This is a genomic window from Acinetobacter sp. YH12128 (assembly GCF_013418655.1).
In the GTDB taxonomy this organism is placed as follows: Bacteria; Pseudomonadota; Gammaproteobacteria; order Pseudomonadales; family Moraxellaceae; genus Acinetobacter; species Acinetobacter amyesii.
In genome coordinates, this window is the sequence record NZ_VPBO01000002.1 from 115,344 (window position 1) to 230,686 (window position 115,343).

General features: G+C 41.5%; 111 protein-coding genes, 1 tRNA gene and 1 pseudogene (2 of these 113 cut by a window edge). 70 read left to right on the forward strand and 43 right to left on the reverse strand.

Annotated features, from left to right (window positions below; genetic code table 11):
- Window positions 1-442, forward strand: the 3' end of a protein-coding gene (gene ettA / locus FTU64_RS02160) for an energy-dependent translational throttle protein EttA (RefSeq protein WP_180055443.1). Its footprint begins 1,220 nt before the window's first position; 442 of the gene's 1,662 nt are visible here — the last part of the coding sequence; the start codon falls outside the window, past its left edge; the stop codon is at window positions 440-442.
- A 63-nt stretch (window positions 443-505) separates the two neighbouring features.
- Here the strand turns inward: ettA and FTU64_RS02165 are convergent, their stop codons facing one another.
- The gene (locus tag FTU64_RS02165; RefSeq protein WP_257222175.1) at window positions 506-916 is read right to left on the reverse strand and encodes a sel1 repeat family protein; all 411 of its coding nucleotides are present in this window, start codon (window positions 914-916) and stop codon (window positions 506-508) included.
- A gap of 354 nt (window positions 917-1,270) precedes the next feature.
- Between FTU64_RS02165 and FTU64_RS02170 the strand changes: the two genes are divergently transcribed.
- A complete protein-coding gene (locus FTU64_RS02170; RefSeq protein ID WP_180042170.1) occupies window positions 1,271-2,242 on the forward strand; it encodes a zinc transporter in 972 nt (323 codons plus the stop codon).
- 25 nt (window positions 2,243-2,267) lie between these two features.
- Here the strand turns inward: FTU64_RS02170 and FTU64_RS02175 are convergent, their stop codons facing one another.
- The 4 genes from FTU64_RS02175 to FTU64_RS02190 form a co-directional block, all read right to left on the reverse strand.
- Window positions 2,268-2,609, reverse strand: coding sequence for a hypothetical protein (locus tag FTU64_RS02175; protein ID WP_180042168.1), 342 nt, complete (start codon window positions 2,607-2,609; stop codon window positions 2,268-2,270).
- A 154-nt stretch (window positions 2,610-2,763) separates the two neighbouring features.
- A tRNA-Glu gene (locus FTU64_RS02180) sits at window positions 2,764-2,839 on the reverse strand.
- Window positions 2,840-2,930: 91 nt separating this feature from the next.
- Entirely contained in the window at window positions 2,931-4,439 is a 1,509-nt protein-coding gene (gltX, locus tag FTU64_RS02185; RefSeq protein ID WP_168378189.1) for a glutamate--tRNA ligase, read from the reverse strand.
- 169 nt (window positions 4,440-4,608) lie between these two features.
- A complete protein-coding gene (locus FTU64_RS02190; RefSeq protein ID WP_078192541.1) occupies window positions 4,609-4,902 on the reverse strand; it encodes a hypothetical protein in 294 nt (97 codons plus the stop codon).
- Between the two features lie 381 nt (window positions 4,903-5,283).
- On the opposite strand from FTU64_RS02190, the gene FTU64_RS02195 reads away from it, so the two are divergent.
- The 9 genes from FTU64_RS02195 (at window position 5,284) to FTU64_RS02235 (ending at window position 15,759) form a co-directional block, all read left to right on the forward strand.
- Window positions 5,284-6,291, forward strand: coding sequence for a sulfate ABC transporter substrate-binding protein (locus FTU64_RS02195; RefSeq protein ID WP_078189392.1), 1,008 nt, complete (start codon window positions 5,284-5,286; stop codon window positions 6,289-6,291).
- A 248-nt stretch (window positions 6,292-6,539) separates the two neighbouring features.
- Window positions 6,540-7,556, forward strand: a complete 1,017-nt coding sequence (locus tag FTU64_RS02200) for a sulfate ABC transporter substrate-binding protein (RefSeq protein ID WP_180004799.1) — start codon at window positions 6,540-6,542, stop codon at window positions 7,554-7,556.
- Between the two features lie 185 nt (window positions 7,557-7,741).
- Entirely contained in the window at window positions 7,742-8,653 is a 912-nt protein-coding gene (gene rsmH, locus FTU64_RS02205; RefSeq protein ID WP_180008673.1) for a 16S rRNA (cytosine(1402)-N(4))-methyltransferase RsmH, read from the forward strand.
- A 10-nt stretch (window positions 8,654-8,663) separates the two neighbouring features.
- On the forward strand, window positions 8,664-8,996 hold the full coding sequence (gene ftsL / locus FTU64_RS02210) for a cell division protein FtsL (protein ID WP_078189390.1): 333 nt from the start codon (window positions 8,664-8,666) through the stop codon (window positions 8,994-8,996).
- Between the two features lie 12 nt (window positions 8,997-9,008).
- A complete protein-coding gene (gene ftsI, locus FTU64_RS02215) occupies window positions 9,009-10,835 on the forward strand; it encodes a penicillin-binding protein PBP3 (RefSeq protein ID WP_180059135.1) in 1,827 nt (608 codons plus the stop codon).
- Between the two features lie 10 nt (window positions 10,836-10,845).
- A complete protein-coding gene (locus tag FTU64_RS02220) occupies window positions 10,846-12,342 on the forward strand; it encodes a UDP-N-acetylmuramoyl-L-alanyl-D-glutamate--2,6-diaminopimelate ligase (RefSeq protein WP_180055439.1) in 1,497 nt (498 codons plus the stop codon).
- Between the two features lie 9 nt (window positions 12,343-12,351).
- Window positions 12,352-13,761 (forward strand): UDP-N-acetylmuramoyl-tripeptide--D-alanyl-D-alanine ligase, encoded by a 1,410-nt coding sequence (murF, locus tag FTU64_RS02225; RefSeq protein WP_180059136.1) that lies wholly within the window; start codon window positions 12,352-12,354, stop codon window positions 13,759-13,761.
- Window positions 13,761-14,879: a phospho-N-acetylmuramoyl-pentapeptide-transferase gene (mraY, locus tag FTU64_RS02230; protein ID WP_078189386.1), complete on the forward strand. Its 1,119-nt coding sequence runs from the start codon at window positions 13,761-13,763 to the stop codon at window positions 14,877-14,879. The genes murF and mraY overlap by 1 nt, the downstream gene beginning before the upstream one ends.
- Before the next feature lie 76 nt (window positions 14,880-14,955).
- On the forward strand, window positions 14,956-15,759 hold the full coding sequence (locus tag FTU64_RS02235; protein WP_180055437.1) for a putative RNA methyltransferase: 804 nt from the start codon (window positions 14,956-14,958) through the stop codon (window positions 15,757-15,759).
- A 53-nt stretch (window positions 15,760-15,812) separates the two neighbouring features.
- Here the strand turns inward: FTU64_RS02235 and ponA are convergent, their stop codons facing one another.
- Window positions 15,813-18,353: a penicillin-binding protein PBP1a gene (ponA, locus tag FTU64_RS02240; protein WP_180004794.1), complete on the reverse strand. Its 2,541-nt coding sequence runs from the start codon at window positions 18,351-18,353 to the stop codon at window positions 15,813-15,815.
- Between the two features lie 165 nt (window positions 18,354-18,518).
- Between ponA and FTU64_RS02245 the strand changes: the two genes are divergently transcribed.
- The 17 genes from FTU64_RS02245 (at window position 18,519) to FTU64_RS02325 (ending at window position 38,158) form a co-directional block, all read left to right on the forward strand.
- On the forward strand, window positions 18,519-19,577 hold the full coding sequence (locus FTU64_RS02245) for a pilus assembly protein PilM (RefSeq protein ID WP_078192532.1): 1,059 nt from the start codon (window positions 18,519-18,521) through the stop codon (window positions 19,575-19,577).
- The gene (locus FTU64_RS02250) at window positions 19,577-20,263 is read left to right on the forward strand and encodes a PilN domain-containing protein (protein ID WP_078189382.1); all 687 of its coding nucleotides are present in this window, start codon (window positions 19,577-19,579) and stop codon (window positions 20,261-20,263) included. The genes FTU64_RS02245 and FTU64_RS02250 overlap by 1 nt, the downstream gene beginning before the upstream one ends.
- Window positions 20,260-20,982, forward strand: a complete 723-nt coding sequence (locus FTU64_RS02255; RefSeq protein WP_078189381.1) for a type 4a pilus biogenesis protein PilO — start codon at window positions 20,260-20,262, stop codon at window positions 20,980-20,982. Before FTU64_RS02250 ends, FTU64_RS02255 begins: the two co-directional genes overlap by 4 nt.
- The gene (locus tag FTU64_RS02260; RefSeq protein WP_078192530.1) at window positions 20,979-21,506 is read left to right on the forward strand and encodes a pilus assembly protein PilP; all 528 of its coding nucleotides are present in this window, start codon (window positions 20,979-20,981) and stop codon (window positions 21,504-21,506) included. The genes FTU64_RS02255 and FTU64_RS02260 overlap by 4 nt, the downstream gene beginning before the upstream one ends.
- Before the next feature lie 61 nt (window positions 21,507-21,567).
- Window positions 21,568-23,679 carry a type IV pilus secretin PilQ gene (pilQ, locus tag FTU64_RS02265; RefSeq protein ID WP_180055488.1) on the forward strand — a complete coding sequence of 704 codons (2,112 nt, stop codon included), beginning with the start codon at window positions 21,568-21,570 and terminating at the stop codon, window positions 23,677-23,679.
- 36 nt (window positions 23,680-23,715) lie between these two features.
- Window positions 23,716-24,261 (forward strand): shikimate kinase AroK, encoded by a 546-nt coding sequence (gene aroK / locus FTU64_RS02270; RefSeq protein ID WP_078189378.1) that lies wholly within the window; start codon window positions 23,716-23,718, stop codon window positions 24,259-24,261.
- A gap of 14 nt (window positions 24,262-24,275) precedes the next feature.
- Window positions 24,276-25,358: a 3-dehydroquinate synthase gene (gene aroB / locus FTU64_RS02275; RefSeq protein ID WP_180059137.1), complete on the forward strand. Its 1,083-nt coding sequence runs from the start codon at window positions 24,276-24,278 to the stop codon at window positions 25,356-25,358.
- Window positions 25,359-25,365: 7 nt separating this feature from the next.
- A complete protein-coding gene (locus FTU64_RS02280) occupies window positions 25,366-26,205 on the forward strand; it encodes a hypothetical protein (RefSeq protein ID WP_180026108.1) in 840 nt (279 codons plus the stop codon).
- A gap of 446 nt (window positions 26,206-26,651) precedes the next feature.
- Window positions 26,652-31,127, forward strand: coding sequence for a glutamate synthase large subunit (gene gltB / locus FTU64_RS02285; RefSeq protein ID WP_180059193.1), 4,476 nt, complete (start codon window positions 26,652-26,654; stop codon window positions 31,125-31,127).
- Window positions 31,128-31,201: 74 nt separating this feature from the next.
- A complete protein-coding gene (locus FTU64_RS02290; protein WP_117006899.1) occupies window positions 31,202-32,623 on the forward strand; it encodes an FAD-dependent oxidoreductase in 1,422 nt (473 codons plus the stop codon).
- A gap of 221 nt (window positions 32,624-32,844) precedes the next feature.
- Window positions 32,845-33,729 carry a metal-dependent hydrolase gene (locus FTU64_RS02295; RefSeq protein WP_180059138.1) on the forward strand — a complete coding sequence of 295 codons (885 nt, stop codon included), beginning with the start codon at window positions 32,845-32,847 and terminating at the stop codon, window positions 33,727-33,729.
- Between the two features lie 138 nt (window positions 33,730-33,867).
- Complete coding sequence (locus FTU64_RS02300) at window positions 33,868-34,458, forward strand: LemA family protein (protein ID WP_106983937.1); 591 nt, start codon at window positions 33,868-33,870, stop codon at window positions 34,456-34,458.
- A gap of 25 nt (window positions 34,459-34,483) precedes the next feature.
- The gene (locus FTU64_RS02305; RefSeq protein WP_373886558.1) at window positions 34,484-35,569 is read left to right on the forward strand and encodes a YgcG family protein; all 1,086 of its coding nucleotides are present in this window, start codon (window positions 34,484-34,486) and stop codon (window positions 35,567-35,569) included.
- Window positions 35,563-36,120, forward strand: coding sequence for a TPM domain-containing protein (locus tag FTU64_RS02310; RefSeq protein ID WP_180059140.1), 558 nt, complete (start codon window positions 35,563-35,565; stop codon window positions 36,118-36,120). Before FTU64_RS02305 ends, FTU64_RS02310 begins: the two co-directional genes overlap by 7 nt.
- A 202-nt stretch (window positions 36,121-36,322) precedes the next feature.
- Window positions 36,323-36,781 carry a pilin gene (locus FTU64_RS02315; RefSeq protein ID WP_180059141.1) on the forward strand — a complete coding sequence of 153 codons (459 nt, stop codon included), beginning with the start codon at window positions 36,323-36,325 and terminating at the stop codon, window positions 36,779-36,781.
- Window positions 36,782-36,851: 70 nt separating this feature from the next.
- The gene (tfpZ, locus tag FTU64_RS02320) at window positions 36,852-37,568 is read left to right on the forward strand and encodes a TfpX/TfpZ family type IV pilin accessory protein (protein WP_180059142.1); all 717 of its coding nucleotides are present in this window, start codon (window positions 36,852-36,854) and stop codon (window positions 37,566-37,568) included.
- Window positions 37,569-37,726: 158 nt separating this feature from the next.
- A complete protein-coding gene (locus tag FTU64_RS02325; RefSeq protein ID WP_180055429.1) occupies window positions 37,727-38,158 on the forward strand; it encodes a pilin in 432 nt (143 codons plus the stop codon).
- Between the two features lie 50 nt (window positions 38,159-38,208).
- Here the strand turns inward: FTU64_RS02325 and bfr are convergent, their stop codons facing one another.
- Window positions 38,209-38,673, reverse strand: a complete 465-nt coding sequence (gene bfr / locus FTU64_RS02330) for a bacterioferritin (RefSeq protein ID WP_180059143.1) — start codon at window positions 38,671-38,673, stop codon at window positions 38,209-38,211.
- A gap of 77 nt (window positions 38,674-38,750) precedes the next feature.
- Between bfr and FTU64_RS02335 the strand changes: the two genes are divergently transcribed.
- Window positions 38,751-38,909, forward strand: coding sequence for a hypothetical protein (locus FTU64_RS02335; protein ID WP_180055427.1), 159 nt, complete (start codon window positions 38,751-38,753; stop codon window positions 38,907-38,909).
- A 9-nt stretch (window positions 38,910-38,918) separates the two neighbouring features.
- Here FTU64_RS02335 and FTU64_RS02340 read toward each other — a convergent pair whose 3' ends face one another.
- The 5 genes from FTU64_RS02340 to gmk all read right to left on the reverse strand — a co-directional run bounded on the left by FTU64_RS02340 (window position 38,919) and on the right by gmk (window position 43,075).
- Entirely contained in the window at window positions 38,919-39,113 is a 195-nt protein-coding gene (locus FTU64_RS02340) for a bacterioferritin-associated ferredoxin (RefSeq protein WP_078192519.1), read from the reverse strand.
- Between the two features lie 218 nt (window positions 39,114-39,331).
- Complete coding sequence (locus tag FTU64_RS02345; protein ID WP_078189365.1) at window positions 39,332-39,715, reverse strand: RidA family protein; 384 nt, start codon at window positions 39,713-39,715, stop codon at window positions 39,332-39,334.
- 54 nt (window positions 39,716-39,769) lie between these two features.
- Window positions 39,770-41,875 carry a bifunctional (p)ppGpp synthetase/guanosine-3',5'-bis(diphosphate) 3'-pyrophosphohydrolase gene (locus tag FTU64_RS02350; RefSeq protein ID WP_180055426.1) on the reverse strand — a complete coding sequence of 702 codons (2,106 nt, stop codon included), beginning with the start codon at window positions 41,873-41,875 and terminating at the stop codon, window positions 39,770-39,772.
- Between the two features lie 218 nt (window positions 41,876-42,093).
- Window positions 42,094-42,375: a DNA-directed RNA polymerase subunit omega gene (gene rpoZ / locus FTU64_RS02355; protein ID WP_067762989.1), complete on the reverse strand. Its 282-nt coding sequence runs from the start codon at window positions 42,373-42,375 to the stop codon at window positions 42,094-42,096.
- 76 nt (window positions 42,376-42,451) lie between these two features.
- Entirely contained in the window at window positions 42,452-43,075 is a 624-nt protein-coding gene (gene gmk, locus FTU64_RS02360; RefSeq protein ID WP_078192517.1) for a guanylate kinase, read from the reverse strand.
- Between the two features lie 133 nt (window positions 43,076-43,208).
- Here gmk and ispH point away from each other — a divergent pair, with 133 nt between their 5' ends.
- The 12 genes from ispH (at window position 43,209) to rplS (ending at window position 54,404) form a co-directional block, all read left to right on the forward strand.
- Window positions 43,209-44,159, forward strand: coding sequence for a 4-hydroxy-3-methylbut-2-enyl diphosphate reductase (ispH, locus tag FTU64_RS02365; protein ID WP_180059144.1), 951 nt, complete (start codon window positions 43,209-43,211; stop codon window positions 44,157-44,159).
- A 165-nt stretch (window positions 44,160-44,324) separates the two neighbouring features.
- Window positions 44,325-44,786: a GspH/FimT family protein gene (locus FTU64_RS02370; protein WP_180059145.1), complete on the forward strand. Its 462-nt coding sequence runs from the start codon at window positions 44,325-44,327 to the stop codon at window positions 44,784-44,786.
- Window positions 44,786-45,298 carry a type IV pilus modification protein PilV gene (gene pilV, locus FTU64_RS02375; protein ID WP_078189360.1) on the forward strand — a complete coding sequence of 171 codons (513 nt, stop codon included), beginning with the start codon at window positions 44,786-44,788 and terminating at the stop codon, window positions 45,296-45,298. The genes FTU64_RS02370 and pilV overlap by 1 nt, the downstream gene beginning before the upstream one ends.
- Window position 45,299: 1 nt before the next feature.
- The gene (locus FTU64_RS02380) at window positions 45,300-46,376 is read left to right on the forward strand and encodes a PilW family protein (protein WP_180059146.1); all 1,077 of its coding nucleotides are present in this window, start codon (window positions 45,300-45,302) and stop codon (window positions 46,374-46,376) included.
- Window positions 46,373-47,152, forward strand: coding sequence for a PilX N-terminal domain-containing pilus assembly protein (locus FTU64_RS02385; protein ID WP_180055423.1), 780 nt, complete (start codon window positions 46,373-46,375; stop codon window positions 47,150-47,152). Before FTU64_RS02380 ends, FTU64_RS02385 begins: the two co-directional genes overlap by 4 nt.
- 17 nt (window positions 47,153-47,169) lie before the next feature.
- Window positions 47,170-51,189, forward strand: a complete 4,020-nt coding sequence (locus FTU64_RS02390; RefSeq protein WP_180055422.1) for a hypothetical protein — start codon at window positions 47,170-47,172, stop codon at window positions 51,187-51,189.
- 9 nt (window positions 51,190-51,198) lie between these two features.
- A complete protein-coding gene (locus FTU64_RS02395) occupies window positions 51,199-51,669 on the forward strand; it encodes a type IV pilin protein (RefSeq protein WP_180055421.1) in 471 nt (156 codons plus the stop codon).
- Window positions 51,663-52,142, forward strand: coding sequence for a type IV pilin protein (locus FTU64_RS02400; RefSeq protein WP_078189355.1), 480 nt, complete (start codon window positions 51,663-51,665; stop codon window positions 52,140-52,142). Before FTU64_RS02395 ends, FTU64_RS02400 begins: the two co-directional genes overlap by 7 nt.
- Window positions 52,143-52,286: 144 nt before the next feature.
- Window positions 52,287-52,544 carry a 30S ribosomal protein S16 gene (gene rpsP / locus FTU64_RS02405; protein WP_078189354.1) on the forward strand — a complete coding sequence of 86 codons (258 nt, stop codon included), beginning with the start codon at window positions 52,287-52,289 and terminating at the stop codon, window positions 52,542-52,544.
- Between the two features lie 17 nt (window positions 52,545-52,561).
- Complete coding sequence (rimM, locus tag FTU64_RS02410) at window positions 52,562-53,110, forward strand: ribosome maturation factor RimM (protein WP_078189353.1); 549 nt, start codon at window positions 52,562-52,564, stop codon at window positions 53,108-53,110.
- A 42-nt stretch (window positions 53,111-53,152) separates the two neighbouring features.
- Window positions 53,153-53,893 (forward strand): tRNA (guanosine(37)-N1)-methyltransferase TrmD, encoded by a 741-nt coding sequence (trmD, locus tag FTU64_RS02415; protein WP_180004770.1) that lies wholly within the window; start codon window positions 53,153-53,155, stop codon window positions 53,891-53,893.
- A gap of 139 nt (window positions 53,894-54,032) precedes the next feature.
- Window positions 54,033-54,404 (forward strand): 50S ribosomal protein L19, encoded by a 372-nt coding sequence (gene rplS / locus FTU64_RS02420; protein ID WP_078189351.1) that lies wholly within the window; start codon window positions 54,033-54,035, stop codon window positions 54,402-54,404.
- Window positions 54,405-54,467: 63 nt separating this feature from the next.
- Here the strand turns inward: rplS and FTU64_RS02425 are convergent, their stop codons facing one another.
- The 5 genes from FTU64_RS02425 to FTU64_RS02445 all read right to left on the reverse strand — a co-directional run bounded on the left by FTU64_RS02425 (window position 54,468) and on the right by FTU64_RS02445 (window position 60,236).
- Window positions 54,468-55,388, reverse strand: a complete 921-nt coding sequence (locus FTU64_RS02425; protein ID WP_180055487.1) for a triacylglycerol lipase — start codon at window positions 55,386-55,388, stop codon at window positions 54,468-54,470.
- A 251-nt stretch (window positions 55,389-55,639) separates the two neighbouring features.
- Window positions 55,640-56,605 (reverse strand): triacylglycerol lipase, encoded by a 966-nt coding sequence (locus tag FTU64_RS02430; protein WP_180059147.1) that lies wholly within the window; start codon window positions 56,603-56,605, stop codon window positions 55,640-55,642.
- 201 nt (window positions 56,606-56,806) lie between these two features.
- On the reverse strand, window positions 56,807-57,817 hold the full coding sequence (locus FTU64_RS02435; RefSeq protein WP_180055419.1) for a triacylglycerol lipase: 1,011 nt from the start codon (window positions 57,815-57,817) through the stop codon (window positions 56,807-56,809).
- Between the two features lie 367 nt (window positions 57,818-58,184).
- Window positions 58,185-59,129 carry a triacylglycerol lipase gene (locus FTU64_RS02440; RefSeq protein ID WP_257222177.1) on the reverse strand — a complete coding sequence of 315 codons (945 nt, stop codon included), beginning with the start codon at window positions 59,127-59,129 and terminating at the stop codon, window positions 58,185-58,187.
- 78 nt (window positions 59,130-59,207) lie between these two features.
- Window positions 59,208-60,236: a lipase secretion chaperone gene (locus FTU64_RS02445; RefSeq protein ID WP_180059149.1), complete on the reverse strand. Its 1,029-nt coding sequence runs from the start codon at window positions 60,234-60,236 to the stop codon at window positions 59,208-59,210.
- A 153-nt stretch (window positions 60,237-60,389) separates the two neighbouring features.
- Here FTU64_RS02445 and truB point away from each other — a divergent pair, with 153 nt between their 5' ends.
- The 3 genes from truB (at window position 60,390) to FTU64_RS02460 (ending at window position 62,693) form a co-directional block, all read left to right on the forward strand.
- Window positions 60,390-61,298 (forward strand): tRNA pseudouridine(55) synthase TruB, encoded by a 909-nt coding sequence (gene truB, locus FTU64_RS02450; RefSeq protein WP_180059150.1) that lies wholly within the window; start codon window positions 60,390-60,392, stop codon window positions 61,296-61,298.
- Between the two features lie 24 nt (window positions 61,299-61,322).
- Window positions 61,323-62,096 carry a TSUP family transporter gene (locus FTU64_RS02455; RefSeq protein ID WP_180059151.1) on the forward strand — a complete coding sequence of 258 codons (774 nt, stop codon included), beginning with the start codon at window positions 61,323-61,325 and terminating at the stop codon, window positions 62,094-62,096.
- Between the two features lie 135 nt (window positions 62,097-62,231).
- Window positions 62,232-62,693 carry a hemerythrin domain-containing protein gene (locus FTU64_RS02460; protein WP_078192502.1) on the forward strand — a complete coding sequence of 154 codons (462 nt, stop codon included), beginning with the start codon at window positions 62,232-62,234 and terminating at the stop codon, window positions 62,691-62,693.
- Window positions 62,694-62,777: 84 nt separating this feature from the next.
- Here FTU64_RS02460 and FTU64_RS02465 read toward each other — a convergent pair whose 3' ends face one another.
- The 3 genes from FTU64_RS02465 to serA form a co-directional block, all read right to left on the reverse strand.
- A complete protein-coding gene (locus tag FTU64_RS02465) occupies window positions 62,778-63,656 on the reverse strand; it encodes a DMT family transporter (RefSeq protein WP_180059152.1) in 879 nt (292 codons plus the stop codon).
- A 241-nt stretch (window positions 63,657-63,897) separates the two neighbouring features.
- Entirely contained in the window at window positions 63,898-64,773 is an 876-nt protein-coding gene (locus FTU64_RS02470) for an EamA family transporter (RefSeq protein WP_180059153.1), read from the reverse strand.
- 117 nt (window positions 64,774-64,890) lie between these two features.
- Entirely contained in the window at window positions 64,891-66,123 is a 1,233-nt protein-coding gene (gene serA, locus FTU64_RS02475; RefSeq protein WP_078192852.1) for a phosphoglycerate dehydrogenase, read from the reverse strand.
- A 372-nt stretch (window positions 66,124-66,495) separates the two neighbouring features.
- Between serA and FTU64_RS02480 the strand changes: the two genes are divergently transcribed.
- From FTU64_RS02480 to FTU64_RS02495, 4 genes are all read left to right on the forward strand, one after another.
- The gene (locus tag FTU64_RS02480) at window positions 66,496-67,905 is read left to right on the forward strand and encodes an FAD-binding oxidoreductase (protein WP_078189543.1); all 1,410 of its coding nucleotides are present in this window, start codon (window positions 66,496-66,498) and stop codon (window positions 67,903-67,905) included.
- Window positions 67,906-68,095: 190 nt separating this feature from the next.
- A complete protein-coding gene (locus FTU64_RS02485) occupies window positions 68,096-68,467 on the forward strand; it encodes a hypothetical protein (protein WP_180059154.1) in 372 nt (123 codons plus the stop codon).
- Window positions 68,468-68,811: 344 nt separating this feature from the next.
- On the forward strand, window positions 68,812-69,669 hold the full coding sequence (locus FTU64_RS02490; RefSeq protein ID WP_180059194.1) for a pirin family protein: 858 nt from the start codon (window positions 68,812-68,814) through the stop codon (window positions 69,667-69,669).
- Window positions 69,670-69,943: 274 nt separating this feature from the next.
- Complete coding sequence (locus FTU64_RS02495; RefSeq protein ID WP_180059155.1) at window positions 69,944-71,173, forward strand: MFS transporter; 1,230 nt, start codon at window positions 69,944-69,946, stop codon at window positions 71,171-71,173.
- Window positions 71,174-71,252: 79 nt separating this feature from the next.
- Here FTU64_RS02495 and FTU64_RS02500 read toward each other — a convergent pair whose 3' ends face one another.
- The 6 genes from FTU64_RS02500 to FTU64_RS02525 form a co-directional block, all read right to left on the reverse strand.
- Complete coding sequence (locus tag FTU64_RS02500; RefSeq protein ID WP_180059156.1) at window positions 71,253-71,552, reverse strand: DUF3817 domain-containing protein; 300 nt, start codon at window positions 71,550-71,552, stop codon at window positions 71,253-71,255.
- Between the two features lie 142 nt (window positions 71,553-71,694).
- Window positions 71,695-72,264, reverse strand: a complete 570-nt coding sequence (locus FTU64_RS02505) for a hypothetical protein (RefSeq protein ID WP_180059157.1) — start codon at window positions 72,262-72,264, stop codon at window positions 71,695-71,697.
- A gap of 15 nt (window positions 72,265-72,279) precedes the next feature.
- Window positions 72,280-74,430: a YccS family putative transporter gene (gene yccS, locus FTU64_RS02510; protein WP_373886561.1), complete on the reverse strand. Its 2,151-nt coding sequence runs from the start codon at window positions 74,428-74,430 to the stop codon at window positions 72,280-72,282.
- A 124-nt stretch (window positions 74,431-74,554) separates the two neighbouring features.
- Window positions 74,555-75,103: a superoxide dismutase family protein gene (sodC, locus tag FTU64_RS02515; RefSeq protein ID WP_180026077.1), complete on the reverse strand. Its 549-nt coding sequence runs from the start codon at window positions 75,101-75,103 to the stop codon at window positions 74,555-74,557.
- Between the two features lie 116 nt (window positions 75,104-75,219).
- The gene (locus tag FTU64_RS02520) at window positions 75,220-76,341 is read right to left on the reverse strand and encodes an AI-2E family transporter (protein ID WP_180024375.1); all 1,122 of its coding nucleotides are present in this window, start codon (window positions 76,339-76,341) and stop codon (window positions 75,220-75,222) included.
- A gap of 150 nt (window positions 76,342-76,491) precedes the next feature.
- Entirely contained in the window at window positions 76,492-77,136 is a 645-nt protein-coding gene (locus FTU64_RS02525) for a ParA family protein (protein WP_078192493.1), read from the reverse strand.
- A gap of 132 nt (window positions 77,137-77,268) precedes the next feature.
- Here FTU64_RS02525 and FTU64_RS02530 point away from each other — a divergent pair, with 132 nt between their 5' ends.
- Window positions 77,269-77,739 (forward strand): Holliday junction resolvase-like protein, encoded by a 471-nt coding sequence (locus FTU64_RS02530; protein ID WP_078192492.1) that lies wholly within the window; start codon window positions 77,269-77,271, stop codon window positions 77,737-77,739.
- Window positions 77,740-77,794: 55 nt separating this feature from the next.
- On the forward strand, window positions 77,795-78,388 hold the full coding sequence (locus FTU64_RS02535; RefSeq protein ID WP_180059158.1) for a hypothetical protein: 594 nt from the start codon (window positions 77,795-77,797) through the stop codon (window positions 78,386-78,388).
- A gap of 47 nt (window positions 78,389-78,435) precedes the next feature.
- Here the strand turns inward: FTU64_RS02535 and FTU64_RS02540 are convergent, their stop codons facing one another.
- Window positions 78,436-79,062 (reverse strand): class I SAM-dependent methyltransferase, encoded by a 627-nt coding sequence (locus FTU64_RS02540; protein WP_180059159.1) that lies wholly within the window; start codon window positions 79,060-79,062, stop codon window positions 78,436-78,438.
- A gap of 304 nt (window positions 79,063-79,366) precedes the next feature.
- On the opposite strand from FTU64_RS02540, the gene FTU64_RS02545 reads away from it, so the two are divergent.
- Together FTU64_RS02545 and FTU64_RS02550 are read left to right on the forward strand one after the other, a co-directional pair.
- On the forward strand, window positions 79,367-79,927 hold the full coding sequence (locus tag FTU64_RS02545) for a hypothetical protein (RefSeq protein ID WP_111884184.1): 561 nt from the start codon (window positions 79,367-79,369) through the stop codon (window positions 79,925-79,927).
- Window positions 79,928-79,991: 64 nt separating this feature from the next.
- Window positions 79,992-80,426 (forward strand): protease inhibitor I42 family protein, encoded by a 435-nt coding sequence (locus tag FTU64_RS02550; RefSeq protein ID WP_257222178.1) that lies wholly within the window; start codon window positions 79,992-79,994, stop codon window positions 80,424-80,426.
- Window positions 80,427-80,514: 88 nt separating this feature from the next.
- Here the strand turns inward: FTU64_RS02550 and FTU64_RS02555 are convergent, their stop codons facing one another.
- Complete coding sequence (locus tag FTU64_RS02555) at window positions 80,515-80,847, reverse strand: HopJ type III effector protein (RefSeq protein ID WP_078192490.1); 333 nt, start codon at window positions 80,845-80,847, stop codon at window positions 80,515-80,517.
- Window positions 80,848-81,015: 168 nt separating this feature from the next.
- Between FTU64_RS02555 and crcB the strand changes: the two genes are divergently transcribed.
- Window positions 81,016-81,399, forward strand: a complete 384-nt coding sequence (crcB, locus tag FTU64_RS02560) for a fluoride efflux transporter CrcB (protein ID WP_078189322.1) — start codon at window positions 81,016-81,018, stop codon at window positions 81,397-81,399.
- Between the two features lie 121 nt (window positions 81,400-81,520).
- Here the strand turns inward: crcB and FTU64_RS02565 are convergent, their stop codons facing one another.
- Both FTU64_RS02565 and FTU64_RS02570 read right to left on the reverse strand, forming a co-directional pair.
- A complete protein-coding gene (locus tag FTU64_RS02565; protein WP_078189321.1) occupies window positions 81,521-81,775 on the reverse strand; it encodes a type B 50S ribosomal protein L31 in 255 nt (84 codons plus the stop codon).
- Between the two features lie 107 nt (window positions 81,776-81,882).
- Window positions 81,883-83,181, reverse strand: coding sequence for an AarF/ABC1/UbiB kinase family protein (locus FTU64_RS02570; protein WP_180059160.1), 1,299 nt, complete (start codon window positions 83,179-83,181; stop codon window positions 81,883-81,885).
- A 201-nt stretch (window positions 83,182-83,382) separates the two neighbouring features.
- On the opposite strand from FTU64_RS02570, the gene FTU64_RS02575 reads away from it, so the two are divergent.
- Window positions 83,383-83,595 carry a DUF1737 domain-containing protein gene (locus tag FTU64_RS02575; protein WP_180024326.1) on the forward strand — a complete coding sequence of 71 codons (213 nt, stop codon included), beginning with the start codon at window positions 83,383-83,385 and terminating at the stop codon, window positions 83,593-83,595.
- 359 nt (window positions 83,596-83,954) lie between these two features.
- Here FTU64_RS02575 and FTU64_RS02580 read toward each other — a convergent pair whose 3' ends face one another.
- From FTU64_RS02580 to FTU64_RS02590, 3 genes are all read right to left on the reverse strand, one after another.
- Entirely contained in the window at window positions 83,955-84,380 is a 426-nt protein-coding gene (locus FTU64_RS02580; RefSeq protein WP_180059161.1) for a hypothetical protein, read from the reverse strand.
- A 124-nt stretch (window positions 84,381-84,504) separates the two neighbouring features.
- Window positions 84,505-85,863 (reverse strand): MATE family efflux transporter, encoded by a 1,359-nt coding sequence (locus tag FTU64_RS02585; protein ID WP_373886562.1) that lies wholly within the window; start codon window positions 85,861-85,863, stop codon window positions 84,505-84,507.
- Between the two features lie 41 nt (window positions 85,864-85,904).
- Entirely contained in the window at window positions 85,905-86,363 is a 459-nt protein-coding gene (locus tag FTU64_RS02590) for a DMT family transporter (RefSeq protein ID WP_180059162.1), read from the reverse strand.
- A 125-nt stretch (window positions 86,364-86,488) separates the two neighbouring features.
- Here FTU64_RS02590 and hemW point away from each other — a divergent pair, with 125 nt between their 5' ends.
- Window positions 86,489-87,643 (forward strand): radical SAM family heme chaperone HemW, encoded by a 1,155-nt coding sequence (gene hemW, locus FTU64_RS02595; RefSeq protein ID WP_180059163.1) that lies wholly within the window; start codon window positions 86,489-86,491, stop codon window positions 87,641-87,643.
- A gap of 133 nt (window positions 87,644-87,776) precedes the next feature.
- Window positions 87,777-88,184, forward strand: a complete 408-nt coding sequence (locus FTU64_RS02600; RefSeq protein ID WP_180009514.1) for a hypothetical protein — start codon at window positions 87,777-87,779, stop codon at window positions 88,182-88,184.
- A gap of 42 nt (window positions 88,185-88,226) precedes the next feature.
- On the opposite strand, the gene FTU64_RS02605 is transcribed toward FTU64_RS02600, so the two are convergent.
- Both FTU64_RS02605 and FTU64_RS02610 read right to left on the reverse strand, forming a co-directional pair.
- Window positions 88,227-88,529, reverse strand: a complete 303-nt coding sequence (locus tag FTU64_RS02605) for a hypothetical protein (protein ID WP_180059164.1) — start codon at window positions 88,527-88,529, stop codon at window positions 88,227-88,229.
- A 340-nt stretch (window positions 88,530-88,869) separates the two neighbouring features.
- The gene (locus tag FTU64_RS02610) at window positions 88,870-90,693 is read right to left on the reverse strand and encodes an acyl-CoA dehydrogenase C-terminal domain-containing protein (protein ID WP_180055403.1); all 1,824 of its coding nucleotides are present in this window, start codon (window positions 90,691-90,693) and stop codon (window positions 88,870-88,872) included.
- 230 nt (window positions 90,694-90,923) lie between these two features.
- Between FTU64_RS02610 and FTU64_RS02615 the strand changes: the two genes are divergently transcribed.
- Window positions 90,924-93,434, forward strand: a complete 2,511-nt coding sequence (locus FTU64_RS02615; protein ID WP_180059165.1) for a hypothetical protein — start codon at window positions 90,924-90,926, stop codon at window positions 93,432-93,434.
- 86 nt (window positions 93,435-93,520) lie between these two features.
- On the opposite strand, the gene aroE is transcribed toward FTU64_RS02615, so the two are convergent.
- From aroE to hemF, 3 genes are all read right to left on the reverse strand, one after another.
- On the reverse strand, window positions 93,521-94,309 hold the full coding sequence (aroE, locus tag FTU64_RS02620; protein WP_180059166.1) for a shikimate dehydrogenase: 789 nt from the start codon (window positions 94,307-94,309) through the stop codon (window positions 93,521-93,523).
- A gap of 102 nt (window positions 94,310-94,411) precedes the next feature.
- Window positions 94,412-94,633: a hypothetical protein gene (locus FTU64_RS02625; protein WP_078189308.1), complete on the reverse strand. Its 222-nt coding sequence runs from the start codon at window positions 94,631-94,633 to the stop codon at window positions 94,412-94,414.
- A 229-nt stretch (window positions 94,634-94,862) separates the two neighbouring features.
- A complete protein-coding gene (gene hemF / locus FTU64_RS02630) occupies window positions 94,863-95,804 on the reverse strand; it encodes an oxygen-dependent coproporphyrinogen oxidase (protein WP_180059167.1) in 942 nt (313 codons plus the stop codon).
- A gap of 277 nt (window positions 95,805-96,081) precedes the next feature.
- Between hemF and hemN the strand changes: the two genes are divergently transcribed.
- Window positions 96,082-97,455, forward strand: a complete 1,374-nt coding sequence (gene hemN / locus FTU64_RS02635) for an oxygen-independent coproporphyrinogen III oxidase (protein ID WP_180059168.1) — start codon at window positions 96,082-96,084, stop codon at window positions 97,453-97,455.
- A gap of 94 nt (window positions 97,456-97,549) precedes the next feature.
- Here hemN and ribA read toward each other — a convergent pair whose 3' ends face one another.
- Window positions 97,550-98,152 (reverse strand): GTP cyclohydrolase II, encoded by a 603-nt coding sequence (ribA, locus tag FTU64_RS02640; protein WP_180021583.1) that lies wholly within the window; start codon window positions 98,150-98,152, stop codon window positions 97,550-97,552.
- 311 nt (window positions 98,153-98,463) lie between these two features.
- On the opposite strand from ribA, the gene dxs reads away from it, so the two are divergent.
- The 8 genes from dxs to FTU64_RS02680 all read left to right on the forward strand — a co-directional run bounded on the left by dxs (window position 98,464) and on the right by FTU64_RS02680 (window position 107,221).
- A complete protein-coding gene (gene dxs, locus FTU64_RS02645) occupies window positions 98,464-100,374 on the forward strand; it encodes a 1-deoxy-D-xylulose-5-phosphate synthase (protein WP_180059169.1) in 1,911 nt (636 codons plus the stop codon).
- Window positions 100,375-100,486: 112 nt separating this feature from the next.
- Complete coding sequence (locus FTU64_RS02650; RefSeq protein ID WP_078189303.1) at window positions 100,487-101,317, forward strand: inositol monophosphatase family protein; 831 nt, start codon at window positions 100,487-100,489, stop codon at window positions 101,315-101,317.
- Between the two features lie 457 nt (window positions 101,318-101,774).
- On the forward strand, window positions 101,775-103,586 hold the full coding sequence (locus FTU64_RS02655) for a DEAD/DEAH box helicase (protein ID WP_180055400.1): 1,812 nt from the start codon (window positions 101,775-101,777) through the stop codon (window positions 103,584-103,586).
- 407 nt (window positions 103,587-103,993) lie between these two features.
- Window positions 103,994-104,812 (forward strand): ABC transporter ATP-binding protein, encoded by an 819-nt coding sequence (locus FTU64_RS02660; protein WP_218947263.1) that lies wholly within the window; start codon window positions 103,994-103,996, stop codon window positions 104,810-104,812.
- Window positions 104,809-105,588 carry a lipid asymmetry maintenance ABC transporter permease subunit MlaE gene (gene mlaE, locus FTU64_RS02665; RefSeq protein WP_078189301.1) on the forward strand — a complete coding sequence of 260 codons (780 nt, stop codon included), beginning with the start codon at window positions 104,809-104,811 and terminating at the stop codon, window positions 105,586-105,588. Before FTU64_RS02660 ends, mlaE begins: the two co-directional genes overlap by 4 nt.
- Complete coding sequence (locus FTU64_RS02670; RefSeq protein WP_168379104.1) at window positions 105,588-106,268, forward strand: outer membrane lipid asymmetry maintenance protein MlaD; 681 nt, start codon at window positions 105,588-105,590, stop codon at window positions 106,266-106,268. The genes mlaE and FTU64_RS02670 overlap by 1 nt, the downstream gene beginning before the upstream one ends.
- A 17-nt stretch (window positions 106,269-106,285) precedes the next feature.
- Entirely contained in the window at window positions 106,286-106,921 is a 636-nt protein-coding gene (locus FTU64_RS02675; RefSeq protein ID WP_078189299.1) for a phospholipid-binding protein MlaC, read from the forward strand.
- Between the two features lie 39 nt (window positions 106,922-106,960).
- Window positions 106,961-107,221, forward strand: coding sequence for a lipid asymmetry maintenance protein MlaB (locus FTU64_RS02680; protein WP_218947264.1), 261 nt, complete (start codon window positions 106,961-106,963; stop codon window positions 107,219-107,221).
- 78 nt (window positions 107,222-107,299) lie between these two features.
- Here the strand turns inward: FTU64_RS02680 and FTU64_RS02685 are convergent, their stop codons facing one another.
- Window positions 107,300-108,313, reverse strand: a complete 1,014-nt coding sequence (locus tag FTU64_RS02685; RefSeq protein WP_078189297.1) for a CorA family divalent cation transporter — start codon at window positions 108,311-108,313, stop codon at window positions 107,300-107,302.
- A 155-nt stretch (window positions 108,314-108,468) separates the two neighbouring features.
- On the opposite strand from FTU64_RS02685, the gene FTU64_RS02690 reads away from it, so the two are divergent.
- Together FTU64_RS02690 and FTU64_RS02695 are read left to right on the forward strand one after the other, a co-directional pair.
- A complete protein-coding gene (locus FTU64_RS02690) occupies window positions 108,469-109,074 on the forward strand; it encodes a TIGR00730 family Rossman fold protein (RefSeq protein WP_180055398.1) in 606 nt (201 codons plus the stop codon).
- A complete protein-coding gene (locus FTU64_RS02695; RefSeq protein ID WP_180059170.1) occupies window positions 109,074-109,481 on the forward strand; it encodes an NUDIX domain-containing protein in 408 nt (135 codons plus the stop codon). Before FTU64_RS02690 ends, FTU64_RS02695 begins: the two co-directional genes overlap by 1 nt.
- 46 nt (window positions 109,482-109,527) lie before the next feature.
- Here the strand turns inward: FTU64_RS02695 and FTU64_RS02700 are convergent, their stop codons facing one another.
- Together FTU64_RS02700 and recG are read right to left on the reverse strand one after the other, a co-directional pair.
- Complete coding sequence (locus tag FTU64_RS02700) at window positions 109,528-110,160, reverse strand: ComF family protein (protein WP_180059171.1); 633 nt, start codon at window positions 110,158-110,160, stop codon at window positions 109,528-109,530.
- Between the two features lie 142 nt (window positions 110,161-110,302).
- The gene (gene recG / locus FTU64_RS02705; RefSeq protein WP_180059172.1) at window positions 110,303-112,348 is read right to left on the reverse strand and encodes an ATP-dependent DNA helicase RecG; all 2,046 of its coding nucleotides are present in this window, start codon (window positions 112,346-112,348) and stop codon (window positions 110,303-110,305) included.
- 59 nt (window positions 112,349-112,407) lie between these two features.
- Between recG and FTU64_RS02710 the strand changes: the two genes are divergently transcribed.
- Window positions 112,408-113,187, forward strand: a complete 780-nt coding sequence (locus FTU64_RS02710) for an NAD-dependent epimerase/dehydratase family protein (RefSeq protein ID WP_180059173.1) — start codon at window positions 112,408-112,410, stop codon at window positions 113,185-113,187.
- Window positions 113,188-113,338: 151 nt separating this feature from the next.
- A pseudogene (locus FTU64_RS02715) lies at window positions 113,339-113,936 on the forward strand (methyltransferase domain-containing protein).
- An 86-nt stretch (window positions 113,937-114,022) separates the two neighbouring features.
- Here FTU64_RS02715 and plsB read toward each other — a convergent pair.
- Window positions 114,023-115,343, reverse strand: the 3' portion of a protein-coding gene (gene plsB, locus FTU64_RS02720) for a glycerol-3-phosphate 1-O-acyltransferase PlsB (RefSeq protein ID WP_180059174.1). It continues 1,253 nt past the right edge of the window; 1,321 of the gene's 2,574 nt are visible here — the last part of the coding sequence; its start codon lies off the right edge, out of view — the gene reads right to left on this strand; its stop codon occupies window positions 114,023-114,025.

A 115,343-nucleotide genomic window follows, 5' to 3' on the forward strand; every position in this document is an offset into this window, starting at 1 on the left:
AGTTTCTGGCGGTTTAGATATCTTGAAAATTGGTGAATACGAAATCGCATCTCGTGCGTATATCGGTCGCTTTAACTTCAAAGGTCAAGATCAGCAAAAACGTGTAGGTCAATTGTCAGGTGGTGAACGAAACCGTTTACAACTTGCGAAAATCCTGCAAATGGGTGCAAACGTCATCTTACTCGATGAACCGTCAAACGACTTGGATATTGAAACTTTACGTGCGCTTGAAGATGCTATTCTGGTATTCCCAGGTACTGTCATGGTGATCTCGCATGACCGTTGGTTCCTCGACCGTATTGCAACGCACATCTTGTCATTTGAAGGTGAAACCCCTGAATTCTTCACAGGTAACTACCATGAATTTGAAGAATATCGTCGTAAACGTGATGGTGATGACCTTGTTGCAAAGCGTCAAAAATACCGCAAAATTGGTAACTAAGTTCCAGTTTTAAAATAAAAAACCAGCCTGCGGGCTGGTTTTTTATTGCTTAGGGTGTGATGACTATACGACAATGTCTTCATAGGCATGATGTAAGACGTAGTCTGCATGTTCATGGCCTTGTGCAGCAGCTTTACTGAGCCAAATTTCTGCAAGTTCATAATTACGGTCCAAGCCGAGTTCTCCACGTAAATAACCAAGACCTAAGCGATATTGGGCATCTTTATGACCTTTTAATGCGGCACTTAAAAAATTCCACATGGCATTGCGATAGTCAGTAGGGGATTGGTCTGCTGAATCCATAGTATGGTGACTGAGAAAGTCTTGATGGTGTTGAGCCGCAAGACTTTCAAAATAAGTCCCTTGGGCGTAATCACCTTCGGCTTCTGGAATCGAAAGATGCATTCCTTGCAACTTTGGATTCATCTGTTGTGACAACAGTACATAGATTTTTTCCAGAGCTTGTATCATCATTGTTAAACTCCTTGTTTCTAAATATAACCACTTGATTAATAAAAATATTAATTGCAGTCATTCGTGCGCTGCGATGAATGATTTAATTGTTTTAAACAGATCACACTTAAGATGAAAATTAGCATGCTTGTCATGATATGTGAATAGGTATTGAAAAATATTTATAAGTGATTTCAGTCATCTAGATCGTGAAAAATTATTTTTAATAAATTGAAAGTAGATGCTGAAAAAAGCAGTTTTAAAGTTTGAAGGTAAAACGTAGTACTGAAGGTTGAATAATGTAATTTTATTACGTTTACTGCACCTGTTAAGCTCAAGACTGAAGAATATATAATTTATAAAGGTCAGAAAATAATGAGTGAGCATCATGGGCATGACCACAGCCATGCCGTTGTGACGGAAGGGAATGTCAAAAAATTAAGTTTTGCCTTAGCACTGACCACGACGTTTTTGATTATTGAAGTCATTGCAGGATTTATGACGCAAAGTTTGGCGCTATTGTCAGATGCGGCACATATGTTCACCGATGCCGCAGCCCTTGCCATAGCATTGGTCGCGATCAAAATTGGCAAGCTTCCTGCTGACAACAAACGCACCTTTGGCTATCAGCGTTTTGAAATTTTGGCAGCCTTGTTTAATGCCTTGATGCTATTTGTGGTGGCGATTTATATTTTGTATGAGGCCTATCAGCGCTTTTCAACACCGCCAGAAATTCAAAGTATGGGCATGATGATGGTCGCCGTTATTGGTTTGATCATTAACTTAATCTCGATGCGTATTTTATTTTCCAGTTCACAAGAAAGCTTGAATGTGAAGGGGGCGTATCTAGAAGTGTTGAGTGATGCCCTAGGTTCGGTTGGTGTAATTATTGGTGCAGCGATTATTTATTTTACGGGCTGGATGTGGGTCGATACACTAATTGCGGTGCTCATTGGCTTTTGGGTTTTACCAAGGACTTGGATTTTACTCAAACAAAGTATCAATATTTTATTAGAAGGCGTGCCTGAAGAAATTGACATAGAAAAGTTACGCAATGATTTATTGGCACTCAATGGGGTAGAGAGTATTCACCAGTTAAAGGTCTGGGCAATAACATCAAAGAATGTGCATTTGACAGTTCATCTCTTTGCACCTGAAGCCGATCGTAATGCCTTATATTTTGAGGCGATTGAAATGTTGCAACATGAACATGGAATCACGGAGATGACATTACAAATCGAAGAAGATGAATGTGTGGTACACCAACATACCCAAAAGTCTGATCATGCACATGGGCATCATCAAGATGATCACGCGCATTCTCATGATGAATCACATCAGCACTAATGCTGATGTAATTTAAATGGCCGGCTTAGATTTCCCACTCATGATTACATTCGCGGCATTTCCATTTTTTCTGTGATTGCATAAAACCTTGCATTGAGATTTTAAAATCTGGCAGGTCGCGATAGAACATGAAGCCAGCAATCAAGCAAGCAATAAATACAACAACAGTCGCAGTTTGTAATGTAGCACCTGCACCGTCACCAAAAATCCACATTGCGATGCTGATAATCACCAATAGTAAAAGAATAAATACCGCAGGGATGAGGATAATCAGGCTTTTAGGCACGACAGGACGAGCAACAGGCTGGCCTGCTTGCGCAAGAGGCATAATTTTAGGGCTTTGACATTTAGGGCAACGGTATTGCATTGCAACTCCATAATTTTAATCTATGGTTTATTTTAATCAGAATGACGCAGAAAGCAAAAATACCGTAAATTTAAATCAGATAAAATTTAGGCAATAAAAAACCCAAGTCATAATGCTTGGGTTTTTTATAAGATGATTTGCATCACCTTGAATATGGCGTCCCTACGGGGATTCGAACCCCGGTTACCGCCGTGAAAGGGCGATGTCCTAGGCCTCTAGACGATAGGGACAATTTGAGGCAACTTAGAGTTGGTTGACACCATCTCTCGGTATGGGCGCTATATTAGGGGGATAACGCCCATCCGTCAACTAAAAAATCAATTAAGCTTCATCAACTGCATCATTTTTCGGCAGTTTTAGGCTTTCATTGAGTTTTTCCCATGCTTTTGTTTCTTTTTTACTCGGACCGCCCACAATTTCAAGCGCATGACGTAAGCGAGCAAAGGTTAAATCAGGACCAATGGTTACCATCGATTGCATAACCGGTGTCGAAGATGTTGAACCTGCAATAGCAATAAAGAAGGTTGGCATGAAGTCACGAAGTTTAATATCCATTTGGTTCGCCAAATCCATAAGCGTTTGGCTGACAGTATCATTGTTCCAAGTGAACATGCTTTCTAGACGCCAAATGGCAAATTGAAGGCTTTGACGAACTTGTTCTTCGGTCAATTTTTTGCTTTCAAACTGTTCTTTGCTGAGTGTTGGGAATTGGTTGAAATAAAAACCTGCCCAATTCACTGCTTCAGACAATAAATTAATACGCGGTTGAATCGCAGCGGCGATTTCTTCCAAGGTATTACGATCTGATTTCCAAGCCAGTAGGGTATCGAGCAATTGACCCGGTGTTAAACCTTTAATCCATTGACCATTTAACCAGTTTAGCTTTTCAACATCAAAGATCGGACCGCCTAGTGATACACGTTGAATGTCAAAGTGTTCAATCATCTCAGCCAAAGTGAATTTTTCACTTTCATCTGGCATTGACCAGCCCATACGGCCTAAATAGTTCAATAATGCTTCTGGTAAAACGCCGATGTCTTTGTAGTAGTTAATTGAGGTTGGGTTTTTACGTTTAGACAGTTTTGATTTATCTGGGTTACGTAACAGTGGCATGTGGCAAAGCACAGGCATGTCCCAACCAAAATATTTGTACAATAATTGGTGTTTAGGCGCAGATGGAATCCATTCTTCACCACGAATCACGTGAGTGATTTCCATTAAATGGTCATCAACCACGTTTGCCAAGTGATACGTCGGTAAACCATCGGTTTTCAGTAGAATCTGCATGTCGACTTGCGCCCAAGGAATTTCGACTTCACCACGTAGTAAGTCGTTAAATTTACAAATTCCTTCTTCAGGCACTTTCATACGAATGACATGCGGTTCACCAGCAGCCAAACGCTGTGCCACTTCTTCTGCAGTGTGTTTTAAGCCACGACCGTCATAACGCGGTGATTCACCACGTGCTTGTTGTTCCGCACGCATTTGATCGAGTTCTTCTGCTGTTGCAAAGCAGTAGAATGCATGGCCTTTTTCAACCAGTTCCAAAGCATATTGTTTATAAATGTCCATACGTTCAGATTGGCGGTATGGTGCATGAGGACCACCCACATCTGGACCTTCTGACCAGTTCAAACCTAACCAACGCAATGAATCTAAAATCATTTTTTCAGATTCTGGCGTAGAGCGCAGTTGGTCTGTATCTTCAATGCGAAGAATAAATTCACCGCCATGTTGCTTCGCAAAACATAAGTTAAATAATGCAATATAAGCAGTCCCAACATGCGGGAAACCAGTAGGAGAAGGTGCGATACGAGTACGAACAGTCATAATCAGCTTTTAATCAGAATGTAAATTGGGATCTATTATAACGAAAAAGCCTGATCACTTAATGCTTAATTCAACATTGAATGATCAGGCGTTTTTTAGTATTTTTTAGACGACAGTAGGGGAACTCGTCTAAAACAATAGCTTGGACAGCATCAGTATGCTGATGTCGTTATGAGTTGCTACCAGAAAAAATGGCTTGAACAAAACGAGAAAAACTTTGGTTTTGTGATGCAAAGAAACTTTGAGTCGGTGCTGCTTTAATAGACGTAAGTACTTTTAAATTATCGTCTGTACGGCCTTTACCTTCAGATTTTTGTTGATTAATCGCTTTTTCGATCAATGAGGTACGTTCAGCAGGCATCGTAAGTTTGTTATTCGATGCGGTGCTGGTTGCAGCACAAAATCCAGTCTGTGCAGTCACGCTTAAACTTAAGCCTAGGCATAGCGCGTATGAAAATTTCATGTCCAAATCTCCCCCTAGTTTTGGTGATGGAACTTTTTATTTGCAAAATAGTTTTAATATTTAGACTACGATTTAACCATCTTTCGTAATTAAAAAGTAGAACTACGTCACAATTTTTACAAAAAAACTAAAAAAGTCTGTACTGGGATTACCTAAATAGACTGTTTTCTCCAGATTTTCGGATGTTTTAGCAAACAACTATGAAGATAGCATGGAGATCGCTTCTGATTGTTGCTGCATTAGCTGAATTAAAGCTTTAAATACGTTATTTTTAGATATCTTTAAAACAGAAATAGATTTGAATTTATATTATAGATAGCTGATTGTTAAAGTTATTTTTGATTTATATAGTGCTCTCAAGATCAATTTGAGTTTGAGCAGATGAAAAAAATAATAGCATCGGGCATTTTCGCATTGTTGGGTGGGGTGGCGGTACAGGTGTATGCCGCAAAAGATTTCTTAAATGTCTCATATGATCCAACACGTGAGTTTTATCAGGAATATAACCAAGAATTTGGACAATATTGGAAAAAACGTACAGGACAAGAGATTAATTTTAAACAATCTCACGGTGGCTCTGGCAAACAAGCTCGTGCCGTAGCAACGGGTTTACAAGCAGACGTTGTCACTTTGGCATTGGCCAACGATATTGATGAAATTGTGGCGACCGGACAAATCAATAAAAATTGGCAAAAACAATTTCCACATAATTCTGCTCCGTATACCTCAACCATCGTATTTTTGGTGCGTAAGGGCAACCCGAAAAAAATTAAAGATTGGAATGACCTGACCAAACCGGGCGTTGAAATTATTACGCCAAATCCAAAAACAGGTGGGGCACCGCGTTGGATCTATTTATCAGCTTGGGGATATGCTTTAAAACAACCGGGTGGCAATGATGCCAAAGCCAAAGAATTGGTGAAAAAACTCTATAGCAATGTCAAAGTTTTGGATTCAGGCGCACGTGGTTCACTCACGACCTTTGCTGAGCGCGGCATTGGAGATGTCTTACTATCTTGGGAAAATGAGGCACTATTAGCGACTCAGGGCCTAGGCAAAGATAAATATGACATTGTTTATCCTTCTATTTCGATTTTAGCTGAACCTTCGGTGGCTGTGGTAGATAAAACCGTCGATAAAAATGGTAATCGAAATTTAGCGAAGGGTTATTTAAACTATCTATATTCACCTAAGGGCCAAGAGCTAGCAGGTAAATATTTCTTCCGCCCTCGCGATGCAAAAGCCACTGCAAAGTACGCTGCCCAATTCCCGAAAGTTCAAACCTTTACCATTGATAAAGTGTTTGGCGGTTGGGCAAAAGCGCAAAAGACACATTTTGTGAATGGCGCGATTTTTGATCAAATTTATAGTGAAAAGAATAAAGAGTAAAACACCCCACCATAATGAGCGCTGTAAAAACGGATAATCTGGATTATCCGTTTTTTGCATATGTAATGCATAAAAATCTATATATAGGGAATAAGTAGATTGTTTTTGTGTATTTTAATATGAAAAACAAACAATTAAATTCATAGCGTTAGCTGTATTCAACAAAGCGTCTAAACACGCTGCAATTGCGATTTATGACTTTATTTCATATATTTAGCAGTATTGAATATAACTTTATGCTGGCTGTTATGAAAACTCAATTTAAGGCATGGCTCAGTGCTGCGTTGCTTGCCACTGGTGTTGCTTTCTCAGCGTCTGCTCAGGCCGCTGATCGTGAATTTTTAAACGTTTCTTATGATGCAACGCGTGAATTTTATGACGAATTTAATAAGTCATTTGGCGCATATTGGAAAGAGCGTACGGGTAAAACGGTTGCATTTAAACAATCACATGGTGGTTCAGGTAAACAAGCCCGTTCTGTAGTAGACGGTTTAAAAGGTGATGTCGTGACTTTGGCCTTGGCCAATGACATCGAAGAAATTGTGAAGTCTGGTCAGATTCAGCCGGGTTGGCAAAAAGAGTTTCCACATAACTCAGCGCCATATACGTCAACGATTGTCTTCATGGTGCGTAAGGGCAACCCGAAACATATTAAAGATTGGTCTGATTTAACCAAACCGGGCGTACAAATTATTACCCCGAACCCGAAAACTGGCGGTCTCCCACGTTGGGTTTACTTGTCAGCTTGGGGTTATGCTTTGAAACAGCCGGGTGGTAATGAAGCGAAAGCCAAAGATTTCGTGGGTAAGATGTACCATAACGTAAAAGTAATGGACTCTGCGGCACGTGCATCGATGACTACATTTGCAGAACGTGGTATTGGTGATGTGTTATTGACTTGGGAAAACGAAGCTTTAGTTACGCAAAAAACTTTGGGTAAAAATAAATTTGATATCGTGTATCCATCGATGTCGATTTTGACTGAGCCTTCAGTGGCGATCGTGGACAAAACTGTCGAAAAAAATGGTAATAAATGGTTAGCTCAAGGCTATATCAATTATCTTTATTCTCCATTAGGTCAAGAGATGGCTGCTCGTCATTTTTACCGCCCACGTAATGCGGCAGTTTTAGCAAAATATAAATCACAGTTCCCGCCATTAAAAACCTTTACCATTGATGAAGTGTTTGGTGGTTGGGCAAAAGCTCAACAAACACATTTTGTGAATGGTGCGATCTTCGATCAGATCTATAATAACAAGCGCTAATACATCGAAATCTAGGATTTGAGATGTTCAAAGACCTCCTTCGGGAGGTTTTTTAATGGGTGGCAAAAAATAAAAACGGTTTTCTCTATGGAAAGTAATATTTCTGTACAAAAAGACGTTTGGAGCTTTGCTAAAACAAGGTAATAATGTGCAGTTACATTTTTAGCTGTGTTGAACGAACCCTTATGTCGCATATTTCTGTATTACTTCATGAAACTGTTGATGCTTTACTGGCAGATCGCAATACAGGAATTTTCGTAGATGGCACATTTGGGCGTGGTGGTCATACGCGTTTATTACTGTCTAAATTAGATGAAAATGCACGTGTTTATGCCTTTGATAAAGACCCGCAAGCATTGGCTGTTGCCGCAGAATTAGAACAAGAAGATGCGCGTTTTAAAATTATTCACGCCAGTTTTGCCGATTTAAAAGAGGAACTGCGTAGTCGTGGTATCGATTTGGTCGACGGTATTATGGCGGATTTAGGGGTGTCATCTCCGCAGCTAGACCAAGCAGAGCGTGGCTTTAGCTTTATGAAAGATGGCCCACTCGATATGCGTATGGACAATTCACAAGGTCCAACAGCCGCAGAGTGGTTGGTTGATATTGAAGAAGAAGATTTGGCCAATATTATTTTTAAATATGGTGAAGAGCGTTATAGCCGCCGTATTGCTAAAGCAATTAAAGCGGCAGGGTATATTGAAACCACAGCTCAATTGGCCGAAATTGTGAAAGTTGCCCACCCGAAATGGGAAAAAAATAAACATGCAGCGACACGAACTTTCCAAGCAATTCGTATTGCTATTAACAAAGAACTCGACGATATTGATATCTTCTTACCTCAAGCGGTGGATATGCTGAAACCTGAAGGCACTCTTGCAGTGATCAGTTTCCACTCTTTAGAGGATCGTTTAATTAAACAATTTATTCAAAAAGAATCTACACTTGCAGAAGACACAGGCTGGGGTTTACCACAAAAACGCGAAGATACCCGCCGCTTAAAAAAAGTGTCACGAATTAAAGCAAGTGAAGAAGAAGTTAAAGCCAATCCGCGATCTCGTAGTGCTTGGCTTCGTGTGGCAGAGCGTTTAGCTTAAAAGGCAAAGAATGAAAACCGAAGCAATCGAAAAAAACTCTGATCAATCGCAGTCGAAGAAAATCATTACATATGGCATTTTATTGCTCTTGGTTTTTGTGAGTGCGATTATGGTGGTCTTTCAAGTCTTTGAATATCGCCAAGATTATCGTCAATTGAGTACCTATATGCGTGAAAGGGATGACCTCAACGCAGAATGGGGACGTTTGCTGATCGAACAACAAACTTTTGGTGCAACAGCCCAAATTGGGACACGTGCAGTTACCCAATTACGCATGTATTCGCCTCCTATTGCACAAACCGTTGTTATTTCATTGCCACAAACTCCAGAACAGAAAAAATAGGCTGCCGGTCACATGGTTGAAAAGAGAAACAAACAAACTCCGCGTAAGAAACAGCAGTCTGTTACTGGTCGTACAGCCATTTCGGTGGAGATGTGGCGCTATCACTTGATGTGGGCAGTGGTTTTGCTGTGCTTCATTGCATTGGTGGGGCGGGCTTTTTATGTACAAATCATTAATAAAGACTTTTTACAAAATAAAGCCAATGCTAAAATTTTAAGAACTGAAACCTTAAAAGCCATGCGCGGTGTCATCTATGACCGTCACGGTGTGCCTTTAGCGATTAGTACCCCGATCATGAAAATCGTGATCGATCCACGTGATTATTTTGACAATAAAAAACTCTTTGAAGAAACCACGGCTGAATTGGCTAAAGATCCAAACAATCGTAAATTAAAACGTCAATTACCTGATAAAAATCTAAGCTTAGATGAACTTGCCGATGCTGTCGGTATGGATCGTGCTGAACTGAAACGCAAAATGAATGAGCGTCCACGTTCACGTTATTTGGTTTTAAAGAAAGAAGTACCGCCGCAACAAGCTGAATTGATCATGAAACGTGACTTTCAGGGCGTATATACTGAGAAAAACTATAAGCGCTACTATCCACAGCCTCAGCCAAACTCACAAATTATTGGTTTAACCAATAGTGAGGGTATGGGCATCGAAGGTTTAGAGATGCAATTGAATGAACGTCTTGCAGGCGTAGATGGTGCGCAGCAAATTGTCCGAGATAAAAAAGGCAACCGCGTTAAAGACCCTGAGATCGTGAAAGAAGTTGAGTCGGGTGAAAATATCACGCTGAGTATTGATTCACGTTTGCAATACATTATGTATCGTGAGTTGACTGCAGCCGGGGTAGCCAATAACGCACGTTCTGCAACCGCGATTGCTGTCGATGTCAAAACGGGTGAAATTTTAGCGATGACCTCTTGGCCGTCTTACAACCCAAATGATAAAAAAGGTGTCTTAAATAAAGATGCCATGCGTAACCGTGGTGCGATTGACTCCTTTGAGCCGGGTTCAACTATGAAGCCAATGACCGTGGCAATGGCATTGGAAAGCGGTAAATACACGGCAAATACGGTGGTAAATACCACACCCGGTTCTATGCGTGTAGGGAATCATACTATCCGAGATACGCATAACTATGGCCCTCTGACTTTGGGCGGCATTATTCAAAAATCGTCTAACGTCGGTGTGGCAAAAATCGCTTTATCTCTCCCTTATGAAACATTACCAACGTTCTATCAACGTCTTGGCTTTGGTCAACGTTCAGCGGTGAAATTCCCCGGTGAAAGTGCTGGTCTGATTTTGCCGAAGAGCAAATGGAATGTGTCTGAAGTAGCAACCATGGCTTATGGTTATGGTTTGAACGCTACAGTGCTCCAACTGGCTGATGCTTATGCCATGATTGCCAACAAAGGCGTCAAAATGCCACTGAGCTTGTACAAGCTTGAGGAACAGCCGAAAGGTGAGCAGATGGTTGACCCTAAAATTGCTGATCAAGTGCTTTTAATGATGGAAGCGGTGACCTTACCGGGTGGTACGGCACGTCAAGCCAATATTCCGGGTTATCGCGTGGCAGGTAAAACTGGTACAGCACATAAATTACGTGCAGACCGTAAAGGTTATTCGACTTCAGAATATCGTGCACTCTTTGCTGGTGTCGCACCAGTGAGTGATCCACGTTTGGCCATGATTGTTGTGGTGGAAAACCCAACAGGTCAGTATTACGGTGGCCTGGTGGCTGCACCCGTTTTTGCTCGTGTAATGCAAGAATCTTTACGTTTAATGAACGTACCTTTAGATAAACCTTTAGACACTCCTAAGATCCAGTAATAGGTGATGAATGAAAATTACGTTTCAAGATCTATACACCGTTGAACAGCCCGCTGAATGGATGTCGCAATCCTTTCAGGGCTTCAATCTGGATAGTCGCAAAGTTACAGCAGGGCAAATATTTATTGCCCTGACTTCGTTTTCGCAACCTGAAAAAACAGCACAATTTGCACGTGCAGCGTTAGAGAATGGCGCGTTGGCTGTCATTTCAGAAACTGATTTGGGCTTGGATCAAAGTGTCGTGATCGCGGATGTGCGTCAATTGATGGGGCAGTGGCAAAAGCAATATTTACAGGCGACTCAACCAGCTCAAGCTGCACGGATTTTGGCTGTGACGGGTACCAATGGTAAAACCACGATCTCACGCTTAATCGCTGAATTACTCATGCTGCAAGGCAAAAAATGTGCAGTGATGGGAACCACTGGAAACGGGATTTTACCGAATTTAGAAGCCTCATCTCACACTACTTTAGATGCGTTGCATATGCAAAATGCATTGCATGCCTATGCGCTTGAGGGTGCAGAGTTTGCTGCCATAGAGGCAAGTTCGCACGGATTAGAACAAGGTCGATTAAATGGCTGTGCAATTGAAATTGCCGCATATAGCAATTTAAGTCGTGACCATTTGGATTATCATAAAACCCTTGAAGCCTATGCTGAAGCGAAATCACGTTTGTTTCAGTTTCCATCGCTCAAAGTTGCAGTCATCAATCTCGATGATGAACATGCCGAAGTGATGCTGAATGCCGCGCGCCAAAACCCGGCTCAGCCTAAAATTTTGACTTATTCAACGCGTCAGGCTGCGGATTATCAAGTGACGGATATTCAATACAGCTTAACGGGCGCACAATTTAAATTGCGTACTGCTCAAGCTGAATTTGTGGTGCAAAGTCCATTATTGGGACACTTCAATATTGAAAATATTGTGGCGAGCTTAATTTCAGCGGAGCAAGCGGGTTTTGACTTATCTGCCTTGATCGCAACTGCGCCTGAGTTAAAAGGTGCGCCGGGTCGTATGCAAGTGATCCGTGATGATGAGCGCCTGTTTGTGGTGGATTATGCACATACACCAGATGCCTTGATTCAAGTGTTACAGACCTTAAAACGTCATGTATCGCAACAGTTATGGGCAGTGTTTGGCTGTGGTGGTGATCGTGATCGTGGTAAGCGTCCATTGATGACACAAGCGGCATTAAACCATGCAGATGTGGCGTTGATTACCTCGGATAATCCACGTACTGAAAACCCAGAACAAATTTTTGCAGATATGAAGGCTGGTATTGATTTTACTGGAAAAACTGTCCATGAAATCCATGACCGCCGTGAAGCGATTAAATTCGCAGTCAGCCATGCGCAAGCTGGTGATATTGTGGTGATTGCTGGTAAAGGCCATGAAAACTATCAAGAAATTAATGGTGTTCGACATTGGTTTGATGATGTGGTGGAAGTGAAATCGGCGATTGATTCACAGCATCACAACACTGACTCGGCTTATCCAGCGCAATAGGAAACAGATATGCATACTTCAACGACCAGTACGGTTCCGTTAGAACCTTGGACTGCCGAACAGTTGGTTCAAGCGACACAAGGGCACTGGCATAATAATCAAGCGCCGACAGGTCCTGTGAAACGAATTTTGACCGATTCACGTCATGCAGAGCAAGGAGATGCTTTTCTTGCCCTGAAAGGTGAACGCTTTGATGCGCATGATTTCCTTGCTCAAGTGGCTGAAAAGGGTTGTGAAATTGCCATTGTCAGTCATCCGGTCGATGTGGATATTTGTCAGTTGGTGGTTGCAGATACACGTTTAGCACTTGGACATTTAGGTGCATTTCGTCGTGCCCAAAACCCAGCCTTAAAAGTGATTGCCTTGACAGGAAGTAGTGGTAAAACCACAACCAAAGAGATGCTCGGGAGTATCCTTTCTCGTCTTGCACCAACATTAATTACGCGCGGTAATTTAAATAATGACCTTGGCGTACCGATGATGTTACTTGAGTTACGTCCAGAACATCAGTATGCCGTGATGGAGCTTGGTGCCAGTCATAAAGGTGAAATTGATTACACCTCAAATTTGGTACAGCCTCAGGTTGCCGGTATTTTAAATATTGGCACCGCTCATATGGGGGAGTTTGGTGGGCGTGATGGTATTTGTCGTGCCAAGTCTGAAATTTATGCACATATAGCGAAAACAGGAACTTCGATTGTCCCTGCGGCAGATGATTTTACAGATGCCATTCGTCAAGCGGTGCAAACTGAGCAAGTAATGAGTTTTGGTCAGGGCGGGGATGTTTTTGCGACTGAGACTGAACTTCAGGCTCAATCTTCACGATTTATCTTAAATACGCCACAAGGTTCGCGTCCTGTTCAACTGCCATTTGCGGGTGAGCATAATGTGCAAAATGCAACTGCTGCCGCAGCTTTTGCGTTGTCGATTGGCGTGAGTTTAGATGACATCGTTGTGGGTCTTGAACATGCAACAGGTGCCAAAGGTCGTCTAAATTTTATTCAACATAAAGATTATTTGTTTATTGATGATACTTACAATGCAAATCCAACCTCAATGCGTGCTGCTGCTGATGTACTTGCACAGCAAGATGGCATCAAAGTCATGGTCATTGGGGATATTGGTGAGTTAGGTTCATCTGCTGCACAGCAGCACTACATGTTGGGACGTGACCTTGTTTCACACGCCGGTCTTCAATTTGTCGTTGCTGTCGGTGAGTTTTCACCTGCCGTGCAAGAAGGCGCGCGCAGTACCCAATATGGTAAAAAATTACAGGCCTTTCTATCTCAAGAACAGGCCTTACCGTTATTAATTAGTCTAGTCAAAACACATCAGCCTCAGTCCATGAGTTTCCTGTTTAAAGGTTCTCGTTATACCCACATGGAAACTTTGATGGCTGAATTGATGGAGAAACTTTAATGCTGTTATGGTTATTTGAGCAGCTTGCGGGTTATCACAGCTCGTTTCAGGTTGTTCGTTATTTAACGCTTCGTTCGCTACTCAGTGTCTTAACGGCATTGGCCATTGGTCTGTTGCTTGGACCTGTGATGATCCGCAAATTGCAAGCTCTCAAATATGGTCAGGCAGTCAGTTCATTTGCACCTGAAAATCATGCCAAAAAAATGGGCACACCGACTATGGGCGGTGTGTTGATTTTACTGTCTATTGGGATTTCAACCTTACTTTGGGCCGATCTTTCAAACCCTTATGTATGGATTGTACTTGGCGTGATGGTGATCTTTGGTGCTGTTGGCTGGGCCGATGACTGGATTAAAATCCGTTATAAAGACAATGCAGGTCTGCCTGCGAAGAAGAAATTCTTTTGGACTTCTGTGGCATCTTTAGGTGCTGGTATTGCACTCTATGTGATTGCGACACAGCAAGCAAACCCAGTACATACTTCAAATATGTTGGATCTGCTGATTCCATTCTTTAAAGAAATTAGCATTCCGTTGTCTATTATCCCACTTGGTATCGGCTTTATTGTCTTTACTTATTTGGTGATTAACGGCGCATCCAATGCTGTGAACTTAACCGATGGTTTGGATGGTTTGGCGATTATGCCAATCGTTTTGGTTGCCGCAGGTTTAGGTGTATTTGCTTATCTGGCTGGTGATGTCCGTTTTGCTGATTATTTACATATCCCTTATGTGAAATATGCATCTGAACTTGTCGTGATCTGTGCGGCAATGATCGGTGCTGGCTTGGCATTCTTATGGTTTAATGCGCATCCTGCTCAAGTCTTTATGGGTGATGTCGGTGCCTTATCTCTAGGTGCGATGCTCGGTACGATTGCAGTCATGGTTCGTCAAGAAATCGTTTTTGCCATTATGGGCGGTGTCTTTGTGGTTGAAGCTATTTCTGTCTTCTTGCAAATTGGCTCGCTGCGTATGCGGAACAAGCGTGTATTCTTAATGGCACCGCTACACCATCACTATGAAAAAAAGGGATGGCGTGAAACGCAGGTGGTGATTCGTTTCTGGATTATTACAATTATGCTGGTAGTTTTGGGTCTAATGACTTTAAAATTACGTTAAGCAAATAAATAAACGAAACCGGCATTTGCTCCCACAGATGCCGGTTTTTTTATTTCAAAATATAGTGGAGTAAATGATGAACCTGTTGATGTGTCCTGTATGCCGTGAAGCATTAAAACTCACAGAGCGGACATGGCGCTGTGAAAATAATCATAGCTATGATGTTGCAAAACAAGGCTATGTCAATTTACATGTGGTTCAGCATAAACACAGTAAAAATCCAGGCGATACGCCAGAATCTGTACAGGCGCGTCGTGCGTTTTTGAGTGCCGGTCACTATGCACCTCTGCAACAGGAAGTGGTGGCTTTGATTCAAAAATTAAGGGTTGAAAACTTGTTGGATATTGGCTGTGGTGAAGGCTATTACACCGATGCGATGCAAGCTGAAGTATTACAGTGTGTGGGTGTCGATATCGCTAAAAATGCAGTACAAGTGGCCGCTAAACTGAATAAAGAGGTGACTTGGGTGGTTGGGACAGGGGCAACCTTACCTGTATTAGATCATTCGATTGACTTGTGTACGAGTTTATTTAGTCCTATTCCTCAAGAAGAAATCCTTCGGGTGTTAAAGCCTGAAGGGCACTTGATGGTGGTTACACCTGCGCCAGAGCATCTTTATGCAATGCGTGAAGCCCTGTTTGAAGAAGTAAAACTACATGAACCGCATAAATTTGTGGAACAACTGGCGAATGATTTTGAATTGGAAAGTGAACAAGTGGTTCAAGCGAAAATGTCACTTTCTCAGCAGGATCTCAAAAACTTAATTGCAATGACGCCTTATGCCTATAAAGTGAAAGCTGAGCGTCGAGAAGCTCTAGAAAAAAATGAACAATTTGAGTTGCAAGCGCAGTATCAAATTTATCTCTTTAAAAAGAAATAATGCATTGGAAGTGATAAAAAAGCCCTCGTTTGAGGGCTTTTTTTATGCAGTATTTACTGAACTTGATCGATGAGATGATCAAGTGCGTCCGTTTTATGCTCTGCACCTTGTGGTTTAGGCTGCATTGGCGGAGGCGCAGTTCGAGTCGGTGCAAGATTGGTTTCAGTAGACCCAGGAAGGTCGTCAAAATCATTTTGCGAAGCCTGAGGCTTCGGTGCAACAGGAGCAGGACGATACAGCGGTTGAGCCATTGGTGGCGTTGCTGCACGATCTTGTTCAGGTTGACCTTGAGTCGCTTTAGCCGAATTACGGTTGATTGGATTCTTGGCATGGGTGTCTAAACGCACCCAAGCTTCAGGTGTGCCTTTAAGTGATTTCGCCATAAAATCTGACCAAATAGGCAATGCTGCAACACCACCATATTCACGGCGACCTAAAGTAGAGGGTTGGTCAAAACCGACCCAAGCCACAGTGACCAATTTTCCATTAAATCCAGCAAACCACGCGTCTTTTGCATCATTGGTTGTACCGGTTTTACCGCCTAAATCACCGCGACCAATTTTTAAAGCCGCACGACCTGTACCGTGTTGGATCACGTCACGCAAGATGTTCGCCATATCAAAGGCTGAACTTGACTTCAAAATCCGCTGAGCTTGTTTATAGTTTGCTGCTTCAGTATCGGAAATTTTTGATTCAGCGGGCTTGTTATCCTGATTGGTGACTTCAATCACTTCATCATCCGGCGTGGTCGGATCTGCAGATTCAACTTCGTCCTTTTGATTGATACATTGAATACATGCATATTCAGGATTGGCTTGATAAATGACTTTGCCATAAGCATCTTCAATACGGCTAATAAAATGGGGTTGAATACGATATCCACCGTTGGCAAAAGTCGCATAACCTGTCGCCATTTGAATCGGCAACACCTGTGGGGTACCTAAAGCAATGGTGTAGTTACTTGGAATTTGGTTTTCTTGTAAGCCAAAATCCATAAATAATTGGCGAGTACGTTCAATCCCGACGACTTGTAATAAGCGTACTGAAACTGTGTTACGTGATAAATAGAGGGCACGGCGTAGAGGTATCATCCCTAAATAGCGACCGTCAGAGTTTTTAGGCGTCCACTTGCCAATCGTAATTGGATTGTCATTGACCATGGAATACGGAGTCATGCCACGTTCAAGTGCTAAAGCATAAACAAAGGGTTTAATGGTTGAACCCGGCTGACGCCAGCCTTGTAGAGCACGGTTAAATTTAGATTGATAAAAATTATAACCACCCACAATGGCTTCAATACCACCATTGTTGGGATTAAGTGCAATTAATTGACCTTGCGCTTTGGGAATTTGCACCAAAGCCCATGAGCTTTTGTCCGCATTCGGACGTAGGCGAATAATATCTTTTACTTTTACAATTTGAGAGGCTTTGCTAGGCGCATTGCCTACACTATTGGCATTGCGATAGGGACGTGCCCAAGATAAACCTGACCATGGAACTGTCACACTACTGCCGTCTTGCATCAACACTTCGATACTGGTGTTGTTGACTTTGGTTACTTCGGCAGGATAGGTGTTGGCATATGGAATAAAGTTTTTTAAGGGTTCATCATGTGCTTCTGCACCACGCCAACCATGTCGTCTATCGTAAGCTTCGAGACCCTCTTGTACAGCCTGCTCAGCATAGGCTTGGCGTTGGCTGTTGATAGTGGTGTAGACTTTATAGCCAGAATCCGTCGCTTGTTCACCAAACTTTTCTACGAGCTCAGAGCGAACCATTTCCCCGACGTAGGGAAATTTGTTGCTGACCCCGCGGTCAGGCATATCGAGATTAATCGGTTCAGCAATCGCTTTTTGATATTCAGATTGATTGATATACCCCAATTGCAACATACGGCCTAAAATCCAATTACGACGCTCTAAAGCACGTTTTGGGTTGGCTACAGGATTGTATTTTGAAGGTGCTTTAGGTAAGCCTGAAATCATTGCCATTTGAGCCAAACTTAAATCTTGCAGGCTCTTGTTATAATAAATTTTTGCTGCTGCTGCGATCCCGTAGGCATTTTTTCCTAAAAAGATTTTGTTAACATACAGCGTTAAAATTTCTTCTTTACTTAGATTTTGTTCAATTTTTCGAGCAAGGAAAACTTCGGTCAGTTTACGTTTTAAAGTACGCTCTGGAGTCAGATAATAGTTTTTTGCAACCTGCATGGTAATGGTTGAACCACCGGTTTGCACATCGGAACCGGTAATACTTTCACTGACGGCACGCCCCAATCCTTTGAAACTAATGCCGCTGTGTTCAAAAAACGAAGAATCTTCCGCAGCTAAAAAGCCATGAATGAAATGAGACGGGATTTGATCATACTCTACAGGGACCGAAAGTTTGCCACCATATTCTGCAATCAGCTCATTATCAGCACTATAAACCTGCAATGGTTTTAATAATGGAGCCTTTTTTAAGATGGACATTTCAGGCAAAGACGGGGCAATATAGAGATACATGCCATAGAAACCCATTGGAATTGCGACCAAAATAATAATAATGGCCAAAAAAAATGGATGAACAAGGCCTGAACAAGATAGCTTTTTCATAACAAGTAAGTTTTAATAAGAGCTAATGGCAAACTAATTGGTGGTCAGTATATCCTTTCGATATACGGATTGTTAGATGAGTTATTGTATCTGTATAAAATTATAGACCAATGCTAATTAGTGGGTTAATTTTTTTGGGGATAAAAAAATAATAGGAATTATATTGTGCTCAGGTTATATCGTAAGCCAAATAAGGGGTTAATAGGAGTAGATATTAGTTCGACTTCTGTTAAGGTTTTGGAACTTTCTGTAAAGAGTGGGCGGTATTGGGTAGAAAGCTATGCTTTGGTGCCATTACCAGAAGGAAGTGTTGTTGAAAAGAACATATTGAATCCGGAAGCTGTCGGTGACTGTTTAGAGCGCGCAATTAATTTGGCCAATACGCAGACCACTAATGCAGCTTTGGCGGTTCCAACGTCGATGGTGATTACAAAAATCATCGAAATGGACGCAGATATGAACGATGATGAACGTGAAATTCAGATTCGTGATGATGCTGAGCAATATATTCCGTTCCCACTTGATGAAGCGAGCCTTGATTTTGAGGTCTTGCCGGATCGTCTATCCAATCCAAATCGTGTCAATGTTCTACTTGTCGCTACGCGTATTGAAAATGTCGAAGCGCGTGCGGAAGTTATTCAGCTTGCTGGTCTGACACCAAAAATTGGCGATGTAGAAAGCTTTGCAATTGAAAATGCATTTAAAGTTTTCTCAGATACTTTGCCAATGGGTGTAAATACCGTGGGTATTTTAGATATTGGTCATAGTATGACGACCTTATCTGTTATGCAGAATAACAAAGTGATTTATACCCGTGAGCAAGTGTTTGGTGGCAAACAATTGACACAGGAAATTCAAAATCGCTATGCATTGTCTTTCGAAGAAGCGGGTCGTGCGAAAAAAACACGTGCCTTGCCAGATGATTATGATATCGAAGTCTTAGAACCCTTCTTAGAAGCTGTCGTTCAACAAGCAGCACGTTCTTTACAGTTCTTCTTCTCATCTTCACAGTTCAACGAAATTGACCACATTTTATTGGCAGGGGGGAATGCCAATATTCCGGGGCTTGCAAAACTACTTCAACAAAAATTGGGTTACCGTGTCACGATTGCCAATCCATTCTTACAAATGGGTTTTTCACCTCAAATTGATATTAAAAAAATTGAAAATGATGCCTCATCACTCATGGTGGCATGCGGTCTAGCATTGAGGAGTTTTGATTAATGGCAAAAATTAACTTGCTCCCTTGGCGTGATGAGCTAAGAGAGAAACGAAAAAAAGAATTTATTGCACTTTGTATTGGGGCTTTTTTAATTGGGGTAATTGGGGTTGGTTTAACATGGTTGTACTTTGATCACAAATTAAAAGATCAAGAACAAGCGAACCAATTGATTATCAGTCATAACCAAAATTTAGATGTTCAATTAAAGTCTTTGGACGGTTTGCAAGAACAGCGTAATGCCATTATTGAACGCATGAAGTTGATTCAAGGCTTACAAGGTCAACGTCCAATCGCAGTACATCTTGTAGATGAATTGGTTCGTGTGACACCTGCCAATATGTACATCACAAAATTTGAGCGTAATGGCGACAAATTTATGATCGAAGGGCGTGCGGAAAGTCCAAATACTGTTGCAGATTTACTGCGTAATTTGGAAGCATCGCCTTGGTATCGTAATGCCTTCATGAGCTCATTCCTTGTGGCTGAAGAGAAAAAAGACAAAGCGCCAACGTCAGTGGTTCCTCGCGTAGAAGAATCTTATGGTGCATTTACTGTGACTGCTGATTTGGAGCAAATTGCGCAGCCGACCATTAATGATCCAGCAGCAAATGCAGGACAGTCAGCTTCATCGGCGCAAACATCTGACGCACAAACTGCAGCAACACCAACTCCGGAGGCTGCAAAATGAGTCGTGATGAATTTGAACAATTGAATCAAGATGCTGTTGTCATTCCGAAAAAGAAAATGACTTTTGATAAGTTTGTACAGCAGTTCAATACGCTAGATCCAAACAATTATGGTAGTTGGCCAATTTCAGTCAAAATTACCTGCTGGATTTTTATCATTATCCTTGTGGCAATTTTGGGCTATTTCTTGGCGATTAAAGGCAAAATTGAAGCCATTTCAAGTGCCAATGCACAAGAACAAAATTTGTTGAATGAGTTTCGTGAAAAAGATTCAAAACTACGTAATTTGCAACAATATCAATTGCAGTTGCAGGATATGGAAGCACGTTTTAATCAACAATTAGAACAATTGCCGAAAGAAACTGAAATTCCAGGTTTGGTTGAAGATATCAACTTAACAGGCGTGAATTCTGGACTGAAATTTAAAATTATTCGTCTTGAACCTGAAGTGAAGCAAGAGTTCTTTACGGAACAGCCAATTCATATCGAAGCAACGGGTGATTACCATGCCTTTGGTTCATTTGTTAGTGGCATTGCCGGGCTTTCACGGATTGTGACTTTGCATAATTTAACGATTACAGCAACTGAAAATAAAGAAAAGAACTCAGATATTCCAAAAATTGATTATGTAATTTCTGCGAAAACATATCGTTACGAAGGAAATACTGAAAGTGCTGCGAAAGCTGCAGATTCAGCAAGTACACAGGAGGCTCCAAAATGAAAATGAATAAATTGGCACTTTCTGTGATGGTTGGATTTGTATTAGCAGGTTGTGAATCACGTATTGATGTGGTCAATCAAGAGATGGCAAATATACGCAATCAAGCGCCACTAGCGATTGAACCTGCGCCAGATTTTGTACCTGTCGAGACTTTTAATTATGCAGCGCATTCATTAAAAAGTCCGTTCTTGCCAAGTTCCTTGGCAGCAGAACTTAAAATCATGGCGGGTAAGCGTGTTTATCCAAACTTGAGCCGTCAGCCTCAACCTTTGGAGAGTTATGCACTCGAAACCCTGAATATGAAGGGTAGTATGCGTAACCAATCTGGGCAAATATTAGCCTTGATTCAGACACCTGATGGTGAAGTTGAACGTATTCAACGTGGAAGTTATATGGGGCTCAATCATGGTCGAGTGGTAAATATTACCCCGACTCAAATTGATTTGATTGAGATTATTCCGGATGGGCGAGAAGGATATGTAGAGCGTCCTAGAAGTCTCATATTAATTGGACCAGCACCTTAAGCTTAAAGGAATAAAAATGAAGAATAGTGTACAAGATTTTATTTTTGGGGATGGCAATACAATGAATCATGTGTTTCGTCAGTTTTCGATGGGGGCTGTTGCAATGGCGATGATGCAAGTTGCCAATGCTCAGGTGAGTGTAACCAATGTGGTACCAATGCAAATTCCAGGTCAAGGGACTGAAATTCGCGTGATGTTTAATGGCTTGCCGCCGCAACCACAAGCTTATCAACTCGATCAACCATCACGACTGGTTTTAGACTTTGATAAAGCACAGCAAAATTTAAAACAAAGTTCAATTCCTGTGGCAACGGCTGAAGCGAGCACTGTGGATGTGAGTTCGGATGCACAACGTGCGCGCTTAACTGTGAATTTAGCCAATGCGGGTGCTTTTACCACGCGTGTTGAAGGTAATACCTTTATTTTAAAAATCAACTCTGCACAAGCTACTAGTTATGTACAGCCTGTAGCACAACGTCAGCAACAGGGCATCTCAAATATTGGTTTCCACCGTGGTTCTAATGGTGAAGGTCAAGTTGTTGTTGATTTACTGGGTGGAAATACTCCCGTTGATGTTCAACAGCAAGGCAGTAAAGTGGTGATCCGTACTTTAGGCAATAAAGTACCTGCACATTTGACGCGCCGTTTAAATGTCAATGATTTTGCAACACCTGTTGCAACGGTGGATGCACATAATGATGGCGGTAATGGGGTGATTACCATTCAGTCGACGGGCAGCTATGAATATATGGCGTACCAAACTGATAATAAATTAACGGTAAGTTTGAAACGTCCGGAAGATAAGAATCCATTACGTCCTAAAGCTGCCAATCATTATACCGGTAAGAAGATTTCATTAGACTTCCAAGATATTGAAGTACGCCGTGTGCTACAACTTTTGGCTGATTTCACTGAAATCAATATGGTTGCTGCTGATACAGTACAAGGGAATATTACACTTCGTTTGAAAGATGTGCCTTGGGATCAGGCTTTAGATATCGTATTGAAAACCAAGAATTTGGACAAACGTCGTAATGGTAATGTGATTTGGATTGCGCCTGTTTCTGAGTTGATTAAAGCGGAAGAAGAAGAAGCGAAAGCCTTACGTCAAAGTATGAAGTTGGCACCCATTCAAACAGAATATCTTACTTTAAGTTATGCTAAGGCAGCTGATATTGAGAAACTGATTACCCAGTCTAAAACAGCAGGCAACACTGGATCGTCTAATAGTAATAATGCTGATGATGATCGGGGTAATTTGTTAAGTCCACGCGGAACGATTTCTGCAGATACGCGTACAAATACACTGATTATTAATGATACCGCGCAAAACATTGATCAGATTCGTAAGATGGTGGATTTGCTTGATGTATCAGTCAAGCAGGTCATGGTCGAAGCACGTATTGTAAAAGCTTCTACCGACTTTACCAAAGAAATGGGTGTGAAATGGGGTCTCTTGTCTCAAGGGATTAACCAAAATGACCATTTATTGGTGGGTGGTAGTGATACTACGCTTTGGGACTTAAAAACACCGGATGATGATGGTAAATATACCATTCAACGTCCAAGTAACTTAAACGTGGACTTAGGTGTGACTACTGCAGGTGCCAGTCGAATTGCGTTCGGCTTAATTAGTCTTTCTGATTTTATGTTGGATTTAGAGCTTTCTGCTTTACAAGCGGATGGTTATGGTGAAGTCATTTCTACACCTAAGGTACTGACAGCGGATAAACAACCTGCCAAAGTTGCATCAGGTCAAGAAATTCCGTATCAAACCACAACGGGTACAGGTTCAAATGCAACTTCTTCTACCGAGTTTAAAGAAGCTTTATTAAGTTTGGATGTCACGCCTAGCATTACTCCAGATGGTAAAGTGCAAATGAAGCTGAATATCAAGAGCGACTCACCAGCAGGATATGCACAAAATGGTGAAATTATCCTGAATAAAAATGAAATTAATACCGATGTCTTAGTCAACAATGGTGAAACTGTTGTGCTCGGCGGTATTTTTAATCAGGAAACACAAAGTAAGCAAATTAAAGTACCGTTCTTAGGTGATATTCCTTATGTAGGTCGCTTATTCCGTAAAGATTTGAAAAGCGATGCAAAAAATGAGTTACTGATTTTTGTTACTCCGCGAATTGTTAATGACAGTGTTACCAGAAATCATTAATATATTTTCAATTTAACAAAAGAAATAGGTGACTCCTTGCCAAGCAAAGAGTTTGAAACCCTACCAAATATCTATTTGGTAGGGCCGATGGGGGCAGGAAAAACAACCGTAGGGCGACATTTAGCAGAATTGTTAGGACGTGAATTTCTAGACAGTGATCATGAAATTGAACGTAAAACAGGTGCGACCATTCCTTGGATTTTTGAAAAGGAAGGGGAAAAAGGCTTTAGAAGTCGTGAAACGAATGTCATTGATGAGTTAACTGCAAAGAAACAACTGGTCTTGGCGACTGGCGGTGGTGCTGTGACTCAGCCCCCAAATCGTGAATTTTTAAAACAACGTGGTATTGTTGTTTATCTATATACTCCGGTGGAAATTCAGTTACAACGAACCTACCGCGACAAAAATCGCCCACTTCTTCAAGTGGAAAATCCAGAGCAAAAGCTACGAGATTTATTGGCTGCCCGTGATCCGCTTTATCGTGAAGTCGCGCACTATATTATTGAAACCAATCAAGGTGCCGCGAGAGATCTTGCGCAAAAAATTTTTAATTTAATTGTTTCACAAAATATATCTCGTTAGAAAAGGTTAAATTCATGCAAACCTTACATGTTGAACTCGGTGATCGTCGCTACCCTATTTTTATTGGGAGTGACCTTAATCCACAAACTTTACTTGAGCCTTATATTCAGGGTAAACAAGTGATGATTGTCTCTAATACCACTGTTGCCCCGCTCTATTTAAAACGTTATGTAGAAGCAATTGAGGCATTAGGGAAAACTGTTGCGACATGTATTTTGCCTGATGGTGAAAAGTATAAAAATTTAGAGCATTTGAATTTAATTTTTGATGCCTTGCTCGAAGCAGGCTTTAACCGCGATTGTACGGTTTTAGCATTGGGTGGGGGTGTCATTGGGGATATGACCGGTTTTGCTTCTGCATGCTATCAACGTGGTGTGTATTTTATTCAAGTGCCGACGACTTTGCTTTCTCAAGTGGATTCAAGTGTCGGTGGAAAAACTGGGATAAACCATCCACTGGGTAAAAACATGATTGGCGCTTTCCAGCAACCCCAAGTGGTCCTTGCGGATATGGCGCAATTAAAAACTTTGCCGGCGCGTGAACTTTCTGCAGGTTTGGCCGAAGTGATCAAATATGCATTGTTGGGTGATGTTGAATTCTTGGCTTGGCTTGAGCAACATATGGATGCTTTGGTTGCAGGTGATGCAACTTTGTTGGCTGAAGCGGTTTATCGTTCATGTGCTCATAAAGCACGTATTGTGGCCAATGACGAAAAAGAACAAGGCGAACGTGCCTTATTAAACCTGGGTCATACCTTTGGTCATGCGATTGAATCGTACTTGGGATATGGTGAATGGTTGCATGGTGAAGCTGTTGCAACAGGAATGGTAATGGCTGCAGATTTGTCCCATCGTATGGGCTGGATCACTGCTGAAGATTTAGAACGTACAAAAATAATCATTTTACGTGCACAATTACCGATAGTTTGCCCTAAAATTCCGCTAGAGGAATTTTTGTCGTATATGTCCCATGATAAAAAAGTATTGAATGGGCAATTACGACTTATTTTACTGAAATCATTAGGTCAGGCCATCATCACCAAAGAGTTTGATGTTGAGTTAATGAAACAGGCAATTTTGGCAAATCAGGCAGAGTAGGTACATCATGGCAGCGCGGCAGTCTCAATGGCAAAAAGTTCATCACTACGCATGGCTGGTGGGTGGAGCTGTGTGTCTGTTCGCTGCATTGGTTTTCTGGGCGATTACAGATACCAAAGAATTGGTTGAAGTTGAAAAGCAAGCTGAAACCGAAGTGGATTTGCAAATTCAGCCAGAGAAAGTGGCAGCAATGTCTCATCTTGGTGCATTAAATGAAGAAGTACGTCCACTTGATATGACGACCCGTGTGGTTGCTACAGCTCAACATGAGCCAGAATTTCGCGGCACTAAATTTATTAATGACTCTGCCAAGCTTTATGGTGTTGAATTATTTCGGGTTTCTGAAGAAGATATTTTAAAAAGCTTCTTACGCAAGCAGCCTGAGCGTCATAAATTTATTTATCTACGTCTTTCTGGTGAAGACCATCCTGAGCAATACGTCATTTTAACAGGACCATATTCGTCGCAAAATGATGCCAAAGCTGCAATGTCGAGCCTCAACATCGCTTTGCCTGCTTCAATCAAACCTGAGGTTGTTGAATTTAAACAATATCAAGCATATGTGAATGACTTAGGCACGGAAGAAATGTCGTCGAGTCAAAAGTTATATGCTGTTAAATTAAAATCTGTACCTTTACCGAAAATTGATGAAGCTCAAATCGCCGCACGAAAAGCAGCGGCTGCAACGACGGTAACAACACCAACTAATGCAACGACAAGTACTACGGTGACACGTCGAGATGCTGAAGGAAATGTGATTGATGTGCAAAAATCACAAAGTAGTGTAGATGCACCACGTCCAAAACCTGCACCGGTAGAGCAAGAAGTAACCGATCCATTTAATTAGTTCTAAAATAGCGCAAGACCTCTTGGGAAAAGCCTAAACTGCACAGAAAAAGTGCATAAAATAAAAAAAGAACAATTTGAATTATTTGTTATAACTAAAAAGTGCTTGTAATCAGCCATCTTAGGGTAAAGTGTATCAAGTTGGCATAAAAATTGCTTAATTGGTGCGTAAATTGAACTTTTCTCCCTGTTTTGGCGCGAAAATGATTCGATAAAAGTGCGAAGTCATTAATCCAGTCGTTATCCCTGATCTGAACTGCAAAAGCAGAAAATTTGACTTTTTATTCATGCATCAAAGGTGAATTCGGTTTATCTTAAGGGTGTGAATAAGAAATAATTTTGCTCGACAGAACAATTCATGTGAGTAAGTTAAGACGAATCGCAACAAGAAATTAGTTTGTTAAGTGCTCGAAAGAGCTGTAAAGAAAAGAAGGGTACGCTATGCACATGCCATCGCCTAATACTGTAGCTCCCGCTCAAGGTTTATACCAACCGGATGAGTTTAAAGATAACTGTGGTTTCGGTTTAATCGCCCATATGCAGGGTGATGCAAGCCATGATCTCGTCAAAACCGCAATGCATAGTTTAAGTTGTATGACCCACCGTGGTGGTATTGCCGCAGATGGCAAAACCGGTGACGGCTGTGGTCTACTCCTTGCTATGCCAAAAGAATTTTTCCGTGAAGAAGCGAAAAAACTCAGTGACATTACATTGAGTGAAATCTTTGCTGTGGGTACGGTATTTCTAAATCTAGACCCTGCATTAGCCGCACATGCAAAACAAATTTTAACCAAAGAAATCGAAGACGAAGGCTGTAAAGTCATCGCTTGGCGTGTTATTCCAACAAATAATGACGCTTTAGGTTCAATTGCTATGCAGTCATTGCCTGGCTTTGAACAAATTATTGTGAATTGCCCAATGGGTGTAACTGAGGTTGAATTTAACCGTAAGTTATTAATGGCGCGTCGTCGCGCTGAAGAAGCGTTAACTGCAGATCCGTATTTCTATGTAACAACTTTGTGTTCAACTGTGATCAGCTATAAAGGTTTGATGATGCCTGCATATATTGCAGACTTTTATACAGACTTAGCTGATGAACGCTTAGCCTCTCATATTGTGGTTTTCCACCAACGTTTCTCAACCAACACTTTACCGCGTTGGCCTTTGGCACAGCCATTCCGTTATTTGGCACATAATGGTGAAATCAATACCATTACCGCAAACCGTAACTGGGCAATGGCGCGTACGCCTAAATTTGAAAACCCGCTCTTGCCGGGCATTACAGAGTTGAATCCAATTGTGAACCGTACAGGTTCGGATTCATCAAGTATGGATAACATGCTTGAGCTCCTAGTCGGTGGTGGTATGGACTTGTTCCGTGCACTGCGTATGCTCGTTCCACCTGCTTGGCAAAACGTTGAAACTTTAGATGCAGATTTACGTGCGTTCTATGAGTTTAACTCGAAGCACATGGAAGCATGGGATGGTCCAGCAGGCTTGGTAATTCAAGATGGTCGTCATGCGATTTGTATGCTTGATCGTAATGGTTTGCGTCCAGCGCGTTGGGTGATTACTAAAAATGGTTACATCACGCTTGCATCTGAAATTGGTGTATGGGGTTATGAACCAGAAGATGTGATCTCTAAAGGTCGTGTAGGTCCGGGTCAAATCTTAGTGATTGATACGCATACGGGCAAAATGCTCGATACCAAAGATGTGAGCAATCACCTCAAACGCATGCGCCCATACCGTCAATGGTTACGTGAAAACTCAGTTCGTATTCAGGGTAGCCCAGAGCTTGAAGAATATTTATGTGAGCAAGGCTTAAAAGGCGATGACCTAAAAGCGGCACAAAAAATGTTCTTGGTGACTTTTGAAGAGCGTGACCAATTGCTTCGTCCAATCGCAGAAAGCGGTCAAGAAGCAGTAGGTTCAATGGGTGATGATACGCCAATGGCAGTATTGTCTCGTCAAGTTCGTCACGTCTCTGATTATTTCCGTCAACAGTTCGCTCAGGTTACGAATCCGCCAATCGATCCATTACGTGAATCAATTGTGATGTCGCTTGAAACATGTTTAGGACGCGAGCAAAACGTATTTGAACAAAGTCCAGAGCATGCAGATCGCTTGATTATTTCAAGCCCAGTTCTATCCAATTCAAAAATGCATCAAATCCGTACGATTGGTCGTACTGGCTATGAAATTGCAGATATTGATTTGAACTATGCAGAAGATGAAGGCTTAGAAGCTGCAATTGCACGTATCTGTGAAGAAGCAGCGACGGCGATTCGCGCAGGCAAAACTTTGTTGGTTTTAACGGATCGTAAAATCCGCCAAGGCTTCTTGCCAGCCAATGCTTTGATGGCAACAGGCGCAGTGCATCATCACTTGATTAATGCTGGTCTACGTACAGATGCTAACATTATTGTTGAAACAGCTTTGGCACGTGATGCTCACCAATTTGCCGTGATCTTAGGTTTTGGTGCGACAGCAATTTATCCATACTTAGCTTATGACGTGATTAATGATTTGATCGCGAAAGGTGAGTTATTGGGTGACCCAATTCATGCACAAGCAAACTTCCGTAAAGGCATTGAGAAAGGCTTACTCAAAGTACTTTCTAAAATGGGTATTTCAACCGTTGCCTCTTACCGTGGTGGTCAACTATTTGAAGCCGTTGGTTTGTCGGATGAAGTGGTTGCGAAGTGCTTTACGGGTGTACCAAGTCGTATTAAAGGTGCAACATTTGTAGACCTTGAAAATGATTTGAAAAAATTGGCAGATTTAGCGTGGAAATCACGTAAGCCAATCGAACAAGGTGGTATGTTGAAGTTTGTCTTTGACAAGGAATACCATGCATTTAACCCAGACGTGATTAATGCTTTACACAAAGCAGTACGTTCGGGCAACTATGCAGACTTTAAAGAATATGCTGAGTTAGTGAATCACCGTCCAATCGCAACGATTCGTGATTTATTCAAACTCAAAACTGACAATTCAATTGCATTGGATCAAGTTGAATCAGTAGAAGCTATTTTACCTCGTTTCGATTCAGCAGGGATGTCTTTGGGTGCTTTATCACCTGAAGCACATGAAGCGATTGCAATTGCGATGAATACGATCGGTGGCCGTTCTAACTCTGGTGAGGGCGGTGAAGATCCAGCGCGTTATGGCACAATCCGTAACTCGAAAATCAAACAAATTGCATCAGGCCGTTTTGGTGTCACTCCTGCGTATTTAACTTCTGCAGAAGTGCTTCAAATTAAAGTGGCTCAAGGTGCAAAACCAGGTGAAGGTGGTCAGTTGCCGGGTGGTAAAGTGAACGGCTTAATTGCACGTTTACGTTACTCTGTACCGGGTGTAACGCTGATTTCGCCTCCGCCGCATCACGACATTTACTCAATTGAAGATTTATCACAGTTAATCTTTGACTTAAAACAAGTTAACCCACAGGCGATGGTGTCAGTTAAGCTTGTTTCTGAGCCGGGTGTTGGTACGATTGCGGCCGGTGTAGCAAAAGCGTATGCCGATTTCATTACCATTTCTGGTTATGACGGTGGTACAGCGGCTTCTCCACTTTCTTCAATTCACCACGCAGGCTCTCCTTGGGAGCTTGGTCTAAGCGAGGCACATCAAGCACTTCGTGTGAATGACCTACGTGGTAAAGTCCGTGTTCAAACTGATGGTGGCTTGAAAACAGGTCTAGACGTTGTGAAAGCAGCGATTCTTGGGGCTGAAAGTTTCGGTTTTGGTTCTACACCAATGATCGCTTTGGGTTGTAAATACCTACGTATTTGTCACTTAAATAACTGTGCAACGGGTGTTGCAACACAGCAAGATCATTTACGTCAGGAACACTATATTGGTGAACCTGAAATGTTGATCAATTTCTTCCACTTTATTGCAGAAGAAACGCGTGAATGGTTAGCAGCATTAGGTGTGGCAAGTCTAAAAGACTTGATCGGTCGTACAGATTTATTAGAAGCATTACCTGGCGAAACTGAAAAGCATGCACATCTAGATTTAAGCAAATTACTTGAATCACACCCAGCAGCTGAAGGTAAAGCACAGTACTGTCAAGTTGAAGGCAATGCGCCATTTGACAAAGGCTTGCTTGCAGAGAAAATGGTGGCAGAAATGCTTCCAGCGATTGAAGCGGGTACAACGGGTGAATATAGCTTCACGATTGGTAACTGCGACCGTTCAATTGGCGCACGTATCTCGGGTGAAATTGCAAAACGCTATGGTAACTTGAGTATGGAAGCACACCCAGTTAAAGTGAATTTAACGGGTACTGCGGGTCAGTCTTTAGGTGTGTGGAACGCGGGTGGTTTGCATATTAGCCTTGAGGGTGATGCAAATGACTACGTGGGTAAAGGTATGGCGGGTGGTCGTATCTCAATTTTCCCACCAAAAGGTTCACCATTCCAAACGCAAAATACGGCAATTATTGGTAACACATGTTTGTACGGTGCGACTGGCGGTAAACTCTTTGCTGCAGGTACTGCGGGTGAGCGTTTTGCGGTACGAAACTCAGGCGCATTTGCGGTGATTGAAGGTGCAGGCGACCATTGCTGTGAATACATGACTGGCGGTATTGTGACTGTACTGGGTAAAGTAGGTCATAACTTCGGTGCTGGTATGACAGGTGGTTTTGCTTATGTACTTGATTTGGATAATGACTTCGTTGATCATTACAACCACGAACTGATTGAGTTGAACCGTATTTCTACAGAAGCGATGGAAGAGCATCAAGAATTCTTACTTCGTATCTTAGATCAACACATTAAAGAAACAGGTAGTGCTTGGGCGTATAAGATCCGCCATGAGTTTGACTTCTATAGCCGTAAATTCTGGCTTGTGAAACCAAAAGCTGCAAACTTGCAGACTTTGTTAAAAACAACTCAAGCTGATCCACAATAATTCCACTACTGCAGAGATATAGGCAGATGCAGTGCTGACTTGGAATCAGTCTGCATCTACCCACGGAGAGAGACATGGCAGAGCGCCTAAATAATGACTTTCAATTCCTGGATGTACCACGCCAAGATCCAGAGAAAAAAGATATTGATGTCCGCAAAGCAGAGTTTGTGGAAATTTATAAACCGTTCACTGCGGAAGTGGCTGCCAATCAAACACATCGCTGTTTAGGTTGTGGTAACCCTTACTGTGAATGGAAATGTCCAGTACATAACTACATTCCAAACTGGTTGAAGTTGATTGCAGAAGGTCGTATTTTCCAAGCGGCTGAACTGTGCCATCAAACCAATACTTTGCCTGAAGTTTGTGGTCGAGTATGTCCACAAGACCGTTTATGTGAAGGTGCATGTACACTGAATGATGGTTTTGGTGCTGTGACTATTGGTAATGCTGAAAAGTATATCAATGACACCGCATTTGCTTTAGGCTGGCGACCAGATATGTCATCTGTGACATGGACGGACAAAAAAGTTGCGATTATTGGTGCAGGCCCTGCAGGTTTAGGTTGTGCAGATATTTTGGTACGTAATGGCGTAAAACCCGTTGTATTTGATAAGCGTCCTGAAATTGGTGGCTTACTGACTTTTGGTATTCCAGAATTTAAAATGGAAAAAGATGTGATGAAACGTCGCCGTGAAATTTTCACAGGCATGGGCGTTGAATTCCGCTTAAATACTGAGATTGGCACAGACGTGACCATTGATCAGCTACTTGCAGACTACGATGCTGTGTTTATGGGTATGGGAACATACACCTACATGAAAGGTGGTTTTGCGGGTGAAGATTTAGACGGCGTTGTTGATGCGTTGGACTTCTTGATCGCCAATGTCAACCGTACTCAAGGCTGGGAAAAAGACCCATCTGAATACATCAGTGTAGAAGGTAAAAAGGTCATTGTACTGGGTGGTGGTGACACTGCGATGGACTGTAACCGTACTTCTATTCGTCAAGGTGCTGAGTCTGTAACATGTGCATATCGTCGTGACGAAGAAAACATGCCAGGTTCGCGTCGTGAAGTAAAAAACGCGAAAGAAGAAGGCGTTGAATTTAAATTCAACCGTCAACCGATCGAAATCGTCGGTGAAAATGGCAAAGTGACTGGCGTTAAAGTGGTAACGACTCAGTTGGGTGAGCCAGATAGCCGTGGTCGTCGTAGTCCTGAACCAATTCCAGGCTCTGAAGAAGTTCTTCCTGCTGATGCGGTACTTCTTGCCTTTGGTTTCCGTACTTCTCCGGCAGATTGGTTTGCAGGTGTGAACATTAATTTGGATGGTTCTGGTCGTGTAGTGGCAGCAGAACAGCAAGAATTTAAATTCCAAACGTCAAATCCAAAAATCTTCGCCGGTGGCGATATGGTTCGTGGTTCTGACTTGGTGGTTACTGCAATTGCAGAAGGTCGTCAGGCTGCGGAAGGCATCTTAGATTACCTTGATGTTTAATTGAGCCTATATCGTTTTAAAACCCGCCTCGGCGGGTTTTTTATTGGGCTGACTGCCTAAAATGATACGTATGTGGTCTATTCGGATAAATCCATCTTCAGATTGTAAAACAAGACTGAAAATTGAACAATTTTGCAAATGGGCTAAGCTTTTTTGCCATGTGTGCATGGCTTTATGATGCTCATACTGGATTCTTGAATTCTAAATTAGAGATGTTCAAAATGACTGCAGTGACGACACAAAAATCATATCAAAATCGTCCCAAAGCCATTGGTATTACTGTACGTAAATTACAGTTTAATCCTAAGGCTATTCGCCGGCACTATTTTGCCAATTCACCTGTGATGTCACATTTATTGACCGCACTGTCTTCAACATTTCCAATTGGTGAGCAATTTTTTGTACATAGTGTACGTAATGTGCGAAATCAGGTGACGGATGAAAAATTGCAGGCGCAAATCGCTGCATTTATTGGTCAGGAGGCGATGCATTCTAAGGCGCATGCCGAATTTAATGATGCTTGGCGTTCAGACGATTATAACTTAGATCGTTTTCAAGCATGGTTAGCGCGCAAAGATAGCTATGTGAAAAACTTACATCCTAAAATTCAATTAGCAATTACCTGTGCCTTTGAGCATTTTACCGCGCTATTGGGGGGCTATATTCTGCGTCATCCAGAGGTGTTAAGTACTTTAGATTCAGATGCTGTAAAGCTCTGGGTTTGGCATGCGATAGAAGAGATTGAACACCGCTCAGTGGCATTTGATGTTTATCAGCATGTTTATGGTGATGACAAGATCCGCCGTATGATTATGCGTAGTGTGACTACAGGTTTTACCAGTTTAACTTTTTATTCTGCCACTAAGCTGTTTATGCAAGACCGTAAAAAGAGTTTGCCTAAAGTAGGCGGTAATATTTTTGGCACGTATTTGCTGGGTAAAATGTTTATACAGTTAATTCCAGAATATTTATCTTATTACAAACAGAACTTTCATCCTTCTGAAATTGATTACACGGACATTGTGCAGTATTGGAAACAGCAACTTGCAGATGAATACCATGTGGAAAGCTTTCAAACGGAGCAGACGCTTATAGGATATAGTTGAATGATGATGAAAGGCCCAAGAATTGGGCTTTTTTTATGTGTTTTCACTTTGTTAAAGAAATGCAACAAAACCAAAAGAAAATAGCGCTAGAATAAATTTATTTAAACAAATACAAATAAATACTCGAGGTTAATTGGGATGAATTTAATAAAAAATAGTATGTTGGCGCTGGCTTTGGCAGGTAGTTTAAGCTTAACAGGCTGTGGCTATAACACTTTGCAAGTGAAGGATGAGGCAGTCAATGCATCGTGGTCTGAGGTACAAAACCAATATCAACGTCGTGCAGATTTAGTGCCTAACTTGGTCAATGTTGTGAAGGGTTATGCAAAACATGAAGAACAAGTACTGACTGAAGTGACGCAGGCTCGTTCAAATGTTGCCGGTTTAAAAGTAGATAAAGAAGTACTTGAAAATCCTGAACTATTTAAAAAATATCAAGAAGCACAATCGCAAATGACCAGTGCGTTATCACGTTTGATTGCAGTTTCAGAAAATTATCCAGATTTAAAAGCCAATGAACAATTTAAAGATCTACAAGTGCAATTAGAAGGTACAGAAAACCGTATTGCAGTTGCGCGTAATCGTTATATTTCAACTGTTCAGGACTATAACGGCTATGTTCGCCAATTTCCTCAAGCAATGACTGCAAAAGTGATTGGAATGAAAACAAAACCAAACTTTAGTGCTGAGCAAAGTGCTCAATCTGCACCTAAAGTGACTTTTGATTAAATTGTTGCGCTAAAGCCTGTAAGGAATGCTGATGTCTAAACGTTTGCACAACTCTAAAGCTTACTTGGGGGTGTATTTCGCTCTGTGCTTAAGTCTATTGAGTCTGAGTAGTCATAGCTGGAGTGAGACTGCTGTTGCTCAAGATGAGGCTGTGAATGAAATCGCAGTAGCCTCAAAGATCATAAAAGAGCAACAATCGGCGACAAAGACGAGTCAACCAACAGCAACGGCATCAGCTGACGCAGTAACACAGCCTGCACCTAATATTGCCAATGATATGGCGGAAGGCCAAAGTGAACGAGCTTTACCCACACTAAACACACCGATTGTGGATCAAGCAGGCTTATTAAGTGCAGCGGAAAATCAGGCCATTAGCCAGAAAGTCCTACAACTACATAAAACTGCCAAAGCACAGGTTGGTATTGTTATTGTACCGACCACGGGACAAGAAGACATTTTCTCTTATGCCATGCGAGTTGCAGATCAGTGGAAGCTTGGAACAGCCAAACAAGACAATGGTCTGTTAATGGCGATTGCTGTGAATGATCATCGTATACAAATATTGTCGGGTTATGGATTAGAAGGTGTGTTACCAGATGTGGTATTGAGTCGAATTATTCGGAATAACATCACACCCTATTTCAAGCAAAATCAGTATGCTCAAGGGATTCAAGCAGGGTTAAATGAGATTGAAAAAGTCCTGAATATGGACCCAGAAGTGGCAGCTCAAGCCGCTCAAACTTTAAAAGAGCAACAGGAGCAGGCTTTACATGAGCAACAAGCCAAAGAAAAAACCATGATGACTGCTTTGTTTATTTTAATTGCAGGCATTATTGGCTCGTATATTGTAGGTAATCGATTGAGTGCAGCAACAGCAGCTGTCGCAGGTACGGTTGCTGGGCTAGTGAATGGTGCAGGTTTAATTACTAGCTTGCTTATTGGTGGTGGTATTTTCTTTTTATTAATTACGGCTTTGGCACAAGTGATCTTTCAAGCCTTCCTCTCAGGTGGTGGGCGAGGCGGCGGTGGCTCTGGTGGCGGCTTTGGCGGTGGAGGTTACCGTGGAGGCGGAGGTGGTTTTGGTGGAGGAGGTGCTTCAGGCTCATGGTAACAACATCTGAAACAACAAAAATTTTAACGCAACCTAAAATTCAAGATTTGCACCAGCCAAGCTTCAAACGTTGGCTTAAGCATTTTTGCTTTTTACCTGCGACAAAACGCTATTTTGATCAACAAGATCAGCATGCGATTGCACAAGCTGTGACGCGTGCAGAGCAGGGGCATGTAGGGGAAATACAAGTCGTTATTGAGGGGCATATTCCTGCACATCAAGCCTATTCACAAAATACCTATGCACGGGCACAGCAATTATTTGCAGAATTAGGCGTATGGGATACTGAGCATAATAGTGGTGTGTTGTTATATCTCAATTTATGTGAACGTAGTGTCGAGATTGTGATTGATCGAGGCATTAAAAACTTAACTGAACAAAAAGTTTGGCAAGATATTTGTGAATCCATGCTGGTTGCATTAAAGCAAGGGAATTATCGCGATTCTGTGGTGAATGGGGTGATGGAAATAGGGGATGTGCTTGGAAAATTTTATGAGGAAGTGGGAATAGACGAAAAAAACGAAATTTCGGATTTGCCAGTGATCTTGTAGGCATGAAATATGAGTAAGATGGTGACATTAATTGTCACTTTTAAACACAAAAAGAGACAAAGTTTTCACAAAAAAATAAATATTTTTTTAAAATGCTGTTTTTTTGAGTTTTTTTATTATAATCATTCTTGGCACACTTAGTGCTAACAATAAATTAGCTTTAAAAGCTTAATAATTAAATTATACATTTGTGGAGAATGTTATGAACGCTCAAAAAGGTTTTACCCTTATTGAATTAATGATCGTTGTTGCAATTATTGGTATTCTTGCTGCAATTGCGATTCCGCAATACCAAAATTATATCGCTAAATCTCAAGTAAGCCGTGCTGTTGCAGAATTGGGTGCAATTAAAACTGCTTTTGAAGATTGTTTAAACAATGGCAAAACTGCAGCTAGTGCTTGTGATTTAGGTTATACAGGCTCTTCAATTATGAGCTTAACTGCTCCTGCAACAACAACGGCTGGCACCCCACCAACAGCAGCTGTTACGAACACTGATATATTGACCTCTACTGGTACTATTGCTGGTACATTTGCCGGTTCAGCTTCTTCAGCGCTTACTGATGCTACAACAACTGTAACATGGACTCGTTCTACATTGGGTTCTTGGTCTTGTGCTACGACTGCAGCAGCTAAATACAAACCTTCTTCTTGCTCATAAGTTGTAAGCCATTTAGAAAAAGCTCTCCTTGTGAGGGCTTTTTTAATATAAATAATTTGAGGGTAATAAATTGAAAATTTCCAATCGTTTACGTTTTTTTTCAATACATTTTTCAGTATCTCTTTTATTCGCCCTTTTGATTTTGTATTTTATTTTCTTTATTTGGTATCCACAGCCCATTGCTGCTGATGAAGGTGTTGGCGTAATTGCTATAATGCTGATAGCAATTGATGTGATTGTTGGGCCTCTACTTGCATTTCTAGTTTATAAGGAAGGTAAGAAAAGCTTAAAAATGGATTTAGGGATTATTCTTATTTTACAAATTTTGGCGATGGGATATGGATTATTTAGTATTGTTTCCTCTAGGCCTGTATGGATTGTTCAGAATGGTGGTATTTTTCAGTTAGTTCGTGCAAATGCAATCTTACCAAAAGACCAAGTGCAAGCGAATAATAAATATAAGAAAAATGGCTGGCTGAGTCCTCAATGGGTAGCTGTAGATACAAATAATTCTAAATATGAATATTATGCTGAGCAAACACTTGTGCCTAATTTATATGCAGATTTAAGTGTTGCTAAGCCAAGAATTCAAAATTATGCTCAGGATTTAAAAAAATTATATGAGTTTAACCAAGCAAATGCTATTGCTATAGAGTTGAAAAAATTTCCAAAAGCCAATGCATGGATGCCTTTACGTACAACGGGTTCTGGTTTGGTTGTGTTGCTTGATCGTTCGAATGCAAAAGTTATTGGAATTGTAAACTTGAGGCCTTGGAAAGAAAGTTAAATATATGACGATAATTGTCAGATAATTTAATAAATTGATACTAATTGATTTAAAATATAAAAAGCATATAAAGAATATCTTCTTATATTTATGATTTTTATAAATAAAAATAATGGTATGAATTTTGAAAGCTTTTATTTTTGCAAAAGACTTTTACTATGAATAGAAACTTTGGTTTTACATTGATAGAAATGATGATTGTGGTTGCTATTGTTGGTGTGCTAGCTGCAATATCAATTCCTTTGTATCAGGGTTATGTAGCGAAATCCCAAATTACGACGGCTTTGGCTGAATTGAATGGGGCTAAAACTCAATATGAGCTGGTTTTAAGTGGGGCAACTGCATCGTCAACCACTGATTTTACAGTGGTGAATATGTTTTTTAGTGGCTCTCAATCTAATGTCTGTATATATGATGTTAATCCACCAGTGAGTGGTGTTGCAAATAAAGCACTCGTCTGTCAATTAAATCATGTTGCGACACCTATTGCTGGTGAGTTTGTATATTTAAATAGGGACTTAGCAGGAGCTTGGACTTGTTCAACATCACTGGGCATAGCAACAAAATTTAAACCGAGCGGTTGTAGTTAAATTTGATTGTTAAAATGGATAAAAAGCCCGCAACTGCGGGCTTTAAAATATCAAATCTGACTCTGAATATAATTTTCAACACCAACACTTTCAACTAAATCTAATTGTGTTGTTGTCCAATCCAACCATTCTTCTTCTTTCTCAAGAATTTCTTGGACTAAATCACGTGTTACATAATCCATGTGTGCTTCTGCTAAGGCAACAGCTTTTTGAATGGCTTCAATGTTTTCTTTTACTTTACGTACATCGCAGTTTAATACTTCAACTGTATGTTGGCCGATATAAAGTTTTCCTAAGTGTTGTAAGTTTGGCAAACCTTCTAGGAATAAAACACGCTCAATAATTTTGTCAGCATGCTTCATTTGGCGAATTGATTCTTTATATTCAGCTGAGCCAAGTTGCTCAATTCCCCAGTCATTAAACATACGAGAGTGTAGGAAAAACTGGTTGATTGCAGTCAAATGATGGTAGAGCACCTGATTTAACTGATTAATTACATCACGATTGCCTTTCATTGCATTTGCTCCATCAATGTTGCCAAAGTAAATCGACCTAGGCACTAAAAACTGTATTAAAAAATATATTAAACAAGATGGACTTAGATGGCGAGTACTTTATTGAACAGCAAATGAAAATCGCAATCAAATACACTAAAAAGCAGACAATAAAAACCCGCTTAGAGTCAGAAGCGGGGGAGGAGGAATGGTCTGAGACCATTGGTTTTATAATTATGATTGTTGATGAAACTTAAAAACTTGGTTTAAGCAGCAATTGCGATACGGGCTGCAATTTGCGCAACTTCATCACTGATGATCATACGGGCTTCAGGAGCACAGCGACCACAACAGGTGCCTAAATCGAGCATATCGCGAACTTCACGATAGCTTTCTGCGCCATTGGCAATTGCATCTTTAATGTCTTGATCAGTAATACCACGGCACAAACAAACGTACATGAAATCAAACCAAGTGAATAAATGGGATAAGTAATATTATTGATAATTATTATTGTTTGTCAATAAAAATCATTTAAAAATGCTTTTAAGGTGATTGAGTTTTTGAATAAAAAATGTCTTTTAAGTGGAAATCTGAGTAATACTCAGATTTCCATGTGAGTCTTTTTGTTCTTTTGGAATGTGATATTTAGTGAATGGCTTAAGCAATGTTTACTAACTTATTGATTAATAATCACCACACCATCCATTTCTACTAAAGCACCCTTTGGTAGGCTTGCTACACCGAGTGCTGCGCGTGCTGGGTAGGGTTGAGCAAAGTATTCGCCCATAATTTGGTTGACCAATTGGAAGTTAGAAAGGTCAGTGAGGAAAATATTCAGCTTAGCGATATCGGCTAACGTACCACCTGCAGCTTCACATACCGCTTTTAAGTTGTCGAATACACGGCGAATTTGAGCTTCAATGCCTTCTACCAGCTCCATGCTATATGGATCTAAGCCAATTTGACCTGATAAATACAAAGTGTCGCCCACTAAAATGGCTTGTGAGTAAGTACCAATTGCAGCGGGTGCATTTTCAGTATGGATTACCTGGCGGGACATCTATTTCTCCTATTATCATCACAGACACAACATATATAAAAATGCGGTGTCAGGTTAGCTGGCAACTTTCGCAGGCTCAGCAATGGCAACAGGTTGTGCCAAACGACTGATGCGTGGGAAGCCAAAATGCATTCTTAAATTACGGATAATTTCGGCAATTTGTTTACGGTTATGTACAACAATATTCACATAGGTTTTTTCTTCATGTGAGCGGACAGTTTCTACACCTATTTTTTCTTTACGGCATAGATAGATCAGTTCTGAAATTTGCTCATCATTTAACAGCATGTTTAAGCATAAATAGGCTGTAAAACTAATGTCTTCACTGTCTTCTGTAGTCCAGTGTAAAGGCATGATATTTTCAGGATGTAAATGCTGTTCATGCAATAAATTATGACAACGTGAACGGTGCACAATCAAACCACGACGTGATAAATGCCCTTGTATTGGATCACCTAAAACCGGGTTACAGCAGTGCGCATATTTAACGTCGACACCATCTGTGCCCAAGATCAAGCGTGCAGAATTTGAAGTCTGAATAGTATCTTGAGCATATAAATGATTGGCAACCAATTGAGGCAGTAAATCACCCACGGCAATCTGTTCAAACAATTGTTCTTTATCATTTAAATGACGCCAATTCAGCACATTTTCCCAATCGGCTAATGTTAAATCACTCACAGAACGGTTAAAGAGCTTTAATGCACGATTTAAAGCTTGCTGACCAACTAAGCGTTGTTCATCTTGGTCTTGGTCACGAAGGATATTTTGTAATGCACGACGGGCTTTTTGGGTGTTAATAAAGCTCAGCCAGTCAGGATTCGGTGTTGCAAGAACATCGGTGATGATTTCAACCACTTGACCACTCAATAATGGTGTTGAAAGGGGTTTGGTTTCACCATTAATTTTTGCACCAACGGCATGGTTGCCCAAAAATAAGCTTGCTGAATAAGCAAAATCAACCGCTGTGGCACCCTGAGGGAGTTCATGCAAATGACCGTGTGGGGTGTAAACCCAAATTTTTTCTTGATGTAGATAATCGAGTAATTCACTAAATGTGGTCTTGGCGCATGCACCATCGACTAACACATTTAAATTTTGCATGGAGGCTTGGATCGCTGAACGACAAGCTTGCGGTGCATTTTCACCGAGGACCACACCAAACCGCGCCGCTTTACGCATTAGCTCTGTTTGGATGGTCAGCGATAAAATGGTCTTTTCACCTTTTAAACGCATCATCAGTGACTGGTTGCCACCTGGGAGTGGGCGACGGATATGATCGGCGTAATTAAGGACTTTAAAGCTTTCTTTGAGGATGTCAGCAAGTCGGTCACAGTCTGCGATGCTTTGTAAAATAATTTCAAAGGCATGACTATGAGTGAGCTCTTGCAGATCGATATCGTTTTTTACGAAGTGGCGAAGTAATTCAATATTATTATTTTTCTTTTTAATTCGACCTGAAATATGGTGCTGTTCAAGTAGGGTAGTGAGGTTGTTTTCCCACTTGGTTTGGTATTCGCAGCGTTTCGGTTTAGTTTGCAATAACGCTTCTTGAACATTGTTATACATATCCAAATCTAGATTCTGATAACACAAATGTTCAAGGTTATCGGCCATTTCATTCATACCGACGAGGCGTGCCATAGGCACAAAAATTTCAAAGGTCTCTTGGGCAATACGAGCACGTTTGTCGGGGCGTAAAGCACCCAGTGTGGTCATATTGTGATATCGATCTGCCAGTTTAATAATAATGACACGTGGGTCTTGTAGGGTGGCTTGCAGAATTTTACGGAAGGATGCGGCTTTATTATATTCTTTATCGCTAGAATGGCTGAGTTTGGTGACGCCGTCGACGAGTTCAGCAACAGTCAGACCAAATTTTTCAGTAATATCTTGTTTAGTAAATTCGGTATCTTCGATGACATCATGCAGTAAAGCGGCCATTAACGTTTCCGCATCAAGACGCATATGCGCCAAAATACAGCTCACCGCAATTGGGTGGAGGATGTAGGGTTCGCCACTTTTACGTGTAATGCCATCATGAGCAATATCCGCATAGTCGCAAGCTTCAAGCACGCGTTCGACTTCACTTACTGAAAGGTAAGCGTCGATAATCACATCTAACTGTTGCTTGGCTTGGCTGACCATTGGGCCTGGCATAGAACACCCTTTTACTACTGATTTACAAATGAAACGGTTAATACTTTAATGAAATGCATATTGCATGACTTGTCAATTTTTTAGTTTAAAAAAATGAAAATCTTTTTTGCTTGCTTTGCACTTCTTAAGCTTATGTTATAACTGTTCTGAGTAAAATATTAAAGAGAATCCATAAAAAAAGCCTAGTTAAAAACTAGGCTTTTAAGGTCAGGTTTATCTTATTGGAAAGAAAAACCGTCTAAGTTTAGGTTATTTGCAGAAAGTGCAAGGTCTAAACTTGAAGTTTGGTAGTCTTGTTCACGTTGTTTCAAAATGTCTTTAGAAACGTGACCCGCTGCGATTTCACGAAGAGCAACAACGGTTGGTTTGTCATTGTCCCACTCAACAGTAGGTTCGATACCTTGACGTGCCAATTGACGCGCGCGTTTGCTTGCCACTAGTACAAGCTCAAAGCGGTTGTCTACATGGTCTAAACAATCTTCAACGGTTACGCGTGCCATAAGAATTCTCGTTTGAATATAAATTTTTAACAGACTGTGCAGTATAAGGTGCTTTGTCTATAGACTCAAGTTTTAATCACTGTTCCGTAGGGGTGATTAATTTCTCAATCAGTTTTTCATGGCGCATAGCTTGTTGTTTTAAAACAAGACGATTGGCAATAATAACGGACTCTAAGTCATGCAGTGCTTTATTAAAGTCATCATTAATAATGATATAGTCAAAATTAACGTATTGCTGCATATCTTCTACGGCACAGCTAAGACGATGTTCAATTACTTCGACAGAGTCTGTACCACGATTGGATAAACGTTGACGTAAATCGAACTGACTCGGAGGAAGAATAAAAATTTGTCTAGATTCAGGAAAAAGTTTACGAACCTGTTCAGCACCTTGCCAGTCAATTTCAAGTAAAACGTCATGACCTTTGGCCAATTGTTCTTTTACTGTGCGCTGTGCAGTACCGTAATAATTACCAAAAACCTCAGCATATTCAATGAAGCCACCTTCATTCACCAAAGATAGAAAGTCTTCTTTTTTAGCAAAATGGTAATGTACGCCGTCTAATTCGCCAGGACGCTGACCACGAGTGGTATGAGAAACAGAGACATGTAAATTGTTTACACGTTCAAGCAGGGCTTTAACGAGGGATGTTTTGCCCGTTCCCGAAGCAGCAGAAACGACAAACAAGAGACCCGACATGATATTTTTCCTGATATGATAAAATATCTTCTCTATTTTAGAGTAGACGCGCGCCAAACAAAATAGTCAGACGTCTATTGTTTACATTTATTTCAAGTGATACCCGTAAAATTGAGTGGGCATTGAGGATTCTATGGAAATTGTTTTAGCCAATCCACGCGGTTTCTGTGCAGGTGTTGATCGCGCCATCGCGATAGTGAACCGTGCACTGGAATGCTTTAACCCCCCAATATATGTGCGTCATGAGGTAGTGCATAATAAATTTGTGGTGGACGACTTGCGTCAACGCGGTGCGATATTTGTGGATGAGCTGGATGAAGTGCCAGATGACAATATCGTGATCTTCAGTGCGCATGGTGTATCTAAAGCGGTACAACAAGAAGCTGAGCGCCGTGGGCTAAAAGTTTTTGATGCGACGTGCCCTTTGGTGACCAAGGTACATATAGAAGTGACCAAGTATGCCCGTGAAGGGGTGGAAGCGATTTTGATTGGTCATGAAGGTCACCCAGAAGTTGAAGGGACGATGGGCCAATATGACACCAAAAATGGTGGTTCGATTTATTTGGTTGAAGATGAACAAGATGTTGCTGAACTAAAAGTGGTGCATCCTGAAAAAGTAGCGTTTGTAACTCAGACCACGCTTTCTATAGATGACACAGCAAAAGTGATTGATGCTCTACGTCAGAAGTTCCCTGAAATTCAGGGGCCGCGCAAAGATGATATTTGTTATGCCACTCAAAACCGCCAAGATGCCGTACGAGATCTTGCTGAACAATGTGATGTTGTATTGGTTGTGGGGTCACCGAACTCTTCGAACTCGAACCGATTACGTGAATTGGCTGAACGGATGGGTAAGCATGCGTATTTGGTGGATAATGCCGATCAGTTACAGCAAGAATGGTTTAATGAACACACTAAAATTGGTGTAACTGCTGGAGCATCTGCGCCTGAAATTTTAATTAAACAGGTAATTCAGCGACTACAAGATTGGGGGGCAAAAGCGCCGCAAGAGCTTGATGGTCGTGAAGAAAATATTACATTTAGTTTGCCAAAAGAGTTACGTATTCCTGTAACTCAAGCATAAAGTGTTAATGACTTAACATTCTGAATTTTTTTTAAGAATTGACAGATAATTGCTTTTTGGCAATTATCTGTTTTTTTATGCCTTTTATCCTGATTTGTGTTTGTTTTGTAATTTAATTAGATATTATTTTTAATAGGGTAAAGTTTGGCGCGCCTTGGGGGGAGTATGCAGAAAAATAAAGGATTTACGTTAATTGAGTTGATGGTGACGATTGCTGTGATAGCAATTATTGCAGGAATAGCAGCGCCATTTATGAATAATATGCTTTTAAATCAGAATCTAAATAAAAGTACGAATACTTTAATCTCGGTAATGAATGAGGCAAGAGCTCAAGCTGTATTAAATCGTCAAAATGTAGAGGTTGATCTTTCATTAAATACTGTTACCCCGAGTAGTGCTGAAAAAGAAAAAATGAGAGAAAAGCTTTTGTTTGGGTGGAGTCCTTCTGGTAAATCTGAATTAAAAACATCAGTTAGCCCTATTGTATTTGATATGACAGGAAGAGTGAGTAGTTCAATGACTGACGTAGTCATTGAAGTCTGTAATGAAAATTCCGGAGAGAAATCAAAGATAATTACGATTTCAAGAATGGGGATAATTCAACAAATTGTAGAGGGTACTTGCTAATGCATCATTACATATCAGTACAGAAAGGTTTGGGATTGATGGAGGTCCTAGTCGCGCTATTAGTGCTAGCAATAGGCGTGCTTGGATTTATTGCATTGCAATATCGTGCAATTGAGGCATCGGCTGAAAGTACCTATCGAGTAGAAGGCATGAGTTTGGCTCGTGATTTTGCCGAGCGCATTCGTGTAAATCGGGGTGCTTTGGAAAAATATAAGTCTGAAATAACAACGCCGGCTGAACAAAAAACGTCTACTAAAAACTGTTATCAGACCGCATGTGATGCAGATGAAATGGCTGATTTTGATGTTTCTGAAATTGTTAAAAAAGCACATGAAAAAGCCATGGCAGTAAATTTGATCGATTGTCAGGGGAATGATGATGGTCGTGCATGTATATATGTCGCGTGGGGGGAGACAAGCCCGACGAATGAAACGGATGCAGGGGCTGGTGGATGTACTAACTCGACTTCTTATGATCCAAGTTCAACATGCCTGATCATGGAGGTGTACTAATATGAAACTTCAACATGGTTTTACATTAATTGAGTTAATGATTGCATTAGCATTGGGTTTGATTGTTTCTGCTGCAGCAATATTGATGTTTATTACGGCTCAAAAAAGTTATGCTTTACAACAAGGTATGGCTAATTTACAGGATAATACTACTTTTGGTTTGAATTATATTACTGACGAAATTAGATCTACTAATTTAAACAATATTAAATCTATCATTAATGACGAAACAACATATGGAGGAATAGTATTTACATCTGCTGCAAATGCACGAACTATTCCTGCAACTGGTACCGTACCCAAAAAAGTTTTTAGTAATTTATATCCAACATTAATAGGCGCTAATACGGCGGAATCTTTTTTGACATCTAGTGGGATTCATTCATCTAATGTCTCTTGTGCTGATGTAATAGATAATGGTTGTGAGTCAGGTGATGTGTCTAGTGATCAATTAGTTATTCAATACAAACCTCAATATGTCACAGATGATAAAGGAACAACAGTTACATCAGATGATATGTGGTTTGGGGGATATGATTGTGAAGGTAATAAAATTGAATTTTTAAAAACAGAACCTGCAAAGCGAATTATTGTACAGCGCTATTTCTTAAGGGAAGATACCGATAAAGGTACTGAACCAAATGAATCGCTTTCTTTAGCTTGTGATGCAGGGTGGTATTGGGAGTCTTATAAAAATAGCGCTTCTGCAGACGTCAATCCAACAGTATTAACTGATTTTGGTGGTCAGGGTGAAATTATAATGAAACGAGTTGACCACTTTCGGGTTTTATTTGGGATTCATACGAAAAATGGTTATGAATATATTTCTCAAGAAAAATATATGGATTTAACAGAAGAGCCTAAACCGCGGATTTTATCTGTACAGTTAGGGCTATTAGGTCGTTCGACCCAAAGTGTTGGGAGTGATTCAGCTTTTAAGGATGATCAAGAATTTAAAGTTTTGGATCAGACAGTCGTTGTTAAAACGCCAAAAACTAATTCATCTTCTAAGTACGTAAGACAGGTTGTGTCGCAAACGATTGCGTTACGTAACACGTTTGGGGAGCGAGGAAAATGAAAAATCAAAATGGTGCAACCTTGATTGTTGTATTGGTACTTTTATTGGCGATAACTGTAATTGGGACATTAGCTATAAAAAATAGTGTAGTGGGTTTAAGCATTGCTACAAACAGCCAAGCTCAACAACTACTTTTACAAAATGCTGATTCAGCTTTTTTTAGTGTGGAAAAAGAAGAGAACTTAATTCAAAGTTTAACCACGAGTGGAATGTTTGGTTATATCAGTGGGGCTGAAAATAAAGATAAAGAATTAGTATTTTGTTATAGAGGTGATAAGGCGGACTTTTTTGATATTAATCGTGCCAGCATTATGCAATGGGAAGGTGGACAGTCAAAACCAACAGCAAATGCAATGGGAATGGATGGTTATTGCAGTACATCAACATCTGCGACAAGCAATTTTTTTACGAGTGGTCGTAAGGCTGTTATTACTCAAGTTGCTGTGAAATATTCAACTCAGTCTGATGCGGATCCATTTTATGGAATGCAGTTCGGTTCTGATGAAAAGGGTGTGAAGTTTGAAAAAAGTAAACCAGTGAAAGTGTTCGCTGTTTCGATTATGCCTGCGCTCAGCACAGCAGATCGCTCGAAAATTGATACTTGTTTTAATGCAAGAATGAATGAAGTTTCCATACCTGATGGTACGACAAAACCATCTAAAGTTGATCCCATCGAGGATGATCCAACTAAAAGTGTGACGGAATGTTTGTCGGGGTTAAATGTTCCATATACTTCACATGCGACTGAGTATGTGATTGCACAAGATTTTACGTGATTTGGGAGTAAGAAAAGATGAAAAAGATTGAACAGAATGCGATAAAAAAATCCTATCGTCAGAAAATTCTTGCGACCAGTATCGCAGCAATTTATACGGGTCTAGTAGCATCAAGTGTAGCGCAAGCAAGTGATATTGATATTTATCAAACTGCGAAAGAGGGCGATATTACTTTAATGTTTATGCTTGATATTTCGGGCAGTATGGGAGCGCCACAATTAATCAAATCAGCTAGTGCATGTGATTTACCATCAATAACAGAGGCTTATGGTGATGGTAGTGTACTCTCTACAAATGGAAACCCCAAATATACACGTTATTATTGCACTGCAACAAAAGATGTTTATTTCTATCGTAGTACAGGTTCTGGAAGCAGTTTAAAATATTTTAAATGTGGCACAAATGGTACAGCTACTGCAACAAACACAACTTGTTCTACAGAAATTGCTGCTTTACCAGATGATGCAAGAGATATGACGACCAGCACTTCTGGTTCTGCAACAAGTTATTATAAGAAAAAGCAGTCAGATAAGTACTACGACCGAATTACTCGTTTGAAAGATGGTATGTTTGATCTGCTGAATGGCAATGCAACTAAAGGTATCGGTGCATTAGATGATGCGAAAGTTATTGGATTATCAACATATTCTAGACCAACAGGTTTTGATAGTTCGGGTAGACCAAGTACTGCCGATAATACTCGTGGACAAGTACGTATTCCGGCCCGAGCTCTTGGTGCTGTGGTTAATGGGGTGACACAGAGACAAATTTTACTCAATGAGATTGCGACATTAGGAGCGCGGGGGGGGACGCCAACCTCACATGCCTATGCTGAAACGGCAGCATATTTATTTGGTACACGTACAGGTACTCTTACTTCGGCACTTCTTGGGCGTTCAACAACTTCAAATACAAGTAGATTTTTTGAATGTACTGACAAGACAGCAACTGGCGGGTGTAATAGCTATTCTGCTACATACACGAGTTTGCCAAGTTATGATTATAGATTATCAAGTAGTGGTTATTATTACTATTATAAAAACAATGCAGCAAATTCTGACAGCGGCAATAGTGGTTTTCCTTATTCATATACAGACACTAAGATTGCAGATGGGAGCCTATATAGTTCACCAGCATCTCTAATACAAACGGATGCAGCTAAGCAATGTAGCGGACAAGGTATCTATGTTTTAACAGATGGTGAGCCAAGTAGTAATGGCAGTGCAGAATCGCTGATGAGAGCGGCATTAGATACAAAGAGCTCCGCCTTAGCTTCATGTACTAGTTCGGAAACTAGTTGGGATTGCACACACAAGTTTGCCGGAAATTTACTTGATGCAGCTAAAAATCCGTTAGGTTTAAAAATTAAAACAGCAGTAGTTGGGTTTGGTAATAGTTTTAATAGTGTTACTTCTTTTGATAAGACTAAAACACAAGCTCAAAATATTGCTGCATTAGGTACGATTGATTGGTCGGAAGGGAAAAGTAATGTCCAAAAAGCAGCTTACTGGGGAATTATAGGAGAGGGTGGCTGGTATTCAGGGAATAGCTCGGAAGATATCGTAAACAGTGTAAACTCATTCTTGGGAGATTTAGGAGGTACAATACCTTCTGTGACAACAGGCTCACCATCTGTACCACAAGACGCTCTAAATCCATCAGTTATTCAAGATTTTGCATATTATCCTCAATTTCAACCAACCCCAGAGAAAAGTTTTCAACTTTGGGCTGGTAATTTAAAAAAATATGCTGTTATCAACGGTGTATTAAAAGATAAAAATAAAAATACAATTTTAGATGATGATGGTGCGATTAAAGATAATTATGATCTGTGGGCCGCATCAGTTGTTGAAGCAAATAAAGAAGGTGATGAGTTTACAGGAGGTAGTACTAAGTTTGCATTGCGTGGAGGGGTATTTTCTCAACTAAAATTAGGGTTTAGTGCGAGTGATAACACTAAAGAGCAACGTAAAGTATTAACAAATCGAGATGTAAACTCAGGTGTTTGGAGTGGTGGGACCAAGCTTAGAGAAGTTACTCGGGCAGATTTAACAAACAGTACCTATAAAGCCGATAATGCAAATAATAGTTATCTTATGGCTCTACTTGGTTATAGCGTAAATGATTTAAGCAACCCAACATCAACAACTTTAAATAAAGAGTTACGCCAAATTGGTGCAGTAATGCACTCATCTCCTTTATTAATTACGAATAAGGGTAAAATTGCATACGATAAAGATGTCAAGCGACTCAGTTCCGAGGGGCGTGAAGATTACATTTTATTTGGTACTACACAAGGTGTTTTACATGTCGTTAAAGCTGGAAAACAACGTTTAGAAAATGGCGATATTGTAGTTGGTGATAAAAATGGGTCGGGAAGTTCTGATGCTGGTGGTGATGAAGTATTTACATTTGTGCCAAATGAAATGATTGAAAAGCAAAAAAATGCTTTTCTAAAATATGATTCTACAAATGGTGGTGTTAATAATCTTTATTATGGTATAGATGGGCCTTGGACCGCTTATACCGAATATGTGGTAGATGATAATGGTTACTTAACCGTTGGTTCAGGAAAGGGAACGCAAAAAGGCCGACAGATGGTTTATGGTGGACTACGCATGGGCGGAAAAAGTTACTACGCGTTAGATCTGCAAAATATGAGCGATCCAAAGCTGAAGTTCCATATAGACCCAGAAAATCAAAAAGTTTTTTTCAATAATACGTCTAAGTCGTTCACCCAGCTTCAACATATGGGACAAAGTTGGTCTAAACCAGCAATTGGTTGGATTAATTGGAAGGACTCAACAGGCAAAACGACTCGTAAGCAAGTAATGTTTGTTGGTGGTGGTTATGATGCAAAAACTGGGACAACAGCATGTAATACTGGTACAGATACGGTAGCCAAGACCGTTGGATATGAGTGTGAAAAATTTGCACCTTCTACATCAGCTCCAGCAAAAGGGGCTGGAGTATATATGTTTGATGCACAAAATGGTGATCTGTTATGGTGGACAGGTGCTAATGCAACAAACAGTACCTCTGTTCCTTTAGCATCTAATGTCTCAACAATGATTAACAGTGTTGTCAGTGAAATACGGACTGTAGATCGTGATGGGGATGATCTTATTGACAACATTTATTTTGGAGATTTAGGTGGGCAAGTGTTCCGCGTAGACTTCAATAATAAAGCATCAACGTTAGGCACGATTATTAAGAATCCCGTTAGATTGCTGAACCTTAATAAAGCTAGTGGAATGAGTCCTCGTTTTTATGATATGCCTGCATTTTCACTATATAGTGATCAAGGGACGGTATTTGCTTTAATCAGCATTGGTTCAGGGAACCGAAGTAAGCCATTACAGGATTACACTGCTGGTACAGCAGATTATGAAGCAGTTTATAATATTTATGATAAAGATGTTGCTAATAAAAACTTAATGTCATTATCTACTTATAGCACCAAAGATATAATAAAAGGTGATTTAGCTGTTATCACTGATACAGATAGAAAAGATGACACAACTCTTAAGGCCCCATATGCCACCTCTAAAGGATGGTATTATGAGTATAAAAATTGCTCAGGAACTGCACCATGTTCAAATTATAAAGCTCAAAGTGAAAAAGTATTTGGAACTCCTATCGCAATGAATTACGTACTTTACGTAACAACTTTTGATGGTTCCCGTCCGGGTATTTCGGGTGATTGTGGTGCTGGTGTAAAAGGTCAAAGTTACTTGTCACGAATTTGTTTGCCTTATGGTCAATGTGATAAAACAAAATTTGGTACTGAATGGTATGGCAAAGATGAAATTGGTGTAGGTATTCATACAGGTACAGTGGTCAGTGTTGATGACGGGTCTGGTAGTGGAACTGGCGGTGGAAATGGTGGTGGAAATGGTGGTGGAACTGGCGGTAGTGAAAACAATTATTGTTTAAGTACTGGGACTCGAACTATTTATAATGGTATGGGTGGTAATCCAGGTGAAGCGAGTAGGATTTGTTTAATTCCTCAGCGTTGGTATGCCAAGTTACAATAGGTGGGCTGTATGTATAACAAAAATACGTTATTGGCTCAAAAAGGTTTTACTTTAATTGAGTTGATGGTTGTCGTTGTCATCATTGCAATACTTGCAGCTATTGCTATTCCTAGTTATCAAGCTTATGCAAGAAAATCTTTAGCATCGCAAGCACAACAAACGATGAAACAAATCGCTGTTGATTTGGAGAAGCATAAAACGCGTAATTTTAATTATTTAAATTTTAATGCTTCATCCAATTTGTTGGTTGTACCTAATGGTGCGACGGGCACTGATATTAAATATAATATTAGTGTTCGAGATGGAGCGAATACAGCAAATACTTTAAGTAATTCATCTTCTACCGGGCAAAGTTGGGCAATTATGGCTACATCAACTGATGAAAAAAATAATAGTTATGTAGTAACGAGTACTGGTATACAGTGTTTTAAGCAAGGGAAGACAATAGATTTTGATTGTTCCGGAGCAGAGTCATGGTAAGAAAAAATGGCTTTACACTTGTTGAATTGATGATTGTTGTTGCGATAGTTGGAATTCTTGCAGCATTTGCATATCCCTCATATCTTCAATATGTGAAAAAAACTAAACGTACTGATATGCAAGCAAATATGTTGCAAGTCGCTGCACAAATTCAGCGCTTTAAAATTGCTAATTTTAAGGTAACAGGCGCAACTATGACTGATATTGGTATTAAGACTACATACCCGATACAGGGTAATCCTTTGTATATGTTAGAACTGCAATGGCTTGATGATAGTGGAGTTATTGATACATCCTCACCCTTAGGTTCAGAAAGGTGGTTATTAGTTGCTACACCAATTGCAACTTCAACTCAGCACCTTGATGGGCATATTGCACTAAATTATAAAGGTGAGCGGTGTTGGACTGTTGGTACAGATAATTCTAGTACTGCTTGTACTCCATCTGCCACCTCAAACTGGGACGGCAAATAACCTCAAATTCAAAATTGTGGATAAACACTTTTTGATCTTTCATTCAGGGCAAATTTCACGTAAAATATTGCCCTCTATGAAAGGGGTTTGAAATGTATCGATGGTCGGTACAGGGATAATCCGTAAAAACTATAAGGTTCTATCATGGTTGTTATTCGTCTTGCACGCGGTGGTGCTAAAAAACGTCCGTTCTATCAAATCATTGTGACTGATAGCCGTAATGCACGTGACGGTCGTTTCATCGAACGTATCGGTTTCTTCAACCCTACAGCTCAAGGTAAAGCAGAAAAACTTCGTTTAGATGCTGACCGTTTTGCTCACTGGGTTTCACAAGGTGCTCAACCTTCAGAACGTGTTGCTTCTTTAGCTGCTGAAGCTAAGAAAGCTGCAGCTACTGCTTAATTAGTAGTAGGTTACCCATGACACCAACACAGAATGTTCCCGAAGATCGTATTCAGATTGGACAGCTACGTTCAGCATATGGATTAAATGGGTGGCTCTGGGTCTATTCCAATACAGAACCTATGAGCAATATTTTTGACTACCTTCCTTGGTACATTGAGACCAAAGCAGGTTGGCAAACAGTAGATGTAAAACGTTGGAAACCACATGGCAAAGGCTTGGTTGTTTCGCTAAAAGGTGTGAGTGATCGTACCGCGGCAGATAACTTGGTTGGTGCAAATATCTGGATCTCTAAATCGCAACTGCCGCAAGCAGGCGTGGACGAGTACTACTGGTCAGATTTGAAGGGCTTAACAGTGTTAGGTCTGGGAGAAGATGAGCAAGAAGTCAATCTCGGTCAAATCCACGAATTGTTTGAAACAGGTGCTAACGACGTGATGGTAGTTCGCGCTACTGCTGACAGCGTCGATAGCGAAGAGCGAATGATTCCATGGCATAAAGATGTGGTACAGCGTGTTGATCTCGAAGCTGGTCGTATCTACGTAAATTGGGGCGTAGATTATTAATCCTTTAAGGATTGACGCAGCAGGAAAATAGAGGAGTCTGCGATGTTTTTTGCAGTCATTACGCTTTTTCCTGAAATGTTTGAAGCGATTACAGCCTACGGTATTAGCGGGCGCGCAGCAAAACGTGACATTGTGCAAGTTCATTGTATCAATCCACGCGAATTTGCTGAGGGCAACTACAAAAGAGTGGATGAGCGTCCATTTGGTGGTGGTCCAGGTATGGTGATGATGGCTGAGCCATTAGCGAAAGCAATTCATCGTGCCAAAGAGCTTGCCAAGCAAGCGGGTGCTGTTCATGTCCCTGTGGTGTATATGTCGCCACAAGGAAAGACCTTAAATGAACCTGCGGTACAAGATTTCGTCAAATATGATGGATTGATTGTATTGTGTGGTCGTTATGAAGGAGTAGATGAGCGTTTGATCCAACAATATGTTGATCAGGAATGGTCAATAGGCGATTACGTTTTATCTGGTGGTGAACTCCCTGCGATGGTTTTATTGGATAGCGTGATTCGGAGACTTCCGGGTGCAATGTCTGATGAACAATCACATGTGCAAGACTCATTTGTGGATGGTCTTTTAGATTGCCCACAATATACCAAGCCAGACCATTTTGAAGGTTTAGATGTTCCTGAAGTATTAAAATCGGGACATCATGCCAATATTGAGAAATGGCGGTTTTTGCAGCGATATCAGCGCACTTTAGAACGCCGACCTGAGTTGGTTGAAAAAGTTGAATTGACCAAGCAGCAAAAGAAATGGCTAAAAGATTCCAAGGTTTAAATTTTTTAAATCTTATATTAGGCTCTTTATGCATTGAAGCGGTCAAGCATAAAGGGAAAGTCAATCGGGTCTATGCGCTTTAGCCTCTAGCCCCAGCGATGATTAGACCTCTTCTAACTCGCATAATCGGAGATACCCCATGAGCGGTAAACATCCTTTAGTACAAGCTGTTGAAAATGCACAGTTGAAACAAGACATCCCTGCTTTTGCTCCTGGTGACACAGTAGTTGTTCAAGTTAAAGTAAAAGAAGGTGAGCGTGAACGTCTTCAGGCATTTGAAGGTGTTGTAATTGCTAAGAAAAACCGTGGTTTGAACTCTGCGTTCACAGTACGTAAAATTTCTAGCGGTTTCGGTGTTGAGCGTGTATTCCAAACTCACTCACCAATCGTTGCTGGTATCGAAGTGAAACGTCGTGGTGACGTTCGTCGTGCTAAACTTTACTACCTACGTGAATTGTCTGGTAAAGCTGCACGTATTCGTGAAAAATTACCAGCTCGTAAAGCAAAATAATTTGTTTTACAACGCTGTAAAAAAATGCGCCTTTAGGCGCATTTTTTTATGCATGAAAGAAAGTTATAAAACTTCAAGTTTCAAACGGTTGGCATGTTGACGGTAGACTGAAACAGGGTCTGGTGCAAATAGTCCTTTCAAGCCCAATACTTGATTGACTTCATCGAAATGGTTCCACTTATAATTATCACGGACGGTTTTACCCAATTTACTGCTACATTGGCTCACTAAGCCGTCGTTCGGTTGTCCGCTAAATGCAATTGGCTCCATTGCAGTAAAGATCGTATCTGGATCAAGTAAGTTGGTGGTGTTAGATATACCTGTCCATGAATAGAAGCTAATGCCATTGGCAACACTTGAGCCATCAGCACATTTGGTTGCAGGCATACCGAGTGGAAATTTTGCGTTAAAGGCTTTCACACCCGGTTGAGACATACTGTAGATCGAAGCTTTAAAATTTGAAGGGAGGTTAGACTGCTGGGCGAAGTTAATCACTGGGGTCATTAAGGCATCCATAACAGTCGCTAATACGCCATTTAAAATCGGGACACTCTGTACTAAATCTGCCACAGGTGAACCGTCATTGGTTCCTGCGACCGTACTGACAGAGGCAACCAAATCAGGTCGTACACCCGCAATATATCGAGCCGTAGGGCCACCATGTGAGTGACCAATTAAATTCACTTTAGGTTTGCCAGTAATCGCAACCACTTGTTCAACTTGGTCTAACAGTTGTTCACCGCGAACTTCAATGGACTCCAACGGGGAGATTTGTGTAGCAAAGGCCGTAGCCTTATGGCTTGCTAAATCAGGGAGAACTTGATACCAATAATCTAGACCAAAAACGGCACCGCCTAAGCGATTAAAACCAAACATCCCGTGTACAAACACTAGGGGGTATTTGGTTTCAGCATAATTGTCGATGACTTTTTTAGTGGTCGCTTGCTGTATACCCAATGCAGCATGCGTTTGGGTCACTGCCATACTTGCAAGGAGCGTGGCACAGAGCAATTTTTCATTCCTTTCTTTTTGTTTTGGTTTTCAAACTTTGATTCAGTTTAGTTTGGAAATAGACAAAATTGCCTATCTGACAATTTTTATTGTCATTAAGGATTATAAAAAAGGAAAGAAAAATGTGAGAACTAATCGATAGAATGAAAGATATTTTGTACATTGATTAATGAAAATATCATTAAACCCTGAATTTACAGGGTTTAATGTATAGCTTTACTAAATTATAAACCTTGAAGTTTTAAACGATTGGCATGTTGACGATAAACATCGACAGGATCTGGTGCGAACAACGCTTTGAGACCAAGCACTTGGTTGACTTCATCTAAATGGTTCCAGTTGTAGTTATCACGAATGGTTTTACCAAATTTGGCACTACAGCGTGATACGAGGCCATCATTGTCTTTTCCGCCATCGATCAGTAATGCGGTCACTTTTAGTGCTGAGTCTAAATCTAAAATATTGGTGATTTGGCCCACACCTGTAAATGAATAGTTATAAATGCCTTTCTCAACGCTATTGCCATCAGCGCAATTGGATTTAGGCAAGCCCAGAGGGAATGCGGCGTTATACTTTGCAGAACCCGCTAGCGTTAAACTTGAACCACCTGCCAATGCGTCATGAGGATAAGTCGTTGGATCTAGACCTTGCGCCCAAACAATGGCTTTAGAGACAAAATTCACAGCTCCGACTAAGGGTGCTTCGACAGCGGTGCCTTCAGCTTTTAAAATTAAGTCTGCAACAGGGGAGCCTTGATGAGGTCCTGCAACACTGGTTAATGAAGCAACTACATCTGGGCGAACACCGGCAACATAACGAATTGTTGGCCCACCATGGCTATGTCCAATCAAATTCACCTTATCCGCACCAGTGAGTGCTCGGATTTCAAGGACTTGTTGTAGAAGCTGTTCGCCACGTACTTCGGTGGAGTTAAACGGCGATACGCGCGTTGCCCAGACATTTGCACCATTGCGGGCAAGATCAGGCAGGATTTGATACCAATAGTCGAGTCCAAATGAGTCCGTACCGACGGTAATGAAACCACCCATACCATGGTTAAATACGATTGGATATTTGGTCTTTGCATAGCTAGAACTAGCTTTGGCGGTGACTTGGGTTGCTTGCGATGCAGATACATTACCGATGAATGTAGCTGCAATTAAACCTGCTAAAAATGGTCCGTATTTCATGAGCGATCCTCAATGTATTATTGTTTTATGACAATATTTATTGTCACTTCTAATAAAGCAATAAAGATCACCTGTTGCAAATTGAAAAAGATTAACTGCGCCGCTAAATGTAACAAAATAAAAGATCAAGAACTTCAGATTGATAAAAGTAAATAAGAGGGCCGAAGCCCCCTTAGTGAATTGAAACGTCAACGATAAAAATTAAAGTCCTTGCAGTTTTAAACGGTTAGCATGTTGACGGTACAGTGCCACAGGATCTTGTGCAAATAGACCCGTTAAGCCGAACATCATATTGGCTAAATCGGTATGGTTAAGTTTGTAGCTGTCGTTAATGACTTTACCGATATAAGCACTACAACGTGCAACCATACCGTCATTGTCTTTATTACCATAAGACAATGGCCCGAGTTGCATCAGGATCGTGTCGATATCAAGTAGGTTCGTGGTTTGCGCAACACCGGTCCATGAATAGTATTGAATGCCTTTGCTGTCGACTTGCTTTAAGTTCTTACTGCAATTTTCTGAAGACGCCAAAACACCGTCAGCTACAGCAGATTTTGCAACCGTACTGTTAAATGTAGCAGAACCTGTTTGTGATAGTGATTTCATTGAAGCATCGAAATCAATTTCAAGCTCTGGTTTTGCCTGACCTAAAGCAATCAGTGGGCCGACAATATAATCACCTAAAATATTGAAGGCAGTACGAGAAAGTGAGTTGCCTTGAATATCATCCGCTACTTTAGAGCCGTGATAGGTCCCTGCAACACCTGTAATAGACGCAATGTACTGTGGTTTTGTTTGAGCCACATACAATACAGTTGGACCACCATGAGAGTGACCGATTAAGTTAAGTTTTGGCTTCCCTGTAATAGCCAAAACATCTTCAACTTGTGCAATTAACTGCTCGCCACGATGTGCTGTGGTGTTTGCAGGAGATAATTGCGCGGCGAATACGGTTGAGCCATTTCGTGCCATATCTGGCAAGATTTGGTACCAATAATCTAGTCCGATGGTGTCAGTGCCGATACGTGACCAACCGAGCCAACCATGCACCATTAAAATTGGATATTTGGTTTTTGCGTAGTCAGATTTTGCCGTTTCCTTCACCTGGAGGGCGCTAGGCGCAGCTTGAGTGCTTGCCGATATACTCATCGCTAAGCCTGCAACTGCAGCTACAGAGGCCATCTTGGCCGTGTTTACTAAAGATCGCATAAATGTTCCTTGATCTGATGTTGTTTTTATTACTTTTTAATAATGAAAATACTCTCTGTTTTTAAGCAACATCTTTGTGATTGGCCAGGCCATATCTTTGATTTTAGAGAGTTTGAATAGACAAAGATGCCTTGCCATTTTTTCATGCTCGGTTTGAAATTCCATGTCATTTTAGGACATGGGCGGCGTTGAGGTGACAAGTATATTTATATACATTCGTCTTTTATTTTTGCTATTTATTTTAGTTGTTATGATTTAATAACTTATTGAATTAGCTTGTTTAATACTTACAAATAAAAACATTGTAAACAAAAAAGGACGCTTAAAGGCATCCTTTTCAGTGCTGAAAGGGAACCAACTTTTGAGGTTACAGACCCTGTAATTTTAAACGATTGGCATGTTGGCGGTAGAGCGCAACTGGGTCAGGTGAAAATAGGCTGCGTAGACCAAAGACCATATTCACTTCATCTAAGTGGTTGTGATTGTAGTCGTCACGGATTACTTGTCCGATGTGAGTACTACAGCGTCCAACCAAACCGTCATTGTCACGATTTCCATAGGCCAAAGGGGCAAGCTGACTAATGACCGTATCTAATACATCTAATACATTCGTGGTTTGCGCTGTACCAGTCCATGAGTAGTAATACACGCCATTGTCGACTTTGGCACCCGATTGATTACAGTTCGCTGCTAGTGCTGCGGTTGGAAATTTTGCATTAAATTCAGCCGAACCTTTTTCACTGATCGCGGTAAGTGATGCATCAACACTGTTAGGTAGACTAGAGTTGCCCTCAGCCCAAGTAATAATAGGTGCTAAAAGTTGATCTCCAAGTATGCCAAAGATTGAGTCTATGGTTTTGTTGGCTTGAATTTTATCTGCGACTAAAGAACCTCGGTATGTTCCTGCAACACCAGTCACTGATGCTACATACTCAGGTTTGATCGCTGCAATATAACGCGTTGTTGGCCCACCATGTGAATGACCAATGAGGTTCACTTTAGGTTGACCCGTCAGGGCAAGGACTTCTTCGACTTGGCTCAGGAGCTGTTCACCACGAACTTCTGTAGACTCTAGCGGAGAAACTTGGGCAGCAAAGGTATTTGCCCCGTTGCGGGCTAAATCTGGCAAAATTTGATAAAAATAATCCATGCCAAAGCTGTCAAAACCAATGCGAGTAAACCCGAACATGCCATGAGTAAATACAATCGGATATTTGGTCTTGGCATAGCTTGCCGAGCTATTGGCGGTGACATGTTGGAGTCCAGCCGCAGCTTGGGACTGTGTATTTGCGATCGCTGCTGATGCAGCCATAATTGCGCATAAAAGAGCTTGTGATTTTTTCATCATTTCATCCTGAAATTGAAGTTATTTTTAAATTGTTATTTGCACTTATTCTGCGAAAGGTAATTTTCCACCCTGATCATGCACAGATTCATAGGTACTGACGCGGAGCTGATCTTCCTTGGATTTAAAATGTTGATTACGGAGTTGCTGCACTGCTTGTTGTTTGGCGCTGTCACTCATATTGCTTTTCACAATACTGTCACGCTCTGTGAGATATTGATCCACGCTAGATTTCCAAGAGCTGCGCTGGCTGTCTAGATTTTCAAGGCGCTGAGTGGCTTCTGGACCCACTAAATTTAACCGCATTTGATGGATTTCTTCGCTTGAACCACCACGGGCTTTAATGTCCGCTGTGAGTTTGCGTAAATCTTCAAGTTTATTGATTTGTTCCAGATTTTCTTTCCAGTCTTCTGGGAGTTCATCAAACAGGGCTTTTAGTTTTTTGGCTTTTTCCGACTCAGACAATTTTTTGTCATTCACCACTTCCATACGTTTCAGCGTGTATTCGTGATAGGTATTTTCCTTGCCAAATAAACCTTCAATTTCATAATCAGAAAAGAACTGTTTTCTTAAATTCTGGGTGCTGCTATAGATCGAGCGATAATATTGAGGTGATTCTTTGTCGTCACTCGGTGGCTGTAAATGACCTAATTGTTCACGATATTTCATATAGCGATCCCACAAATCATAAATTTGGGACAGCGCCGGTTCTTTATGACCTTGTGCAATGTAGGCTTTAAAATCCTTTTTGATTTGATCGATCGACTTTTCACCATATTGAGTGATGAAATATTCAAAACAATTCCGCGTTTGTTCGTTCACGATCAGACGGTTTGAACCATCCATACTGATTTGACAGTTAACTTCCGTGTCTTGTTGACTTGGACTGAGCAGTGAAGAACCGCTTGTAGCTTGTGCTGTAGAGCTTTCGCCCTGAGCTAAAGGCGTATTTTGTTGTTGAATCGATTGATCTGAAGGATCATTTTGTGATGCTTTTGGCGCCAGCCAAAATATAAATGCAGCAACAGCGATAACGACCAAGGCAATGATGAGCCAAAGTTTATTTTTTTGCATATCCCAATGCACCTTTATTCCGTTTTTAATTGTTTTAGAGTTCTAAATGCGAACTCAATATGACATAAAACGCAGATAAAAACATAGAAGAGTTGTAAACGTTAGAGGTGGGTTGTTACCATTGCGCTGTTCCTGTATTAGCCAAATTTTGACATGAAAAAAGCCTCTCCTAAGATCCAACGTCGTCCTGTACATGGTGTATTTCTTTTGAATAAGCCATTAGGTATTAGCTCGAATGCAGCCTTACAGAAGGTGCGTTGGTTGTTTCGTGCACAAAAAGCAGGGCATACTGGTGCGCTTGATCCGCTGGCTTCAGGTTTATTGCCGATTTGTTTGGGTGAAGCGACCAAGTTTTCACATTTCTTGCTCGACTCGACCAAGCGTTATCAAACCACGGTCTTTTTAGGACACAGCACCACGACGGGTGATGTGGAGGGTGAGGTACTGATGGAACAAGCCGTACCTGTTTTGACGGAAGCCACGATTCAGCAGGTACTGGCACAGTTCGTGGGAGATATCCAACAAATTCCACCGATGTATTCTGCGCTGAAAAAAGAAGGTCGCCCGCTGTACGAGTTGGCGCGTAAAGGCATAGAAATTGAGCGTGAAGCACGTCCAATTTCGATTTATGCCATCGAGTTATTATCATTTACTGAGAATAGTCTTACACTCGACATCACCTGTTCCAAAGGCACGTATATTCGTGTATTAGGCGAAGATATTGCTAAAGCATTGGGTACTTACGGACATTTAACCTATCTACACCGTATTCAAACAGGTCATTTTGATCTTAACCCAAGCTTTACCATTGAATATTTAGAGAGTCTGACCGAAGCTGAGCGTGAAGCATTATTGCTGCCGGTGTATTCACCTGTCGATCATTTCTGCAAAGTGCAAGCGCCGGAAGGTCGAGCTGAATATTTTAGTCGTGGAATGCAAAGTAATATTGAGCATGCTGCGGAAGCGCAGGTTTTGGTATTTGATGGTGAGCGTTGTTTAGGGCTGGCTGAAATTACAGACCGTAAACGTTTGGTGCCTAAGCGTGTGTTAAATCTAGAGTAGCTGATACAGCATTGAAGACTTCTTATGGACTTTGAAATTATTTTAAGCCTCTTATTTTTTGCATTTTTTGCCGGTGCAATTGATGCAGCAGTGGGGGGCGGAGGATTAATTCAAATTCCAGCCATTATGAATGCCATGCCGCACTTATCTCCGGCGACGGTGTTTGGCACCAATAAGTTGTCTTCGATTTTTGGTACAGCGTCAGCTTCCTATTCTTTTTTACGCCAAGTCAAACTCCGTTGGAAATTACTTGCGGTCATTGCAAGCTGTGCATTTGTTGCCTCCTTTGTGGGAGCAGCCTGTGTATCAATGATTCCAAAAGAAGTCTTACGTCCTTTCGTTTTGGTCATGTTGATCGTGATTGCAATTTATACCTTTGCCAAAAAACAATTTGGTCAGGTGCATGTACGCCAAGAACTGACTCCTAAAATCCTCGGTTTTGCCGCTATTGGTAGTCTGGTGATTGGCTTTTATGATGGCATCTTTGGACCTGGCACTGGCAGTTTCTTTATTTTCTTTTTTATTCGTTATCTACAAGCAGACTTTTTACATGCCTCTGCTTTGTCAAAAGTCGCCAACTTAACCACCAACCTTGCAGCACTGAGTTTTTTTGCGCCCACTGGCCATGTGTTATTTGCGATAGGCTTAATGATGGCTGTAGCAAATATTTTAGGCTCGATCGTTGGTGTACGTGCGGCAATTAAATACGGTAGTGGCTTTATTCGAATTCTATTTTTGATTTTGGTGAGTATTTTGATTGTACGGTTGGGTTATCAAACCTTTACGGGACAAGCTTAAAACAAATCTTAACAGAGCGTTGCTGAATTCTGTCGCTGAAATGATTAGTATGAAAATAAGCGACTCGTTTGAGTTGTGGATAATAATTAAATTTCATAATACACAATTAGCTAAGCATCAGAGGTCATCACTACAATGAATATATTTGAAGCTTTACGCCAAAGTCATGAAAAGCAACGTGAACTTGCTGAAAAACTCATTCAAACATCAGGGGATACACCTGAGCGTCGAGATTTATTTGAGCTGCTCAAAAATGAGTTATTCGCGCATGCTGTCGGGGAAGACCGATATTTTTATATTCCTTTAATGATGACCGATTCGGGGCTGAATATTACCCGTCATGCCTTGGCTGAACATCATGAGATGGATGAATTATTAGAGCAACTGACGGAAACTGAATTTAGTAATCCAGGTTGGTTGGCAATTGCGAAAAAGTTATCTGAAACGGTACATCATCATTTGCAGGAAGAAGAACATGGCTTTTTTCAGCAAGCGGGTAAAATCTTAGATGAAAAACAAAAGGAAAGTTTAGCCAAACAATATTTGGCGGAATATAAGAAATACAAGAAAGCAGATAAAGACAGTTTGACGGGCTAAACGCAAGTGAAGCCTGAAGACGAATGCAAAATCAAAAAAAAGACGGCAGAGGCCGTCTTTTTATTTCAGCGATAAAGATGAAAATTAGTTTGATCTGCTAGTCGTTGTAGTGCGAGAGGAGCGCATTGTCACCCCGACCGAGGCAAGCATAATACACACCAAAGCAAGCCATTGCCCTATATTAATGCGTTCCCCCAATACCACCATACCCGTAATGGCTGCCAAAGCAGGCGAGATACTCGACAATGTGCCATAACTCAGCTTACTTAGAATCTTCAATGCTTTGAGGTCTAGGGCGTAAGGAATCGCTGTGGCTAAAATGGCAATCAACAAGGCTTTAGGCCAATATTGTGTGTCCATTAAAGCTGCTGCGTTGTTATAGAGGCCGATAGGTAATAAGGTCAATGCCGATAAACTAATGGCAATGGTCAGTGCATGCATGCCAATATTTTGGTGTACCACTTTTTGCCCGAAATAAATATAAAAGGCCCAACAGAGTCCGGCAGCCAAGGCACAAGCCGCACCAATCAGTGAGAAATTACCGCTTTGAGCTTGTCCCCAAGGCACCATCAGCGCAATCCCTAAGATCGCCAAAAACACCCAGATGTAGTCGCTACGATTTTTTATCGACAGCAGCGCCAAACCTAGAGGCCCAATAAACTCCAATCCAACGGCAATGCCTTGAGGGAGTTTGCCCAGTGACATATAGAATAAGACATTCATGAGGCACAGGGCTGCGCTATAGCAGAGTAAATCACGCCATTTTAAAAATGAAAGTCGTTTTAAAATGTGCCAAGAGCGAAACATCAAACAAATAATAATCGAGGCAAAACACAGTCTTAAAATGGTCACGCTCAGTGGGTCTAGTACCAAAAACAGTTGTTTGGCAAAGGAAGCACTGATCTGATAGGAGATCATGGAGAGCACCATGAAAACGACAGCAAGAAGTTGTGAATTTGGCATGTGGCACACAGTTGTTGGGCGGTGTTAAGCCCTATTTTTGAATCAGTACAGTATAGCGGGTAATGCTGACAATTGAGTGAATTTTAACATTTGATCAAATCATGATGGATTTTGAATTTAAAATTCTATGGCTCGGCTGATGTAAGAGCAGGACTGAGCACGTCATGATTCAATTTGAATTCAAAAAATTGAGTCTGAGATTCATGTAGTTCATCCATTGTCATGGGAACATATTTTGAATTTAAATGGCTTTGGCTTTGGCTTTTTGCGTGGTATAGGTACACCCAATCGAGGCACAGATAATGACAGCAAGGGCTAACCACTGGGTCCAAAGTAATTGTTCATTTAAAAAGACAAAACCAGAGAGTGCTGCAATTGCAGGTTCTAGGCTCATAAGCGTTCCGAAACTGAGCGCCGTTAAATTGCGGAGTGCAATCATTTCTAAGCTAAAGGGGATGGCACTGGCCAAGGTGGCTAAAGCAAGAAAATAGAGGAGACTCATCGGTTCAAAGGCATGCGCAGGAATCCCTACAAATAATGCAATCGGCATAAGCATACACATGCCGACAAACATACCTAAACAAACTGTATGGTTGCCTGAAACGCCAGAAGGTTTCTGACCTGCCACGATATAGAGTGCCCAGCAGGCACCTGCACCAAGGGCGAGGGCAATGCCAACGGGATCAAGTCTTTGTGCAGCTTGGTCAAAAGGAAAAAGTAGGATAAGGCCTAAAATAGCCAGTCCGACCCAAATAAAGTCAAATTTTCGGCGTGCAGCAAATAGTGCGACACTGAGCGGGCCAATAAATTCAAAAGACACGGCAATGCCGAGAGGCAGGCGATCAATCGACAAGTAAAATAATACATTCATCCCTGCTAAGGCACAGCCATAGCTGAGGATCGACGACCATTTCACTTGTTTAAAATTGATCTGCCAAACTTTAAAAATAATCGCCAAAATCAAAGCGCCTAGCATTAAACGCATGGCCGAAACGGTCAGTATGGGAAATTGACCGAAAAGATATTTGGCAAATGAACCGCTGCTTTGCATGCTGATCATGGCAATAAGCAAGATCAGCGGTGCTTGGACAGCCGGTGCAACTTTAAAATTTGGCATAAACTAAATTTGTTTCGATGACTCGAAGAGCGGGAGAGTGGCACTAGCCAGATTTTAAAAGTTTATTACAATAAAAAAACCACAGCCCGAAGGCTGTGGCTTCAGTGTCTAAGGTGATTAGAACAATACGCGAACTCGGATCGTACCTTCAACTTCGTGAAGTGTATCCAATGCTTCTTTAGAAGCAGTTGCGTCAACGTCCATCACAAGATAACCCACATCACCTTTAGTCATTAAAGACTGACCAGAGATGTTGATACCGTGTTCAGCAAACAAGTTGTTGATTTTTGAAAGAACGCCCGGCACGTTTTTGTGGATGTGAAGTAAACGGTGTTTACCTTCAGTCAACGGTAACGCGATTTCTGGGAAGTTCACTGCAGATAAAGTCATACCTTTATCAGAGTAAGCAACGAATTTTTCAGCAACTTCAAGACCGATGTTCGCTTGCGCTTCCATGGTTGAACCACCCACGTGAGGAGTCAAAATCACGTTGTCTAAGCCACGAAGTGGAGAAACGAATTCTTCACCGTTTGCTTTTGGTTCTTTAGGGAATACGTCTACAGCCGCACCAGCAATATGACCAGATTTGATTGCATCAGCAAGATCTTCAATGATGACACATGTACCACGTGCAGCATTGAGGAAGATTGCGCCTTCTTTCATTTGAGCAAATTGGTCTTTGCCGAAGAAGTTGCGAGTTGATGGAACGTCTGGAACGTGTAGAGATACGACGTCTGCATTGGCAAGAAGTTCACCCATAGAACCGACTTGACGTGCATTACCCATCGGAAGCTTAGTCACTGCATCGTAATAAATTACGTGCATACCTAAACTTTCAGCAAGTACAGAAAGTTGCGAGCCAATCGAACCGTAACCAACAATACCTAAAGTTTTACCACGAGTTTCAAATGAACCGACTGCAGACTTGTTCCAACCACCACGGTGAGTTGAAGCAGATTTTGCAGGAACACCACGAAGTAATAGAATCGCTTCAGCAAGTACTAGTTCAGCAACTGAACGCGTATTTGAGTATGGTGCGTTAAATACAGGAATACCGCGAATCATTGCAGCATTTAAGTTCACTTGGTTTGTACCGATACAGAAACAACCCACAGCAATCAGTTTGTTCGCCGCTTCAAAAACTTCTTCAGTTAATTGAGTACGTGAACGAATACCAATGAAGTGAGCATCTTTAACCGCTTCTTTCAACGCTTCACCCTCAAGCGCAGTTTTACGGTAGTCAATGTTGGTGTATCCAGCAGCATTTAGAGTGTCGATTGCGTTTTGGTGAACGCCTTCTAACAACAAGAAACGAATTTTATCTTTAGGTAAAGAAAGATGTTGGCTCATTACGGCTCCGCTACAAAGGCCAAATTTAGTGCGCATATAATAGCATAGGAAGTCGCCTGATATACATTTCCTTTATGACTGACGTCATGGCTATTTTGGCGAATGATGAGTCAATATTTTTTAGATTTGGTCTAATTAACTTGGTCATATTCCTCGTGACATTTTGAAATCACGTTTTTCTTTGGGTTTTGTCAAAAAAAGCCCAGTTATAGCTTATAATGGTGCCGCTCAAAATCAACATGACCAATTTCCTGATATTTTGATGCGCTCTGTTTCAGGCTTTTTCCCTTGAAATATGCGTTACCGCAGTTTTGACTGAATGAAGTCTGGACCTTTAAAAAACTTGTTTACTTCTTGCAAGGTCTGAAAACGATGAATGCTCCAGTCGCTTTAACCCCAGAGTTATTGACCCAATTGACCGCTATTGTTGGCGAAAGCCGAATTAAAACAGATGCGGATAGTCTCCAAAATTGGGGTCGTGACCATACTAAGCACTTCGATCCAAACCCGTCGGTCGTCGTTTTCCCTTCAAGCACAGAACAAGTTCAACAAATTGTAAAACTTGCGAACCAATTTAATGTAGCGATCACACCAAGTGGCGGTCGTACAGGTTTGTCTGCGGGGGCTGTGGCTGCTAACGGTGAAATCGTGGTAAGCATGGACAAGATGAACCAAATCTTGGAATTCTTTCCAGCTGACCGTATGGTTCGCGTACAAGCAGGTGTAGTGACTGAACAACTTCAGAACTATGCTGAAGAACAAGGCATGTACTACCCAGTTGATTTTGCATCTTCAGGTTCATCTCAAATTGGCGGCAACATTGGTACCAATGCGGGTGGTATTAAAGTTATCAAATACGGCATGACTCGTAACTGGGTGTTGGGCATGACTGTGGTTACTGGTAAAGGTGACATCCTGCGCTTGAACAAAGGCATGATCAAAAACGCGACTGGTTATGCACTTCAACACTTATTTATTGGTGGTGAAGGTACGCTAGGTTTAGTGACTGAAGCTGAAATCAAACTTGAACGTCAACCCCATGACTTACAAGTGTTGGTTCTCGGTGTGCCTGATTTTGATGCGATTATGCCTGTTCTACATGCCTTCCAAAAGAAAATCGACCTGACTGCATTTGAGTTCTTTGGTGAGCTTGCAATGCAAAAAGTATTGGACAATGGTCATGTACAACGTCCATTTGAAACACCATGTCCGTTCTATGTTTTACTTGAGTTTGAAGCACCATTTGAACCGATCATGGATGCGGCAATGGAAATCTTTGAACATTGCATGGAACAAGGTTGGGTACTGGATGGCGTGATGAGCCAAAGCTTAGACCAAGTACATAGCTTATGGCGTTTACGTGAAGACATTTCAGAGTCAATCGCACCGTTCACTCCATACAAAAATGACATCTCAGTTCTGATTACACATGTGCCTGCATTTATTAAAGAAATTGATGCAATTGTGGAAGCGAATTACCCAGACTTTGAAATTTGCTGGTTCGGTCATATTGGTGACGGTAACTTGCACTTAAATATTTTGAAACCTGCGGATTTAAGTAAAGATGAATTCTTTGCAAAATGCCAAGTGGTAAACAAATACGTATTTGAAACTGTGAAAAAATATGACGGTTCAATTTCAGCAGAACATGGCGTGGGTATGACCAAAAAGCCTTACCTCGATTACACACGTTCAGCAGAAGAAATCGAATATATGAAAGCATTGAAAAAAGTATTCGATCCAAATGCAATTATGAACCCAGGTAAATTGTTCGATCTTTAATTTTTAAAGACCTAATAGAACGCATCTTCGGATGCGTTTTTTTATGGTTATAGCAGGCCTTTTTAGCCGCACATGGATGAGAGACCGCACGTTGATTTGTGGAGTGAGGTACTTCTTTTACATTGCTTAAATAGTGTTTTGGACAAATGTTCGGCATGATAGGACTGAATAATAAATTTGAGTTGGTTCTATGTATCGTTTAATTGCTGTGTCTGCATTGTGTGTGGGGATGTTGGCGGGTTGTGCGACAACGCAGAAAATTGTGTCTAAAGTCGGTTCTTCTGCAACGCCACTCGATCAGGTGTTAAAAGAACGTCCTGATTTGCGTAAAGAACTGTCGACTGTGGAAATTCGTCAGTATTTTAACCGTGTTGAGTCGCCAAATGCGGGGCAGGTGAAAGTGACGGAAACGGGTTTGATGGATGATTCGGTGAAATCAATTCGTACTATTTATAGTTTTAGATTGGTGGATGGTGACTGGCAGCGTGTAAATACGCAAAAGGAATATCAGTGCCAACGTGGTAAAAATACCAAGACTTTCCAAGCGGCGAAGTGTCCTTAAATTATAAAAAGTTAAGGTCTAAATTTCTTATTAAATATTCAGCATGACGGGGTCCTTTCATTTTAAATTCGATGATTGGAGCTCGTATCTACTTTTGTTTCGGCAAAAGTAGCAAAACTATCTTTCATCCGCAAAACTCGTCAAATACCATCTTCAATTGTGTAGGTCGCAGAAACTTTACATATTGAATGTGTCCTGACTCGGACAGTTGCGGATGAGTTTCCGCGTATCTTAATTTTCATCCTAAACATAGAATATTCAATCCTAAAAATATTCTCGTGAGTTCGTATAGTTTTTAATAATATTGAATCGAATTCAAATCATGATCAGATTTCAAATTTATGATGAAAACCCTCGCTTTTATTCACGTCAATGACTCAGGCTCACCTGTCGGTGACTTTGCTCCAGTGACTTCAGTTTTTTCCCATTATGAGTTGGGCAATACCGTTTCGCCTTTTTTATTGCTCGACCATTTAGGGCCTGGGGTGCTGAAACCAACCAAACTGAAAAAAGGCGTGCTGGAACATCCACATCGAGGGTTTGAAACCGTCACATTAGTGTTTAAAGGCGAACTCGAACATCATGATACGGCAGGTGGCGGTGGCGTCATTGGTGAGGGCGATGTGCAGTGGATGACTGCTGCTTCAGGCATACAACACGAAGAAGTCTTTAGCCAAGCCTTTGCACAGCAGGGCGGAGCATTTGAAATATTGCAATTGTGGGTCAATTTACCTGCTAAAGATAAAATGAATCCTGCGCGCTATCAGAGCTTAGCCAAAGCCAGTATTCCAAAGATCAATTTAGCCCAAGATGCAGGTTATGTACGGGTCATTGCAGGGCAATATTTAACAGCCCAAGGCCCTGCAGAAACACATACACCTATACAAGTATTTGATGTCTTTGTCAGAGCCAATCAAAGCATCACCCTGCCTGCACAAGAAGGGGATACCACGCTTGTGTATTTACGTTCGGGCAAGCTGAAATTTACTGAAACAGATGAACCGTTAAATGCACAGCATATGGCAGTCATGTCGAGTCAAGGTGAAAATGTCGAATTGACGGCAGTCGAAGATAGCCACATGTTGTATTTATCAGCGCAGCCTTTAAATGAGCCCATTTATGGGCGAGGCTATTTTGTGATGAATCATTTTGCAGAAGTCATGCAAGCCTATGAGGACCTAAAACAAGGTCGCTTTATCTAAAAAGCAGACAATGAAAAACCATAAAAGCGGCAGTATAAAAAGACCAATACAATGCCAGCAAACACTGTTAAAATAGTCGGACTCAAACCGACAGATCGGTTCGTTGAAGTTCATTTTATCTCTATCTAGCGTCTTGTGAATACGACGCACATATGGCGGATACGCCGCAAATTCATTTTTAAAATTAATATTACAGTGCTCGTCATTGGGCTGAAGTGTCTCTCCCTATTTGTCATTTCAAGCTCGACAGCACACATTTGATATGTAGATAACAATGCAAAACGTACAAACCACAAAATTAAGTCGTGCCACCTTAATGTTTCCCTTGGCACTGGTTTTATTTGAATTTTCTGTCTATATCGGCAACGACTTAGTCCAACCCGCCATGCTTGCGATTACCCAAGAGTTTGGCGTGAGTAGTGCATGGGCACCCTCGTCGATGTCATTTTACTTATTGGGAGGTGCCTGTGTCGCTGCGATATTAGGGCCATTCTCAGACCGATTAGGCCGTAAAAAAGTCCTGTTGGGTGGTGTGGCATTCTTTAGCTTATGCTGTCTAGCGATATTGCTCACACATAATATCGAAAGCTTTTTAACATTGCGTTTTTTACAAGGTTTCGGTTTATCGGTTATTTCTGCCGTGGGCTATGCTGCTGTTCAGGAAACTTTTGAAGAGCGAGATGCCATCAAAGTCATGGCGATCATGGCCAATATCTCACTACTGGCACCACTGATCGGCCCTGTCCTCGGTGCCTTTATGATTGATCACGTGTCATGGCATTGGGGCTTTATAGGAATCGCATTTCTATCTTTTCTGAGTTGGTTTGGTTTAAAAGCCAAGATGCCGACTCAGCACATCAGTATTCCAAAGCAACCGGTGGGTTATATTATCGATGACTTTAAGCAGGTGTTAAAAAACAAACGCTTTTTGGCGCTGACACTGGGGCTACCGATGGTAGCAATGCCACTGATGCTATGGATTGCGCTATCTCCGGTGATATTGGTGGAGCAGCTAGGACTGAGTAGCGTGCAATATGGCATGGCACAGTTTCCCGTTTTGGGCGGTCTGATCCTCGGTAATATTGTCCTGATTAAAATCATCGATAAATTGCCTCTAGGTCAGTCTGTGATGATCGGGCTACCGCTGATGTTACTCGGAACGAGCCTCGTGGTGATTGGGACGATGACTGAAAGTTATTTTCTGACATTGCTCATTCTTGGTATGAGTTTGGTCAGTTTTGGTGAAGGGATTAGCTTTTCTGTGCTCTATCGATTTGCCTTAATGTCGTCTGAAATGTCGAAGGGCACAGTGGCTGCGGCACTGTCTGTGATCATGATGCTGACGTTCTTTGCCGTGATTGAAATCGTGCGCGTGCTGTATGAAAACTTTGGCCTTTGGGCCTATAGTTTGGCTGGCTTTACCCTCATTATCTTGTGGTTCAGCCTACCACGCTTGGTGGTGCGAGATATTATGCGACAGCGTAAATTGACGGGTGAATTTTAAATTCGAATTCATACCATCATAGAAAAAGCCCAATGCTGTGTAGAACAACATTGGGCTTTTTTATTTGTGGTATACAGTCTTAATTTGATGTTGTTGGTTGTTCTGCATTTTTTAATTTGCGATCGAAAATAAACGGGCCAAAAGGCAAAATTGATGCAATTAAGCCCATTAGAAATATGCTAAGCGCCCATTTTTGCTTTTCACAGACCACAAATAGCACCACCAAGAAGGCAATAAATAAGACGCCATGTCCCATACCGACGTATTTGACCAATATTGGATTATCCATCAGGTATTTCATTGGCATAGCAATGAACAACAATAATAAAAAGGAGATGCCTTCGAGTAGGCCCACAAAGCGTAAGGTCTTGATATTCATGCGAAGTCTAAATTCAAAGTGATTTCAGTCTTGAGTGTACCTGAAAGCACAGCAGGAACGAAGCGTTCCTGTTGAAATAATTGATTCGCATATTGAATCTAAGTAAATGTTTTTAAAGTTAATTCTGATTCATCTACTCGGATTAATCCTCTAGATCCGCTAAGGCGTCTTCAATCGAACCCTGATCAAATTCATAGTTACAGCCGAATAAAATCATCGGGCTTTTTCCGGTCATTTCAGACAGGCTTAGTTTGTGATTGATGGCATGCAGATCATCTGTTTCAGCTTCCGTACGTAGGATTTTTTCACCACGCAAAAATGGCATATTGGCAAACATTGGATGCTGCTCAATGCCATATTTTTGGGCAAGTTTTTTCACATCGGCTTGTCGATAGATCGCGAATACTGCATTGGAAGACAAGCCAATCTCTTGGGTTGGCATGCCAAAAAATTCAACAGGCTGCTTATTTTTATAGATATAAATAAACGGTTGATGTGGGTCATCATGGCGTTTCCAGCCCAATTGCCCCAGAGCCTTTTCATAATCGAGCAAAGTGTTATGGTAGGTGTCGTAATCGGCCTGACATTCCAAAATACGCTTCAAATCTTGTGCTGTCGGTGCTGCAAAAACAGAAGACGCAGCTAAACATGAGGTCGCCACAATCGTAGGTAATATGAGGCGTCTAAAACCTAAACTAAGCATTTTCATCATGAGTCTCGAATGATTTTATTTAATTTCCGCCTGAATCAGCTGTGTTCGAAGCTGAATCAGTTCGGCTAATGTTTCTAATAATAAACTGATTTGCTTGAGCACCAGTTGTAGGTGATTAGACCGCATTTCTTCAGTGCTGAGTGTTTTAATTTCAAAGAGTTTTTGCTGAATTTTCTCAGGGTTGAGCGGTTTTTGCTGAATTAAGACCTCGTCTAAGGTGCTTTGACACCATTGCAGCAGTTCAAGGACCTGTTGGTCTTGTACCTGTTCACGGTGGCTCCCCAACGCAGAAATATAACTAAGTTGACTATGGCTATAGACCAAATAGCGAAATGCGTGTTGTATTAAGTTCTGGTCAGGATCAGGTTCAGTACTTAAACTAGAAATCATGCTCGACAGTTCAGTTTGAGCATTATGGGCTGAACGACGGGCACGGCGATAATCAATGCTATTGGTTTTTCCATGGAGATATTGCTCAACCACGGCATCAAAATAATGCAGGGTCGCAGCAGAGCTTTTTTGAATGGTCTTGGAAATATTGCGAAAGTCCCAATCTGGCCAGATGACATTCACCGCGAACCATGCAATAAAACAGCCGAGTAGGGTATCAACGATACGCGGTAAAATGACCGCATAACCAGCGCCTTTTAAATTAAAAATCAGCAAGACCATTAAGGTTGCCATGAGGGTCGCCATGGCATATTTTTTGGCACTCAGATAGAAAAAGCACACGCCAAAAATAATCGTCAGTAGTAATTGACCTTCGACACTAGGCACAAAATACAAAATAGGAATGCCAAGTAAGACCCCTAATATGGTTCCCAAAGTCCGCATTTTTAAACGACTTTTGGTCGCAAAATAACGCATCTGACAGACAAATAAACTGGTCAATAATATCCAGTAGCCATTTTTGGCAAAGGGCAAGAGGGAAATGGCATAGCCCATAGCAAAGACAAAAGCGATGCGAACAGCATGGCGAAATAAGGCAGATTCTGGACTCAAATGCTGTTTCAGTTTGAGCCATAAATCGTGCAAACCGTGAATATCGTCATCGAGTAAATTGAGGTTGTCGATATGCTGCTGATAGGCCTGTTGCTGTGAATGATCTAAATCCTGCACATGCGAAAAGCGTTCTTGCACACTGTCCAAATTACTCAAGATCAGCTGTAGATTTTTCACTTCTATATTTTGCGGATTATTGGCCATCCACTCCTGCAAAGAGGCATGCAAATGTGCCAGTGCTTGCGCAGTAATCGGATCAGGCTGATAGGGCTGTCGATGCAAAATGCAGTAGGCCAACTGTTGGCAAGCCTGCGCTTGTAATCGAATATTTTTTTGAAAACGGAAAATTAAATCGGTACGGCTAAAATTTTGATGAATTTGTTCATAGTGTAAATAATTCGCACTGGCCTGTTCGTGAATATCTTGTGCCAAGAAATATAAATTCAGCCAGTAGATGGTGTTTTTATTGGCTCTTGAGGCTTTTAAACGAGTGAGTAAAGAAGCTTTGGTGGTGTTTAAACTCGGGATGACATCACTGTTTTTGAGTGATAATTTATACAGTAAATGTTCCACATTATTGACATTATCTGGGTCAAATAAACGTGCTTTTGCATTGAGTACTTCGGCGATTTGTAAAAAACAACGTGAAAGATTGTCTTGTACAGGTAGGGTGGGTTTAATCAGGTAAAAGAGAATCGAGGTGAAGCCATACCATAAGGCCCCTAGAACAAAGCAACTGGGTTGAAAATACCACGAGTCATATTCGCCCAAGCCAAACATGGTGTAGATCGACAGTAAAATCGTGCCAAAAGATATCGTGGCATAGCGTTGCCCCAAAGCCCCCAATAAAATAAATCCTGCACTGGACAGTGAAAGATACAAGATAAACAGCAGCTTATAAGGATAGAGAAAATCTAAAATACTACTGACACTAAAGAAGAGTACGCAGACATAGAGCAAATTACGTAGTCGGATGCTGAGTCGGTCATCAAAGTCCGTGAGCGCGGTAGCAATCGCACCTAAGGTGACGGGAACAATAAAACTATGAAAACCGAGAAAATATAATCCGAGCGTGGTGCCACTCAAAACAATACAAATTTGCAGGCAATACATAATGATTGCACTGGATTGAAACTGTTGAAACCAAGAGAGTCGCGTGTTCACAGAGTTCTGTAGTATTCGAATGATTTTGTAAATTAGACTGAGCTTTTTTCTGTGAACTGTCAATTTTTATTCAATAGAAAAGCGGACTTAAAGTCCGCTTGTTCAAATCTATATGCAAGGTCGATTATTGAATCACACCACAGGCAATACGGTCACCGCCACCGCCTAGAGGTTTAGGGTCGTCAGAGTAATTATCACCACCGGCATGGACCATGATGGCTAAGCCTTGTACATCCGCCAATTTCAAACGCGGTGCAATTAAATTCACTTTTGCTGTGCCATCCGTTTGAACTTGAAGGATCGGTAAGTCACCCATGTGACCGGTTAACGGTGTACCGTGGTGAGGTGCAGCTTTAGGGTTAAAGTGACCACCCGCAGCGAGTGCCGCACCCGCTTTTCCATCTTTTTCAGCTGGGGCACAAGAGCCTTTTTCATGAATATGGAAACCGTGTGGACCCGGAGGAAGCTGGGTTAAATTGGTATGAATAACCAAGCCAGCAGGGCTATCAACCAAGTTAATTTGACCGATGCTTTGACCAATACCTTGAGCAGTCACGGCATTGACCGTCACGGTTTTTGCATTCAGACCTGTTGAAGTCGAGGTACTCGCACAGCCTGTAAACATCAGGGCACTGACCGCAGCAAGCGCACCGAATTTAAATAGTGAAGACATGTTTGGCATCCTGTCTGTTTTTATGGAGTTTCAACCATTGAAACAGATGCGGATACAGGATGACAGATAATTTAAGTATTTGATTGTAATATTTGTTTAATGAATTCAAGCCTGAATTAAGGTTGTTCAGGCTTATCATCCATATTGTCTAAGTTATGTGCCAATGTTGCTTTGGGCATCATGACGGGTTCAATTTGGGTTTCATGCAACCATTCACGCCAAATGGCTAACAATACAGCTAAGATCACTGGCCCGATAAATAAACCAACAAGACCGAAACTGGCGATCCCACCTAAAACACCAAACATGATTAATAAGAATGGAATCTGGGTTGCCCCTGAAATCACTAAAGGACGAATCACGTTATCGGCTGTACTCACGATACATACACCCCAAGCCATGACGCCAATGGCTTCAATGGTTTGACCTTGTGAAAATAACCACAACGACACAGCGGTATATGAAATTGGTGGGCCAAACGGAATCAGTGCCAACATGAAGGTAATGATGGTTAATAACATCGGGTTAGGCACATCGGCAACAAAATAGCTGAGACCGGCAAGTAAAGCTTGGGCAATGGCGGTGAGACCGATGCCATACACGACGGCACGTGTAGTATCCGAAATAGTGGCAAGATAATGATGAATACGTGGCCCAATGACCATTTCGAGGGCTTTACTGACCTGACTTAAAATGGTTTGACCATCACGATAGAAGAAAAATAAAGACATCACGGCAAAACACAGCTTAAAGATATTTTTACTGACTTCGCCGACCAAAACTTTACCGTAGTTCAAATGCCCCTGAATCCAAATTTGTACCGATTGAATAATACTGTTCGGGTCATTGTTCAGCTCATGCAGGGTACGACTGACTTCTTTACCAATAAACGGCAGTTGGCGAATAAAATCAGGCACATTGACATGACCAGAGAAAACTTGCTTTTGTAATTCAAAATACAAGTTACGGCCTTCATGTTGTAGCAAGAAGATCGCAAAAATCACCGGCAGACCCACCACGAGCACCACCAGTAAGATCATCAGCGCCGCACTTAGATTTGCACGATTGCCACAAAAACGATGCACCGATTGATACAGCGGCCAAGTCATATAGGCAATAATCGCTGCCCAAACAACGGGCACAATAAAGTATTTGAGTACGCTAAAGCTCAAAAAAATCAGGATAAAAAATAATCCGAACAATAAGACTTTTTGTAATGTAGGTGCGAACGTTGGCAATGCGTGCTCTGATTTTTTCATCATGTTGTGTTCAATCTTAACCGAAAAAAAAGCTCCCGAAAACGAGAGCTTGTTAACTTATGGTGAATATCTTTCAGGCTAGATCCTTGCAAGATTGGCCTTTATATCAACAAAATGTGGAATGATGGGTTAAAACCACTCGGCTTCGTCTTCAATAATGGCATTGAGCACAGGTTGCCATTGTTGTTGCATACCGAGGTACAATTTTTGCGTTTTGTCAAAAACCGAAAGACCTTGCATGGCAAGTTGACCATAAGCGGTACGTTCAGAAATCCAAGCAACGGGCTGCTGTTCAACTTTATTGAAAAAATCTTGAATTTCTTTGGAATGAGCAGAATTGGGTTTGACACGATTGGCCAACAATAGGATTTGGACTTTACCTTTACGAATCCGTTTAATTTCTTGCAAATGCTTTAAAAAACGACGGGTCGAGTCTATGTCGAAGAAAGACGGTTGTAGCGGGGTAATGATGGCATGAGCTTCACTGACCAACTGATCTGCATGTTCACCCGATAACGCACCTGGAGCATCGATAATTAGATATTCAATCCCTTTCGGCACATCACCAATCGACTTTTCATGACGCCAATCTAGGCTCTGAATTGGGGCGGCAGTCTCTGGGCGTTGTTTGAGCCATTGACGTGCAGACTTTTGATTGTCAGCATCTGCCAAGGCCACTTTATAACCTTTTTGCGCAAGTGCAGAGGCTAAACTGATTGCTGTGATGGTTTTGCCACAACCACCTTTTTGATTGGCAATTAATATCGTTTTCATCGACCTAAATAGATTTTATTCTGCTCATCCCTAGCATATCATTGTTTAATGCGGAGAATATGACAAAGAACCAAAGTCTAAGTTTTTCCTATAGGTTTCGCTGTAATATATTAAAAAGATTAGGAATTTTAAATGTCTGTCTGGATGGCCATGCTCATTGGCGCGTGTATTGGGATTGTACTGACCACCTTAATTTTAAGTGGCAGTCGCAATGGAAGGATTAAGGCAGAATACGAGCAATATATTGCAGAACTAGAATTGGAACATCAGCAGGCCTTGGCCCATGCACAAAAACGCAGTGTAAATACCAGTCGTGCTGTTTTAAAAGGCAAAATGGCCGAACAAATGGCGCCGATCATGCCCGAATTTCAATATTTACCTAGCGATGCAAAGTTTCTCGGTGACCCGATCGATTATGTGGTTTTTGATGGCTATACCGACTTTCGTGATGGTGATGGACTCGCTGAAGACATCGAAGTGGTGCTGATTGATATTAAAAGTGGTGGCGCACGTTTGACCAAAGGGCAACAAGCGATTGCTCAAGCCATTGCCGAAGGGCGAGTGCGTTTTGAAACTATCCGAATTGATTTTGAGCATATTTAAGCTCGCGTGACTCAGCCTCAGAACAGTTGAAAAGTAATAAGGACAGAATATCCACATGGAAAAACTCTTAGCGACTGCAGCCGTTTTTGCGCTCATGCTGTGGATATGGTCTGAATATTTTCGTGCCATTCCACATTTAGAGCAGACTGGTGTGCTGAAAAATTTTCAGGTCACAGCGACTCAGGCATTTTCCGGTGAATATTTGCTGTTGGATAAACACTACTACAGTGCGAGTAGTCGTACATTACATCCGGCAGCACCGACCGTGGTGGGTGGCTTTCAAGACATGGCCTATGTCAGCAATATTGATCTGCTACTGAGTTCAGGCGCAAATGATTTCCAGTCTTTAAAATATCATCTTGAATGGTCGCAGCAGAACCGCTGTTTTAACGTACAAGCGAAAGATGTGCCCTCGACACAAATTGAACAGCTCAACTCCGAATTGCAAAATGTCAGTGTGATTGCTCAATCCGAAGACGTCGCAAATCGTATTCGGCGTTTGAAATCAGGGGATCGTGTGGAGATTTTGGGTGAATGGGTGGATGTGCATTCCACCAAAACAGGGAAGTCGTATAGCACCTTTAATGTGTTGAATAAAAAGCCCTGTCATATCCTAAAAATTAATGCCATTCGATTAATCAAAGACTAGGTACTTTTAACTAGATTTGATTTTGCTTAAACATGGCCTTGGAAGCTTTAACTCAACTTCCGTGTGCGGGCGAGCAACATGCGCTGTCCAATTTTTGGAATGCCTTCAGCATCAAAATACTGCGTTTCAAAACATTCAAACTGGGCATCTTCAAGCAACTTTTGCATATTACGATCCAGATGACAGCCATCCGCGACTTTCTTTTGAATGGGCGTCAATAAGTGTTGTAACTGCTTAATTTTCCCATTTTCATTGTGTTGTACATGCTCAACCAAATGAAATGTTCCTGTTGGTTTAAGGACACGGTAGATTTCTTCAAGCGCAGTTTCAATATCGGCAATGCTGCATAAGGTCCATGTACTCACGACATGATCTAGACTTTCATCTGCAAAGGGTAATTTTTCAGCACCGGCTAAAATATGCTGTACCTCAAAGGGTGCCGCATGTACACGTTCAGCAGCTAAATGAAAAATATCAGGATTGGGCTCAAGGGCAAAAACCGTATCGACATTTTGATAAAACGCTAAATTCAAACCTGTACCAAAGCCAATTTCGAGTACCTCACCAGACACGGCTAACAGGAGTTCGCGTCGTTTATCCATCAGGCTCGGCACTTGCATGACTTGATTTAAAAGGTGCGGAAAAATGTGTTGTTGATAAAATTTATAAATCATAGCGAGTATTTTTGTTGGCTTTTTTTAAAGTGTAAATCATGTCTTTTTAATTTTAAATCATGTGGTGGGACGTGGATATGGGCCAATTGACTGAATAACAGCATTTTGTTACCAAGTTCATAAGGTTTATGCAGACTGTGTGCGTAATATAGAGTTACAACTAGTGAAAACGACATTCATCAGGCTCAACCTACGCGATTTTAAGCTCATGTTCAGGTTGGGGCATTATGTATAGATGAAGTCGGCTCAATTGCAGAATGAAAATTGAGTAATGTGAAGTATTACAGGGTAAGAGGATAACGCGATGATCAAGCGAATTGCATTAAGTACTGTGCTTGCAGGCTTTTTATTGAATGTCGGTGTCCAAGCGTCTTCAGATTATAATATTGCCAAAGGCTTAGCACCTGTTGCCAAAGGCCAGTCGATTTCTACCTTGAAAGAATTTAAAGGTGATTTCCGAATTTTAGGTTCAAAAACCTATCAAACAGATGAACAAGCAAAATTTTCTCCGATCGATTATGCGGTCAGTTGGGGTTTATTTGCAGAGCCAGAAATAGCTCGTACGATTTCAGTCAATCAATATGACCGTTTCTTAAATTGGAAAATGGATCGCGTTCCTGTACCGCAAAAGCAAGCCATGATGATGGTGTCTAATATGCACATCATTCCTGCAAACCCGCAAATTGCGAAACAAATTACTCAAGTAAAACGTGGTGATCTTGTGCGTTTAAAAGGGGATTTGGTTGAGGTGAAAGACAAAGATTTGGTTTGGACTTCATCTTTGACCCCAACAGATACGGGTGATGGGGCTTGTGAGGTTTTTCGTGTCAGTTCCATTCAGTGGATTGAAAAAGTCAAAGGCTAAATTTCGATTGCATCGAGATCGTATTTGAAATCGGTGTGCATTAGATGCAAGGTAAAATAATTTGATGATGAAAATGACGATCAAGAAAAAGCTTATTTTGAGTCTAATGATGGCGAGTGGTTTGGCGCTTGGTGGATGTAACAGTATGAGTTCAACTGTAGATGGGAAAACCCATGTATTTACTGAACAGCAAAGTTGTCCGACCTTGCTTGAGATGGATCGTGGACAGACTTTGGAAGTACTGTTAAACGAAAATCCAAGTACTGGTTATGTATGGGCTTTGGCTGAGCAACCGAAACTTTTTAAAGTTGAAGAAGTGTTTCAGTCAGCGCAACAACAAGCTGCTGCAGATGCGACACCAGTGCTTGGTGCCGGTGGTCAAAAGACCTATCGTTTTACTGCAACAATTGCAGGTGAGGAATTTCTACATTTGAAGCATGCACGGGCTTGGGAAAAAAACGCGATGGCTGAATGGACTTGTAGAGTTCGAGTGTCTTGATTTGAACCGATGATGAACGATAAAAAAGCCAGTATTTGTACTGGCTTTTTTATTGCAGACGAACTGATTTAGAACGTCTGCTTAAGCATTATTTCGCGCTGAGCGCTTGACCGTCAAATTGAATACCTTCCCAACCATTTTGCATAAATTGGCGAATGTTTTGGTGGTCAGTTGCGTCTGGTGTTGCCAATACAGCAGCATAATGTTCAGCAAAAAGACTTAAGGTTTCAGCTTGGTTTAGACCATTCAATTGGGCAAAAGAAAATACTTTGGCACTGCCTTGGTTTTCAGTCGCTGCATTGGCTTGTTTGCCATTGGTAAAAGCAGTTGGTGTGTGGTTATAACGCGCTTCAATAAATGCAATCACATCTGAAAATTTCGCAGTCCCTGCTTGAAGTTGATCTAATAATTCCTGAGCCATAATGTCCTCTTTCAATAAAAAATACCGCAAAGTGTTGCAGACTATAGCAAGCTTTGGCCCAAACATTTAACACTATTTGCGTAAATTAAATGCGTGTATATTGAAGGGCGACCTTAGGCAGTCTGTTGCCTAAATTGTAGATACCAATGATGTTGAAGTAGGACAACTATGAACTGGCTTTTGGTCGCATGTGGCGGCGCAATTGGGGCAACACTTCGCTATGCAGCAGGACTGTTATTGGCCAAGCCAACAGTACTCTTTCCTTGGGCAACATGGTGGGTGAATATTTTAGGTTGCTTTTGTGCAGGTGTGTTCTTTGCATTTAGCCAAAAATATCCCGTTCTACAAAATGAAGCACGCTTATTGCTTATGGTTGGGATCTTAGGTGGCTTTACCACCTTTTCCAGTTTCGGCTTAGAAACCTTTCAACTGCTTAGACAAGGGCAAAGTGGGCTAGCATTCAGTTATGCTATTTCCAGTGTGGTGATTGGCGTCATCGTATTGGGACTGGGATATTACTTATTTCAGTCGATTTTAAAAATAGATGTTTAAAACAACGCTTGAAATCCACAAAATTTCAGACATAAAAAAAAGAAGCTCAGGCTGGAGGAGGGGAACCTTGAACTTCTTCAATGCTTTAATTTTAAAAGCAAAAACTTAATCGAGACTGAACTTATTGTGAGCGTTTGAAACGTGCAAAGCGTTTATTAAAGTTCGCAATACGTCCTTCATTATTTACTTGACGTTGTTCACCTGTATAAAAAGGGTGTGATGCACTTGAGATATCGAGCGTCACATATGGATAGGTCTTGCCTTCAAACTCTTTGGTTTGATTGGTGCTTAAGGTACTGCCAATGACAAAAAAGGCATTGGCATTGGTGTCATGAAAGAGCACTTCACGGTATTCGGGATGGATGTTGGCACGCATTCTTCTGTTCCTTAAATTTATTGATTAAAGAAATGTTATAACATAACAATTAAAAATGCAAATATTGCCCGAAATTCATCGGGCAATCATCAGCGCTTTACGCTCCCTTAAGCGCTAGGTGGGACCAACTCATCAAAAAGATCATTGAGATTGTCATTCACTTTCAAATGAATCAAATTCCAATAATGCCCTGAAACAGTCCGGTTCACCATCAGGGTGTCTGGCGACGGTTTAAACACATCCCAGTATTTAAGAGATGGCTTAATTAATTCTACCCCGTCATGGTGTGCTGAGTTTTCAGCAAAGTCGTATTGTGTGGTCAGCGGACGCATCAGTACTTCAAGCCATTGCTCATACAACTCCGTAGGGAATTTACCGAGTTCATTGAGGGAATGTAGGGCATCGAGTTGCTGTTCCATCAGTGGAATATCGTGCTTGCGTGCAGCATTAATCAATTGCTTAAAGTGCGACACGATTTCAGGAGACAGGGTTTTCACACCGCCGTAGTCATATACGATGACTGAACCATCTTCACGAAAGGCGAAGTTGCCCGGATGCGGGTCACAGTGGAAACGTTTAAGGAAGAAAATTTCACGGCCAATGGCACGGAATAACCGTCTTCCCAAGGCATTTCGGGTTTCTTGTGACCATGTGCTGGCAGTTTCTATACTGTCGCCAAGCTCTAGGCTTAAAGTCAATATATGACGTGAAGAATAATCTTTATAGACCTGTGGAATGATGATTTTGTCATCCAGCGCACTATGAAACGCACGGGCCACATCTAAGTTTTGTGCTTCAATTTCATAGTTTAGTTCATTATCCAAACTGTCCTGAATTTCACGAAATAGCTTGTCTTGTAACTTCCGATCAATTTTCAATACGCCCATCAGACGAAGTGCAAGCCGAACTTGTTTTAAGTCACTGTCACAGGCTTCTTCGACACCCGGATATTGGACTTTCACTACAACCTGCTGACCATTAGGTAACACGGCTTTATGCACCTGCCCAATGGATGCAGCGGCAAAAGGTTGTTCTTCAAAACTTTTAAAAATTTGCGCGAGGGGTTTGCCGAGTTCTTGTTCTACTTGAGCCTTAATTTCAGCAAAAGGCATGGCTGGCGCTTGGCGTTGTAATTTACTGATCGCTTTTGCGACTTCAGGTGGAAAAATGTCTTTGTACTGCGAGGCAATTTGTCCGACTTTCATCACCGCACCCTTCATTTCACCCAAAGTGTCTGCAATTTGCAGACCGATGTCCTGAAAAAGTTTACTGCGAGATGCATTTTTCTGTTCTTCATCGGCAGTGATATTGCGGATGGAATTGGAAACGGTTTTAGTAGCAATGCTTGCCGTCATACTGGCAAGTTTCATAAAGCGACGACCCGGTGTGCTAGCCGTTTTTGCCATGTGATGTTCCTCAAGATCATCATTTATTATCTATTACCGATCATAGGCGACAAAACACAAACTGCCTACTTTAAATTGTTAAGACTTTATTTGCATTGATAAAATGATGGGCAAAAATGTAAATACTGAAAATAATTCAGGCAAATTTAAGCCACGCGCTGAATGGTTTAAAATATCGCGTCGCTAGAAGAGAACTGAACGATGAAAGTGTATCGCTATTTAACCGGTAAAGATGATGTCAATTTCTGTGCCCGTGTGACCAAAGCTTTAAATGAAGGCTATGAATTGTATGGCTCACCAACCATGAGTTTTAATGGGACAGAGGTGATTGTCGGGCAGGCGATCGTGAAAGACGTAGAAGACGACAGCCAAGTGCCACAAGGTTTAAAAAATGCCATCGAGGCGCTTAATTAGTTGGTTTTGGTGCTTTGCTTGCTTCACTGATGTTATGCATGTAAAAGTATTTACGCATTAAAAAAAAGATTTTCAATTCTATTCTTTAGAGTCTTTCATCTAGGGATTGAATAAAGGGATTAGCCTTCAGCTGGAGGTATTCTTACGAAACGTTGTTTCTCATTCGGCAAAATGAGAAGCGTGCCTCGCAAGGAAACCATCTTGCGGTGCAATCACCTCACCGACAAAACTCGTTCACTAGCGTCTAATTATTTAAGTATCGCAAAAACATTTTTGATTAGAACTAGTCCTGTCTCAAACAATTGCAGATGACATTTTCGTGTATCGTTCTTTTTTTGAATCAAATTGAGCAACTGATGTTATTCCGTAATATCAGTTGCTTCAGTTTTTTCGAGTTCTAAATGTGGACTGAGATATTTACTGCATTGGTTATGGTGTAAATTTTCATTCAAGGTGATAAGGTTTTGCGTCACGATAAAATCCTGATCATCCGCAGAGACAAACTTTTGATTGGCCTTGATGAAGTCCTGATAGGTGTATGCCATACCAGTCTGCTGACAACTTAATTTTAAACGTGTGGTATATGAGTCCGCTTGTTGTTCATGATAAAAGCGAAAGGCTGTCCAAAGTGCTTGATTGATGTAATCAAATTCGGGTTGTGATTGGACTTTGATGGGTGCGTGATACAAAGGAAATTCATGTCGGTTGATCGTTTGTTCAGCTTGTAGTGACATGGAAAAGCTCAAGCTCAGACAGAGACTGATCGAGCGAAATACATGGGACATGTTTATTTTCCTCTTCTTCGTGCTTTTTTATTTATGGCGTTGCTATACAGGGTGTTAATTTGCATTAATCTTCTGCATAGCGTAGCCGTATTTTTAAGTAACTTTTTAGATGATTTTTTAGGGCTTATCCCGCATGTGCTAAACGTTTATTCATCATAAATAAACGTGTAAGTAGCAGTATACATGCGACAGTCAGACCCACAATCAGGCCAATCCAAACGCCTGCAGCACCAGTCGTAGTGAAGCGTGCAAGATAGATCCCGACAGGGAAGGCAATGATCCAATACGCGATCATAGTGATCCACATCGGTCCTTTGGTGTCTTGCATACCGCGTAAGCACCCTGCGGCACTGACTTGCCATGCATCCATCAACTGATAGGCAATAGCGAACAAGACCAAGTACACGGCAAGCTGAGTCACATCATAGTCATTGGTATAGAGTGACACAATTTCATTACGTAAAAGCCAAAGCAGCAGCATGGTAATTAGGGCAAATACCGTCCCTGTCAACATACCGACTTTCTGGACTTTTCGCATAGCTAGCCAGTTTTTTTCCCCATAATAGGTACCGACCCGAATGGTCAGCGCAATCGCTAGTGACATTGGAATCATAAACAATTGCGAGGTAATCGAAATGGCGACTTGATGCGCTGCAATGGTAACTTCGCCTAAGGGACTCAACACAATAGCGGCTGTACTAAAAATACTGACTTCAAAGAAAATAGCTAAGCCAATGGGAAAGCCAAGTTTTAAAATACGTTTGATCCATTCACTGTTCATTTTTTCAAAAGCAGCGAAAGGTTGGGTCTTTTGATAGGCCGATCCTTTGAAAACGTACATCGCCAAAGCAAAGAACATCAACCATTGCAAAATCGCGGTGGCAAAACCACATCCTGCAGAACCTAATTCAGGGACTGGGCCTAAACCATACATAAAAATAAAGTTCAGTGGAATTAACACCAATAAGGCCAATAGACTCAGCACAGTGACTGGACGCGGATGCCCCAATGCTTCTGAGTAACCACGTAAAGCTGCGTACATGGTGACAGCAGGCATACCTAAACTAATCGCATGTAGAAATAAACTGGCTTTGGGAAGCAAGGCCTCAGGTACACCAAGTACAGGAAGTAAAAGCGGCATTGCCTGTAAAACCAGTGCAGCGATAATGCCAAGAAACAACGCAACCCACAAAGACTGACGGGCGATGGTGGCAATTTTTTCAGGCGTCCGAGCACCATTGGCTTCGGCAACCAATGGGGTGGTGGCAATCATAATGCCGCTGAACAGCAGCATGACTGGTATCCATAAGCCGACCCCGACCGCAATGGCTGCAAGGTCATTGGCGGACATGTGTCCAGCCATGATGGTATCAATGAGACCAAATCCCGCTTGCGCAAACTGCGTGATCAATATCGGGATCATTAAATGAAACAGTTGTTTTAATTCATACTTGCTGCTTGTTACAGCCGTGACAATAGACACAGAATGTACTCATTTCTTGTGAGGTGCTTAGGAATGAGGTCTTAGCGTTGGAAAGTGAGAAGCACACCAATAAAAATCACCACGCCACCCAATAAGCGTTGCCAGTTAATCGGGGTTTTTTCAGTGCCGAGCAAGCCAAAATGGTCAATTACCATCGACATTAAGATCTGTCCAAAAATAATCAGACCGGAGAGGGATAAAAAACCCAGTTTCGGTGCGGTATAAATACTGATACTGATGGCATAAACACCCAAACATCCCCCCAGCCATAAATACCAAGGGATTTGAGCAAAACTTGCAAAGTCCGGTTTTTCGACCGATTGAAAAAACACCATAAAGGCGAGGACTATTGTACCAACCAAAAAAGAAAAAAGGGCAGCTTGCAGCGGTGAATATAAATATTCACGCAATTGGCTGTTGATCGCTGTTTGAATGGTCATGGCGATACCAACACCCATCGCGAGCGGCAGTAAGTACAATAAATGGCTGCTTATTTTCATCTTGTTATCAGCAAATTCTTTTTTAATATGATCAGTCTACTGTATTCAATCAGAGTTTTCACAAGCACTCTGATGCAGTCATGTTAAAATACGCAGCATTCTTCAACGCATTTTGAGCAATCTCCTTGGCTGAATTAAATCCTGCACTCGTTCCTTTGTCTTTATACATTCACATGCCGTGGTGTGTGCGTAAATGTCCATACTGTGACTTTAATTCGCATGCGGTGCCGAATGGTGAATTGTCTTTGGACTTAGAACAAGAATATTTACAGGCGTTGGTTGAAGACTTTAAAACCCAAGTCGATTTTGCTCAGGGTCGCCTGATTCATAGTTTATTTATTGGTGGCGGTACACCATCATTGATTTCTGCCCAAGGCTATCAATGGTTATTTGCTCAGCTCAAAGCGTTGCTACCGTTTGAAGCGGACTGTGAAATTACCTTGGAAGCCAATCCGGGCACGGTTGAGCACGATCCTTTTGCTGGTTATTTAGATGCAGGGATTAATCGTCTATCTATCGGTGTGCAAAGTTTTAATACCGACCAGCTGAAAAAGCTGGGGCGGATTCACTCGAATGATGATGCGATTTCTGCCATTCAGCATGCAAAAGAGGCGGGTTTTGAACGGGTAAATGTCGACTTGATGCATGGCCTGCCTGAACAAACCATTGAGCAAGCGCTTTTGGATTTGAAATTGGCTGTGGAAAATGGCGCAACGCATGTGTCGTGGTATCAGTTGACCATTGAACCCAATACGGTTTTCTTCCGCACAAAACCGATTTTACCTGTCGATGATGTGCTTGAAGATATTCAAGAACAGGGCGAAGCCTATTTAACAGCGCAAGGCTTTATCAATTATGAAGTATCTGCATGGCGTAAAGAAAAGCCGTCGGCACATAATTTAAATTATTGGCAGTTTGGCGATTATTTGGCGATTGGCGCAGGCGCACATGGCAAAGTGACCATGCCAGACGGGGTGTATCGTTTCCAAAAAACCCGATTGCCGAAAGACTATTTAGCCAAAGTACCTGCTGAACATCTTCAGTTTAAGCGCATCGAAGCAGCCGACATGCCTTTTGAATTTATGATGAATGCACTTCGTTTAAATCATGGGGTGGAAGCCAAGCTATATAGCGAGCGTACAGGGGAAAGTTTAGAGCCGATTGCCGAGTTATTGAACTCATTACGTGAACGTAAATTGATGGTCAGTGATCCAACACTTTTGTCTTGTACCGAGCAGGGACATATCTTTTTAAATTCAGTATTGGAAGAATTCCTGTAATGAAAGCTATGTCAAACTTGTTTTAAAATTTGAGCGACAAGTAATTTTTCATATTCCGAATGTAATTTGCAGAATGTGTATGAAATTATTCAGTTGATAATTGAATTTACATGGCATAAAGGAACTTCAGAAAATGAAATATATTTTAACTGCGACGTTATTAACTATAGCTTTGGTGGGTTGCACCGATAAAAAAGCACCATCAGAACAAAATGTTGCAACAGAGGCAACGACCGCAACTGCACAAACAAACGATGTTGCAGTATCTCAAGATGAGCAAGTGATTCACTTTACAGGGCCACAAGATCTTAGCCTTGAGTTAAAAACCAAAGATAATTTTGAAACCGCACAATTGACTGATAATTCTGATCGTGTGTATGAATTGAAACGAGGAGTTTCAGGAAGTGGTGTACGACTTGCCAACGACCAAGGTGTTTCAATTCACTTTAAGAACTTTAATGGTGTGAATGAAGGCACTGTTGAGTTGGTAAAAGATAAACCCATAGAGATCAAAGAATTTATTGCTGATAAAGCAAAGTAAAGATTAAAAAAGACCGCATGAGCGGTCTTTTTTTAATTTAGCTTAACGATGTTTCGGTGGCATTGGCGGTAATTTATGCTGCGAAACAGGTTTGTGTTGATTGCCTTTAAAAGCTACTGCCTTATGATTTTGTTTGGCAAATTTCGCATGAGCTTGTTGATGTTCTTTTTTCACCATGTGGGGCCAAGCAGATTTGTGATGTGTTGCTTTAGGTGGTACAGGTTTTTTATCGAAGTGTGCAGCAGGTGGTGGATTTTTATGATCGAATGCAGGCGCTGCCATAGCGGACATTGTCGCAGTTGTTGCAATCAGACCAATCATCAATGAAGACATCAATTTTTTCATGGTTACGCTCTCTATGAATCAATGAAGTCATCATAGGGGGAGGCTGTGGAGAAGATATGAAGTTGTATGAGATACAAATGTAAAGCTAAAATTATGGAGTAAAATTCACTTTAAGTATTTAATATTTATTAAATAAAATTATATTTTGGCGATAAAGTATTCTATTTTGGTTGAAAAATACAACAATATTTCTCCATATAAAGTTCATCGTTATACATTGTTGTTACCTCATGAAGAAATTAAGAATGCTGTTCGTTATCCCGATGAATCAAACTTAAAAGAGTAGACATAAAAAAAGACCACCGAAGCGGTCTTTTTGATCTTTCAGCGATTGAAAAACTTAGTAATCAAAACTGAAGTGTTCAGGAGCCAAAGAAGTCATGGTCTTCGATGGGTTAACCATTGCTTCAGCGTGACCTTGTGAGCGTGGTAATAGACGTTCAAAGTAGAAGTCAGCCACTTTGATTTTTGCTTTATAGAACTCAGGAACTTCTGCACCATTGCCTTCTGCTAATTTTTCAGAAGCTACGGCAGCTTGTTGTGCCCAGAAATAAGCCATCATCACGTAGCCAGAGAACATTAAGAAATCGACAGAAGCAGAAGATACGATGTCACGGTCTTTACGTGCTGCAAGCATGATACGAACCGTTAATGCATTCCACTGTGCGCAAAGCTTCGTTAAGTCCCACGCAAAACGACGCATGTATTTGTTACGTGCATGTTGACCACAGAACTTCAAGATTTCAGCTGTGTAGTCACGAATCACTTTACCTTTAGAGGTCAGCAGAACTTTACGACCAATCAAGTCTAGTGCTTGAACACCGGTTGTGCCTTCGTAGAGAGTAGAGATACGTGAGTCACGAACAATTTGTTCCATGCCCCATTCTTTAATATAACCATGACCTCCGTATACTTGCATACCATGGTTTGCAGCTTCATAACCCATTTCGGTTAAGAAACCTTTGAGAATCGGGGTGTAGAAGCCTAAGTGGTCATCATGTGCTTCAAACGCTGCTGTATCACCGCGGGTTAAAGCATCAGTCATTTTGTCCGCAATTTGAGCTGCATAGTAAATCATTGAACGGCCGCCTTCAGCGATCGCTTTTTGAGTTAAAAGCATACGACGTACGTCTGCATGGTGAATAATCACATCGGCTACTTTTTCAGGATCTTTTTTACCTGAAAGTGCGCGCATAGACATACGTTCTTTGGCATATGGAAGAGCGCCTTGGAATGCCAATTCAGCATGTGCAATACCTTGGATCGCTGTACCAATACGTGCAGTGTTCATGAAGGTGAACATTGCGTGTAGGCCTTTGTGTTTTTCACCGATCAAGTAACCAATCGCATTGTCAAAGTTCAACACAGCTGTTGCTGAAGCACGGATCCCCATTTTGTGTTCAATCGAACCACAAGTCACAGGGTTGCGTTCGCCCACTGAACCGTCTGCATTCACAAGGAATTTTGGAACGATGAACAATGAAATGCCTTTGGTGCCCGCAGGTGCATCTGGAAGACGAGCAAGTACGATATGCACGATGTTATCTGTTAAATCATGCTCACCCGCAGAGATGAAGATTTTTGTACCAGAAATTGCATAGCTACCGTCAGCTTGAGGTTCCGCTTTGGTTTTTACCTGACCTAAGTCGGTACCGCATTGAGGTTCAGTTAAGCACATGGTGCCTGACCAAGTTCCAGCAACAAGGTTCGGTAAATATTGGTTTTTCTGTTCTTCTGAACCAAATTGTAGAATGGTGTTGATACAACCTACGCTGAGACCCGGATACATTTGGAATGACCAGTTTGCTGTACCCATCATTTCAGATTTGATGAGATTCAACGACTGTGGCAAGTTTTGACCGCCAAATTCTTCAGGGAAAGACAGACCTTGCCAGCCACCCTGTACAAATTGGTCATAGGCTTCTTTAAACCCTTTTGGTGTTTTCACATCACCATTTTCAAAATGACAGCCTTCTTCATCACCCGTTTGGTTCAAAGGCGAAAGGATGTTTTCACAAAAATCCGCTGCACCTTCTAAAATCATGTCGACAGTGTCTGCATCAGCAGCTTCACCATTAGACAAAGTTTTGTAATGTGCTGGGTAATCGAGCACTTCATTCATTAAGAAACGAATATCGTGTAAAGGCGCTTTATATGCAGGCATAGTCTTAATCCTAATATCTAAATTTTTTTGGATTATCTGTATTGATGATTTGATTATTCATAATTTCATCAAAAAAACATTGATGAATACGCCCTTAAAAAATGTCAGAAAGGCGAATTGTAATATTTAACCAACATGTGAAAAATAAACTTCTGATAGACTGGGTGTTGATCTTTTGATCATTTTTTTCTTTTAATAAATCATAAAGAACTTAGGTCTTTCGTACAATTATGCGATTAAAATATATAACACTTTGTTTACTGGGTTTGAGCATTACTGGGTGTGCTCAACATGTCATAAAAACCAATTCAACGGAGCAGTCTCTCGGGCAACAAGCCACTCAAGGCTTAAACGCAATGTTTGAAAATGCCAGTTATGACATGAAAGGGCAATTTTCAATTCAAACCGATATTCAGTTCGATGAAAAAAAGCCTGAAACCAAGTCAAAGCCTGCAACTATTACACAGCCAGAGCTGGATCCTAAACTTAAAAAACAACTGGATCAGTTGATTAAAACCCAAAATATTCCATTTAGCCAAAAAGAAAAGAAACAGCTCTATCAAGCGATTGCCAATGAATCGATCCCACCATCAGCGCGCTATAGCGATGAAAAGGATGGCGTTTCTCCGCAATCTAAAATTGCTCAATCACTGCTGAATGTATTGAATGATTTACAGTTTAGCTATAGCGGTTCAGTACATTTTAGAGAAAAACTTGCTGCCTTAACCTTGCAATTGAGTTATCAAAAACCGACCTTGCAGGTGAATGCACAGTTGCCGATGATCATTGATTTTAATCAACATAAATTTTATACCAACTACTTTGCGTTCATGCCGTTTATGGTAAATCGCGAAAGCCAAAGCAGCTTGGCTTATGTGGATTTTTCAAAACATAAAGAGACGATTGCTCAGTACGATTTGAAAAAATTTGCTGACTATTTAAAACAGATGAATGCTTTGCCCTATGTCTTGGCAGAGCCGAATCAAGTGCAAAATATTGCTTTAACACGTGATGAAAAAAATGCAGGGCTGACTAAAAAAATCCGCTATGTGGGTGATCTCGATGCGCTTTACACCCAGCTTGAACTTTTTGATTTTGTGAACGCCAACTATTACACCACGCAAATCAAAGGTCAGCGCAATAGTGACGCCGAGCAAGATGACTCTGTGGACGCTGCTGTGCATCTTAGTGCTTCCGAAGAGGCGATGGCTGCGGCTGAAGCGGCGGGAGGGACTGCAGTAGCGGCAGCAGTTGAGGATGAAGACGATGATGCGGCTTATGCATCTGTAGAACGTGTGAATGAGCTGCTCAATGCGAAAATGCATGGCCTGATGTATCACCAACATGAAACGGAAGAAGAACAAACGTCTTCTGCAGCTGAATCTGCTGAGTACGCGATCGATACTGCAAGTGCATATGCGGAGGCGACCGCGGGTGATGACGAAGAAACCTATAGTTCGGATACTGAAGTAACCGAAGCTTATGCGGCTTCCGAAGAAGATGACGAAACAGCGAATTTATCTGAGGAAGTCTGTCAGGCCTTGATGAACACCAAACAGGTGCCGATTGGTAAAGTCACACTGTGTCAGGATTATCAAGATGTTCGGGTGATACCGCTGCAAACAGATTCTGTACCATCGGCTTCTGCTGCGGACGCATCCAATACAGATTCAGAGATTTCGGATGCTGTTGAGCAGTTAAAACCAGTATTCCAGCAATATCAAAGTGAACAACTTATCGATGTAAAACAATTTCAGCAATTATGGCAAAAGCATCAAGCTGAAATTGCGCAGGTGCTGAATGCACAGGATAAATCATCTTCGAATGTTGTGATGGATGTAGGCTTAGATCACAAAGGCCGCGTCCAAGTAATGGACTATCAATTGGCCTTTAATGAGCCACGTTTAGGTCAATTAAAGCTGAAAAGTAGCAACCAAATCTTGAATTATGGCAATGCGACTAAAATTGATCGCCAAGCCATGAAACAGGCAAAATCCATTGAGGAAGTCAGTAAAGATTCACTCTTTGAAAATATGTTGAAAGGTCTGCTTGCACCAATCACGGGAAATGATCCTCTGCTTGTTGAAGCAGAAACTGCATCGGTCGATGATGTCCGTGCTGCAAATGAAGAAATCGAACTTCCTGAATATCTAAGTATTGTAGCTTTGCAAAGTTATAAGCGCCATCAATCTGAAGTGAAAGCCTATCAAGCGGCATTTGTCGTGGCATTTGCTAACTATCGCGCTCAGTATGTGCGTTATTACTCAGTCAATGATTTGAATGAAATTGCTGAAGTTTATGCATATCGATTTGTTGATGGGTTAAAAGAACCAACAGGCAATGCGCTGAAACGTTTAAATCAATTACGTGATAAGCATGCTTTACATCGCTATCAAGACTTTGATGACTTAGGTTCTTCGGTCAATCATTATGTACAGTCGGGGATTGGTGAGTACAAAGCTCAGGTTGAGTGGAAACAATTGCAAAAAACCTATAAGACTGATCAGGCGATTTTTGCACATTTATATCAACAAAACTTTTTAGCCAGTTATGAACTGGAAGGAACTGAAAAAGCACATTTGGTGAAAGCATCAAAAATCTATGCGCAAGCCTTTGCTGATGATATCAAAGGAAAATTATCAGAAGCGTCATTACAAGGCCTAACAGCAGAACACGAAGAGTTGTTCAGCCAATCGGCTTATTATGAAACCTATAAGGCCATTCAAAAACACAAGAACTAAGTTGGATCAAAAAAAGAACCTCAATCGAGGTTCTTTTTTTAGGTGTTTAGCCTGCTCAGAAAGTGAATTGAGCAAATCATTTTGAATTATAGAAAGTCTTTTAGATCAGGTTTAATGCCATTCCAAATGGAAAAAGATTCAATCGCTTGACCAACCAACATGCCAAAACCTTCTGAGGTCGGAACATGGCGTGCTTTGGCTTGATCCAAAAACGTCGACGGTTTGCCATAGGCCATTTCATAGGCATGTGTAAATTGTAAAGCTTCAGGCAAAATTAGCGGATCACCCGTTAAGCTTGCCGATGTGGCATTAATCACCAGATCAAATTGACCTGCTAAGTCAGTGAGTGCAATGGCTACAAGTTCGGCATTCGGTACAGCAGTTTTTAAGCCAGCGACCAATTGTTCAGCACGCGCTAAAGTCCGGTTGGCAATCACGATTTTTTTGGCCCCAGCTTGTACCAGCGGGTAAATCACGCCACGTGTTGCACCACCTGCACCAATAATTAAAATATCCGTCTGTTCTAAACTCCAATCTAAGGCACGGATGGCATCGACCAGACCTTGTCCATCGGTATTATCGCCATGGAGTACGCCATCTTGCATCCAAAGTGTATTGACCGCACCTGCAATTTTGGCACGTTCAGTAAGCACGGTACATTGTGCATACGCTTGTTCTTTAAACGGAACAGTGACATTCATACCGATACCACCTTCGGCAAAGAAGGATTCGACACTGTGCTGAAAACCATCGAGTGGCGCAAGTCGTTTGCTGTACTGAATGTCGAGGCCTGTTTTTTCAGCGAAGGCATGATGAAGTTCAGGTGAGCGTGATTGTTCAATCGGGTTGCCAATCACGGCAAATTGTTTGCTCATTGCACAGCGTCCATGTAGATGTGAAAGAGCAGACAATATACGCCAAAACCGAAGATGGCTAAAGTTCGGGCAGTCTTAAAATCGTGAAATAAAGGCGGAAAATTAAGGATTACAAATATCTAAGACGCTTTGAATCAAGATGCTCGCAGCACTGATGACTAGACCAATGAGGGCAACGACCATGAAGCCAATGGCCAAATTATCATTCAAAGACGTTTCGGAAAAAATATTAGTACTGATAGCGCTGATCAGCACAACAGCAAAGCTCCAAAACACCAAGGCAGTAAGACTGACTGCTTTTTTATTGAGTGTTTGATGTGTCATGTGCGTTGTACTCCGTACAAGAAAGTTACAGCCATGAGTTTATTGACACATTGTGCAATGACATAGCGTAAAGCTGTTTAAAAGATGTGTCATTGTTGAGCAATATGATTACAAAGTAAATGCTTAAAAAATTTATTTATGCATCAAGATATTACATACAAATGAATACTCTATTCATCAGGCAATAAAAAGCCCCTGACGGACAGGGGCAAATACACGTTTATCCGTTTTATTTCAGCGTCTTCAGCCAATCTTGCGGTTTTAAATAAAAGTCGGTGAGCCTTTTCTCGGCAGAATGTTCTTCCCATTCAGGACGATACGACCAGCCTGCCAAGGGTGGCATACTCACTAAAATCGACTCAATACGCCCACCAGTTTGTAAACCAAATAAGGTGCCACGGTCATACACTAGGTTATATTCAACGTAACGACCACGACGGTAAAGTTGGAAGTCTCGTTGTGCTTCGGTATAGGCTTTGTCTTGGTTTCTTTGGAAGATCGGTAAAATCGCCTCTAAATAACCATTACCGACGGCCTGCATATATTTGAAACAGGTTTTAAAGTCCCATTGGTTGAGATCATCAAAGAATAAACCGCCCACCCCACGTTGTTCATCACGATGTTTTAGATAAAAATAGTCATCACACCATTTTTTATGTTCATCATAGAGCGTATCGCTAAATGGGGCACAAAGATCATGGGCAGTTTGATGCCAAGACAAGACATCTTCATCATTTGGATAAAAGGGAGTGAGGTCAAAACCACCGCCAAACCACCAAATCGGATCTTGGCCTTCTTTTTCCGCGACAAATAAACGCACATTGGCATGGGAGGTCGGGACGTTGGGGTTTTTCGGGTGAATTACCAATGACACGCCCATGGCTTGCGCTTTAGCACCTGCAATAGCGGGATGGCGTTCAGTCGCAGAGGCCGGTAATTTTGAAATGTTGATGTGCGAGAACATCACGCCGCCTTTTTCAATCACAGTTCCATTTTGAAGAACACGTGAGCGACCACCACCACCTTCAGGGCGTTCCCAGTCATCGATCGCAAATTCGGCACTTCCGCCACCAGCACGTTCTTGCTGTTCCAATGCGGCACAAATCCGTGCCTGTAAATCGCGAAGGAATTCATCTACACGTTGAATATCGGCTGAAGTTGGATTCTGCATGGTGACCTTTATTAAAATAATTTAAAGATAAGTGTCATCAAAGCATAAATTACGTGAAAACTTAAGGCATTTTTCCCGATACTCAGCATCGGATCTATGCTTTAAATCTGGAAATCTAGTGATTAAACCAAAAGATCATGCAAAGTTAGCAGCAATTGCTCAGACTGAAATTGGGACTATTCCGACAAATTTGCTAGGTTGAATTCACTTCTGAAGCCCAGCACAATAATCATTAAGTAGATTTAAATTGAATCTCATTGATTGAAATGGTGCATCGATGTCTCAGCAAGCGAGTTCTTTAATTCAAAAATATAATGTACCGGGTCCACGCTATACCAGTTATCCAACCGTGCCGTATTGGGAGGAAGCTGAGTTTTCATTACAACAGTGGAAACAGGGATTAAAGCGTTCATTTGATGAGACCAATCACAGCGAAGGCATCAGTCTGTACATTCATCTGCCATTTTGTGAAAGCTTATGTACGTTTTGTGGTTGCCATAAAAAAGTCACAAAAAAACATGAGATGGAGCTGCCTTATATTCAGGCGGTGCTGAAAGAATGGGACTTATATTGTCAGCTCTTGGTCGATCGACCGATGATTAAAGAAATTCATTTGGGCGGGGGAACGCCTACTTTCTTTTCTCCTGAGCATCTCACCCAGTTGATTCAAGGCATTCTAGTGCATGCTGATATTGCTGATGCACATGAATTTAGCTTTGAAGGGCATCCGAACAATACCACACGTGAGCATTTACAAGCTTTGTATGATGTTGGTTTTCGACGCGTAAGTTATGGAGTGCAGGATTATAATGAGAAGGTGCAAAAAGCCATCCACCGTATTCAGCCCTTTGCACATGTTGAACAAGTAACACAGTGGGCACGTGATATTGGCTATACCTCTATTTCGCATGACTTGGTTTTTGGTCTGCCATTTCAGGATTTAAACGACGTGTTGCATACCATTGAACAGACCAATCGTTTGATGCCAGATCGTCTAGCCTTTTATAGCTATGCGCATGTGCCGTGGATTAAGGGCAATGGGCAACGTGGTTTTAAAGATGCCGATGTGCCGAAAGATGATTTAAAACGTCAATGCTATGAAGAAGGTAAGAAGCAATTACTTGCACATGGCTATCATGAAATTGGAATGGATCATTTTGCATTAATCCAAGATCCAATGTATCAAGCTTTTCAGCAGGGCAGTTTGCACCGTAATTTTATGGGCTATACCGCATCGAAAACCCAAGTAATGATTGGTCTCGGCTTATCTTCGATCAGTGATAGTTGGTACAGCTTTGCACAAAATGAAAAGAAAATTGAAGACTATTATGCACGTTTAGAAGCGAATGAAATTCCAGTCTATCGGGGGCATGTGCTGACAGATGAGGACTTAATCATTCGTAAACATATTCTCAATTTGATGTGTACCTTCCAAACTTCTTGGGCAGGTCCAGAAATGCAATTTCCTGAGCTTGATGAAGTATTAGCGCAATTGGCTGAAATGCAAGAAGATGGCTTGCTCGAGATTTTTGATCAGCACATTCAGGTGAGTGATGCAGGCAAGCCTTTTGTCCGTAATATCTGCATGGCTTTTGATTTACGATTAAAACGTCGTGTTCCTGAAAATCGTATTTTTTCGATGACGATTTGAATCTCCCCTAACCCCTCTTTAATAAAGAGGGGGAAGCCTCCCTTTTGTAAAGGGAGGTTTGGAGGGATTAATTTATGGAGAATTTAAAGGATTTTTAAAAATCGTCCTTTTGATACATATGCGACATACGATCATGTTTGGTTTTTAAATATTGTTCGTTAAAGGGATTTAAACCCACAGTCAGCGGAACACGATCAACGACATTCACGCCTTGCGCTTGGAGCGCTTCAATTTTTAATGGGTTATTGGTAATGAGACGCACAGCCGTAATGTTGAGATGATTCAACATGATAGGGCACATATCATAACGACGTGCATCGGCAGGAAGATCCAATAATAAATTGGCATCCACTGTGTCATGGCCTTGGTCTTGTAGGGCGTAAGCACGGATTTTATTGGTTAAACCAATACCGCGACCTTCTTGGCGTAAATATAAAATCACCCCTTGACCCGCTTCATTAATTAATTTTTGGGTGGCTTGAAGTTGTGGGCCGCAGTCACATTTGAGTGAAGCAAAGGCATCACCAGTCAGGCATTCGGAGTGGATACGAACTAAAACAGGTTCAGTAGGAGCTTGTTCTAGTCCTTTAGAGAGTGCGACATGTTCTTCACCGGTTTCAGGATCCTGAAAAACCGTAATATTGAATTCACCAAAAGCGGTCGGTAATCTTGACGTTGCGACAAATTCTATAGGCACTGCTTAACCCGTTTATTCGATTATAAATTGGCTAAAGTATAGCGTAATGCTTGGACATTGGTAGAATTGCAACGACGAATTTATGCAGAACATTTTCTTTTTTGTATAAAGCGAACGATAATAGTTGATAAATAGGAAGATTATTCAGGATAATCTGACTCATTCAAAATCTCCCCAACGAGATCATTGCTAAAAATTACATCGCTACAAGTTTGGCTGATTGTAAGGTGATACAATTCGACGATATGATCGAGTTACCCATTTAGACCGAGCTTAGGAATTTGCCAGGCTTTAGAAGGCTTTGCCACATTATGCTGTATAAAGAAATACCATCTCAACGCCCTGTAACACCGTTGCTGGATACGATTAACCATCCTCAACAACTTCGTTTACTCGAGCGCAGCCAATTAGAGCAAGTGGCGGATGAGTTACGTCAATTTATTTTGTATGCGGCCGGACAAAGTGGTGGGCATTTTGGTGCCAATCTTGGGGTGATCGAATTAACCGTGGCATTACATTACTGTTTTGAAACGCCACGTGATCGTCTGATTTGGGATGTGGGTCATCAAGCCTATCCGCATAAAGCCTTGACCGGTCGTCGTGAACAATTAGTGACGATTCGTGCCAAAGATGGTTTGGCTGCGTTTCCTGCCCGTGAAGAATCTGAATTTGACACCTTTGGCGTAGGCCATTCATCAACAGCGATTTCTGCTGGTCTTGGGATGTCATTGGCACGTCGCTTCAAGCAAGATCCCTGTCATGTGGTTGCAATCGTGGGTGATGGCGCGATGACAGCGGGCATGGCTTTTGAAGCCATGAACGATGCGGTGGCACACAATGCTGACCTCATGGTGGTATTGAACGACAACGATATGTCGATCTCATGCAGTACTGGTGGTTTTGCTAAGCATTTGGCTGCGATTTGGGAAAGTGGTCAATCGGTGAATATTTCTGAAAATGGCGAAGCCTATATTCAACCTCATCCTGAATGGGCGTATAACTCACGCCTACATTGTGCTGCGACCGATGCTGCAGACAACCTATTTAAAGCCATTGGCTTTGACTACTTTGGTCCTTTTGATGGGCACGATGTTGAACAATTGACACATGTGTTTGAAGCCTTAAAAAAACGCAGAGGCCCACGTTTAGTGCATGTCTATACCAAAAAAGGTAAAGGCTTTGCACCTGCCGAAGCAGATCAAATCAAATACCATGCCATCAGTAAAGTGAATGCACCTGCTGCAGTGGCAACTGCACCGAAATATTCAGATGTTTTTGGTCAGTGGTTATGTGATGAAGCTGCACAGGATGATCGTTTATTGGCGATTACTCCTGCGATGTGTGAAGGCTCAGGCATGGTGCAATTTGCCAAGCAGTTCCCTGAGCGTTTCTTTGATGTTGCCATTGCAGAACAACATGCGGTGACTTTGGCTGCGGGTATGGCCTGTGAAGGGGTAAAACCGGTTGTTGCAATCTATTCAACCTTCTTACAACGTGGTTATGACCAGCTGATTCATGACGTCGCTTTGCAAAATCTTGATGTGACATTTGGTATCGACCGTGCAGGTTTGGTTGGTGAAGATGGCCCAACGCATGCCGGTGCATATGATTATGCCTTTATGCGTACCGTGCCAAACATGGTGATCATGGCGCCGAAAGACGAAAATGAATGTCGTCAAATGTTGCATACGGCTTATTTGTATAAAGGCCCAGCGGCGGTACGTTACCCACGTGGTAATGGACTGGGTGTTGAGATTCAGCAAGAGATGATTGAGCTTGAAATTGGCCGTGGTGAAATTGTTGCAAACTTCAATGATCAGCAAGATGACACCATTTCTATACTGGCTTTTGGTAGTCGTGTTCAAGCGGCACTAGAGGCAGGGCAGGCTTTAGCGACAAAGCTAGATGTGGCTGTACGTGTGATTAATATGCGCTTCGTGAAGCCATTAGATACACAGTTGATCGATCAAATCGCAGCAAGTACGCAACTATTTGTGACAGTTGAAGAGCATGCAGTCATGGCGGGTGCGGGCAGTGCAGTAAATGAATATTTAGCCCAAGCAGGCGTGGTTAAGCCTGTGCTGAATTTAGGTTTGGCTGACGAGTTCATGCATCAAGCAACACATGCTCAAATGTTGCATCAGGCTGGACTGGATGCTGAAGGCATTGGCGCTTCAGTGACACAGAGCTGGCTAAAACATAAGCAAACAGTGGTTTGTTGAATTTCTAATTTTTAGAAACATTTTTTCCCTAAAAGCCCTTATATTTGATAAGATATAAGGGCTTTTATGCATTATTCTTTATCAGTATCTTCAAATTTGTAGTGGGTGTTCAATGGAACCTATGGTGGTTATGGCTGCGCGTGCGGCTCAATTAGTTGGTCAAGAGCTTTTAAAAGCGCATCAAAATCGTCATAAACTCGATCTACAAGTCGAAGAAAAAGGAATTGATGGTCCAGTAACGCGTGTAGACCGTTATTTGGAACAATTGACTATCGATACCCTACGTAAAAGCTATAAAAATCACAGTTTCCTAGGCGAAGAGTTTGGTCTTCAAGAAGGCAAAGGTCACGACGCTGATTGGTGTTGGATCATCGACCCACTTGATGGCACATTAAACTTCGTTAATGGTGTTCCACATTTCTGTATCTCTATTGCAGTTCAACATAAAGGTGTAACTCAACACGGTGTTATTTATGACCCTGTGAAAGATGAGTTGTTCTCTGCAAGCCGTGGTCGCGGTGCGATGATGAATCAACGTCGTATTCGTGTAAATGTAAAAGACAGCTTAGAAAACACTTTCCTTTCAGTGGGTCATGCGTATCGTAAAATTCGTAATGGCGAAGTGGTTTCTTATGCGAAAAACCATTTCAACTCATTGTTAAATGTGACTGAAGCCGGTGCTCAATACCGTCGTTCAGGTTCTGCTGCTCTTGATCTAGCATATGTTGCTGCCGGTCGTTTCGATGGTTATTTCGAACTTGGTTTGAAACCTTGGGACATCGCTGCGGGTGAACTTATTGTGAAAGAAGCGGGTGGTACTGTGGTTGATGCTCGTGGTGGTAACGACTCAATGGACAATGGTCAAGTACTTGCATGTTCTATGAAAATGCTTAAACCGCTTATGCAAGCTGTTGTTCCAGCTTGGGGTGAAGCTGCTAAATAATAGAACGCTTAGTTCGAGTTTATTGACAGAATAATGAAATAAAGCCCTCTTTATGAGGGCTTTATTTTTGTCTAATCGGTCAAAAATAATGGCTTAAACACCTATAATTTAAAGCTTCTTACAAAAAATATTCTGAAGTTGACTAAAACAGGTGACATTTAAAAACTTTCTGCTATAATCCCCGCACGCACTAAATTTCGTTCATTACCTGAACATTCTCTTCTATCATTGTGTATGCGCGTTCCGGTCCAAAGAGAGGACGATATTTCGCGCCCCACCCAATCGCTAAGCGATTCCTTCAGGTTGCGGCTGTAATCATGTGTGCGTTATACGCATCGTCGTTCTCGGATCGCCGCTGATTCTATATTTTCAGCGTCTTTTGCTGTGCCGCTTTTTGCCGATGTCCATCTGAATTTATATTTTTAATGGAGCACCCATTTTTGGGGTGAAATACTCTATGAGCAAAACTTTTGCTGATTTTCCTTTACATGAGTCGTTACAACTAGCATTACAAGGTCTAGGTTTTACTACTCCGACTCCAGTGCAAGAACAATCAATTCCAGCTGCATTAGAAGGTAAAGACCTTCTTGTATCAAGCCAAACTGGTTCTGGTAAAACTGCTGCATTCTTACTCCCAACTGTGAATGCTTTGGCTGGTCAAGACACATTGATGTCTTTTAAAGAGCGCATGAAAGCGGTAACTGCACCGTCTATTCTTGTACTTTGCCCTACACGTGAATTGGCTCAACAGGTTAGCCAAGACGCAATTGCTTTAGTACGTCACATGAAAGGTGTTCGTATTGCTGCAATCATGGGTGGTATGCCTTTCGGTAAACAAATCCAACAGCTTAAAGGTGCACAAGTTGTCGTAGCGACTCCAGGTCGTTTACTTGACTTGGTGAACCGTCGTCAAATTAAATTAGACAACGTTGATGCGTTAATCGTTGACGAAGCTGACCGTATGCTTGACTTAGGTTTCTCTGAAGACCTAGAAGCGATCAGCGACTTGGCTGCTAACCGTAAACAAACATTAATGTTCTCTGCAACATTTGCGCCGCGTATCATTACACTTGCAGAACGCATGATGAATGATCCACAGCGTATTGCGATTGAAACTGGTCACTCTACAAATACTGACATTACTCAGACACTTCACTGGACTGACGGTTTCGAACACAAGAAAAAACTTTTGACTCACTGGTTATCTGATGAGTCTGTAGATCAAGCAGTTGTATTCGCATCTACTCAAGAAGATACAGATATGTTGGCTGAAGAACTTGCAGAAGCAGGTCACTCAGTTGTCGCTCTTCACGGTGCAATGCCACAAACTGTACGTAACCGTCGTTTACGTAGCATTCGTGAAGGTCGTGCAAAAATCTTAGTTGCGACTGACGTTGCTGCACGTGGTCTAGACGTACCAACTATTTCTCACGTAATTAACTTCGGTCTTCCAATGAAGAACGAAGACTATGTACACCGTATTGGTCGTACAGGTCGTGCGGGCCGTACTGGTAGCGCGATTACTTTAGCGACTTACCGTGAACGCGGTAAAATCCGTGCTTTAGAAGACTTCTTAGATGCACGTTTAAATGTATCTGAAATTGAAGGTCTTGAGCCATCTCCACCTCCTGCACGTGGTAGCCGTGATGGCGGTCGTGGTCGTCGTGATGGCGGTCGCGGTGGTCGTGGTGGTTTCGGTGGCGGTCGTCGTTTTGAAGGTGAGTCAAACTTCAAACGTCGTGAAGGCAACCGTGATGGCGAACGTCGTTCATTCGGTGGCGAAGATCGTCCACGTCGCGAATACAACAACGATCGTCCACGTCGTGAAGGCGGTTTCGAAGATCGTCCACGTCGCGAATTTAACAACGATCGTCCACGTCGTGAAGGCGGTTTCGAAGATCGTCCACGTCGCGAATTTAACAACGATCGTCCACGTCGTGAAGGCGGTTTTGAAGATCGTCCACGTCGCGAATTTAACAGCGATCGTCCACGTCGTGAAGGTGGTTTTGACCGTCGTTCTAACGATGACAACCGTGGTAACCGTGTAGATTACAAACCAGCTCGTGAAGGTTATGGCGATCGTCCAAAACGTTCATTTGGTGAAGATCGTCCACGTCGTGAATTCAACGGTGACCGTCCTCAACGTTCATTTGGTGAAGATCGTCCAAAACGTTTCGGCGATGACCGTCCAAAACGTTTCGGTGATGATAAACCACGTGGCGAACGCACTTTCGGTGAAGACCGTCCACGTCGTAAATTCAATGACTAATTGAATTTCGAAAGAAATATCGAAAAAACCGGTGGAAAGACCGGTTTTTTTTATGGATTTAAATTAGCTTTTTAATCAGAAAAATGTATACTTGATCAAACTTTATGTGTTTAATGATAATTAATATGAACGGAAACGCGTTGGCAAATATGCGTACAGTGATGATCGAGGTACTTATGCCTTATATCGGTTTGACACTCTTATTGTGTAATATCGTTTACTATATATACAATTATTTTAACTAAATTCTTCTATTGGGTTGAAAGCAGCCTCTATAAAATCGCATTAATAATAAAAAACAATTTACCTGATGGAATGCAGGGATATGCGCTCATGCAATGGTAACATTTTAAACTTCAATCCTTTATAGTATGCATGCTGAAAAAAATGCAGGAAAATCCTCAGCTATGAATAATCAAACGTCTTCTCAGACTCAGGCACTGATCGAAGTGAAAAACCTGAGTTTTAAGCGAGGAGAGCGCGTCATTTATGACAATGTCAGTTTAAAAATTCGTCGTGGTCAGATCACTGCAATTATGGGTCCATCTGGTACAGGTAAAACGACTTTACTCCGTTTAATTGGTGGTCAATTGACTCCCGATAATGGAGAAGTGTTGCTTGATGGGCAGGACATTGCACAGATGTCACGTCAGGAACTCTTCGCTGCGCGTGCGCGTATGGGGATGCTGTTTCAGAGCGGCGCATTATTTACCGATATGTCGGTATATGAAAACGTAGCCTTTCCAATTCGTGCGCATACCAAGTTGCCAGAGCATTTGATCGCTGAAATTGTTGCGTTGAAATTAGAGTCTGTTGGTTTACGTGGTGCAGAAAAAATGATGCCCTCTGAACTTTCAGGTGGTATGAATCGTCGTGTGGCTTTGGCCCGTGCAATTGCACTCGATCCTGAGCTGATCATGTATGACGAACCCTTTGCAGGGCAAGACCCGATTGTGATGGGGGTTTTAACCCGCTTGATTCGTTCGCTACGTGAAGCTTTAGATCTAACCACGATTATTGTTTCGCATGATGTGGCTGAAACATTATCAATTGCAGATTACATCTATGTGGTGGCTGAAGGGAAAGTGCAGGGCGAGGGAACACCTGAGCAGTTAAAAGCACATGCTTCGCCTTTTGTGAAGCAGTTCTTGACGGGTTCGGTAGAAGGTCCGGTCGATTATCAATTCAGTCATCAGCCCTATTTAAATCATGAGGTTCGTTCATGAATGCTATTGCCGCATTAGGTAGACGCGTCATTGAACGTGTTCGAGGAATCGGCGTAGCAACCATTATGTTGCTGCAGATTCTTTTTTCCATGCCGACTTTACTTGGCGTGAAATTGTTTATTTATCAGATGTACCGTGTTGGTGTGCTTTCATTACTAATTATTGTGGTATCTGGCTTATTTATTGGCTCGGTACTGGGTTTGCAGATGTATAGCATTCTGTCGACCTTTGGTAGTGAAGCGATGCTCGGCACCGCAGTTGCGCTGACTTTATTGCGTGAACTTGCACCTGTGGTTGCGGCTTTACTCTTTGCTGGTCGTGCAGGTTCTGCTTTGACGGCTGAAATTGGTTTGATGAAAGCCACTGAGCAGTTGTCGAGTATGGAAATGATCGGGGTCGATCCATTAAAACGTGTGATCTCGCCACGACTTTGGGCCGGTATTTTTAGCTTGCCAATGTTGTCGGTGATTTTCGCTGCGGTCGGCATCATGGGCGGTAAATTGGTGGGTGTTGATTTTCTAGGTGCAGATGAAGGCTCTTATTGGAGTGGCATTGAGAACAGTGTGCAATTCTTTAAAGACGTCTTTAATGGCACCATCATCAAAAGTTTTGTTTTTGCATTAATTTGTACTTGGATTGCGGTCTATCAGGGCTATGCCTGTGTCCCAACTTCAGAAGGTATTGCAACGTCGACCACACGTACTGTCGTGTATTCTTCGTTGTGTGTTTTAGGATCAGATTTCGTGTTGACTGCGGTCATGTTCGGAGGTATTTAATGAAATCACGTACGAGTGAACTGGCCGTCGGTTTTTTTGTCATTCTTTTTGCTATCGCTATTTTCTTCTTGGCGATGCGTGTGAGTGGTTTGGTCGGCAATAACATCGAAGACAGTTATGAATTGACCGCGACATTTGAAAATGTAAACGGGATTAAACCCCGTGCCAAAGTCACCTTAAGCGGTGTCAAAGTCGGTCAAGTGGAGTCGTTGAAACTCGATCCTGTGACGCGCTTAGTGACAGCACATCTGATTATGGATGGCTCATTAACCTCTTATAACGCAGAACAATTAAAAGAAGTGCAAAAGAATGCACTCGAAGAACTGCGTTACACATCAGATTATGAAGCAGCAACACCTGCGAAACAAAAAGAAATGGAACAGCAACTGATTGCTAACATGAAATCCATCACCAATATCGATGAAGATGCTTACATTATGGTGGCAACCAATGGTTTATTGGGTGAGAAATATTTGAAAATTGTACCGGGTGGTGGTGTCAACTTCTTAAAACGTGGTGACCAAATTGGTAATACCCAAGGTACGATGGAAATCGAAGATTTGGTGTCTAAATTTGTGACCGGTGGTGCAGGGAACAAATCTGACAGCACAGCAGATACTGAACAAAAAACAGAAGCTGCTGACACAACAACGGCAGAAGAACCTGCATTTGTTGAATAATTTTTAGGAGAAATTAAGTGAACACATTGTTAAAACATACGCTTACAGCAAGTATCTTATCAACTATGATGGCAGGTACAGCTTTTGCTGCTCCAAGCGAAGCACCACCTGCATTTGTAAAAAAAGTGGCTGATGGCCTCATTACACGTTTAAAAGCAGACCACGCAAAACTACAAAATAACCCTGCGGCTGTGAAAACGATTGTTCGTCAAAACTTAGACCCGTATATCGATTCACAAGCGTTCACACGTATCGTGATGGGTACGTATGCCACTAATCAATATAGCTCAGCGGCTCAACGTGCACAGTTTGAACGTAACTTCCGTGCAACGCTGATCGAAAATTATGGTTCAGCTTTTGCCAAGTTTAGTAACCAAACGTATAGCATGCGTCCATATAAAGCGTCGAACAGTAAGAACCCTGTTGTAACGATTGATTTCCATAACAACGGTGAAAAAATTCCAGTTTCTTTCCAGTTGGCGGATAAAGGTTCACAATGGAAAATCCGTAATATCAACGTTTCGGGTATCGACCTAGGCTTACAATTCCGTAATCAGTTTGCGGCAACTGTAAAACGTAATGGCGGTAACATTGATAAAGCAATTGCGAACTTCAAACCTGATGCTGATGCAGCATTGGACAAGAAAAAATAAGATAGGTGATGTGTGATTAAACTTCATCAACAAGAATTGATGGTTTCAGGCAAAATCGATTACAACAATGCCGAATTGTATTATCAAGACGGCTTGAAGTTGATTCAACAACAGCAAGCTTTTCCCTTGGTGGTCAATCTTGCTGAGCTTGGGCATGGCAGTACTTTGGCTTTAGCTGTTTTGGTCCGTTGGTTACGTCAAACGCCAAAAGCGCAAGGTTTGCAGTTTAAAGCAGTCCCTGAAAAAATGATGAAGATTATTCAAGCCTGTCATCTTGAGCATGACTTGCAGTTGATCTAAATAAAAAAAGCACCGTAAGGTGCTTTTTTTATTGCAGTGCGATAAGAAGTTCTCACAAGTCTACGCAATAGGAACGGATTAAATCCATTTCTTCCAGCGGAAGTACATCAATGGGCCAATAAAGAATGCCACGATGATTAAGCTGACCACGATAAAACTGGTTGTACCATGTGCGAAGGGCAGTACATCGGTGTTCATCCCATAGACGCTAGCCACTAACATCGGTGGCGCAAGCATACTTGGTAAAATCGAGAATCGACGAATCGTATCATTCTGTTCGGTGTTAATGAACCCTGAGGTGGTATCCAGTAAGAATCGAACCTTTTGGAACAAGAAGGCATCATGCTCAACAAGAGAGCGTACGTCTTCACTGAGCTCTCGGATGTCGGCATCATAAATATGACTGCCCAATGCGCGAGGACGTGACAGGAAGGTGAGAACACGACGTAAGTCGATCAGACAGAGCTGAGCTTTCCCGAGCATATCTTCTAAATGCGCAAGTCGGGTAATCATGTCATCTAAGTCTAAAATCATCTCACGATGACGGTTATTCAGCACTTCTGTGGAATACTTTTCTAAGTCCTTGTGGATATCTTCCAAGATATCCGCAAGCTCATCGAGTTTGGCTTCTAAAAGACCCAATAAAATCCAAGTTGGATCTTTATAGTCAATTTCATAATCATTGCGACGCGCGCGGGCACGAAAGGCACGGAAAGCCACCAGCTTTTCACCCCGTAAAGTGAATAAGCGCTCTTTATGCAAAATAAAGGCAACCGTTTGTACGGTAGCTAAGGTGCTGGCATTTTCTTCGGGTTCGCCATCGACCTGAAAATTTTTATTTTTCGTTAAAAAATAGGTGCTGATGTGCAAAATACCGTCGTCATCACGGTAGAATCGTGCACTCGACGAAATATCTTCTAATGATTTTAATGTAGGTAAATTTTGATCATAGGCATCCATAATCCATTGCTGCTCTTCCTGAGACGGGGCAATGAGATCGAGCCAGACTAAATCCTGATGTAAATCGAAGTCACCATTGATGGTGACATCTTCCAGGCTACCGCGCTCTGTGGCGTAAAAGGCTTCAAGCATGTTGTCTTTTCCCCTTGCGCAGTAAGTTAAAAATGAATGGGTGTATTTTAGACAAGGATTTGCTGAAAAACACTGTTCTAATGCTTATTTTATGAAAAAATCTGTTTAAAGTTGATTTTTCCAGCATAGCGTTCCTGATCTGATGGTGATTATAAATGAAATCTATCGCAATTTTCTGTGGTTCCGCCCTTGGTAACAATCCTGCCTATTTACAGGTGGCTGAAAAAGTCGGTCGTCATTTGGCGGCACAAGGTATCACACTGGTCTATGGTGGTGGTCGTTCAGGTTTGATGGGGGTTGTGGCAGATAGTGCTTTGCGTGCAGGCGGGCAAGTCATTGGGGTGATTCCAAAAGTCTTGGTCGATAAAGAATTGGCACATCCAGATTTAACCGAATTGCATGTGGTAGAAAATATGCAACAACGGAAAACCAAAATGTCTGAACTCTCGGATGGTTTTGTGGCGATTCCAGGTGGAGCAGGGACTTTAGAGGAAATTTTTGAGCAGTGGACGTGGGCTCAATTGGGCATTCATTTAAAGCCATGTGCCTTTCTCAATGTAGATGGTTTTTATGACGATTTATTGAATTTTCTAAAAACAACTGCAGAAAAAGGCTTTACCCATCCGCGTTTTATCGAAGGCTTAATTACAGAAGATAATATTGAAACGATTGTTGAAAAGTTTCAACATTTCACTGCGCCAGAGCCGAAATGGGGCATGGTTGAACGTACAGCCTTTATCACCGATTTGGAACAAGATTGATGAAAACTATCACTGTTGCCGCAGCCATTATTCTAAATGAACAGCATGAACTTTTAGTGGTTCGTAAAAAACACACGGCATTCTTTATGCAAGTGGGTGGCAAGTTAGAACCCAATGAAGCCCCTGAAATCACCATGCTACGTGAAATTCAGGAAGAAATTGGCTGCGCTGCGCAGATTGAACAATTCATTGGTCGTTTTGAAACGGCCGCTGCGAACGAAGCCGATCATCTACTGGTGAGTTATGTCTATCTGGTCCAGTTGCAAGGTGAACCGAAAATTGATGCAGAAATTGCAGCAATGCAATGGGTCAGCTTGGATGATACACAGACAAAACTCGCACCTTTAACACGTGAGGTGGTGATTCCTTGGGTGAAGCAGCAGGCGCGATCTCTTGTTGAAAGCTAAACCGCTTCGCTTGCTCAGTTTCTTTATTAGTGGTTGATGTTAGAAACTAAGGCTGTGCTGCAGCAATGCATGCGGCATATACCTGCGTGCAATGTAGCCGATGTAACAGCGTACTTAATGCATGGATTGAACTTCCCGTGGTCACCACATCATCGATGATGAGGACTTTACGGAAACGGCGTTTTTCGGTTGGGTCGATAATAAATTGCTGTTCGATATTTTCTAGGCGTTCTAGCCGACTTAAACCTTTTTGAGCGTGCTGTGCTTGACGAATCACCGGTTGCCAAACAGGGATGCGTAATTGCTTTGCCATCATGTGTGCAACGAGTAGCATTTGGTTGTACCCACGGTCTTTGAGGCGTTCTACTGAAATAGGCATGGGAACAATGGCCTGAACTCGAGCTAAGCGTAAATTTAAAAGGCTCTGTGCCAGTAAATTTTGATAGTGCAATTGTTGTTCATACTTATAGCTTTGGATGATGCGATCTATTGGAAAATCATAGTGAAAGGCACAAGAGATGCTGTGTTCATGGCGATTAACCTTTTGTTTAAACCAAGGCAATTGTTCCCAACAATCGGTACAAAGCGAATGATGTTGTTGTCGATCGATACCGCAGAGTAGGCAAGGGGAAACGCTCTGCATCCCTTTTTGGATGAAGTGTTGGATAGATTGGAGCATGTTTTTATTCTAATCATTCTTTTTTGAGTATTTTGCACAGATTGCTGTGAAGTGCAATCACGACACCACAGCAATCTGTTCGAAAAGCTTACTGGTTAAAGCCAATCTACATTTTTAGGATAATCGATCCATCATCCTAATTTTATACATAGGCATAACGGGGTGCTTCAGGCAGCCAGCGTTTTAAAAGCGCTTGAGCCTGTGCTGGATAATCATTCAGGACTTGTTGAGCCACATAGTGTGCCTGATTGAGTAAATGATCATCTCGCTCTAATTTGGCTACACGAAAGCCCATATCTCCCGTTTGTTTAGTGCCGAGGAGTTCACCGGGACCACGAATTTCCAAATCTTTTTCAGCAATAATAAAGCCGTCATTGGTCTCACGCATAATGCGTAAACGCTCTTGCCCATTTTGCGACAAGGGATTTTTATACAGCAAGGCACAGAAACTGGCTTTGGCACCACGTCCTACACGACCACGTAGCTGATGTAGTTGTGAAAGCCCTAAGCGTTCTGCATTTTCAATCACCATGATTGAGGCGTTCGGGACGTCAACACCGACTTCAATGACGGTGGTTGCAATTAGTAATTGCAATTCATTATTTTTAAATTGCTGCATCACAGCTTGCTTTTCATCGGCCTTCATTTTGCCGTGAACCAGACCAATATTGAGGTCTGGGAAGCGTTCTTTAATTTCATTAAAAGTCGCTTCAGCGGCCTGAGCATCTAAGGTTTCGGATTGTTCTACTAGGGTGCAGACCCAATAGGCTTGTTTGCCTTCAGCACAATTGCTGGCAATCCGCTGTAGCACTTCTTCACGACGGTCAAGTGGAATGGTGACCGTTTGAATTGGTGTACGACCGGGTGGCAGTTCATCAATGACGGAGGTGTCTAAGTCGCCATAAGCCGACATGGCCAAGGTACGAGGAATAGGGGTTGCCGTCATCACCAGTTGATGTGGTGTCATGCCATTGAGACCTTTGTTCCGAAGTGCCAAACGCTGATCGACACCAAAACGGTGTTGCTCATCAATAATCACTAAACCCAATTTGGCAAATTGAACATTGTCTTGAAATAAAGCATGTGTGCCGACCACTAAATGGGCTGAACCATCTTGAATGCTTTGTTCTGCCGCAGCTCGAGCTTTGCCTTTTTGTTTGCCTGAAAGCCAAGACACAGTTAGACCCATCGGCTCAAACCATTTTTTGAAATTTAGATAATGTTGTTCGGCCAAAATTTCTGTCGGCGCCATCATGGCCACTTGCCAACCTTCCTCGAGCGCATGACAGGCAGCCACGCCTGCAACCAAAGTTTTACCTGCACCCACATCGCCTTGTACGAGTCGCAGCATAGGTTTGTTCTTTTTCAGATCGACCGCAATTTCTTTGGACACACGTTTTTGTGCGCCGGTCATTTCAAATGGCAGCGTACTTAAAAGTTGTTTGGTGAAGTTCTTACTTGCAGAGAAAGACGGTGCTTCGATTTGTTGAATATAAGCACGGCGGCTGAGCAAACTGACCTGATGGGCAACCAATTCTTCGAAAATTAAACGTTGCTGTGCAGGATGAGAACCTTGGCTCAGTTGCAACATATTGGCATCGACAGGGGGATGATGAATATAGTCCAAAGCCTGTTTTAGTGCATAGCCATTGGTGAATTTTTCTGGCAGTAATTCAGGTAAGTCATCACTATATAACTGTAGTGCTTGTTTGACGTATTCACGTAGTTTGGGCTGTGTTAAGCCTTCGGTTGCAGGGTAAATCGCAGTGAGTTGGGTTTGTGGTAAAGGCGTGTGTTCAGTAATCACCTGTAGTTCAGGATGATACATTTCTAAGCCACGAGCACCAACACGGACTTCACCAAAAATCCGTAAACGATTGCCCGGTTTTACCCGATCAGTAATGCCTTTGTAGATATGGTAAAAACGTAAAGTAACTTTGCCACAGTCGTCATCCAAAAGGGCGGCCATCGATTTACGCTTACCGGGTGGGAAGTCGATATTTTTGACTGTACCTTCCAGTAAATAACTGCGGCCCACGGTTAATTGGTTCATGGGGATGATCGTGCTACGATCTTCATAGTCGCGTGGCAGATGAAACAAAAGATCATCTGTTGTGAAAATATTTAGTTTTTCAAGTAAAGCAGCGGCGGCATTGCCAACCCCTTGCAATTGATGGACGGCAGCCATGTCCCCTCAACTTCGGTTTATATGATCTAAATGGATCAGTTCTGAGAATAGGTCGTTTGATGCATATTCTATTTATCGGTTATGGTAAAACATCGCAACGTGTTGCTAAACAATTATTTCAGCAAGGTCACCAAATTACCACAGTGAGTCGTAGTGCGAAAGAGGATGATTTTGCAGAACATTTAATCCAAGATATTCACCAACTGGATTTGTCGCAGGTTCAACCGATTGATGCTGTCTATGTTCTTTTGGCTCCTGCACGCCATGCTCAATTCAATGCTGTGGATGCTTACCGACATACTTATGTCGATTCTGTACAGCCAATTGTTCAAGCATTAGCACATCATCCAATACAACGTTTAATCGTGGTGTCGTCCACTCGTGTCTATGGTGAGCATGCGGGGGAGCGCATTGATGATGACACTGTGCCACGTCCGATCGATGAGCAGGGGATGTTGTTACTTGAAATGGAGCATCACTACTCACTAGCATTTCCTACCGAATGCGTGATCGTACGTCCATCTGGGATTTATGGCACATCGACAACACGAATGCAGAAACTGGCAGAAACGACTCATCACTATCCCAATATCCATTGGTCAAATCGAATACATATCGATGATTTGGCAAAATTTCTGTGTCATCTACTTCACGTGGAACATCATGAAAAATCATATATTTGTACTAATAACCAACCTCAACCTTTGCATGAGCGAATCTTGGAATTGCAAAGAGCTATGCATTTACCCGAATTGGTTTTAGAGAGTGAAGTAGAAACAGGTAAAAAAATTTATGCAATGCGGATGATGGAGAGTGGTTTTAAGTTAGCGCACGATTGATTGTGATGTGTAGCGTAAAATTGGTGTGACGTATAAAATTCAGTGTAGCTTGGTGAGTATTAAAAGAAATTCTATAAATGAATGAAATAGGTCTTTTACAACATGTATTGTTCAAATTTTCGAATGGATCTCAAAGGATAAAATTTAAATAATGACAAAATCATTTGCTGAACTTACTCAGAATTTACCCCATAGACCGATTTTGGAAAAAGCTTTGAGTTATTTTGAGAATTTACCAAAGATCGCGATTGATTGTGGTTGTGGTGCAGGAAATGAATCATCATTTCTACTCCGTCATCATTTTAAAGTATATGCATTTGATCCGTCTGTTGACGCTAAAAATATCTGTCTAAGTAAATTTAAAGACAATAAGAATTTTTTATTTTCTAATCAGGCCTTTGAAGACTATAGCTTTCCTAAAGCTAGTTTAATTATTGCTTTATTCAGTTTATTTTTTTGTTCTACGGATTCGCTTGAAAGTGTTTTTAAAGAAAATGCAGGAATCCTTAAGTGAGCAAGGCATCTTACTCATACAACTGTTAGGGAAAGATGATGATTGGGTAAATAATTTTTCTGAAAAATTTATAGGTTTTGAACAGGAAGAGCTTAAACAATTGTTTGATGCGGACTTTGATATTATTTATATCGATGAATTTAAAGGCAATAAACCGCTAGCCAATGGAACTCCAAAATTTTGGAATGTACATACCTTAATTTTAAAAAAGAAAATATTAAATACTTTTGTATAGTCCAAAAAAAAGAGACAAGCTCTTTACAACTTGTCCCTGATTTTGCTCATCTTCTTCCGCTTTTATGGCGAAAAAATCAGAACTGTTTATTTCTTCTTACGTTTCAGGCGCTTTTTGGCTTGTTCCGCAGCAACTTTATCCAGAGCTTCTTTTAACTCTTCATCACTAAAGGTTGTAATGTGTTGCAACATTTGGAGTGTCACATCATCCAAAACGAGGTTGGCATATTGCGCAACATTTTGGAAATTTTCATCAAACACAATGGCGTTGTTTTCATTGGTACTGATATAACCTTGTTGCGTTAAGACTTTAATAAAGCTTTGGAACAAGGCCTTATCAAAGAACTCTGGCGAGTTAAATTCATACAACACAGACAGACGTTGACCAACCAAGTGGCTGAGTTCTTCAACCTGACGGGTTGAGATGTTGCCTGAACCACGTTGTGTGATTAAAGCCAAAGTCATGTAGTAACGCTCTAGACTTTGCATCACAGGTGCAGCCAAGACCACTAACTGATTGTGCTGCTCTGAGTTAGGCGCAGGGGAGATCAGGTTGCCTTCTGCATCTTCAGAAATTAGCTTGGCTTTGATCAGTACTTCAGCATACGCACAGATCTGATCTTTAAGTTCTTCATCATTCCATTTAAGGAATAACTCAGCTTTTAAGAACGGATACAGTGTACGAATGACATTAATTAAATCACCACGGCGAATAGAACCATTATGTTCAACCAAAGCGGCAATGAGTGATGGCAAAATAAATGCGTGCAGGATGTTGTTACGGAAGTAGGTTAACAGCACAGCTTGATTATCAGCAATGGCAATAATATCGCCAAGGACATGATGAACACGTTTAATCAGCTTGAGTTTTAAACCATAAGCAATGATTTCTTTACCTGACAGCGGTGTTACTTGCATGCGCTCATCGTAAGGTAAGGCAGTTAAAAGATCGCGATAGGTATCTAACTGCTTAATGCAAATCTCTTCATCTAAAGTATGTTTAGATGTAGCCAATAAAATCAGTGAAAGCAATGAAACTGGGTTCACCACTGCTGCACGGTTAATATTTTCTAAAATCACGTGTGCAGAGCTGTTAATGGCATCCGAAACCTCTGGTGGAATTGGATCGTCATTTTTCTCGATTTTGATGTTGCTTGCATTATGCTGTTTCAACATATCATCAAGGAAAACCGGCTCACCAAAGTTCAAATGCACTTTACCGAAAATACGTTCGATCTTACGCAGAGTTTTCATAATCCCAATGATCGATTCGCCTTCTTTCGGCTTACCATTCATTTCGCCAACGTAGGTCGCACCTTCCATTAAACGCTCATAACCAATATAGGTCGGTAAGAACACGATTGGTTTGGCTGGATTACGTAAATGACCATGGACAGTCATGGCGAGC

Excerpts from the sequence above, each read along its gene's own strand:
- FTU64_RS02325 (WP_180055429.1), top strand. The coding sequence starts at position 37,727 with ATGAATAGAAACTTTGGTTTTACATTGATAGAAATGATGATTGTGGTT.
- aroB (WP_180059137.1), top strand. The coding sequence starts at position 24,276 with ATGCAAACCTTACATGTTGAACTCGGTGATCGTCGCTACCCTATTTTT.
- FTU64_RS02505 (WP_180059157.1), bottom strand. The coding sequence starts at position 72,264 with ATGATGAAAATGCTTAGTTTAGGTTTTAGACGCCTCATATTACCTACG.
- FTU64_RS02170 (WP_180042170.1), top strand. The coding sequence starts at position 1,271 with ATGAGTGAGCATCATGGGCATGACCACAGCCATGCCGTTGTGACGGAA.
- FTU64_RS02485 (WP_180059154.1), top strand. The coding sequence starts at position 68,096 with ATGTATCGTTTAATTGCTGTGTCTGCATTGTGTGTGGGGATGTTGGCG.
- ftsI (WP_180059135.1), top strand. The coding sequence starts at position 9,009 with ATGGTTGAAAAGAGAAACAAACAAACTCCGCGTAAGAAACAGCAGTCT.
- FTU64_RS02250 (WP_078189382.1), top strand. The coding sequence starts at position 19,577 with ATGGCAAAAATTAACTTGCTCCCTTGGCGTGATGAGCTAAGAGAGAAA.
- rpoZ (WP_067762989.1), bottom strand. The coding sequence starts at position 42,375 with ATGGCACGCGTAACCGTTGAAGATTGTTTAGACCATGTAGACAACCGC.
- rimM (WP_078189353.1), top strand. The coding sequence starts at position 52,562 with ATGACACCAACACAGAATGTTCCCGAAGATCGTATTCAGATTGGACAG.
- FTU64_RS02565 (WP_078189321.1), bottom strand. The coding sequence starts at position 81,775 with ATGCGTGCCAACATCCATCCCGAATACCGTGAAGTGCTCTTTCATGAC.
- FTU64_RS02295 (WP_180059138.1), top strand. The coding sequence starts at position 32,845 with ATGACTGCAGTGACGACACAAAAATCATATCAAAATCGTCCCAAAGCC.
- FTU64_RS02610 (WP_180055403.1), bottom strand. The coding sequence starts at position 90,693 with ATGCCTGCATATAAAGCGCCTTTACACGATATTCGTTTCTTAATGAAT.
- mraY (WP_078189386.1), top strand. The coding sequence starts at position 13,761 with ATGCTGTTATGGTTATTTGAGCAGCTTGCGGGTTATCACAGCTCGTTT.
- FTU64_RS02195 (WP_078189392.1), top strand. The coding sequence starts at position 5,284 with ATGAAAAAAATAATAGCATCGGGCATTTTCGCATTGTTGGGTGGGGTG.
- FTU64_RS02350 (WP_180055426.1), bottom strand. The coding sequence starts at position 41,875 with ATGCCAGGCCCAATGGTCAGCCAAGCCAAGCAACAGTTAGATGTGATT.
- FTU64_RS02500 (WP_180059156.1), bottom strand. The coding sequence starts at position 71,552 with ATGAATATCAAGACCTTACGCTTTGTGGGCCTACTCGAAGGCATCTCC.
- serA (WP_078192852.1), bottom strand. The coding sequence starts at position 66,123 with ATGAGCCAACATCTTTCTTTACCTAAAGATAAAATTCGTTTCTTGTTG.
- hemF (WP_180059167.1), bottom strand. The coding sequence starts at position 95,804 with ATGCAGAATCCAACTTCAGCCGATATTCAACGTGTAGATGAATTCCTT.
- recG (WP_180059172.1), bottom strand. The coding sequence starts at position 112,348 with ATGGCTGCCGTCCATCAATTGCAAGGGGTTGGCAATGCCGCCGCTGCT.
- FTU64_RS02680 (WP_218947264.1), top strand. The coding sequence starts at position 106,961 with ATGGTTTCAGGCAAAATCGATTACAACAATGCCGAATTGTATTATCAA.
- FTU64_RS02190 (WP_078192541.1), bottom strand. The coding sequence starts at position 4,902 with ATGAAATTTTCATACGCGCTATGCCTAGGCTTAAGTTTAAGCGTGACT.
- ispH (WP_180059144.1), top strand. The coding sequence starts at position 43,209 with ATGGAAATTGTTTTAGCCAATCCACGCGGTTTCTGTGCAGGTGTTGAT.
- FTU64_RS02340 (WP_078192519.1), bottom strand. The coding sequence starts at position 39,113 with ATGTACGTTTGTTTGTGCCGTGGTATTACTGATCAAGACATTAAAGAT.
- FTU64_RS02685 (WP_078189297.1), bottom strand. The coding sequence starts at position 108,313 with ATGCTTGAAGCCTTTTACGCCACAGAGCGCGGTAGCCTGGAAGATGTC.
- FTU64_RS02335 (WP_180055427.1), top strand. The coding sequence starts at position 38,751 with ATGGACTTAGATGGCGAGTACTTTATTGAACAGCAAATGAAAATCGCA.
- trmD (WP_180004770.1), top strand. The coding sequence starts at position 53,153 with ATGTTTTTTGCAGTCATTACGCTTTTTCCTGAAATGTTTGAAGCGATT.
- FTU64_RS02280 (WP_180026108.1), top strand. The coding sequence starts at position 25,366 with ATGGCAGCGCGGCAGTCTCAATGGCAAAAAGTTCATCACTACGCATGG.
- FTU64_RS02315 (WP_180059141.1), top strand. The coding sequence starts at position 36,323 with ATGAACGCTCAAAAAGGTTTTACCCTTATTGAATTAATGATCGTTGTT.
- FTU64_RS02625 (WP_078189308.1), bottom strand. The coding sequence starts at position 94,633 with ATGACACATCAAACACTCAATAAAAAAGCAGTCAGTCTTACTGCCTTG.
- sodC (WP_180026077.1), bottom strand. The coding sequence starts at position 75,103 with ATGTCTTCACTATTTAAATTCGGTGCGCTTGCTGCGGTCAGTGCCCTG.
- ftsL (WP_078189390.1), top strand. The coding sequence starts at position 8,664 with ATGAAAACCGAAGCAATCGAAAAAAACTCTGATCAATCGCAGTCGAAG.
- gltB (WP_180059193.1), top strand. The coding sequence starts at position 26,652 with ATGCCATCGCCTAATACTGTAGCTCCCGCTCAAGGTTTATACCAACCG.
- truB (WP_180059150.1), top strand. The coding sequence starts at position 60,390 with ATGAAAAAAGCCTCTCCTAAGATCCAACGTCGTCCTGTACATGGTGTA.
- FTU64_RS02550 (WP_257222178.1), top strand. The coding sequence starts at position 79,992 with ATGATGAAAATGACGATCAAGAAAAAGCTTATTTTGAGTCTAATGATG.
- rpsP (WP_078189354.1), top strand. The coding sequence starts at position 52,287 with ATGGTTGTTATTCGTCTTGCACGCGGTGGTGCTAAAAAACGTCCGTTC.
- FTU64_RS02465 (WP_180059152.1), bottom strand. The coding sequence starts at position 63,656 with ATGCCAAATTCACAACTTCTTGCTGTCGTTTTCATGGTGCTCTCCATG.
- FTU64_RS02455 (WP_180059151.1), top strand. The coding sequence starts at position 61,323 with ATGGACTTTGAAATTATTTTAAGCCTCTTATTTTTTGCATTTTTTGCC.
- FTU64_RS02220 (WP_180055439.1), top strand. The coding sequence starts at position 10,846 with ATGAAAATTACGTTTCAAGATCTATACACCGTTGAACAGCCCGCTGAA.
- gmk (WP_078192517.1), bottom strand. The coding sequence starts at position 43,075 with ATGTCGGGTCTCTTGTTTGTCGTTTCTGCTGCTTCGGGAACGGGCAAA.
- FTU64_RS02525 (WP_078192493.1), bottom strand. The coding sequence starts at position 77,136 with ATGAAAACGATATTAATTGCCAATCAAAAAGGTGGTTGTGGCAAAACC.
- FTU64_RS02255 (WP_078189381.1), top strand. The coding sequence starts at position 20,260 with ATGAGTCGTGATGAATTTGAACAATTGAATCAAGATGCTGTTGTCATT.
- FTU64_RS02580 (WP_180059161.1), bottom strand. The coding sequence starts at position 84,380 with ATGTCCCATGTATTTCGCTCGATCAGTCTCTGTCTGAGCTTGAGCTTT.
- FTU64_RS02445 (WP_180059149.1), bottom strand. The coding sequence starts at position 60,236 with ATGCAAAAAAATAAACTTTGGCTCATCATTGCCTTGGTCGTTATCGCT.
- FTU64_RS02380 (WP_180059146.1), top strand. The coding sequence starts at position 45,300 with ATGAAACTTCAACATGGTTTTACATTAATTGAGTTAATGATTGCATTA.
- FTU64_RS02440 (WP_257222177.1), bottom strand. The coding sequence starts at position 59,129 with ATGGCTGCATCAGCAGCGATCGCAAATACACAGTCCCAAGCTGCGGCT.
- ponA (WP_180004794.1), bottom strand. The coding sequence starts at position 18,353 with ATGAAAAAGCTATCTTGTTCAGGCCTTGTTCATCCATTTTTTTTGGCC.
- FTU64_RS02655 (WP_180055400.1), top strand. The coding sequence starts at position 101,775 with ATGAGCAAAACTTTTGCTGATTTTCCTTTACATGAGTCGTTACAACTA.
- mlaE (WP_078189301.1), top strand. The coding sequence starts at position 104,809 with ATGAATGCTATTGCCGCATTAGGTAGACGCGTCATTGAACGTGTTCGA.
- FTU64_RS02590 (WP_180059162.1), bottom strand. The coding sequence starts at position 86,363 with ATGAAAATAAGCAGCCATTTATTGTACTTACTGCCGCTCGCGATGGGT.
- FTU64_RS02400 (WP_078189355.1), top strand. The coding sequence starts at position 51,663 with ATGGTAAGAAAAAATGGCTTTACACTTGTTGAATTGATGATTGTTGTT.
- FTU64_RS02385 (WP_180055423.1), top strand. The coding sequence starts at position 46,373 with ATGAAAAATCAAAATGGTGCAACCTTGATTGTTGTATTGGTACTTTTA.
- FTU64_RS02530 (WP_078192492.1), top strand. The coding sequence starts at position 77,269 with ATGTCTGTCTGGATGGCCATGCTCATTGGCGCGTGTATTGGGATTGTA.
- FTU64_RS02615 (WP_180059165.1), top strand. The coding sequence starts at position 90,924 with ATGCGATTAAAATATATAACACTTTGTTTACTGGGTTTGAGCATTACT.
- FTU64_RS02370 (WP_180059145.1), top strand. The coding sequence starts at position 44,325 with ATGCAGAAAAATAAAGGATTTACGTTAATTGAGTTGATGGTGACGATT.
- rsmH (WP_180008673.1), top strand. The coding sequence starts at position 7,742 with ATGTCGCATATTTCTGTATTACTTCATGAAACTGTTGATGCTTTACTG.
- rplS (WP_078189351.1), top strand. The coding sequence starts at position 54,033 with ATGAGCGGTAAACATCCTTTAGTACAAGCTGTTGAAAATGCACAGTTG.
- FTU64_RS02690 (WP_180055398.1), top strand. The coding sequence starts at position 108,469 with ATGAAATCTATCGCAATTTTCTGTGGTTCCGCCCTTGGTAACAATCCT.
- bfr (WP_180059143.1), bottom strand. The coding sequence starts at position 38,673 with ATGAAAGGCAATCGTGATGTAATTAATCAGTTAAATCAGGTGCTCTAC.
- hemN (WP_180059168.1), top strand. The coding sequence starts at position 96,082 with ATGTCTCAGCAAGCGAGTTCTTTAATTCAAAAATATAATGTACCGGGT.
- FTU64_RS02345 (WP_078189365.1), bottom strand. The coding sequence starts at position 39,715 with ATGTCCCGCCAGGTAATCCATACTGAAAATGCACCCGCTGCAATTGGT.
- pilV (WP_078189360.1), top strand. The coding sequence starts at position 44,786 with ATGCATCATTACATATCAGTACAGAAAGGTTTGGGATTGATGGAGGTC.
- FTU64_RS02425 (WP_180055487.1), bottom strand. The coding sequence starts at position 55,388 with ATGGCAGTGACCCAAACGCATGCTGCATTGGGTATACAGCAAGCGACC.
- FTU64_RS02435 (WP_180055419.1), bottom strand. The coding sequence starts at position 57,817 with ATGCGATCTTTAGTAAACACGGCCAAGATGGCCTCTGTAGCTGCAGTT.
- FTU64_RS02200 (WP_180004799.1), top strand. The coding sequence starts at position 6,540 with ATGAAAACTCAATTTAAGGCATGGCTCAGTGCTGCGTTGCTTGCCACT.
- FTU64_RS02660 (WP_218947263.1), top strand. The coding sequence starts at position 103,994 with ATGAATAATCAAACGTCTTCTCAGACTCAGGCACTGATCGAAGTGAAA.
- FTU64_RS02555 (WP_078192490.1), bottom strand. The coding sequence starts at position 80,847 with ATGGCTCAGGAATTATTAGATCAACTTCAAGCAGGGACTGCGAAATTT.
- FTU64_RS02570 (WP_180059160.1), bottom strand. The coding sequence starts at position 83,181 with ATGGCAAAAACGGCTAGCACACCGGGTCGTCGCTTTATGAAACTTGCC.
- dxs (WP_180059169.1), top strand. The coding sequence starts at position 98,464 with ATGCTGTATAAAGAAATACCATCTCAACGCCCTGTAACACCGTTGCTG.
- FTU64_RS02710 (WP_180059173.1), top strand. The coding sequence starts at position 112,408 with ATGCATATTCTATTTATCGGTTATGGTAAAACATCGCAACGTGTTGCT.
- FTU64_RS02430 (WP_180059147.1), bottom strand. The coding sequence starts at position 56,605 with ATGAAATACGGACCATTTTTAGCAGGTTTAATTGCAGCTACATTCATC.
- murF (WP_180059136.1), top strand. The coding sequence starts at position 12,352 with ATGCATACTTCAACGACCAGTACGGTTCCGTTAGAACCTTGGACTGCC.
- gltX (WP_168378189.1), bottom strand. The coding sequence starts at position 4,439 with ATGACTGTTCGTACTCGTATCGCACCTTCTCCTACTGGTTTCCCGCAT.
- FTU64_RS02480 (WP_078189543.1), top strand. The coding sequence starts at position 66,496 with ATGAATGCTCCAGTCGCTTTAACCCCAGAGTTATTGACCCAATTGACC.
- FTU64_RS02545 (WP_111884184.1), top strand. The coding sequence starts at position 79,367 with ATGATCAAGCGAATTGCATTAAGTACTGTGCTTGCAGGCTTTTTATTG.
- FTU64_RS02235 (WP_180055437.1), top strand. The coding sequence starts at position 14,956 with ATGAACCTGTTGATGTGTCCTGTATGCCGTGAAGCATTAAAACTCACA.
- FTU64_RS02695 (WP_180059170.1), top strand. The coding sequence starts at position 109,074 with ATGAAAACTATCACTGTTGCCGCAGCCATTATTCTAAATGAACAGCAT.
- FTU64_RS02540 (WP_180059159.1), bottom strand. The coding sequence starts at position 79,062 with ATGATTTATAAATTTTATCAACAACACATTTTTCCGCACCTTTTAAAT.
- FTU64_RS02300 (WP_106983937.1), top strand. The coding sequence starts at position 33,868 with ATGAATTTAATAAAAAATAGTATGTTGGCGCTGGCTTTGGCAGGTAGT.
- FTU64_RS02290 (WP_117006899.1), top strand. The coding sequence starts at position 31,202 with ATGGCAGAGCGCCTAAATAATGACTTTCAATTCCTGGATGTACCACGC.
- FTU64_RS02700 (WP_180059171.1), bottom strand. The coding sequence starts at position 110,160 with ATGCTCCAATCTATCCAACACTTCATCCAAAAAGGGATGCAGAGCGTT.
- FTU64_RS02305 (WP_373886558.1), top strand. The coding sequence starts at position 34,484 with ATGCTGATGTCTAAACGTTTGCACAACTCTAAAGCTTACTTGGGGGTG.
- FTU64_RS02165 (WP_257222175.1), bottom strand. The coding sequence starts at position 916 with ATGATGATACAAGCTCTGGAAAAAATCTATGTACTGTTGTCACAACAG.
- crcB (WP_078189322.1), top strand. The coding sequence starts at position 81,016 with ATGAACTGGCTTTTGGTCGCATGTGGCGGCGCAATTGGGGCAACACTT.
- FTU64_RS02650 (WP_078189303.1), top strand. The coding sequence starts at position 100,487 with ATGGAACCTATGGTGGTTATGGCTGCGCGTGCGGCTCAATTAGTTGGT.
- FTU64_RS02575 (WP_180024326.1), top strand. The coding sequence starts at position 83,383 with ATGAAAGTGTATCGCTATTTAACCGGTAAAGATGATGTCAATTTCTGT.
- aroE (WP_180059166.1), bottom strand. The coding sequence starts at position 94,309 with ATGAGCAAACAATTTGCCGTGATTGGCAACCCGATTGAACAATCACGC.
- FTU64_RS02395 (WP_180055421.1), top strand. The coding sequence starts at position 51,199 with ATGTATAACAAAAATACGTTATTGGCTCAAAAAGGTTTTACTTTAATT.
- FTU64_RS02495 (WP_180059155.1), top strand. The coding sequence starts at position 69,944 with ATGCAAAACGTACAAACCACAAAATTAAGTCGTGCCACCTTAATGTTT.
- FTU64_RS02670 (WP_168379104.1), top strand. The coding sequence starts at position 105,588 with ATGAAATCACGTACGAGTGAACTGGCCGTCGGTTTTTTTGTCATTCTT.
- pilQ (WP_180055488.1), top strand. The coding sequence starts at position 21,568 with ATGAATCATGTGTTTCGTCAGTTTTCGATGGGGGCTGTTGCAATGGCG.
- FTU64_RS02260 (WP_078192530.1), top strand. The coding sequence starts at position 20,979 with ATGAAAATGAATAAATTGGCACTTTCTGTGATGGTTGGATTTGTATTA.
- FTU64_RS02605 (WP_180059164.1), bottom strand. The coding sequence starts at position 88,529 with ATGAAAAAATTGATGTCTTCATTGATGATTGGTCTGATTGCAACAACT.
- FTU64_RS02460 (WP_078192502.1), top strand. The coding sequence starts at position 62,232 with ATGAATATATTTGAAGCTTTACGCCAAAGTCATGAAAAGCAACGTGAA.
- FTU64_RS02535 (WP_180059158.1), top strand. The coding sequence starts at position 77,795 with ATGGAAAAACTCTTAGCGACTGCAGCCGTTTTTGCGCTCATGCTGTGG.
- FTU64_RS02310 (WP_180059140.1), top strand. The coding sequence starts at position 35,563 with ATGGTAACAACATCTGAAACAACAAAAATTTTAACGCAACCTAAAATT.
- FTU64_RS02600 (WP_180009514.1), top strand. The coding sequence starts at position 87,777 with ATGAAATATATTTTAACTGCGACGTTATTAACTATAGCTTTGGTGGGT.
- FTU64_RS02470 (WP_180059153.1), bottom strand. The coding sequence starts at position 64,773 with ATGCCAAATTTTAAAGTTGCACCGGCTGTCCAAGCACCGCTGATCTTG.
- FTU64_RS02490 (WP_180059194.1), top strand. The coding sequence starts at position 68,812 with ATGAAAACCCTCGCTTTTATTCACGTCAATGACTCAGGCTCACCTGTC.
- FTU64_RS02390 (WP_180055422.1), top strand. The coding sequence starts at position 47,170 with ATGAAAAAGATTGAACAGAATGCGATAAAAAAATCCTATCGTCAGAAA.
- FTU64_RS02175 (WP_180042168.1), bottom strand. The coding sequence starts at position 2,609 with ATGCAATACCGTTGCCCTAAATGTCAAAGCCCTAAAATTATGCCTCTT.